The 115,343-nt window shown below is 35.8% G+C and carries 103 protein-coding genes and 1 pseudogene (1 of these 104 running past the window's edge); 38 read left to right on the plus strand and 66 right to left on the minus strand.

The annotated features are described in order from the left end of the window. Nucleotides 1-740 precede the first annotated feature (740 nt). Entirely contained in the window at nucleotides 741-3,785 is a 3,045-nt protein-coding gene (locus MKO96_RS23040) for an efflux RND transporter permease subunit (protein ID WP_240588803.1), read from the plus strand. Nucleotides 3,786-3,829: 44 nt separating this feature from the next. Here MKO96_RS23040 and MKO96_RS23045 read toward each other — a convergent pair whose 3' ends face one another. The 4 genes from MKO96_RS23045 to MKO96_RS23060 form a co-directional block, all read right to left on the minus strand. Next, entirely contained in the window at nucleotides 3,830-4,354 is a 525-nt protein-coding gene (locus MKO96_RS23045) for a P-loop nucleotide/nucleoside kinase family protein (RefSeq protein WP_240588804.1), read from the minus strand. Between the two features lie 135 nt (nucleotides 4,355-4,489). After that, on the minus strand, nucleotides 4,490-5,410 hold the full coding sequence (gene pstA / locus MKO96_RS23050) for a phosphate ABC transporter permease PstA (RefSeq protein ID WP_088095198.1): 921 nt from the start codon (nucleotides 5,408-5,410) through the stop codon (nucleotides 4,490-4,492). A gap of 2 nt (nucleotides 5,411-5,412) precedes the next feature. After that, nucleotides 5,413-6,303, minus strand: coding sequence for a phosphate ABC transporter permease subunit PstC (gene pstC / locus MKO96_RS23055; RefSeq protein WP_000676675.1), 891 nt, complete (start codon nucleotides 6,301-6,303; stop codon nucleotides 5,413-5,415). Nucleotides 6,304-6,374: 71 nt separating this feature from the next. Continuing rightward, complete coding sequence (locus tag MKO96_RS23060; RefSeq protein ID WP_240588805.1) at nucleotides 6,375-7,277, minus strand: phosphate ABC transporter substrate-binding protein PstS family protein; 903 nt, start codon at nucleotides 7,275-7,277, stop codon at nucleotides 6,375-6,377. Nucleotides 7,278-7,786: 509 nt separating this feature from the next. Between MKO96_RS23060 and MKO96_RS23065 the strand changes: the two genes are divergently transcribed. Genes MKO96_RS23065 through MKO96_RS23075 form a run of 3 tightly spaced genes read left to right on the plus strand, consistent with a single transcriptional unit; the run spans nucleotide 7,787 to nucleotide 10,141 of the window. Continuing rightward, nucleotides 7,787-8,044: a FeoA family protein gene (locus MKO96_RS23065; protein WP_000252989.1), complete on the plus strand. Its 258-nt coding sequence runs from the start codon at nucleotides 7,787-7,789 to the stop codon at nucleotides 8,042-8,044. After that, on the plus strand, nucleotides 8,041-8,763 hold the full coding sequence (locus MKO96_RS23070; RefSeq protein ID WP_240588806.1) for a FeoB small GTPase domain-containing protein: 723 nt from the start codon (nucleotides 8,041-8,043) through the stop codon (nucleotides 8,761-8,763). The genes MKO96_RS23065 and MKO96_RS23070 overlap by 4 nt, the downstream gene beginning before the upstream one ends. Beyond that, entirely contained in the window at nucleotides 8,741-10,141 is a 1,401-nt protein-coding gene (locus tag MKO96_RS23075; RefSeq protein WP_087979479.1) for a nucleoside recognition domain-containing protein, read from the plus strand. Before MKO96_RS23070 ends, MKO96_RS23075 begins: the two co-directional genes overlap by 23 nt. Before the next feature lie 63 nt (nucleotides 10,142-10,204). Here the strand turns inward: MKO96_RS23075 and MKO96_RS29420 are convergent, their stop codons facing one another. The 8 genes from MKO96_RS29420 to MKO96_RS23110 form a co-directional block, all read right to left on the minus strand. After that, complete coding sequence (locus tag MKO96_RS29420) at nucleotides 10,205-10,333, minus strand: hypothetical protein (RefSeq protein WP_080467893.1); 129 nt, start codon at nucleotides 10,331-10,333, stop codon at nucleotides 10,205-10,207. A gap of 11 nt (nucleotides 10,334-10,344) precedes the next feature. Next, nucleotides 10,345-11,511 (minus strand): Ger(x)C family spore germination protein, encoded by a 1,167-nt coding sequence (locus tag MKO96_RS23080; protein ID WP_240588807.1) that lies wholly within the window; start codon nucleotides 11,509-11,511, stop codon nucleotides 10,345-10,347. Further along, nucleotides 11,495-12,616, minus strand: coding sequence for an endospore germination permease (locus MKO96_RS23085; protein WP_240588808.1), 1,122 nt, complete (start codon nucleotides 12,614-12,616; stop codon nucleotides 11,495-11,497). The genes MKO96_RS23080 and MKO96_RS23085 overlap by 17 nt, the downstream gene beginning before the upstream one ends. Continuing rightward, nucleotides 12,617-14,086 (minus strand): spore germination protein GerLA, encoded by a 1,470-nt coding sequence (gerLA, locus tag MKO96_RS23090; protein WP_240588809.1) that lies wholly within the window; start codon nucleotides 14,084-14,086, stop codon nucleotides 12,617-12,619. A gap of 110 nt (nucleotides 14,087-14,196) precedes the next feature. Further along, on the minus strand, nucleotides 14,197-15,669 hold the full coding sequence (locus MKO96_RS23095) for a sodium:solute symporter family protein (RefSeq protein ID WP_240588810.1): 1,473 nt from the start codon (nucleotides 15,667-15,669) through the stop codon (nucleotides 14,197-14,199). After that, entirely contained in the window at nucleotides 15,666-15,863 is a 198-nt protein-coding gene (locus tag MKO96_RS23100; protein WP_000719854.1) for a DUF3311 domain-containing protein, read from the minus strand. Before MKO96_RS23100 ends, MKO96_RS23095 begins: the two co-directional genes overlap by 4 nt. A gap of 1 nt (nucleotide 15,864) precedes the next feature. Further along, nucleotides 15,865-17,040, minus strand: coding sequence for an amidohydrolase (locus MKO96_RS23105; RefSeq protein ID WP_240588811.1), 1,176 nt, complete (start codon nucleotides 17,038-17,040; stop codon nucleotides 15,865-15,867). Between the two features lie 132 nt (nucleotides 17,041-17,172). Next, on the minus strand, nucleotides 17,173-17,883 hold the full coding sequence (locus MKO96_RS23110; protein WP_088061929.1) for a C39 family peptidase: 711 nt from the start codon (nucleotides 17,881-17,883) through the stop codon (nucleotides 17,173-17,175). A 380-nt stretch (nucleotides 17,884-18,263) separates the two neighbouring features. Between MKO96_RS23110 and MKO96_RS23115 the strand changes: the two genes are divergently transcribed. From MKO96_RS23115 to MKO96_RS23150, 8 genes are all read left to right on the plus strand, one after another. After that, complete coding sequence (locus MKO96_RS23115) at nucleotides 18,264-19,679, plus strand: amino acid permease (protein WP_046953778.1); 1,416 nt, start codon at nucleotides 18,264-18,266, stop codon at nucleotides 19,677-19,679. A gap of 282 nt (nucleotides 19,680-19,961) precedes the next feature. Next, nucleotides 19,962-20,837, plus strand: coding sequence for a cytochrome aa3 quinol oxidase subunit II (locus tag MKO96_RS23120; protein WP_046957295.1), 876 nt, complete (start codon nucleotides 19,962-19,964; stop codon nucleotides 20,835-20,837). 33 nt (nucleotides 20,838-20,870) lie between these two features. After that, nucleotides 20,871-22,805, plus strand: coding sequence for a cytochrome aa3 quinol oxidase subunit I (gene qoxB / locus MKO96_RS23125; RefSeq protein WP_141475204.1), 1,935 nt, complete (start codon nucleotides 20,871-20,873; stop codon nucleotides 22,803-22,805). Nucleotides 22,806-22,818: 13 nt separating this feature from the next. After that, nucleotides 22,819-23,421, plus strand: coding sequence for a cytochrome aa3 quinol oxidase subunit III (qoxC, locus tag MKO96_RS23130; protein ID WP_000729314.1), 603 nt, complete (start codon nucleotides 22,819-22,821; stop codon nucleotides 23,419-23,421). Next, the gene (gene qoxD, locus MKO96_RS23135; protein ID WP_000372612.1) at nucleotides 23,422-23,733 is read left to right on the plus strand and encodes a cytochrome aa3 quinol oxidase subunit IV; all 312 of its coding nucleotides are present in this window, start codon (nucleotides 23,422-23,424) and stop codon (nucleotides 23,731-23,733) included. 220 nt (nucleotides 23,734-23,953) lie between these two features. Further along, nucleotides 23,954-25,783: a monovalent cation:proton antiporter family protein gene (locus MKO96_RS23140; RefSeq protein ID WP_240588812.1), complete on the plus strand. Its 1,830-nt coding sequence runs from the start codon at nucleotides 23,954-23,956 to the stop codon at nucleotides 25,781-25,783. Between the two features lie 53 nt (nucleotides 25,784-25,836). After that, nucleotides 25,837-26,094, plus strand: a complete 258-nt coding sequence (locus MKO96_RS23145) for a DUF4022 family protein (protein ID WP_240588813.1) — start codon at nucleotides 25,837-25,839, stop codon at nucleotides 26,092-26,094. A gap of 14 nt (nucleotides 26,095-26,108) precedes the next feature. After that, nucleotides 26,109-26,546 (plus strand): GNAT family N-acetyltransferase, encoded by a 438-nt coding sequence (locus MKO96_RS23150; protein ID WP_240588814.1) that lies wholly within the window; start codon nucleotides 26,109-26,111, stop codon nucleotides 26,544-26,546. Nucleotides 26,547-26,585: 39 nt separating this feature from the next. Here the strand turns inward: MKO96_RS23150 and MKO96_RS23155 are convergent, their stop codons facing one another. The 3 genes from MKO96_RS23155 to MKO96_RS23165 form a co-directional block, all read right to left on the minus strand. Continuing rightward, the gene (locus tag MKO96_RS23155; RefSeq protein WP_000706642.1) at nucleotides 26,586-27,014 is read right to left on the minus strand and encodes a hypothetical protein; all 429 of its coding nucleotides are present in this window, start codon (nucleotides 27,012-27,014) and stop codon (nucleotides 26,586-26,588) included. Nucleotides 27,015-27,018: 4 nt separating this feature from the next. Then, nucleotides 27,019-27,219 carry a helix-turn-helix transcriptional regulator gene (locus MKO96_RS23160; protein ID WP_000301180.1) on the minus strand — a complete coding sequence of 67 codons (201 nt, stop codon included), beginning with the start codon at nucleotides 27,217-27,219 and terminating at the stop codon, nucleotides 27,019-27,021. A gap of 137 nt (nucleotides 27,220-27,356) precedes the next feature. Then, on the minus strand, nucleotides 27,357-28,649 hold the full coding sequence (locus MKO96_RS23165) for an NCS2 family permease (protein WP_240588815.1): 1,293 nt from the start codon (nucleotides 28,647-28,649) through the stop codon (nucleotides 27,357-27,359). Nucleotides 28,650-28,929: 280 nt separating this feature from the next. Between MKO96_RS23165 and MKO96_RS23170 the strand changes: the two genes are divergently transcribed. Further along, nucleotides 28,930-30,321, plus strand: coding sequence for an amino acid permease (locus MKO96_RS23170; protein ID WP_087979464.1), 1,392 nt, complete (start codon nucleotides 28,930-28,932; stop codon nucleotides 30,319-30,321). 181 nt (nucleotides 30,322-30,502) lie between these two features. Beyond that, complete coding sequence (locus tag MKO96_RS23175) at nucleotides 30,503-32,050, plus strand: DNA-binding protein (protein WP_087979463.1); 1,548 nt, start codon at nucleotides 30,503-30,505, stop codon at nucleotides 32,048-32,050. Between the two features lie 35 nt (nucleotides 32,051-32,085). On the opposite strand, the gene MKO96_RS23180 is transcribed toward MKO96_RS23175, so the two are convergent. Continuing rightward, the gene (locus MKO96_RS23180) at nucleotides 32,086-33,807 is read right to left on the minus strand and encodes a DUF2339 domain-containing protein (RefSeq protein WP_240588816.1); all 1,722 of its coding nucleotides are present in this window, start codon (nucleotides 33,805-33,807) and stop codon (nucleotides 32,086-32,088) included. A gap of 130 nt (nucleotides 33,808-33,937) precedes the next feature. After that, the gene (gene brnQ1, locus MKO96_RS23185) at nucleotides 33,938-35,239 is read right to left on the minus strand and encodes a branched-chain amino acid transport system II carrier protein BrnQ1 (RefSeq protein ID WP_240588817.1); all 1,302 of its coding nucleotides are present in this window, start codon (nucleotides 35,237-35,239) and stop codon (nucleotides 33,938-33,940) included. A 252-nt stretch (nucleotides 35,240-35,491) separates the two neighbouring features. On the opposite strand from brnQ1, the gene MKO96_RS23190 reads away from it, so the two are divergent. Then, nucleotides 35,492-36,877, plus strand: coding sequence for a peptide MFS transporter (locus MKO96_RS23190; RefSeq protein WP_240588818.1), 1,386 nt, complete (start codon nucleotides 35,492-35,494; stop codon nucleotides 36,875-36,877). Between the two features lie 30 nt (nucleotides 36,878-36,907). Here MKO96_RS23190 and MKO96_RS23195 read toward each other — a convergent pair whose 3' ends face one another. The 4 genes from MKO96_RS23195 to MKO96_RS23210 form a co-directional block, all read right to left on the minus strand. Next, on the minus strand, nucleotides 36,908-37,540 hold the full coding sequence (locus MKO96_RS23195; protein WP_240588819.1) for a class A sortase: 633 nt from the start codon (nucleotides 37,538-37,540) through the stop codon (nucleotides 36,908-36,910). 116 nt (nucleotides 37,541-37,656) lie between these two features. Beyond that, nucleotides 37,657-38,130, minus strand: a complete 474-nt coding sequence (locus MKO96_RS23200) for a DUF2178 domain-containing protein (RefSeq protein WP_240588820.1) — start codon at nucleotides 38,128-38,130, stop codon at nucleotides 37,657-37,659. Beyond that, complete coding sequence (locus MKO96_RS23205) at nucleotides 38,123-38,341, minus strand: helix-turn-helix transcriptional regulator (RefSeq protein ID WP_240588821.1); 219 nt, start codon at nucleotides 38,339-38,341, stop codon at nucleotides 38,123-38,125. Before MKO96_RS23205 ends, MKO96_RS23200 begins: the two co-directional genes overlap by 8 nt. A 112-nt stretch (nucleotides 38,342-38,453) precedes the next feature. After that, complete coding sequence (locus tag MKO96_RS23210; RefSeq protein ID WP_240588822.1) at nucleotides 38,454-39,716, minus strand: 3D domain-containing protein; 1,263 nt, start codon at nucleotides 39,714-39,716, stop codon at nucleotides 38,454-38,456. A gap of 646 nt (nucleotides 39,717-40,362) precedes the next feature. Between MKO96_RS23210 and MKO96_RS29635 the strand changes: the two are divergent. Continuing rightward, nucleotides 40,363-40,881 (plus strand): annotated as a pseudogene (locus tag MKO96_RS29635) (methyl-accepting chemotaxis protein); the annotation flags it as partial. Between the two features lie 132 nt (nucleotides 40,882-41,013). After that, on the plus strand, nucleotides 41,014-41,826 hold the full coding sequence (locus MKO96_RS23220) for an undecaprenyl-diphosphate phosphatase (RefSeq protein ID WP_000434784.1): 813 nt from the start codon (nucleotides 41,014-41,016) through the stop codon (nucleotides 41,824-41,826). 117 nt (nucleotides 41,827-41,943) lie between these two features. Here MKO96_RS23220 and MKO96_RS23225 read toward each other — a convergent pair whose 3' ends face one another. Next, a complete protein-coding gene (locus MKO96_RS23225; protein WP_001268330.1) occupies nucleotides 41,944-42,147 on the minus strand; it encodes a hypothetical protein in 204 nt (67 codons plus the stop codon). A 172-nt stretch (nucleotides 42,148-42,319) separates the two neighbouring features. Here MKO96_RS23225 and MKO96_RS23230 point away from each other — a divergent pair, with 172 nt between their 5' ends. Next, a complete protein-coding gene (locus tag MKO96_RS23230; protein WP_240588823.1) occupies nucleotides 42,320-43,468 on the plus strand; it encodes a VanZ family protein in 1,149 nt (382 codons plus the stop codon). Between the two features lie 7 nt (nucleotides 43,469-43,475). Here the strand turns inward: MKO96_RS23230 and MKO96_RS23235 are convergent, their stop codons facing one another. The 6 genes from MKO96_RS23235 to bdhA form a co-directional block, all read right to left on the minus strand. Then, the gene (locus MKO96_RS23235; RefSeq protein WP_240588824.1) at nucleotides 43,476-44,789 is read right to left on the minus strand and encodes a D-arabinono-1,4-lactone oxidase; all 1,314 of its coding nucleotides are present in this window, start codon (nucleotides 44,787-44,789) and stop codon (nucleotides 43,476-43,478) included. Further along, nucleotides 44,777-45,949 (minus strand): amino acid deaminase/aldolase, encoded by a 1,173-nt coding sequence (locus tag MKO96_RS23240; protein WP_240588825.1) that lies wholly within the window; start codon nucleotides 45,947-45,949, stop codon nucleotides 44,777-44,779. Before MKO96_RS23240 ends, MKO96_RS23235 begins: the two co-directional genes overlap by 13 nt. Before the next feature lie 110 nt (nucleotides 45,950-46,059). Continuing rightward, complete coding sequence (sph, locus tag MKO96_RS23245; RefSeq protein ID WP_098654588.1) at nucleotides 46,060-47,061, minus strand: sphingomyelinase C; 1,002 nt, start codon at nucleotides 47,059-47,061, stop codon at nucleotides 46,060-46,062. Between the two features lie 73 nt (nucleotides 47,062-47,134). Continuing rightward, entirely contained in the window at nucleotides 47,135-47,986 is an 852-nt protein-coding gene (gene cerA, locus MKO96_RS23250) for a phospholipase CerA (protein WP_000731006.1), read from the minus strand. A gap of 260 nt (nucleotides 47,987-48,246) precedes the next feature. After that, on the minus strand, nucleotides 48,247-48,591 hold the full coding sequence (locus MKO96_RS23255) for a potassium channel family protein (RefSeq protein ID WP_000948235.1): 345 nt from the start codon (nucleotides 48,589-48,591) through the stop codon (nucleotides 48,247-48,249). A gap of 118 nt (nucleotides 48,592-48,709) precedes the next feature. Then, the gene (gene bdhA / locus MKO96_RS23260; protein WP_000645834.1) at nucleotides 48,710-49,762 is read right to left on the minus strand and encodes a (R,R)-butanediol dehydrogenase; all 1,053 of its coding nucleotides are present in this window, start codon (nucleotides 49,760-49,762) and stop codon (nucleotides 48,710-48,712) included. Between the two features lie 226 nt (nucleotides 49,763-49,988). Here bdhA and MKO96_RS23265 point away from each other — a divergent pair, with 226 nt between their 5' ends. After that, nucleotides 49,989-51,167, plus strand: a complete 1,179-nt coding sequence (locus tag MKO96_RS23265; protein WP_240588826.1) for an MFS transporter — start codon at nucleotides 49,989-49,991, stop codon at nucleotides 51,165-51,167. Nucleotides 51,168-51,451: 284 nt separating this feature from the next. Here MKO96_RS23265 and inhA2 read toward each other — a convergent pair whose 3' ends face one another. The 10 genes from inhA2 to MKO96_RS23315 all read right to left on the minus strand — a co-directional run bounded on the left by inhA2 (nucleotide 51,452) and on the right by MKO96_RS23315 (nucleotide 62,734). Further along, nucleotides 51,452-53,851, minus strand: coding sequence for a M6 family metalloprotease immune inhibitor InhA2 (inhA2, locus tag MKO96_RS23270; protein WP_240588827.1), 2,400 nt, complete (start codon nucleotides 53,849-53,851; stop codon nucleotides 51,452-51,454). Between the two features lie 316 nt (nucleotides 53,852-54,167). Beyond that, a complete protein-coding gene (gene fsa / locus MKO96_RS23275; protein ID WP_000667662.1) occupies nucleotides 54,168-54,815 on the minus strand; it encodes a fructose-6-phosphate aldolase in 648 nt (215 codons plus the stop codon). 34 nt (nucleotides 54,816-54,849) lie between these two features. Continuing rightward, entirely contained in the window at nucleotides 54,850-55,776 is a 927-nt protein-coding gene (gene rbsB / locus MKO96_RS23280) for a ribose ABC transporter substrate-binding protein RbsB (protein ID WP_087979445.1), read from the minus strand. A 14-nt stretch (nucleotides 55,777-55,790) separates the two neighbouring features. Next, on the minus strand, nucleotides 55,791-56,726 hold the full coding sequence (locus MKO96_RS23285) for an ABC transporter permease subunit (RefSeq protein WP_001074645.1): 936 nt from the start codon (nucleotides 56,724-56,726) through the stop codon (nucleotides 55,791-55,793). A gap of 2 nt (nucleotides 56,727-56,728) precedes the next feature. Then, a complete protein-coding gene (gene rbsA / locus MKO96_RS23290) occupies nucleotides 56,729-58,213 on the minus strand; it encodes a ribose ABC transporter ATP-binding protein RbsA (RefSeq protein ID WP_240588828.1) in 1,485 nt (494 codons plus the stop codon). An 18-nt stretch (nucleotides 58,214-58,231) separates the two neighbouring features. After that, nucleotides 58,232-58,627, minus strand: a complete 396-nt coding sequence (gene rbsD, locus MKO96_RS23295; RefSeq protein WP_000716160.1) for a D-ribose pyranase — start codon at nucleotides 58,625-58,627, stop codon at nucleotides 58,232-58,234. Then, nucleotides 58,624-59,520: a ribokinase gene (rbsK, locus tag MKO96_RS23300; protein ID WP_087979442.1), complete on the minus strand. Its 897-nt coding sequence runs from the start codon at nucleotides 59,518-59,520 to the stop codon at nucleotides 58,624-58,626. The genes rbsD and rbsK overlap by 4 nt, the downstream gene beginning before the upstream one ends. Nucleotides 59,521-59,533: 13 nt before the next feature. Next, nucleotides 59,534-60,505: a ribose operon transcriptional repressor RbsR gene (gene rbsR / locus MKO96_RS23305; protein WP_000104028.1), complete on the minus strand. Its 972-nt coding sequence runs from the start codon at nucleotides 60,503-60,505 to the stop codon at nucleotides 59,534-59,536. A gap of 137 nt (nucleotides 60,506-60,642) precedes the next feature. After that, nucleotides 60,643-62,256, minus strand: coding sequence for an MDR family MFS transporter (locus MKO96_RS23310; protein WP_240588829.1), 1,614 nt, complete (start codon nucleotides 62,254-62,256; stop codon nucleotides 60,643-60,645). A gap of 19 nt (nucleotides 62,257-62,275) precedes the next feature. Continuing rightward, nucleotides 62,276-62,734: a MarR family winged helix-turn-helix transcriptional regulator gene (locus MKO96_RS23315; RefSeq protein ID WP_001132358.1), complete on the minus strand. Its 459-nt coding sequence runs from the start codon at nucleotides 62,732-62,734 to the stop codon at nucleotides 62,276-62,278. 272 nt (nucleotides 62,735-63,006) lie between these two features. Here MKO96_RS23315 and glpT point away from each other — a divergent pair, with 272 nt between their 5' ends. The 6 genes from glpT (at nucleotide 63,007) to opp4A (ending at nucleotide 70,264) form a co-directional block, all read left to right on the plus strand. Next, complete coding sequence (gene glpT / locus MKO96_RS23320; protein ID WP_087979441.1) at nucleotides 63,007-64,356, plus strand: glycerol-3-phosphate transporter; 1,350 nt, start codon at nucleotides 63,007-63,009, stop codon at nucleotides 64,354-64,356. A gap of 284 nt (nucleotides 64,357-64,640) precedes the next feature. Further along, nucleotides 64,641-65,660: an ABC transporter ATP-binding protein gene (locus MKO96_RS23325; RefSeq protein ID WP_240588830.1), complete on the plus strand. Its 1,020-nt coding sequence runs from the start codon at nucleotides 64,641-64,643 to the stop codon at nucleotides 65,658-65,660. Next, nucleotides 65,647-66,573 carry an ABC transporter ATP-binding protein gene (locus MKO96_RS23330; RefSeq protein ID WP_240588831.1) on the plus strand — a complete coding sequence of 309 codons (927 nt, stop codon included), beginning with the start codon at nucleotides 65,647-65,649 and terminating at the stop codon, nucleotides 66,571-66,573. Before MKO96_RS23325 ends, MKO96_RS23330 begins: the two co-directional genes overlap by 14 nt. 14 nt (nucleotides 66,574-66,587) lie before the next feature. After that, entirely contained in the window at nucleotides 66,588-67,553 is a 966-nt protein-coding gene (opp4B, locus tag MKO96_RS23335; RefSeq protein ID WP_087979439.1) for an oligopeptide ABC transporter permease, read from the plus strand. Nucleotides 67,554-67,570: 17 nt separating this feature from the next. After that, nucleotides 67,571-68,476 (plus strand): ABC transporter permease, encoded by a 906-nt coding sequence (locus tag MKO96_RS23340; protein WP_087979438.1) that lies wholly within the window; start codon nucleotides 67,571-67,573, stop codon nucleotides 68,474-68,476. 12 nt (nucleotides 68,477-68,488) lie between these two features. Then, the gene (opp4A, locus tag MKO96_RS23345; protein WP_087979437.1) at nucleotides 68,489-70,264 is read left to right on the plus strand and encodes an oligopeptide ABC transporter substrate-binding protein; all 1,776 of its coding nucleotides are present in this window, start codon (nucleotides 68,489-68,491) and stop codon (nucleotides 70,262-70,264) included. A gap of 100 nt (nucleotides 70,265-70,364) precedes the next feature. On the opposite strand, the gene MKO96_RS23350 is transcribed toward opp4A, so the two are convergent. The 4 genes from MKO96_RS23350 to MKO96_RS23365 form a co-directional block, all read right to left on the minus strand. Further along, nucleotides 70,365-70,490, minus strand: coding sequence for a DUF4027 family protein (locus tag MKO96_RS23350; RefSeq protein WP_087979436.1), 126 nt, complete (start codon nucleotides 70,488-70,490; stop codon nucleotides 70,365-70,367). 211 nt (nucleotides 70,491-70,701) lie between these two features. Next, nucleotides 70,702-71,124, minus strand: a complete 423-nt coding sequence (locus tag MKO96_RS23355) for a universal stress protein (protein ID WP_048567094.1) — start codon at nucleotides 71,122-71,124, stop codon at nucleotides 70,702-70,704. Nucleotides 71,125-71,189: 65 nt separating this feature from the next. Continuing rightward, nucleotides 71,190-72,641, minus strand: a complete 1,452-nt coding sequence (locus tag MKO96_RS23360; RefSeq protein WP_240588832.1) for a SulP family inorganic anion transporter — start codon at nucleotides 72,639-72,641, stop codon at nucleotides 71,190-71,192. 308 nt (nucleotides 72,642-72,949) lie between these two features. Continuing rightward, nucleotides 72,950-74,197 (minus strand): cell wall-binding repeat-containing protein, encoded by a 1,248-nt coding sequence (locus MKO96_RS23365; RefSeq protein WP_240588833.1) that lies wholly within the window; start codon nucleotides 74,195-74,197, stop codon nucleotides 72,950-72,952. Between the two features lie 174 nt (nucleotides 74,198-74,371). Here MKO96_RS23365 and MKO96_RS23370 point away from each other — a divergent pair, with 174 nt between their 5' ends. Both MKO96_RS23370 and MKO96_RS23375 read left to right on the plus strand, forming a co-directional pair. Further along, nucleotides 74,372-75,049 (plus strand): response regulator transcription factor, encoded by a 678-nt coding sequence (locus MKO96_RS23370; protein WP_240588834.1) that lies wholly within the window; start codon nucleotides 74,372-74,374, stop codon nucleotides 75,047-75,049. An 11-nt stretch (nucleotides 75,050-75,060) separates the two neighbouring features. Further along, nucleotides 75,061-76,446, plus strand: coding sequence for a sensor histidine kinase (locus MKO96_RS23375; RefSeq protein WP_240588835.1), 1,386 nt, complete (start codon nucleotides 75,061-75,063; stop codon nucleotides 76,444-76,446). 19 nt (nucleotides 76,447-76,465) lie between these two features. Here MKO96_RS23375 and MKO96_RS23380 read toward each other — a convergent pair whose 3' ends face one another. Next, nucleotides 76,466-76,987 carry a dihydrofolate reductase family protein gene (locus tag MKO96_RS23380; protein WP_240588836.1) on the minus strand — a complete coding sequence of 174 codons (522 nt, stop codon included), beginning with the start codon at nucleotides 76,985-76,987 and terminating at the stop codon, nucleotides 76,466-76,468. Nucleotides 76,988-77,092: 105 nt separating this feature from the next. Here MKO96_RS23380 and MKO96_RS23385 point away from each other — a divergent pair, with 105 nt between their 5' ends. Further along, nucleotides 77,093-78,034, plus strand: a complete 942-nt coding sequence (locus MKO96_RS23385) for a helix-turn-helix transcriptional regulator (RefSeq protein ID WP_276314253.1) — start codon at nucleotides 77,093-77,095, stop codon at nucleotides 78,032-78,034. Between the two features lie 40 nt (nucleotides 78,035-78,074). On the opposite strand, the gene MKO96_RS23390 is transcribed toward MKO96_RS23385, so the two are convergent. The 12 genes from MKO96_RS23390 to MKO96_RS23445 form a co-directional block, all read right to left on the minus strand. Continuing rightward, entirely contained in the window at nucleotides 78,075-79,511 is a 1,437-nt protein-coding gene (locus tag MKO96_RS23390) for a DUF4367 domain-containing protein (protein ID WP_240588837.1), read from the minus strand. Beyond that, nucleotides 79,477-80,034, minus strand: a complete 558-nt coding sequence (locus MKO96_RS23395) for an RNA polymerase sigma factor (RefSeq protein WP_240588838.1) — start codon at nucleotides 80,032-80,034, stop codon at nucleotides 79,477-79,479. The genes MKO96_RS23390 and MKO96_RS23395 overlap by 35 nt, the downstream gene beginning before the upstream one ends. Before the next feature lie 178 nt (nucleotides 80,035-80,212). Next, complete coding sequence (locus MKO96_RS23400; RefSeq protein ID WP_240588839.1) at nucleotides 80,213-80,647, minus strand: HIT family protein; 435 nt, start codon at nucleotides 80,645-80,647, stop codon at nucleotides 80,213-80,215. A gap of 62 nt (nucleotides 80,648-80,709) precedes the next feature. Further along, nucleotides 80,710-81,087, minus strand: a complete 378-nt coding sequence (locus MKO96_RS23405) for an OsmC family protein (RefSeq protein WP_240588840.1) — start codon at nucleotides 81,085-81,087, stop codon at nucleotides 80,710-80,712. Beyond that, complete coding sequence (locus MKO96_RS23410; protein ID WP_076542387.1) at nucleotides 81,062-82,489, minus strand: amino acid permease; 1,428 nt, start codon at nucleotides 82,487-82,489, stop codon at nucleotides 81,062-81,064. Before MKO96_RS23410 ends, MKO96_RS23405 begins: the two co-directional genes overlap by 26 nt. A 204-nt stretch (nucleotides 82,490-82,693) precedes the next feature. Then, complete coding sequence (locus tag MKO96_RS23415; protein WP_087979425.1) at nucleotides 82,694-83,338, minus strand: amino acid ABC transporter permease; 645 nt, start codon at nucleotides 83,336-83,338, stop codon at nucleotides 82,694-82,696. Next, nucleotides 83,339-83,995 carry an amino acid ABC transporter permease gene (locus tag MKO96_RS23420; protein WP_001112679.1) on the minus strand — a complete coding sequence of 219 codons (657 nt, stop codon included), beginning with the start codon at nucleotides 83,993-83,995 and terminating at the stop codon, nucleotides 83,339-83,341. A 97-nt stretch (nucleotides 83,996-84,092) separates the two neighbouring features. Further along, nucleotides 84,093-84,923: a glutamine ABC transporter substrate-binding protein GlnH gene (glnH, locus tag MKO96_RS23425; protein WP_087979424.1), complete on the minus strand. Its 831-nt coding sequence runs from the start codon at nucleotides 84,921-84,923 to the stop codon at nucleotides 84,093-84,095. A 12-nt stretch (nucleotides 84,924-84,935) separates the two neighbouring features. Then, entirely contained in the window at nucleotides 84,936-85,754 is an 819-nt protein-coding gene (locus tag MKO96_RS23430; protein WP_140386670.1) for an amino acid ABC transporter ATP-binding protein, read from the minus strand. A 47-nt stretch (nucleotides 85,755-85,801) separates the two neighbouring features. Further along, nucleotides 85,802-87,262: an alanine/glycine:cation symporter family protein gene (locus MKO96_RS23435; RefSeq protein ID WP_098086016.1), complete on the minus strand. Its 1,461-nt coding sequence runs from the start codon at nucleotides 87,260-87,262 to the stop codon at nucleotides 85,802-85,804. 159 nt (nucleotides 87,263-87,421) lie between these two features. After that, nucleotides 87,422-88,393 (minus strand): phosphotransferase enzyme family protein, encoded by a 972-nt coding sequence (locus MKO96_RS23440; RefSeq protein WP_240588841.1) that lies wholly within the window; start codon nucleotides 88,391-88,393, stop codon nucleotides 87,422-87,424. 23 nt (nucleotides 88,394-88,416) lie between these two features. Continuing rightward, nucleotides 88,417-89,103 (minus strand): CPBP family intramembrane glutamic endopeptidase, encoded by a 687-nt coding sequence (locus tag MKO96_RS23445; protein ID WP_087979420.1) that lies wholly within the window; start codon nucleotides 89,101-89,103, stop codon nucleotides 88,417-88,419. Between the two features lie 151 nt (nucleotides 89,104-89,254). Here MKO96_RS23445 and gerKA point away from each other — a divergent pair, with 151 nt between their 5' ends. Genes gerKA through gerKC form a run of 3 tightly spaced genes read left to right on the plus strand, consistent with a single transcriptional unit; the run spans nucleotide 89,255 to nucleotide 92,949 of the window. Further along, the gene (gene gerKA / locus MKO96_RS23450; protein ID WP_240588842.1) at nucleotides 89,255-90,757 is read left to right on the plus strand and encodes a spore germination protein GerKA; all 1,503 of its coding nucleotides are present in this window, start codon (nucleotides 89,255-89,257) and stop codon (nucleotides 90,755-90,757) included. Then, nucleotides 90,738-91,844: a GerAB/ArcD/ProY family transporter gene (locus MKO96_RS23455; RefSeq protein ID WP_240588843.1), complete on the plus strand. Its 1,107-nt coding sequence runs from the start codon at nucleotides 90,738-90,740 to the stop codon at nucleotides 91,842-91,844. Before gerKA ends, MKO96_RS23455 begins: the two co-directional genes overlap by 20 nt. Then, nucleotides 91,825-92,949 (plus strand): spore germination protein GerKC, encoded by a 1,125-nt coding sequence (gene gerKC / locus MKO96_RS23460; protein WP_240588844.1) that lies wholly within the window; start codon nucleotides 91,825-91,827, stop codon nucleotides 92,947-92,949. Before MKO96_RS23455 ends, gerKC begins: the two co-directional genes overlap by 20 nt. Before the next feature lie 33 nt (nucleotides 92,950-92,982). On the opposite strand, the gene treC is transcribed toward gerKC, so the two are convergent. From treC to treR, 3 genes are all read right to left on the minus strand, one after another. Continuing rightward, on the minus strand, nucleotides 92,983-94,644 hold the full coding sequence (gene treC / locus MKO96_RS23465; protein WP_240588845.1) for an alpha,alpha-phosphotrehalase: 1,662 nt from the start codon (nucleotides 94,642-94,644) through the stop codon (nucleotides 92,983-92,985). 13 nt (nucleotides 94,645-94,657) lie between these two features. Then, complete coding sequence (gene treP, locus MKO96_RS23470) at nucleotides 94,658-96,085, minus strand: PTS system trehalose-specific EIIBC component (protein WP_240588846.1); 1,428 nt, start codon at nucleotides 96,083-96,085, stop codon at nucleotides 94,658-94,660. 244 nt (nucleotides 96,086-96,329) lie between these two features. Beyond that, nucleotides 96,330-97,040, minus strand: coding sequence for a trehalose operon repressor (gene treR / locus MKO96_RS23475; protein WP_240588847.1), 711 nt, complete (start codon nucleotides 97,038-97,040; stop codon nucleotides 96,330-96,332). A gap of 449 nt (nucleotides 97,041-97,489) precedes the next feature. Between treR and MKO96_RS23480 the strand changes: the two genes are divergently transcribed. Further along, a complete protein-coding gene (locus MKO96_RS23480; RefSeq protein ID WP_098275213.1) occupies nucleotides 97,490-98,887 on the plus strand; it encodes an amino acid permease in 1,398 nt (465 codons plus the stop codon). A 31-nt stretch (nucleotides 98,888-98,918) separates the two neighbouring features. On the opposite strand, the gene MKO96_RS23485 is transcribed toward MKO96_RS23480, so the two are convergent. Continuing rightward, complete coding sequence (locus MKO96_RS23485; RefSeq protein ID WP_087979413.1) at nucleotides 98,919-100,622, minus strand: putative bifunctional diguanylate cyclase/phosphodiesterase; 1,704 nt, start codon at nucleotides 100,620-100,622, stop codon at nucleotides 98,919-98,921. A gap of 480 nt (nucleotides 100,623-101,102) precedes the next feature. Then, nucleotides 101,103-101,444: a hypothetical protein gene (locus tag MKO96_RS23490; RefSeq protein WP_064477104.1), complete on the minus strand. Its 342-nt coding sequence runs from the start codon at nucleotides 101,442-101,444 to the stop codon at nucleotides 101,103-101,105. Between the two features lie 388 nt (nucleotides 101,445-101,832). Here MKO96_RS23490 and MKO96_RS23495 point away from each other — a divergent pair, with 388 nt between their 5' ends. From MKO96_RS23495 to MKO96_RS23505, 3 genes are all read left to right on the plus strand, one after another. Next, entirely contained in the window at nucleotides 101,833-103,362 is a 1,530-nt protein-coding gene (locus MKO96_RS23495; protein WP_098275210.1) for a cardiolipin synthase, read from the plus strand. A gap of 127 nt (nucleotides 103,363-103,489) precedes the next feature. After that, a complete protein-coding gene (locus tag MKO96_RS23500; protein ID WP_240588848.1) occupies nucleotides 103,490-104,383 on the plus strand; it encodes an ATP-binding protein in 894 nt (297 codons plus the stop codon). Nucleotides 104,384-104,386: 3 nt separating this feature from the next. Then, nucleotides 104,387-106,270 (plus strand): vWA domain-containing protein, encoded by a 1,884-nt coding sequence (locus tag MKO96_RS23505; protein WP_087979411.1) that lies wholly within the window; start codon nucleotides 104,387-104,389, stop codon nucleotides 106,268-106,270. 36 nt (nucleotides 106,271-106,306) lie between these two features. On the opposite strand, the gene MKO96_RS23510 is transcribed toward MKO96_RS23505, so the two are convergent. Genes MKO96_RS23510 through MKO96_RS23520 form a run of 3 tightly spaced genes read right to left on the minus strand, consistent with a single transcriptional unit; the run spans nucleotide 106,307 to nucleotide 108,989 of the window. Then, on the minus strand, nucleotides 106,307-106,729 hold the full coding sequence (locus MKO96_RS23510; RefSeq protein ID WP_240588849.1) for an NUDIX hydrolase: 423 nt from the start codon (nucleotides 106,727-106,729) through the stop codon (nucleotides 106,307-106,309). 59 nt (nucleotides 106,730-106,788) lie between these two features. Next, entirely contained in the window at nucleotides 106,789-107,754 is a 966-nt protein-coding gene (locus tag MKO96_RS23515; RefSeq protein ID WP_060487016.1) for an L-threonine 3-dehydrogenase, read from the minus strand. Nucleotides 107,755-107,798: 44 nt separating this feature from the next. Further along, nucleotides 107,799-108,989 (minus strand): glycine C-acetyltransferase, encoded by a 1,191-nt coding sequence (locus MKO96_RS23520; RefSeq protein WP_000095914.1) that lies wholly within the window; start codon nucleotides 108,987-108,989, stop codon nucleotides 107,799-107,801. 213 nt (nucleotides 108,990-109,202) lie between these two features. Between MKO96_RS23520 and MKO96_RS23525 the strand changes: the two genes are divergently transcribed. After that, a complete protein-coding gene (locus tag MKO96_RS23525; RefSeq protein WP_240588850.1) occupies nucleotides 109,203-109,934 on the plus strand; it encodes a class I SAM-dependent DNA methyltransferase in 732 nt (243 codons plus the stop codon). Nucleotides 109,935-109,966: 32 nt separating this feature from the next. On the opposite strand, the gene MKO96_RS23530 is transcribed toward MKO96_RS23525, so the two are convergent. The 3 genes from MKO96_RS23530 to MKO96_RS23540 are packed head-to-tail and all read right to left on the minus strand — an operon-like array spanning nucleotide 109,967 to nucleotide 112,860. Further along, nucleotides 109,967-110,788 (minus strand): ABC transporter ATP-binding protein, encoded by an 822-nt coding sequence (locus MKO96_RS23530; RefSeq protein ID WP_048562869.1) that lies wholly within the window; start codon nucleotides 110,786-110,788, stop codon nucleotides 109,967-109,969. A gap of 12 nt (nucleotides 110,789-110,800) precedes the next feature. Next, nucleotides 110,801-111,859 carry a FecCD family ABC transporter permease gene (locus MKO96_RS23535; RefSeq protein ID WP_240588851.1) on the minus strand — a complete coding sequence of 353 codons (1,059 nt, stop codon included), beginning with the start codon at nucleotides 111,857-111,859 and terminating at the stop codon, nucleotides 110,801-110,803. Continuing rightward, nucleotides 111,856-112,860 (minus strand): FecCD family ABC transporter permease, encoded by a 1,005-nt coding sequence (locus MKO96_RS23540; protein WP_240588852.1) that lies wholly within the window; start codon nucleotides 112,858-112,860, stop codon nucleotides 111,856-111,858. Before MKO96_RS23540 ends, MKO96_RS23535 begins: the two co-directional genes overlap by 4 nt. 162 nt (nucleotides 112,861-113,022) lie before the next feature. Here MKO96_RS23540 and MKO96_RS23545 point away from each other — a divergent pair, with 162 nt between their 5' ends. Together MKO96_RS23545 and MKO96_RS23550 are read left to right on the plus strand one after the other, a co-directional pair. Next, nucleotides 113,023-113,988, plus strand: a complete 966-nt coding sequence (locus MKO96_RS23545; RefSeq protein WP_240588853.1) for an ABC transporter substrate-binding protein — start codon at nucleotides 113,023-113,025, stop codon at nucleotides 113,986-113,988. 381 nt (nucleotides 113,989-114,369) lie between these two features. Then, nucleotides 114,370-115,343, plus strand: the 5' portion of a protein-coding gene (locus tag MKO96_RS23550) for a peptide MFS transporter (protein WP_087979402.1). Its footprint extends 412 nt past the window's final position; 974 of the gene's 1,386 nt are visible here — the first part of the coding sequence; its start codon is at nucleotides 114,370-114,372; its stop codon lies off the right edge, out of view.

Raw genomic sequence — 115,343 nt, forward strand, 5'->3', positions numbered from 1 at the left:
TAAAGTTAGTTTGTCTAGCATCTAAAAATAAAAATTGACGTTTCACGTTGTTTGTTTCGTTCAGTTTTCAAAGAACTTGTCTGCCGCTCCAGAAGCGACTTCATCATATTAACATCTTCATTTTTTGATGTCAACTAAGTTTTAAAATTTCTTTTTTGTCGTTTTCTGCGTTTCCGCATCAGCGACGTTTATTAATATACCATCATGATTTTTAAATAACAAGTGTTTTTTCAAAAAAAACACAAAAAAATATCCATCCTACTTTCTTCTATATAGAGACGCCTCATCCCATCTACGGAAAACAGCTATTTAAATTGTATACCAATACACTCTAGTTAACCAAACTGTATTTCATAACCCCTTCCTAGATTTTCATTCTCTTCTATATTAACGCCCTGATCATTTGCTTCTCTATAGACTAACAATATAAAAAACAAATCAATCCAAACTAAAAAATAGATTCACCACTTCCTACATAAAGCAAACATACCGATTTTTAGTTTTGTTCCTCCACACAAACTATTAATTGAACGAATCGGTTGTTTACAGACAGCTCGATTAGGTAATAGTCTTATCGCTCGGCGAATAGCGGAATAAATAACGAAATTTTCACAAAAAAAATTAACTTAAGAATATTGTTAGAATTTTTTTACATTTAATTAATGAAAAATATCCATTTTTTGTTATATAGTAAGAAAGGACGTACTCAACTATAAATAAACCAATGGAGGAATTACTTTATGGATAGGTTAACAAAGTTTTCATTAAAAAACCGCGCCGCTGTTATCATCATGGTTTTTCTCATTTCCGTACTTGGCGTTTATTCCGGATCTAAATTACCTATGGAATTTTTACCAAGCATCGATAATCCAGCAGTCACTGTCACAACCTTATCTCAAGGACTCGACGCTGAAGCGATGACGAAAGAAGTAACTGATCCCCTCGAAAAACAATTTCGCAATTTAGAGCACATCGACAGCATCACCTCTTCTACGCACGAGGGATTATCACGCATCGATATCGCGTATACATCCAAAGCAAACATGAAAGACGCAGCACGCGAAGTCGAAAAGGCCATTAATACAATTAAATTACCTAAAGATACAACTAAACCCATAGTTAGCCAATTAAATACTTCTATGATTCCACTCGCTCAAATTGCTATCCAGAAGCAAAACGGATTTTCAAAAGCAGATGAAAAACAAATCGAAAAAGAAATCGTACCACAACTCGAAAGCATTGATGGTGTTGCCAACGTTATGTTTTTCGGAAAATCAGCCTCTGAATTATCTATCACACTAGACCCAAACCAATTAAAAGATAAAAACGTAGCAACAGAACAAATATTAAAAGTTTTACAAGGAAAAGAAACTTCCACTCCAGCTGGAGCAATTACCGTTAATAAAGAAGAATATAACCTTCGTGTCATTGGGGATATAAAAAATGTAGATGATATTAAAAACATAACCGTTGCACCTCAAGTAAAATTACAAGATGTTGCTCAAATTGAACTTAAACAACACTACGATACAATCTCACATATAAACGGAGAAGAAGGAACCGGATTAATCATCATGAAAGAGCCAAGTAAAAATGCAGTTGCAATCGGAAAGGAAATCGATAAGAAAATCAAAGATATAAGTAAACAATATAAAGATCAGTTTTCTATTAAACTTTTAGCCTCAACTCATGAGCAAGTTGAAAATGCTGTTACTAGTATGGGCAAAGAAGTAATTCTTGGAGCAATTGCTGCAACTCTAATTATCTTAATCTTTTTGCGTAACTTCCGAACGACACTCATCGCTGTTGTCAGTATTCCATTATCTATTTTATTAACACTCTTTTTACTACATCAATCTAACATCACACTTAACACTCTAACTCTTGGTGGTTTAGCGGTTGCAGTTGGACGTCTCGTTGATGATAGTATCGTTGTCATCGAGAACATTTTCCGTCGTTTACAAAAAGAATCTTTCTCTAAAGATATTATTCTCGATGCAACGAAAGAGGTCGCCGTCGCAATTACTTCTTCTACTTTAACAACAGTCGCTGTTTTCTTACCTATCGGCCTCGTATCAGGAGTAATCGGAAAATTAATGTTACCTATGGTATTAGCAGTTGTATATTCTATACTATCATCCTTAATCGTTGCACTAACAGTTGTTCCACTTATGGCTTTTTTACTACTCAAAAAAACAAAGCACAAAAAGCCAAGTTCTTCACCACGATATGTCGCTACATTAAAGTGGGCTCTTTCGCATAAATTCATTATTTTACTTACTGCTTTTTTATTATTCGCAGGATCGATTGCAGCCTATGTATTACTACCGAAAGCGAACATAAAATCTGAAGACGACACAATGTTATCTATTAATATGACTTTCCCAGCTGATTACGCTCCTGAAACACAAAAACAAAAGGCCTTCGATTTCGAAAAGAAATTACTTTCTAATTCGGATGTAACAGATGTTATTTTACGAATGGGATCTAGCGCAGAAGATGCACAATGGGGGCAAACGACAAAAAATAATCTTGCCAGTATATTTGTAGTCTTCAAGAAAGGCTCTGATATTGATCAATATATTAAAGAGTTAAAGAAAGAACATAAAGCTTTTGAGCCTGCTGAACTAGATTATATAAAAACGAGTTATTCAAGCTCTGGTGGTGGCAACAATTTGCAATTTAACGTAACAGCAACTAACGAAACGAATTTAAAAGAGGCTGCTACTATCGTCGAAACAAAACTAAAAGATATGGCTGCTCTCTCTAAAGTAAAAACAAATTTAGAAGACTCTAAGAAAGAATGGCAAATCCATGTTGATCAAACAAAGGCCGAACAACTAGGCTTAACACCAGAATTAGCAGCACAACAAGTAGCATTCCTTATGAAGAAATCACCTATTGGTGAAGTTTCAATCAATAATGAAAAAACAACTATTATAATAGAACACAAAAAAGAGAACATTACTAAACAAGAAGACATTTTAAATACAAACATACTATCACCTATCAATGGACCAATTCCTTTAAAAGACATTGCAACTATTTCAGAAAAGCAACTTCAAACAGAAGTCTTCCATAAAGACGGAAAAGAAACGATTCAAATTACTGCTGAGGCCTCAAATGAAGATTTAAGTAAAGTAAGCGCAGAAGTAAACGAAACGATAGCTAACTTAGACTTACCTAGCGGCGCAAAAGTAACTATTGCAGGTGCAACTGAATCTATGCAAGAGAACTTCACAGATTTATTCAAAATTATGGGGATTGCAATCGGGATTGTATATTTAATTATGGTTATCACCTTCGGACAGGCGCGCGCTCCTTTTGCAATTTTGTTCTCCCTGCCATTAGCTGCTGTTGGCGGTATTTTAGGATTAATCATTTCAGGAACACCCGTTGATGTAAATTCCTTGATCGGCGCATTAATGTTAATTGGTATTGTCGTTACAAACGCTATTGTATTAATAGAAAGAGTGCAACAAAATCGGGAACACGGAATGGAAACAAGAGATGCCTTACTAGAAGCGGGATCCACTAGATTACGTCCAATTATTATGACAGCTATAACGACAATCGTCGCTATGCTTCCTCTCCTATTTGGTCAATCGCAAGCAGGAAGCATGGTATCAAAAAGTCTTGCCGTCGTTGTCATCGGTGGTTTAGCAGTCTCAACCGTTCTTACATTAGTAGTCGTTCCAGTTATGTATGAACTATTAGATAAAATCGGGAGAAAAAGACGCTCTCGTAGAAAAATAAACACTTCTACAGAAACACCTGATATTTAAAGAAAAAGGCGTTATCTTCATTCTTGAAGATAACGCCCTTTTCTCTACTTACCGATATAATCCATCATTTTTTGAGCATATCGCTCTAGAGGTTTACCAGAATCTACAATAAGATATTCACTATTTAAAGGTCTTTTACTACCATCTAACCACTTTTTAAAAGCTACTTCCGAATCCACTTTTCCAATCTGACTGACCATACGTTTACGTGTTCGCAGACTATTGTTAATCTCTTCCATATCATTAAGATAACATTCGATATATTTATATTTTACACCATGTTTATTAGACAGTTTCATTCCTTTTTCAACCAGCCCTTCATATAGACATGGACTATCCAATATAACACTATGCCCTTGTTCTAAATAAGAATCAATCAATGCCCATTCAACATCGTATGATACTCCTCCAACAATTGTCGATTCAACCCCTTTCATTTCTAATGATTGTAACAATGCCGATTTCAAAACATCATGATCTACAATTAAAGCACCTGTTAACTTCGCTATATACTTAGAAACTGTCGATTTTCCCGATCCAGGAAAACCTGACATTTGCAGAAAAAACAAATTAACTCCCCCTCCCATCCGAACCTATTCATCTATATAATCAATTACAAATTCAACAATCATTACATCCATTCCTTCTATATTAAAATACAAAAAGAACTCCCTACTTTTAAATAGAGAGTTCCTGTTTATAATTTATGCTGCTTTTACTTTCTTCGTCGTTTTACTTTTTCTTTTCGTTCCTGTAAAACGTTTGTGTAATACAGATGCTATCAAGCGTGAAATAACATTGAATAGTAATACCATAATAATTAATACAGCTGCAGATTTTGTCGCAATCAATTTTGCATCCGGAATAACTCCTTCAGAATTTAGCTTCCAAATGTGAACCGCTAATGTTTCAGCTGGTCTAAATGGATTTAAAGGATGCGCAGGACTTGAGAAGTCCGCTGCTGAATTTAAAATCGGGGATGTTAAACCCGCTGTGTAAATCAGTGCAGCCGCTTCCCCGAATATACGACCCGCCGCTAAAATAATACCTGTAATAATTTGCGGTAATGATGACGGGATAATAATACGAGCGATCGTTTGCCACTTCGTTGCACCTAATCCAAGACTTGCCTCTTTTACATTATGAGGAACTTCTGAAATTGCATTTTCACAAACACGTGTTAAACCTGGTAAGTTTAAAATAGTTAGAGCAAGAGCACCACCCATTACTGTGTATCCCCACCCTGTCATTGTAACGAACACTAACAAACCGAATAAACCAACAACAATAGAAGGTAAAGATGCCATTGTCTCAATACATAAACGAACAAAATTTAAAAAACGCCCTTGTTTTGCGTACTCTGCTAAATATATTCCAGCACCTAACCCAAGAGGAATAGATATAACAAGCGTTATAACAAGCATGTAGAAAGAATTGAATAACTGCGGACCAATCCCACCACCAGCTCTTGTATTACTTGGTTCTCCAAACAAGAAATTAGGATCCCAAAACCCCCATCCCTTTTGCAAAATTTCAAACACTAAGAATACTAGCAGAGCTACAACTAAAGCTGCAACTGCATAAAAGATACCTGTCCAAATTTTATTTACCGTTCTTGCATTCATTATTATCGCTCACCTCTTTGCCCAATCGCTCGAATTACTAAAATAAACAGGAATGAAATAACAAGTAAAATCATCGCTAAAGTCCATAGCGCATTATTCCAAGCAGTTCCGTTTAATGTATTTGTCATGTCCATTGTCAAAATACCAGTTAACGTCGCTGTCGGGCTATATATTCCTTCTGGTAATTTAATTGTGTTCCCGATTACCATTTGAACCGCTAATGCTTCACCGAAAGCACGCGCTAAACCTAAAACAACACCTGTTAAAATCCCTTTTTTCGCAGCAGGAACAATTACTCGGCTAACCGCTTGCCATTTCGTTGATCCTAGACCATAAGAAGCTTCTAAATAATCAAATGGAACAGAGCGTATTGCATCAGAAGCGATACTAGCAATAGTAGGTAAAATCATAATACTTAATACAACAATACCCGCAATTAGACTAAATCCCACTCCCCCGAAAGAATCACGTAATAGCGGCACTAAAATCGTAACCCCTAATAATCCGTATACAACCGAAGGAATACCAACTAATAATTCTAAAACGGGCTTCAATACTTTATTTCCAAATTTCGGCGAAATTAAATTCATGAATATAGCAAGAGCTATAGCAATTGGCGCACTAATAATAACCGCACCTAACGAAACCACTGTTGAACCTACAATAAAAATCAAAGCCCCGAAGGTTCCTTCGTCAGCATTTGGATTCCATTTTGTCGATGTTAACATCTCAGTAAATGAGATACCGCTTTGTGTAAAAGATTGAATACCTTTACCGCAAATAAACGCAATAATAGCTAATGTAATTAAAACAATAAAAATACCACAAAACGTAACAAGCGATCTTCCTATATATTCACTTTTTACGTAATTAATTTGTTTTTTCCCCTTCATCACAGGTCAGACCCCACTTCATAGATTGAAATGAACAGGACTGGCCTTGCAGCCAGCCCCATAAAAATTTATTACTTATTTAATTTAGACATTGGGATGTAACCCATATCTTCTACTTGCTTTTCAAAGTCTTTTCCTTTTACATAATCAATGTAAGCTTTCGTTGCTTCTTTCGCTTCACCTTTTGTTACCATGTACTCGTAAGACCAGAATGGATATTTACCAGACGAAATGTTTTCAACTTTTGGTTCAGAACCATCAATTTTCACTGTTTGTAGCGCACCCTTTTTATCGCCCACCATGTAAGACATCGCTAAATAACTTACTGAACCTGGAGTAGAATTGATTGCTTGCTCTACTGCACCGTTAGAATCTTGTGTTGTACCAGTTCCATCATTAATTTTCGCGTCTTTCATCACTGTCTTTTCAAATGTAGCACGTGTACCCGATGAAGCTGGACGGTTAATTACGTTGATTTTTTCATCTTTCCCGCCTACCTCTTTCCAGTTTGTTACTTTCCCAGTGAAGATATCTTGTACTTGTTGCACTGTTAAGTTATCAACTTTTACATCTTTATTTACGACAAGTGCGAATGCAATACCCGCAACCTTGTTATCTACTAATTCTTTCGCTTTTTCAGCATCTTTTATTTTATCTCCCGACGGAACATCTGAATTACCAATTTGTACTGCACCCGATGCTACTTGGTTAATCCCAGTTCCACTACCGCCACCTTGCACTTGAATAGAAACTTTTGAATTTTTCTCCATGAATTTCTTTCCAGCTTCCTCCGCAAGAGGTAGAAGAGCTGTAGAACCAGCTGCTGCAATCGTACCTGATAATTCTTGTTTTGTATTATCGCTTCCTTTAGCAGCTTCTTTACTAGCTGTATCATCTGCTTTCCCACATCCAACTAACGCTCCTGCCACCACTAAAGCCGCTAAAGAAAATTTAATACCTTTTTTCATAACCATGTCTTGTACCCCCATTTGGATTATCACTTTTCGAATTCATTTTCTTTCGAACACAAATTCATTGTAGGACAACAATATTATGTGAGTGTTAAGCAATTTTTAATTTTAAGTAAATGACGATAATAATCCTTAAAAGCTAGGAATCCCAACATTTATAGTTAAAGAACCCAACAAAATCCACACGAATTAAGCTGTAATGTAAATTTATTCTTAACAATGTAAATTCAATGTAAATGTTTTTCGCTCTTTTCCCCTTTTAATTAAAAATACATTTACAAATCCATTGTATCTTTTAACTTTTACACTCTTACTTTATTTACATTCAACAGAATTTCAGTAATATTTTTTAGTACAACTAAATAAATTGGAACAATTCTAAAAATAAATGAATATTTTTAAAGTACCAATTGACAGCATCATCCAATGTAGTCTACTATATTATTAACAAAAAGTTTACCTAAGGAAACTTTTTAAACTTAAACAAACAATATAGAGATGAGGTAACTTTTATGGTATCGGCTAATACAAAACCACTTTCCGAATTTAAGACAGGAGAGTTTGTACAAATTGAGAAGATACAATTAGAAGGAACTATGAAACGACGTTTATTAGACTTAGGATTTATCCCCGGGGCAACAATTAAAGTATTACAGCGCAGTCCGCTTGGAGATCCGGTCGCTTATCAAGTAAGCAATACAACTATCGCACTACGTAAGGAAGAAAGTTCCCTTATTTTCGGGGTATTAATAGGAGATGATTTCAGATGAGCAAACATCGTATTGCTTTAGCTGGCAACCCGAACACCGGGAAAAGTACATTATTTAATACTTTAACAGGCTTAAAACAACATACTGGAAACTGGACGGGAAAAACTGTTTTAAAAGCTGAAGGGGAATATGAACATAACGGAAGTAAATATACATTAATAGATTTACCTGGAACTTACTCACTATATTCAAATTCTGCGGATGAAGAAGTAGCAAGAGATTATATTATATTTGAAAAACCAGAAGTAACTGTAGTTGTTATAGATGCAACTGCAATGGAAAGAAATTTAAATTTAGCACTCCAAGTGATGGAAATGACAAGCAATGTAGTCATTTGTATTAATTTAATTGATGAAGCGGAGAAAAAGGGCATCGTTATTGATGAAAAGAAATTAGCAAAATCGCTCGGTGTACCTGTAGTTAAAATTTCTGCTCGTAACCGAGTAGGTATTGGGCATTTGCTAAATGTTATCGCTAAAGTAGCAAACAAAAAATTAATTCCAACACCAATTAAAATTTCTTACAGTGAAAAAATCGAAAATATGATTCAGGAATTAGAACCACAAATTTATAAAGTGTTCGGTGATACGTATCCAGCACGTTGGATTGCGTTACGTATATTAGATGGAGATAAAAACTTCTTAACTACACTTCAAAAACACCATAAAGAACCACTTGTAAGGGAGGTCGTAATGAATGGAATCTCACTCAGCCAGTAAGGCTCTTCCATTAGACTATATTATTCAACATGCACAAGCACTCTCAAAAGAAGATATACGAGATGATATTGTCGGAGATATTTATCGAACATCTGCAAGCATATGTAAAGAGTCTGTTCAATATACAAATACTGATAAATTGTATCGTTCTGAAAAACTAGATAAAATTTTCACATCTCCAATTTGGGGATTTCCAATTATGCTCGGTATTTTATCTATTATTTTTTATCTTACAATTGCAGGCGCTAACGTACCGTCTGATATGATTGCTGAATTCTTCGGATGGACCGAAGGATATTTAACATCTTGGTTCCAAGCAGCGCATGCACCTGAATGGTTACATGGCATTTTAATACTTGGTTTATTCCGTGGTATCGGTGCTGTTATTAGCGTTATGTTACCACCTATGGCAATCTTCTTCCCTATGTTCGCACTATTAGAAAACTACGGATACTTACCACGTGTTGCATTTAATATGGACCGCTTATTCAAACGCTCCGGTGCACACGGCAAACAATCTTTAACAATGGCAATGGGCTTTGGTTGTAATGCAGCCGCTATTATGTCAACACGTATTATTGAATCACCACGTGAACGTATGCTTGCAATCTTAACAAACAACTTCGTTCCTTGTAACGGTCGTTGGCCTATGTTAATTTTAATGGCTTCATTATTTATGGCTGCTGGTTATACAGGTAGTATGCAAACATTAGTTACTGCCGGCGTTGTAGTTGGGATGGTTGTAATTGGTGTTATTATGACATTAACTGTTTCTTGGGTACTATCAAAAACAGCTTTAAAAGGCGTGCCAACTCACTACACTCTTGAGTTACCACCGTACCGTAAGCCAAAAGTTTGGAATACAATTGTACGTGCAACACTCGATAAATCTATTTATGTTTTAAAACGAGCTGTCGTTGTAGCTGCCCCTGCGGCTGCATTAACTTGGTTACTTGCTAACATTTTCATCGGTGACACAAGCTTACTTATGTATTTTGTAAACTTCCTAGATCCATTTGCTAAAATGTTAGGACTTGACGGTTTTATTCTAGCTGCTTTCATTCTTGGACTACCAGCTAATGAAATTGTTATCCCGATTTTATTAATGTCTTATTTATCAACTGGAGCTTTAACTGAAATAGATGATTTTAATCAAATTAAAAATCTATTCTTAGAAAATGGTTGGACTTGGTTAACAGCGTTAAACACAATGTTGTTCTCACTTCTTCATTTCCCATGCGGAACAACACTGGTTAACATATATAAAGAAACAAAAAGTGCAAAATGGACGTTCTTATCGTTTGCAATCCCTACCGTTATCGCCATTGTTGTGACATTCCTCTCTACACAATTGGTACATTGGTTAGGGCTTGTATAAAAGCAAAGCATACATAGAAGGTATCCCCCTTCACATTTGCTTTGCGCAAAAGAAACCTGAAAATCATTCAGGTTTCTTTTTTTCTTTCCACGGCTGCGCTCCATACGTTGAAATTTTTTTATGAAGGAAGTATATAGCTCCCGGAAGAACCGCCATTAATATCGTGCAACTAATCCCTAGACCAGTAAACAACTTACATCACCTTATTTCACTCTTTTCGGTAAGGCTGAACCGGAATGCTCAATTGTCGGATGAACATGAACAGTAACCTCAGCATTACTAAAGTAATTTTCACCTTGATCCCAATTCTTATCTATCTTCTTCCATTCTTTATAATTATGCCGCTTATATACTTCTCCTAACGCTAATACATCTACCTTATATTTTTTTTGAACAAGCTTAATCGATTTTTGGATACGCTTCTCCATTTCCTCCGCAATTGTTTTCTTCAATCGACTTTCATTCATAATTTGTTTATGATCGCTAAAGTGCACCTCAGCTAAAGTGCCTTCAAAAGATAAATGAATATCAAACTTCGGTTTTGTGGCATTTTTCGTAGATACTTTAATCTTCCGATGCATCTTATGAATTTCATATGTAATAAGCTGGTCTTGCTTACGGATCGTAAAGAATCCGCCAATTTTCTTACCTATTACATAATTCATCCCTAATGTTTCTTCTCCATCCAAACTGCCTACACACTTATTATCCTTCCCACGAAACAACGCTGCCCCGTTCATTTGCACCCCTTGTTTTGTTAGTTCAAGAATAGGTAATACGAAACTTCGATTAGCAATCATTTTTTGCTGCACCTCACCAATTCTTGCAGCCTCAATCATTTGAGCATTTTTCGGAGGATGTTCAGCTAGCATATCAATATACTGCGCCGGTAAATTTTCAGGCTTCGCACTCTGCTTCAAAATAGCTTCTGCATCTTTCTTAGAAACGAATAAACGAATATTTCGTCTCATCTCATGATCACGAATATATACATCTAACGTATTTTGTAAAACATATGGATTCGCTAATAAATCTTTAGAAAAAATTATCACTTGTATATGCGGAAAGAATAATGAGCGACTAATTTTTTTGGCGATAATTCGGATTTGCTCAAAGACACTATCTGCTTTCGCACTAACATTAATATAATTTTCACTATCTCCACCACTTTGTCCACCTTGCTGTGCTAGCTTGCTGGGAAGTACCATCTGATACGTCCCTTTCATAATTGGATTCGATTTCTTTTTTTTCACAATATCATACGCTGCACCTACTACAAATCCTCTTTCTTCTATTTCTTCTAGCTCAGAGCATCCACTTATCGATCCGGCTAACACTAGCAGCATTATAATTTTAAGAAGGTGTTTCATTTCTACCATTCCTTCTTTTTATTTTATATACAATAAAAACTAACAAAGGTGCTAACACGACAAAGCCCATATCTATCCAAGCTAAATACGTTCCGTAACTTGATAAAGTATTTAAATTACCAGGAATCATATTCAGCATAAAAATCATAGGAGCACTTACGAAAATAAAGATATGTTTCTTAACTTTCGGAAACATAGCACAAAACAATAAAGACGCAACGTCATAATACATTGCTGTCGTGTTATAAATCGTAATAATCCATGTCGTAAAAAAAATTGCATCGAATCTTTCTAAAAACCCCCCACCAATTTCAATCTCTTTCCCTAATTCAATCGTTGGATATGTTAATCCCCGGGTTGTCATATATGTAAAAACACTAATACAAGTTAAATAAATTAAAATGTAAGACAACACGTTTACCATCACAGCTTTTGCAACTGCCATCGGCGCCTTTTTTGCCGTATCATTTAACATCACTGCATAAAATAAAGCTACCTCAAATCCAATAAACGTAAAAATAGAATTTTTTACTCCAACAGCATATTGACTGACGTCCGTTTGAAAAGCAGGTAGTAAATTATCTACTTCCATTAAGTTCACATTCAATAAAGAGAGCAGCACGATCGCAATTAACACGATAGGTAAGAATAAAACATTTAATCTTAATAATGCAGCCCTAGATCCAGCAATTCCATAAACAACAACTAACAAAAAAAAGAAAGATAACAACTGTATTGGTGTATCACTAAACAAATACGTTTGTGAAATAATTGCAATTTTTCGGGCCTCATATGCCGTCAAAGCAACGAATGTTAACACTAAAATGATACTAATTGTGTATGCAACAGGCTTCGTCAAGTACTCACTCGTATATTGAACAAAGTTTTGTTTTGGGAATAAAATAGCCACTCGTGTCACAAACCAACCTAAACACGCACATATCAATCCACCAAGAAGTAAAATAATCCAACCATCCGAAAATAAAGTTTGCATAGCGATATCTCGCGGCATAGATAGTGCACCTATACCAATAATCGTTGACGATACCGCAAAACCCAGCTCCCGAGATCCAATTTCTTCATCGCCATACTCAAATGGTTTCAATTATTCTCGCTCCTTTGGACGTATTGTAGAATCTTTCGTTTGTAAATACTCTGGTCTATCTTTCAACATTGATTTTGGCATGCGGATAATTTCTTCTTTCCAATCTTTATAAAATGCAGGAGCAATAGGCGTTGTATATGGGACACCAACACTCTTCAAATTCGTAATATGAACTGCAAGTGCAATAAGCGCTAAAATAATTCCATACAAACCAAAAGCAGTCGCTGCTAAAACAAAGACGAAAAGTAAAATACGAAACGTAATCGTAATGCTATATACAGGAAGCGAAAAGGTAGCAATAGCTGTAACCGCAATTATGATAACTAAAAATGGATTTACAATCCCTGCGTTCACCGCTGCTTCTCCAATTACAAGACCACCTACAATCCCAATTGTTTGCCCCATCGGTTTTGGCAACCTAATTCCCGCTTCTCGTATTAACTCCATCGTTAATGCCATCATTAATGTTTCTATATATGCCGGAAATGGTACCCCTTCTCTCGCTCCCGCAATAGAATAAGCTAGTTTAGATGGAATAAGCCCTTGGTGGTATGAAACTAGCGCTACATACGTCGCTGGTAATAAAACCGCCATAATACCAGAAACCATTCGCAAAATCCTCAATAACGTCCCAATCACCCAGCGCTCGTAATGATCTTCCACAGATTGAAAAATATCAACAAATACTAGCGGAGCTATAAGAGCAAACGGTGATCCATCCACTAATATTGCTGCCTTCCCTTTCGCTAATGAGGCCACAATATTATCAGGCCTTTCCGTATTCAAAAACTGCGGAAACGGTGACAAATTATTATCTTGAATTAATTGCTCAATCGTACCCGTCTCAAAAACAACATCTGTCACTATGGATTGAAGACGCCGATCTAGCTCTTTTACAATGTAAGGATTAATAATGTCTTCTATATATACTAAAGTCACTTCTTTTTGGGATCTCTTCCCCATAATATAAGATTGAAATCTCAACTTTGGGTCACGTAAACTACGGCGAATTAACATTTTATTCACGTTAATATCTTCATTTAATCCGATCCTCGGTCCACGTATTAAATCTTCTGTTACCGGCGGTTCTAAACTTCTTTTTTCCCAAGCCCTACTATTAATCACGATAGCGGTTTGAACATTATCAATTAATATAACTGTATCTCCCGCTAAAATCGCATTTATAATATCCGGAAACGTTGTCTTCTTACCAACTTCCGCAATAGAAATAAAACGATCCAATAACGTTTGAACAACAGCTTCTTCTTTTTGTACTTCTTCATATTGAAGTGTACGAACTACATATTTATAAACATTATCCTTATCTGTTAACCCACATAAAAAAATAACAGCACAGCGTGTAAAACTACCAGCAAGGGCAACTTCCCTAATTGTTAAATCATTAGGCGAACCTAACTCATCTCTAACTTCTTTCATAACTTCAAATAAGTTATCTTTTAACTCTAACAATTCCCCACCTAACTTCCTTTTCAACAAGTTTTTAGTTAGATTCCGCTAATAGAAGGAAATATATACAAAAAAGAGCTATCTCTTTTTTGAAGATAGCTCTAATACAAGGATTACTTTTCTACTATTATATTGTCTTTCTTTATCGATACACTTTTCGTGAACCAACTAACGATAAACATCACAATCATATTCATTAACAATGCGACTATTCCTACATTTAAATCTTTTATATATTGGGGGAAACCTGGAAACATCGTAGCTATAGTTGAACCAGATAAAGTAATATATGCGACCACTAACAACCCAATCCCCATTCCCGCAATTGCCCCTTGCTTCGTAATAACTTGACGCGGAAACAAACTACATACAAGTGCAGGGAAAAGTTGTGTCACTATACTGTATCCCATTAAAAGAAGAGCCCCTATCGTTTCTCCTCCTTTAAATGTAAACAATACTGCAACAAGTGTTACTACAGGCACAAATAATTTTGCAACTTTAGCAACTTGTCTATCTGAAGCTGATGGGACCATTGTTCGGTAAATGTTTTTTGCTAACAACGTAGATGCGGCCATAACAAGCATGGAACCTGGAACTAATGCTGTTAATACTCCTGCGCTACCAATAATACCAATAAACCATGGGTCAAAGGTTTGAAGAGCGAGACGGAATAATGAAAGGTCTACATCCCCTCCCTTTAACCCTGGAACTTGCAGTATGGCAGCAAAACCTGCAAAGAATACGAAAAGCAATACTAAAGAATAAAGAGGCATGATTGCCGCGTTTTTCCTAAATACTTTTTCATTTTTTGCAGAGAAAGCAGAAGCAAATGTATGGGGCCACATATAGAAACCGAGAGCTGTTAATACAATAGTAGAAACAAACCAAGAAATACTCATTCCTTCATCGGGTAAAGATAAAAATCCTGGTTTCGCCGCTTCTACCGCTTCGAACATCGGCTGAAATCCTCCGTAATAATGGTACGGTAAATATATACCTAAAAACATAACGATAAACAGGATCATAATATCCTTCAAAGCGGCTGTCCAAGCAGAGCCGTGTATGCCTGAAACCATTACATATATCGTTATGACAATCGCACCAATCCACACTGCAATAACTGGTGATACCCTTCCATAAGATGCTTCCGAAACGATAATACCTAATCCTTTTAACTGTAAAACAAGGTATGGGATAATCGAAATAACCCCAATGACAGAAACGATAATGCCAAGTGCCTGGCTCTTATATTTCTTCACAAAAAAATCTGGCTGCGAAACAAGATTATGCTCTTTCGCATACTTCCAAACTGGCGGCAATAAAAAGTAAGATAAAATATAAGCTAGTGCACCATAACCTAAAATATAGAAAGTAGGTGCTCCTTTACTATACGCCCATCCACTTCCGCCTAAAAATGTGAACGTCGTATAAATTTCACCTGCCATAAGAAGAAAAATAAAAATAGTGCCAAATCCTCTTCCACCAACTGACCATTGCTCTAAATTCATATCTTTTCCATGTTGTGCCCGAATTCCTAAAAATAGTGCGAGAAACAAAAATAAAATAATGATAAGTAAAGCGATCATTTTACATCCCCCTTATTAGCAGGATCAAATACGTACACAAGCCCCATACAAAGAGACGTAATGAGTACCGATAATAATATCCAAAACAATAAAAACGGCATCCCTAATACGTAAGGAGTAACTGAATTAGCAAATACGGGTCCAATAACTAAACAAAAAACTGGAATAAGCGCTAATACGTGTATTTTCTTCATCTCATTCTCCTTTACTTATGAAATTTATAATAGATGATACAAAAACTTCCACGCCAACCGGTAATGCATCTTCATCAATCGTAAAACGAGGGTGATGGTGAGGATATATAATTCCTTTCTCTTTATTTCCCGCTCCGATAAAAAAGAATGTCCCTGGTGCCTTTTGTAAAAACGCTGAAAAATCTTCTCCAGCCATCGTCGGCTGTAAACGAGTAACTTGCTCTCTTCCATACAACTGTAATGCTGTTTGCTCAATAATCTCTGTAACTTCATAATTATTTACTACTGGTCGATATCCATATTCATAAGAAAATGTATATTTCGCCCCGTAAGACTCCGTCACATGCTTCACAATCCGTTCAATCCTTTTCTCGGTTTCTTCTCGTAACTCATGTCTTAAACTCCGCACTGTCCCTTCAATCTCCGCTTGTTCTGGAATCACATTATGGGTTGTCCCAGCATGAAATTGCGTAACAGATACTACAAGAGGATCTAACGGATTCGTGAGGCGGGATACAATGTGCTGAAGTTGCGAAACGACTTGTGTACCGATTGCAATACTATCAACCGTTTCATGAGGGATTCCAGCATGTCCACCTTTTCCTTCTATCGTAATTTTAAAAACATCTGGGGCTGCCATTGCAGGACCATAAGTTACACCTATTTTACCAACCTCTAACGATGCCCAAAGGTGAGCACCAATAATATAATCCACACATTCCATTACACCCGCTGCAACCATTTCCTCTGCCCCGCCAGGAAAGTTTTCTTCTGCATGTTGGAAGAGAAAACGAATCTCTCCTTTAATCTTCTCTCTTTTTTCTACTAACTTATGTACGACCCCAAGTAATATCGCTATATGTCCATCATGGCCACATGCATGCATCACACCTGGATATGTAGAAATAAAATCAAACTCATTTTCTTCATGAATAGGAAGCGCGTCCATGTCAGCACGAACCGCGATGGTTTTACCAGGTTGCTTACCAATTAACCTTGCCATTACACTATATTTAGTAGGTCTTGACACTTCTAAATATGGGATTTTTTGAAGTATATCGAATACAAACTGGGATGTATTTTCTTCTTGAAAAGATAACTCTGGATACTTATGAAAATGCCTTCTCCACTCAATTAATTGATTTTTCGATAAAACCAGTTCCTTTGCAACATCCATTTCTCTTCGCCCCTTCTTCACCAAGTTAAATGTTATTATAACTTGAATTGTTAAATTTTTAAAGAATCTTCTGAATTTTCCGTTATAATAACTTAAAAATAAAAAGCCATCAAAAAGATGACTTTTTCAGTATTATAAAATAGTAATCGCTTGTTTCCCCATTTGCTCCCAAGCTTTCTCAAACTCTGCTCGCGGAACAGCAAAACGCGGATTATTTTTAAGTGGATCATTTACATATACAAAGTTTTGATCATATCCAACTATTACTACACTATGTTCATAATATGTAATTTTCACTTCGCCAGAGCTTGTATTCCATGTTTCAAAACTACTCTCGGCTAGTGGCTTAAACGTTGTATTAATAATGACCCATACTGGCGAACCGGAACTAACTACTTTATACATATCTTGCACGTCTCTACCTGTTAAATTAACTACTTTTTCAGGAGCATATTTTTCTGCTAAATTAAAAATGGGTTGATTATATACACCATATCCTGGCTCTGTCTTCGTATAAATATTTCCAACGAACCCCTCATAAGGATTTCCACGTAAACCATTTTGTTCAAATGGAACACGATGAATTTCGCTAGCAAGTTGCATCTTATCTACTTGTATACCTTTATATTGTAGCAACATAGCCAAACTTGTAACTTCACATCCACGAGGTAATTCTGGTAACTGCTTTATAAACGGAACATTTTCAATCATAGTCGCTTCTTTCATTTCAGATAGAAACTCTAAACGGAACACTTGCGCCTTTTGTATAATTTTATCTTTCCCTATAAAAAACGCAGCAGCAAATATAATTCCAAAAACAAAAAGATATTTTAACTTTTTCATTTTAAACAAAACTCCATTAATTATTATTTTACAGACATACCTCTTATCATTGTACCTTTCTTCTTACTAGTTTGCTAGAAAGATTCTATGAATTATTGTTCACACTTTCATCGTTATAAAATTCTAATTATTTTTAATAAAAAGAAAAAACAATATACTTTTCTGAATATTTTTGCTAAAATCAAAATAATTAACATAGTGAAGATATCACCTTGTTAATAAAAACATTCTTAGAGTATTTAGTCATAGTTCGCATTTTTACATACTCCACTCATTTCATAATAAATAAGCCGAGTATGTGTCACATCCCCCACTAATGATTAAAAACTCGGAATGAAAATCAATTCATACATACAAGAAAATAACGAGGTGAGGGGCGTATGAATCAACAAGTAGAACACACAGATTTAAAACGAACAATGAAAAGTAGACACCTATTTATGATTGCACTTGGTGGTGTTATCGGAACTGGCCTATTTATGGGATCTGGTCAAATCGTCCATAACGCCGGTCCTGGTGGTGCTATTCTTGCATTTTTAGTCGGTGGATTTGTTATGTATTTAACGATGTTATGTCTTGGTGAATTATCAGTTGCTATGCCAGAAGCAGGTTCATTCCAAAGCTATGCAAGCAAATTTATTTCACCTGGTTTTGGATTTGTTGTCGGTTGGATGTATTGGTTAAATTGGGCTGTTACAGTTGGGGTAGAGTTAACAACTGTAAGTATTTTAATGAAACGTTGGTTTCCAGACGTTTCTTCGTGGATTTGGTGTGTTACATTTGCAGCAGCACTCTTTCTTGTAAACGCATTATCAGCAAAGGCATATGCAGAAGCAGAATTTTGGTTCGCAAGTGTAAAAGTCGCAACCATTGTTATTTTCATCGTACTCGGTGGTGCAGTTATGTTCGGTCTACTAGACTTTAATGGAAAACCAGCGCCAATGCTTCACAATTTCACTGAAAATGGCGGATTATTTCCAAACGGTGCATTAGCTGTTCTTCTTACGATGATTACAGTAAATTACTCCTTCCAAGGAACAGAATTAATCGGAATTGCTTCAGGAGAAAGTGAAAACCCTGAAAAAACAATTCCAAAAGCGATTAAAAATACCATTTGGCGAACTCTCTTCTTCTTCGTCCTAGCAATATCAGTTGTTGTAGGTTTACTCCCATGGCAAGAGGCTAATCTAGTCGAAAGTCCATTTGTACTTGTATTTGATGTAGCCGGTGTTCCATATGCAGCTGACATTATGAACTTTGTTATTATTACAGCAGTATTATCCGTAGCCAACTCTGGTCTATACGCAAATTCTCGTATGCTTTGGGCGATGGCAAAACAAGGAATGGCAAGTCCAGCTTTTACGAAGTTAACTAAAAAAGGAGTGCCACTAAACGCATTAATTTTCAGTCTAATTTTTGCAAGTTTGTCTCTATTAACAAGTATATTTGCGGCAGATACTGTCTTTTTAGTTTTAACATCTATTGCAGCTATGGCCGCTGTCGTAGTTTGGATGTCAATCGCAGCTTCACAGTTTTTCTTCCGTAGAAATTTCTTAAAAAACGGCGGGGACATTAATGATTTAAAATATCGCACACCGCTTTATCCAATCGTTCCAATCGTAGCATTCTCACTCAATTTCATTACATTTGTTAGTTTAGCTTTCATTCCAGATCAGAGAATTGCTCTTTATTGTGGTATTCCATTTATGATTTTTTGTTACATTTTATACCAATTAAAATATAAAAAAGTTGTCACATTTGAACAACAAATAAATCTAAAAAAAGAAGTAAACTAAACATACAAAATATTCAGCTATCTTTCTTATCATAAGATAGCTTTTTTCTATTTTTTGGATATCTTGGTATAACTTTATTTATCTTAAAATTTCCACAATCACGTTTTTCACTGGAAAATAGTTTACAATGTTATCAAGTTACAAATGATATTCACCTTAAAAAGTGTGCATTTGTGTCTATTTTTTAACAATATCACAAAAACTATTGCCATCTATAAATTAATAGGTTTATATTGTTTTATTGGCATAGTTTCAATCCAAGGAGAAAGGAGATTTTCAATCGTGCAACTAAAGAAAACGTTTTGGAAGCTGGCTTCGCTTCTTCCGTTATCATTACTTCTGTTCCTCGGCGGCTGTGATAAGAAACTCGCAGTATTAAATCCGCAAGGACCTGTTGCAAAAGCACAGTATGATTTAATTGTTTGGTCATTCTTGCTTATGTCATTAATTATCGCAATTGTATTCATCTTGTTTACAGTCATCTTGATTCGTTATCGTGAAAAACCAGAGAATATGGACTACGAGCCACCTGAACAACACGGTAACACATTATTAGAAATTATTTGGACGCTTGTTCCTGTTATTATCGTTATCGCATTATCGATTCCAACAGTAAAAGCAACTTATGCTTCGGAAGAGGTTCCGGCAGAGTCCAAACATATTAAACCAGTTGAGATTTATGTTACATCTGCAAACTGGAAATGGTTATTCAGTTACCCAGAGGAAAAAATTGAAACCGTTAACTATTTAAACATCCCAGCTGGTGTACCAATTCAATTCAAACTGACTTCTGTCGGTCCAATGAATGCTTTCTGGGTACCAGAACTTGGTGGTATGAAGTACACTATGGATGGCATGATTATGGATCTTTATTTACAAGCTGATAAGCCTGGTTCTTACCTAGGCCGTAGTGCGAACTTCTCTGGTGAAGGATTCACACATATGGAGTTCGAAGTTGAAGCAAAAACTAAAGAGAAATATGACAAGTGGGTTAAAGAAGTACAACAAACTGCTCCTAAACTAACAGAAGATAAGTACAACGAAATTGTTAAACCTGGTGTAGTTGGTCGTATGACATTCTCTAGTCACCACTTAAGTTATGTAGATCCAAAATCACTTGAATATTGTGATTACAACTACTACAAAAACAAAAAATAATAGCTATTATTCCAACAGATTGGAGTGAACACAGTGAAGCTTGATGAATTCTTTGTCACAGGTGACCCGATTATTTACGGTGCAGACGCTTCTATCGTTCTTGTGACATTAGCAATCATTTTCGTACTAACAAAGTATAAAAAATGGAAATGGCTTTGGGACGAATGGTTAACAACTGTTGACCATAAAAAGATTGGGGCCATGTATATTATTTCTGCGGTTATCATGTTATTCCGTGGTGGTATGGACGGTTTAATGATCCGTGCACAGTTAACATTCCCAGAAACAACTTATTTAAATGCTGAACATTATAACGGAATCTTCACAACACACGGTACAGTTATGATTCTTTTCATGGCGATGCCATTCGTTATGGGATTAATGAACCTTGTAGTACCATTACAAATTGGTGCTCGTGACGTTGCATATCCGTTCTTAAATGCTTTAAGTTTCTGGTTATTCTTTGTCGGAGCAATGTTATTCAACATCGCTTTCGTAATCGGTGGTTCTCCAGACGCTGGGTGGACTTCTTACTTCCCAATGGCAGGTACAGAGTTTACTTCTGGTGTAGGAAATAACTACTACGCAATTGCATTACAGATTTCAGGTCTCGGTACGCTAATGACCGGTATTAACTTCCTTGTTACTATCTTAAAAATGCGTACACCTGGTATGACTTTAATGAGAATGCCAATGTTTACTTGGTCAATCTTAATTACAACAGTTATCATTATTTTCGCTTTCCCAGTATTAACAGTTGCTCTTGCATTAATGACATTTGACCGTCTATTCGATGCTCACTTCTTTACGATGGCGAGCGGCGGTATGCCAATGTTATGGGCCAACCTATTCTGGGTATGGGGTCACCCTGAAGTATATATCGTTATTTTACCGGCATTCGGTATTTTCTCTGAAATCATTAGTACATTCTCACGTAAACGTCTATTCGGTTACAGTGCGATGGTATACTCAATGGTTGCAATTTCTTTACTAAGTTTCGTCGTATGGCTTCATCACTTCTTCACGATGGGTGCAGGTCCAGCGGTTAACTCATTCTTCTCGATTTCGACAATGGCGATTTCGATTCCAACCGGGGTTAAGATCTTTAACTGGTTGTTTACACTGTATAAAGGACGTATCCGTTTTACAGTTCCAATGCTTTGGTCATTGGCATTTATTCCAAACTTCGTAGTCGGTGGGGTTACAGGGGTTATGCTTGGTATGGCAGCAGCTGATTATCAGTACCATAACAGCTACTTCCTAATTGCTCACTTCCACTACGTATTAATCGCGGGTACAGTATTCGCTATGCTTGCTGGATTCACATTCTGGTATCCAAAAATGACTGGTCATATGTTAAACGAACGCCTAGGTAAATGGACATTCTGGATCTTTATGAGCGGATTCAATATCTGTTTCTTCCCAATGTACTTCTTAGGTTTAGACGGTATGACTCGTCGTATGTACACTTACTCTGAAAGTCTTGGATGGGGATGGCTAAACCAAATCGCATCTGTTGGTGCGGTAATGATGGGTATTGGCTTCCTAATTCTTTGTTACAACGTAATTTGGAGTGCTCGTCACGGTGAACGTGACACAACTGGAGATCCATGGGATGGCCGTACACTTGAATGGGCAACTCAATCTCCTGTACAACATTACAACTTCGCGAAACTTCCTGAAATCAAAGAAGCTGATGCTTTCTGGTACATGAAAAAACGCGGAGAAACGGTTACACCAGCAGCAGAAGATATCAAACCAATTCACATGCCAAGTAACTCTGGTGTGCCTATTATTGCGTCTTTATTCTTCGGTCTTGCAGGTTTCGCATTAGTATTTAGCTGGTTCTGGCTTGCAGCAATCGGCGGCGTTGGTATTTTAGCTTGCTTAATCTATCGTTCATTCGATTATGATGATGGCTACTACGTAAGCGTTGATGAAATTAAAGAAACAGAACATATAGTATGAGAGGTGAAATGACATGGCGGCTTTAGATAAAAGCTTACCTTTGGAATATCAATCCGAACAAAGCAGATTGAATATCCTAGGATTCTGGATTTTTCTTGGGGCTGAAATTATGCTGTTCGCAACACTTTTCGCCTCTTATCTAGTCCTTGCTGGTCGTACGGCAGATGGCCCAACTCCAGCGCAATTGTTTGAACTTAAAACGCTTTTAATTCAAACATTACTACTTTTAACAAGTAGTTTCACATGTGGTATCGTAATTCACGAAATGCGTAAGCACAACCAAAAAGCAATGCTTGGATGGTTCATCCTTACATTACTTTTAGGTGCAGGTTTCCTATTCTTTGAAATCGAAGAGTTCATTATGTACATCGGTGAAGGCGCAACAATTCAAACAAGTGCTTTCCTATCTGCATTCTTCGTTCTTCTTGGAACGCATGGTGCCCACGTAACAGGTGGTATCATTTGGGCAACTTGTGTTATTATCCAAATTTTAAAACGAGGTTTAACACCAGTTACAGCTCGTAAAGTATTCATTATCAGCTTATACTGGCATTTCCTTGATCTTGTTTGGGTCTTTATTTACACACTAGTTTACTTGAACGGGATGGTGGCGTAAATGGATCAAAATAACAACCAAGCAAACGGGCATGCGCATAGCGGATTCCCTTGGTCACACGTTTTCGGATTTATTTTATCGCTTGCACTAACGTTTCTAGCGTTATACGTGGCACTTTACACAACATTGCCACTTTCAACGGTCTTAACAACTATTATCATAATGGCTGTTGCGCAAGCTTTATTACAATTAATTATGTTCATGCATTTAAAAGAAGGAGAAGGAAGAGTTCAAATTCTTACAATGATATACAGTTTCTTCGTTGCAACTGCAACAGTTGGTTTAACTGTATGGATCTTCTTCTCAATGTAATGTACATGAAAAAGACTGCTGAGATTCCTCAGCAGTCTTTTTTTATTCCCTCCCCTATTACATCCACATTACGGAATTAACAACAGAATCATGCAAAATATACTTATTATGACAAATGTTAAGAAAACTCTTTCTTTATGAAATCGAATCCATATGCGTTGCTTTTCTACCTATTATATGGCTAAATAAGTACTATATTTATTTGAAGGGAGAGAACGCAATGGAACATCATACTTCTGTTCTATCACTTATGGTTGTCGTTGCAATCGCGTTTTTAGTTCCCCTTTTGTTACAACGCTTTAAATTGAAAGCACTTCCTGTCGTTGTTGCAGAAATCATTGCAGGAATCTTTGTAGGTAAAAGTGGGTTTAATATTATTGAGCCAGATATGTGGCTTCAAGTCTTATCGACACTAGGATTTATCTTCTTAATGTTCTTAAGCGGTTTAGAAATTGATTTTTCTATCTTTAAACAAAAAGGGAAAAAGAATACGACAAACGAACCAAACACATTCCAAGCAGCAAGCATTATCTTCTTATTTATTTTTATCTTATCTTATGCCCTATCATTGCTATTCGTATGGCTAGGATTCGTGGATAATGCAATGTTTATGACTTTAATTATTTCAACTATTTCTTTAGGTGTTGTTGTACCAACATTAAAAGAGAATAACTTAGGAAAAACGGCAATCGGACAAATCATTTTATTAGTCGCTGTTATTGCAGATTTAGTTACAATGATTTTACTCGCTGTATTCGTCGGATTAAATTCCGAAAGCGGCCAAAGTATGTGGCTCCTTCTTCTTCTATTCGGCGCTGGTATTGTTATTTACTTCGTTGCAAAACGCTTTAAAAACATTCCATACTTAGATAGCCTAAAGGCTGGTAGTGTACAAATTGATACACGAGCTGTTTTTGCACTCATCTTAATATTAGTTGGGTTATCTGAATCTGTTGGAGCTGAAAATATTTTAGGTGCCTTCTTAGCGGGTGTACTTGTATCGTTATTATCACCAAATGAAGATATGGTTGAAAAACTGGATTCCATCGGCTACGGTTTCTTCATCCCTATTTTCTTCGTAATGGTTGGTGTGAATCTAGAAGTTTGGTCTATTTTTAAAGAACCTTCTAGCATGCTAATGATCCCAATTTTAATTGTGGGACTCTTTATTTCAAAGCTGTTACCATCACTCGTCTTACGAAAATGGTATCCACGTAATATCGTACTAGGAAGTGCCATCTTATTAACATCGACACTTTCTTTAGTTATTGCAGCTGCACAAATTGGTGAAAAACTAGGAATCATCAGTCCAAGTTTATCTGCTTCCCTTATTTTAAGCGCAGTTATTACTTGTATTTTTGCACCTATATTATTTAAAAAAATGTTCCCAAAAGTAGAAGCACCAAAACCAAAAGTTTCTATTATTGGCGCAAGCAGAATTACCCTTCCGTTATCACTTGATTTAAAACGAGAAGATTATGACGTAACACTATATATGATGCGTCAAAATAAAATAAATGATGAGGAAGCGAAATCACATGACTTCCCTATCGTAAAATTAGATGACATCACAATCGCTACATTAACTGAACAAACAGCATTTCATGCAGACCGCGTTGTTGTTGCAACAAGTGATGATGAGCAAAACTTATTATTAGCAGAACATGCAAAAGAGCTAGGTGTTGAACATGTTATTGCAAGTGTAGAAGATCCACTTCTACAAGAAAAAGCAACGCAAGAACATATCGCCGTATTCTCAACAATTAACTCTACACGTATTCTATTACGTGCACTAATTGATAAACCGAGTCTCGTTCGCTTAATTACAACAGCAAACGAAACAGTCCGTGAAGTGGAACTACGGAGTAATACATATAACGGCGTTGCACTTCGTCGCCTTCCATTTTTAGGCGATGTACTCGTCATTCAAATTTATCGTGGGAATAAAGCATTAATCCCACATGGTGATACAAGCCTACAACACGGCGATACATTACTTGTAACTGGCTCAAAAGAACACATCGATACACTAAAAAGCATATTAGAATAGAAAAATGCCCCTCACATAATTGAGGGGCATTTTTTTCCATTTTATATGGTAAAATGTTACTATCATATATTATGAGGATGGATCACATTATGTCTATTGTAACTTTAGCTCTCTTATTATTAGCGGAAGTACTCGTTGCCATTATTCTCATCGGTGTTAGCATTGAAATTTGTAGTTACGGATGGAAAAAATCAAATGGAATAAAATACTCTTGCCTCCTACTTTCACTCCTTCTCGGAACTGCTAGCATACTCGGACTTTTCGCCGCACCTGCCTATTTCTTTATACAACTAACAGAAAACGCCTTATAAGAAAGGATGTTAATATGATTACCGTGAAAAATATTGAGGGATCTGAAACTTACGTATTACGTCAAAAAATTTTACGCCCGAATCAAACATTAGCAGATTGTAAATACTCTTCCGACTATGAAACGGACACCTTTCACTTAGGCGCATTTATAAACGATGAACTAATTAGTATCGCTTCCTTCTCAAAAGAGATATCCCCTGACTTACTAGCAGGTATTCATTATCGTCTACGAGGAATGGCCACATTACCTGAATTTCGAAGCAAACGTGCTGGAAGCTCCTTAATTCAGAAAGCGGAGCAAGTCTTGCAAGAACGCCAAGCAAATATATTATGGTGTAATGGCCGAGTTACTGTAGCTGACTATTACAAGCGCTTAGGCTTTCAAGAACATGGTGAGATATTTGAAATTGAACCGATTGGCCTTCATAAAGTACTGTATAAAAAGATATAAGAAAAGCTTTCCGCAATATGGGAAAGCTTTTCTTATATTTCAATCTTCACTTTTTATTTTTTTCATATATATGTATATAAACAAACTAGGAACTAAAAAACAAGCAAACATAATAAGCCCTGTCATACTAATTTCCTTTATCGAAATATCTGGTGTTACAATAATACAAATAGCTAAAATCCCAATAACAATACCTACTGGAATGAATAATAACTTCATAAAATAACTGCGCGATACTCCCCCTGTATGCTCATACACTTCCACTGAATTTTTCAGATTTAAAAAGTTTATAACTATTATCCCGCCCATAAATACCATTAATAAATCCGAAACACTTTCATATCCTGCACCTTGCAAAACGTAGCGATAAAAAACAATACCTAGTATGATAATATTTTGTAAGATAAAAACTAATCTAATATGTTTTAGCCCCTCAATCATTAAACGTTCATCTTTCACGATTTTCATCCCCTCACTCCTTGTCCTCCCAAAACAAATCATTCAATGTTTTATCTACCGCATAACAAATTTTTAAACATAAATCTAAAGACGGGTTGTATTTCCCCTTCTCAATTAAACTAATCGTTTGCCTTGTAACGCCTACTTTTTCTGCTAATTGTTGCTGTGTTAAATCTAACTGAACACGCGCGACTTTTATTTTACTTACAGCCATTCATGTTCCTCCTCTACTCTTAGTGTAACATATATATTCCATTAAGTAATTTATAATTTACGTAATTGATTTAAGTTTCACTTTATTATACACAAAAAAGGAGCCTCTCATAAGAAGCTCCCTCTTCTATATCTATATTATAAGAATAAATGACATCCAAATAAAATTGTAAATAAGTATAGTAACGGATGTACTTCCATCCCTTTCCCTTTCACAATTTTTAAGACTGGATACACTAAAAATCCAATTGCAATTCCATTCGCAATGCTAGACGTTAACGGAATACCAATAAAAATTAAAAATGCTGGTAATGCATCTTCAAATTCATTCCAATTAATATCACGAAGACTTTGCGCCATTAAACTACCTACAATAATTAATGAAGGAGCTGTAATAGCAGCTACACTTGATAAAGAAGCAATCACAGGGCTGAAGAATGCCGTTATAATCGTTAGGCCGACTACGACAATACCTGTTAATCCTGTTTTACCACCTGCCGCAATACCAGCTGATGATTCAATCGTCGCTGCTGTTGGGCTTGTTCCAAAGATAGAACCTGTAGTCCCACCAATTGCATCTGCAATAAACGCTTTACCAAAACGTTTCTCTGTATTATCTGTAATTAAACCCGCTTGTTTAATTAAACCAAGTAATGCACCTGTTGTATCAAATAACAGTACAAGTAAAAATGAAAATACAACACCATATAATCCGTATTCAATTACATCTGAAAAGGCATTGATTGGGTTTGAAACGATAATACCTTCTGGTAAATGAGGCATCGCAACAATTTTATCCTCAAACTTCAGTTGCCCTGTAAAGAAGGCGATAACTCCTGTCACAATCATACTAATAAATAATGCACCGCTCACACGCAATGCCATTAATACCGCCGCTAATATTAAACCAATTAAAGTTAAAATAACGGCTGAAGAATGAAAATCACCAATCGTAACTAAATTAGATGGATGATCAACGATAATTCCAGAAAGGCGTAATCCAATAAAAGCAATAAATAGTCCAATTCCACCTGCAATTGCATGTTTTAAACTATCAGGAATTGCGACAATTAGCTTTTGCCTAAATGAAGTGAAAGATAATAAAAGAAAAATGATACCTGTTACAAATACTGCTGAAAACGCAATGACATATGTAATCCCCTCTGCCTGTTGAACAACAGAATAAGCAAAATACGCATTCATTCCCATAGCTGGAGCAATAACAATTGGATAGTTAGCTAAAAACGCCATACATAGCGTTCCTACAACCGTGGCAATAATAGTTGCTGTAAAAGCTTGATCAAATGGTACACCTGCATCAGATAATATTTTCGGATTGATGACAAGAATATACGCAAATGTAAAAAAAGTTGTGATGCCAGCTAAAAGCTCTTGCTTCACAGAAGTGTTATATTTTTGTAATTGAAACATGGTTATGTACCCTTCCTACATCTGAATTATTATCACACATTCTTTTCTTACTAGTATGTGAGAAAATATAATACTTAATCTTAACAATCAATAAAAAGAAGAGTCAATATATTCACTAATAGTTCGAATTTTAAGTTTAAGTCTGACAAGTACAGATGTAGTACAGTTAATTATGTTTATTTTTGTAGCATAACAGATAGAAATGTTTTATAATTTGAAATAGTTAAATATTTAGTAAACGCATTCAAATATCGTTCACTCTACAAGGAGGATTCTTCTTATGCAGCACACAAACAAATCTGAAACTTTAAATCGAGGTTTAAAAGAACGACATATTACTTTAATGTCACTCGGTTCAGCTATTGGCGTTGGGCTATTTTTAGGATCTGCTTCTGCTATTAAACTAGCTGGTCCTTCCATCTTACTAGGTTATATGATCGCTGGACTCGTTATTTTTTTCATTATGCGAGCGCTCGGAGAAATGGCAATTGAACAACCGGTTGCCGGTTCTTTTAGTAAATACGCTAATGATTATATCGGCCCACTTGCTGGCTATATTACTGGTTGGAACTACTGGTTCTTATGGGTTGTTACTTGTATGGCTGAAATTACGGCGGCTGGCATTTACATGCAGTACTGGTTCCCAGATATCCCGCGCTGGACTTGGGCACTACTCGCTCTATTATTAATGAGCGCTTTCAACTTCTTATCAGTAAAAGTATTTGGAGAACTTGAGTTTTGGTTTGCTCTCATTAAAATTGTCACAATTATCTGTATGATAGTAGTTGGAGCTGGCATTATTTTATTCGGATTCGGAAATGGTGGTATCGCTACTGGTATTTCAAATCTTTGGTCACATGGTGGCTGGTTCCCAAATGGATTTTCCGGATTACTACTCTCCTTACAAATGGTATTATTCGCTTATTTAGGCGTTGAACTAATTGGTGTTACAGCTGGTGAAGCTCAAAACCCTAAGAAAACACTCGCAAAAGCTATCGATAACGTATTTTGGAGAATCCTAATCTTTTACGTCGGGGCATTATTCGTTATGATGGCAATTTATCCATGGAACGAACTTGGCGAGAAAGGAAGTCCATTCGTATTGACATTCCAACAAATCGGCATTGCAAAAGCAGCAGGTATTATTAACTTTGTCGTATTAACAGCTGCACTTTCTTCTTGTAACGGTGGTTTATTTAGTACAGGGCGTATGCTATTTACATTGGCACAACAAAAGAAAGCTCCTGAAAGATTCGGTCGCTTAAATAAAAACGGTATTCCGAGTCAAGGAATTGTAGCAACAGCTATCGTTTTACTCGTTGGTGTTATATTAAACTATCTTGTGCCTGCAAAGGTGTTTACATGGTTAACTAGTATTTCAACTTTCGGGGCAATTTGGACTTGGGGGATTATATTAGTCGCTCAAATTAAATTCCGTAAAGGATTATCAACTGAGAAAAAAGACAAGCTAACGTATAAAATGCCTTTACATCCATTAAGCTCTTACTTCTCACTTGGCTTCCTTGCACTTGTACTATGTATAATGGCGTATTCAGAAGATACACGAATTGCATTAATCGTTGGCCCAATTTGGCTTATTGGCTTAGCTATCGTGTATTATATGAAAGGATTTCATAAGATTGATGAAGCACCTAATTCAAAGATTAGTTAAACAAGCTATCCCTTCCTTATTAATTGGAAGGGATTTTTTATTGTCTATATAAATATTTCTCAACAAAATTCACGGTATTTTTACAATTTTTTAATATTTTTTACGTTTTCCGTCTTTATTTTTTCAGAAAAATAAATTACATTATTAAAGCACATATATTTATTATTAGGGGGATTCTTCTATGAAGAATAAAAAATGGATTACATTTTCTTTAGCAACAGCAATTACACTTAGTATGGGGAGTTCGTTCATACCGTCTACTTATGCCGAAAGCTCTGTAGACCCAGCTCCTGAAATTGCTGCAAAGGTTGTAAATCAAAACAATGGGAAGAAAGTATTATTTGATAATACGCACGGTCAAACTGCAGGGACAGCTGACTGGGTTATTGATGGCGGTTTTTCTGATTTCGGAAACGGCATTGCCCAAAACGGATATCATGTAAAAGAACTTCGTAAATCAACACCTATTACATACGACGACTTAAAAAATTACAACGTGTTTATCGTTCCAGAGGCAAATATTCCTTACAAAAAATCTGAACAAGATGCAATGTTACAATATGTAAAAAATGGCGGCAGTATCTTCTTCATTGCCGATCATTATAATGCAGATCGTAATAAAAATCGCTGGGACTCTTCTGAAGTATTTAATGGATATAGACGCGGTGCTTGGGAAAATCCCGCAAAAGGAATGTCTAACGAAGAAGCAAACTCACAAGCTATGCAAGGAGTAGAAAGTTCCGATTGGCTATCTAATAATTTCGGTATTCGCTTCCGTTACAATGCACTTGGTGATGTTTCAGCTAAAAACATTGTTTCGCCTGAACAATCATTCGGAATTACAAAAGGTGTTTCATCGGTAGCAATGCATGCTGGTTCTACTCTAGCAATTACAAATCCAAAACTAGCAAAAGGACTTGTTTATCTTCCAGAAAATCCGTCAAAATGGAATAACGCTGTTGATAGTGGTGTTTATAACGGCGGTGGCGTTGCAGAGGGTCCATATGCTGCAATCGCAAAAGTAGGACTTGGAAAAGCTGCCTTTATCGGTGACTCTTCTCCTGTTGAAGATGCTACGCCAAAATACGTTCGTGAAGATTCTGGCCAAACAAAGAAAACTTATGATGGTTATAAAGAAGAAAACGATGCTGTTTTACTAGAAAATATCGTAAATTGGCTATCGAAACAAGAGACATTTACAAGCTTAGATCAAGTAAACGGTTTACAACTTGATTCACCTACTGCTTTACAAACATTTGAACAACCAAGCTTATCAACAGAGCCACAACCAGAACCTTGGAGTGCACCAAACGCGGGTTACCAATGGTTTAATACAAATACATTTAAATCTGGTTCATACGGATATAACGGCGCCGTAACAGCAAATGATTATGTGATTACACGCCCTAGCATTCTACCAAACAATGAAGTGTTCCAAATAAAGATTCAAGTAAACAACTTATTACCTAATACAACTTATAATAACTATTCTTTAGGTATCTTCTCGACTGGTGGAACACAAGTAGCAAAAGTCCAAAATACAAACGGCACTTGGCCATCTACTTTCGGATATAGTAGCGCCTTCTCATTCACAACAAACAGCTTTGGTTCTGCTGAAAAAATTGTGAACGTACAACTTGATTCAAATACAACTGGACAAGCAACACTTCGTCTACGCCAAAATACAACTGCTAAATATAATGAAGCTATAACGATTAATAAAAAGTAAAAGAAAAGGCAATCCACATGCGGATTGCCTTCTTCTCATTTCTCTTCTTTTGAGAAAAACATTCTGGAAATGACGATACCTATACTACCTACGATTAAGAATAACACTGCCCTGATCATCATTGAAACTTCTGGTAAGTCTAGAAGGAATAACTTTCCTATCGTTACTACTAAAACGACTAAGCCAGCATACAATATTTCATTCATATTTTTATTCCGTCCAAGCCAAACGGCAAATAATGCATATACCATCCATAATAACGATACAGATACGCTTATTATACTTCCATCTGTAGACAGCACTTCACCGACTCTAGTAATTGCAATAAATACGATAACCATAAACCAATAGAGCGTTATAGAATAAACATATTTTCCAAAGCTCCTTAACACATCTTTCGCTCGTTTCATGCAGTAATAAAATGTACCTATTAAAATAATATGGGCAACAAACCCAGCTGAAATGAAATGATCAAACGGACTAAAAATAGTCTGTATCATTCCAATCGCGTAAATCGTCGCACTAACATATAATTTCATCTGTTGTTTTACTTTAATAGCAGTCACCATACCGAGGAAACCTTGTAATAATAATACAATCGCTGCATTCACTAAACTATACTCATATAAAATCGCTAAACTAAATGCACCCATTGCGAAACCAAATAAAAGATTTGTAAATGTAGAATGTCGATTCTTCCTATATTCAAACACGAACATAATAGCGTGCACGAGTGCACTAATCATTAATCCCCATGTTGTAAATTCAGGTATTTTTGAAATGGCTAATATAAAGAAAACTGCATTCGCACTAAATATCGCCAAACGTGGCTCTAATATAAAACTTCTCTCCGTAAACATATGCCAAAATAATAGTAAGTGAATCAAACCATAAACAACCGTTAACTGTATTTGCAAATCCTCTACTAACATTGACATAATAGCAAAGAAAACAAAAAGGACAATAGCAGCAACAGCATAAGAGATCATATATAAATACTGATAACGATTTTTCAACGCATACCATAATAAGCTAAGTGTTAGTATCGTCTCATATCCAAAGAAAATATATGGATTAGGAGTCGTACTATTTAATAAGAATGGCACGAAGAAAGCTCCTACGGCTACGAATATAGTAAGATATTCCGATTGATACCTCTTCGCTACATAAATACCTAAAATGACCCATGCAATATTACATACAAACGCAACACTTGCTGGAATAAATCCATATAAATAATGCGCCGCAAATGTCGTTAAAACTATACCCGTAATACTTCCTCCTGCTAATACTAAACCCAACGCTTGCCGCTCTCGTTTAATTTGAATGTCACCTATATAATAAAAACCGATTGATAGGACAATACCAAACACAATTCGTATTGCAGGTGTTAATAATCCAGCATCTACCCCTGCTTTAAATAACCAAATTACTCCAAGTAACATAATGCCAACAAATATGCGTGGTAACCAAGTTTGGCAAAACTTAATAATATTAAATGGTTCTGGTTTAAAAGCAGATATATCCACTTGTTTTACCTCACTTTCTTGCACAGGTTCTTTTATTGTAACTACTTCTTCTTTTTGCTTTTCCTCCATCACCGTTTCAATACATTCTTTCTTTTCCTTACTATCATGTTGCTGAGCATTTTCTACTTCTATTTCTTTTTGTTTTGCTTTCAATTCAAAAAGTGCTTCTTGAATCGTTTCAATTGCCGTTTCGAGCGCTTCTATTTTCTTATTTAAATCTTCCTTCATACACTCCCCCCTCATCACCATTCAAAATCTATATATTACCAATTATCTTTATCATACTCTTAGTCTATTCATTTTCAATACTATTTTTCCAAAAAAAGGTGTCTTCCGAAATAGGAAAACACCTTTTTACTCATTTATTCTTATTTAGAACAATACTAACTATAACGCCAATACAAACACCTATAATAGCTGGAACAATCCATCCAACACCTTCTGTATAAAACGGAATGTATTTCAATATTGATGTCCACTGATTCATCATTACATTTTTATTGAAAATATCGATTGCACTAAATACCGCTACAATCCCAACAGTTACTGCATATACGTATGCATACTTTCCAATATATTTATGGAATAACCCTAGAATAATAAGCGTTAATGCAACTGGATAAATAAACCCAAGAATCGGTACTGATACTTTTAAAATTTGTGTTAATCCTAAATTAGCTAAAATCATACTAACAAAACTTAATATAAATGCCCAAACTTTATACGCTACTTTCGGAAATGCACTTGCGAAAAATTGACTACAAGACGTAACAAGTCCGATTGACACACATAAACACGCGATCGTAAAAATAAGACCTAATAAAACGACTCCGCCTTGTCCAAATAATGTAGTCATCACTTGCGCTAACACGTTCGCCCCATTATCAAATGTACCTAACGAACCGCTAATTGAACCAACATATCCAAGTATGACATAAATAATAGATAATAATAGTCCTGCACCAATTCCAGCAATACTCATATATTTCGCTAAACCTTTATCATCTTCAACACCTTTTGCACGAAGAGCATTTGCAATAACAATCCCAAAAATTAAAGCGGCTAGCGCATCCATTGTTAAATATCCATCTAAAAAGCCTTGGAACATAGGAGCTTGTCCATAGTTTCCAGCAGCCTCTTTCACACTACCTACTGATGTAAACATACTCTTTATAAAGATAAGGGCAATCATCCCTAATAATAACGGTGTTAAAACTTTTCCGAACAGCCCCATTAATTTAGATGGTGATAAACTTAACCAGTATACAATACTAAAGAAAATAACCGTGTAACATAATAAAACTATACTTCCTGATTCTGTGAAGAACTGACCTGGCCCCATTTCAAAAGCTAAACTCCCTGCACGTGGTATACCAAGGCCTGGCCCAATAAATAAATACACGATACACGGAAAAATAATGGCGAATGAAGAATGCACTCTACCCGCTAGCGTTTGAAAACTTCCTGCTTTCGCAATAGCAATAACTCCCAGTATAGGAAGACCTGTTGCTGATATAATAAATCCTACTAATGAAATCCACACATGTTCTCCTGCTTCATACCCAAGGAAAGGTGGGAATATAAGATTCCCCGCTCCAAAGAACATCGAGAATAACATAAGGCTAATCAGTAAAATTTCTTTTTTCTGTAACAATTTCATTTGTTTCTCCTTCTTTAATTTCATCTTTTATGAAATCAATTTCACATATAAAAAAGTGCAATAATCCGCTTCCTAACAAAGAAAACATAGTCCATAGTCTAACATAAAAGAAACACCCATTCTATAGCTATCCCTCTTTTCCAATTTCTTCTGAAAAATCAACCTTTATTGACTTATAATAGTTAATAAGGTAAAATATTAAATGTACAAAATTATTAACTTTGTTTTTGTTTGTGTCAGGAGGAAAATAACATGGAATCAACGATACAACTAGAAAGAGAACAACAAAGAAAAAAGAAACATCCTCCAGGTTTATACTTACTCTTCTTTACAGAAATGTGGGAAAGATTTAGTTACTATGGATTACGAGGATTATTAACATTATATTTAACGACAGCTTTAGTAAGCGGTGGTCTTGGGTTTAGTCCCGCATGGGCACTCTCTATTTACGGATTTTATACTGGAGCCTGTTATTTCACACCAATGATTGGCGGGTACTTAACAGACCGTTTTCTAGGTAGACGAAAAGCCATCACAATTGGTGGTATAACAATGGCACTCGGTAACCTTACACTATTTGCCTTGCAAAACCAATTAGGCCTATACCTCGGATTAGCGCTTATTATTATCGGTAATGGATTCTTCAAACCGAACATCTCTACACTGGTTGGGGAATTATACGAAGAGAACGATCCAAAACGTGATAGTGCATTTACCATTTTCTATATGGGTATTAACGTCGGGTCATTTTTAGCTCCACTCGTTTGTGGATTTTTATCAGAAAATTTATTCAAAACAACAGTTGATGGCGTTGTTCATTTTGGATTCCGTTACGGTTTCTTAGCCGCTTCAATCGGAATGATCATTGGACAGATTTTATTTACAACATTATCAAATCGCTACCTTGGTGATATCGGTAAAAAACCAACTCGCGATTTGCAAACAGCTGATGGACAACCATCAGTAGGAGATACACCGTTAACAAAAAAAGAAAAACAACGTACCGCAGTTATCGTCATTTTAACATGCTTCGTTGTCTTCTTCTGGGCTGGCTTTGAACAAGCTGGTAGTTCATTAACATTATATACAAACAAATTTGTAGACCGCTCTGTGTTCGGATGGGAAGTTCCAACATCTTGGTTCCAATCGGTCAATCCATTATTTATTATTTTACTTGCTCCAGTCATTTCAGCATTATGGGCAAAACTTGCAACTCGCAAGCGTGGGGATTTAAAAATCCCAACTAAAATGGGACTTGGTATGATTTTGCTCGGTATCGGTTATATCATTCTCGTTATCGCTACATTAAAAACAGGTAGTGATGAGCATAACATCACAGAAAAAGCAAACTTACTATTTATCGTCTTTACGTATCTTTTCCATACGTTAGGTGAGCTATTCTTATCACCTGTTGGACTATCAATGGTTAGTTCTCTCGCTCCAGTAAAACTAGCATCTTTACTAATGGGCGTATGGTTAGCAAGCTCAGGAATCGCCAACATTTTAGGTGGACAACTTGCAAGCTTCACAACTTCACTTGGATATGCTGAAGTATTTACAGTAATCGGAGCTGTAGCAATTGTATTAGGTTGTGTTTTATTACTAATTTCCAAAAAATTAGTGAAATGGATGGATTAAAAAAAGATGAGGGATTTCCCTCATCTTTTTTTATTTCTTCGCCTTCGTTCCTACTAAATCACCAGCAACAACGTAACGCTTAGAATTATCTTTCACAGATACACATGTAATAAGCGTTATTTCATCTTTCCCATGATCCTCGACAACTTCCCACTTATCAGGAGTTACTTCAGATACACCAGTAACCGCATATTCATATTCGTTTTCATTATCATACAAATAAATTTTATCGCCTTTTTTTAGAGACGCTATATCACTAAATAAAACACCTTTTTTAGACATGTTATGTCCTGCTAATGCATAGTTCCCTTTTCCCATTACTTGGTTTTCTTTTACTGTTGCTGCACCTGATAATAGGTTTTTCTCAGTAGAAGACTTTAAAACAGGAAGTTCTAATGAAACACTTGGAATCGAAATACGACCAATTACTTGTTTCTTATCTAAAGATGCTTTCGCAACTTCTGCCAAGTCTGGTTGATTAATTTTCGAAGCATCTACAAATGCCGTCTCATGTTTTTCATAATCCATTTTTTGAACAGCCTGTACATTTTCAGTCTGTTTCTTTTCAGCTTGATATCCATCATAAAATGGCTTGCCGATTAACACACCACCTACAACAAATAGAAGGATCGCTACTATACTATACATTCTTTGCTTATTCATATACAATTCCTTTCCCTTACAAAATCTTACTCTATATAAAATGATAAGATAATATTGCTATATGTACAAGTGTAAGCTAGAAAGAAACCTTCTTGCCGATGCAAGAAGGTTTCTTTTTAAGCAATTTTATTTCGATATAAGGATGCGTGAAAAATCGTCATTTGAATAAAGAAGATACTAAATGCAATATATATTGGATATGCAGGAACATATAGATTAACAATTGGAGAAAGAGTTAAAAAACCAACCGCACAAGGTAACACGTACCATAGTGACATAAATGTAGTACGACAAGCCTTTTCTGTAATTGCCTTTTCTCGTTCATCTTCTTGAGGAAATAATAGTGGAAACATCCAATACGAGAGCTCTTTATATTTTTTCTTTTGAATTTTATAAAGAACAGTCGATACAATACCAAATATTAAAAGTAATACTAGCGGCATTAAACTCAATGAAACTTCGAATGGTACTCTCTCCGTTTGAATAAAATTAGCGACTTCAATAGTAAAGTAATACAACTCAATAAATGCCCAGCCTGCTAATACCATAAAAAGTACATTTAACATATAGGAAAATACAAGTCTATTCATCCTCTTCCCCCTCCTTATTTAAAACAAACACATCTTCCATCTTCAACTGAAATACATCGCAAATCGTAAGTGCTAATAATAATGAAGGAACATAATCACCTTTTTCAATTGCAGCGATTGTTTGTCTCGTTACTCCAACCTTTTCTGCTAATACACTTTGGGAAAAATTAAAGCGAGCTCTTAACTCCTTCACTCTACTTAAAATGGTCAATTTTACCACCTCTCAATTTCATTGTATGCTTTCCTTAACAAAATGTAAACTCAACTTAACATTATTTTTATAAAAAAATCCAACTTTACGTATTGTAAAGTTGGATTACATGTTAGTTTAAAATTGTAAGCTTAACATTTTTTCTGCCCCAATTACTAGATGAAGCTTTATCTGGCATTAAAACATCAATTTTGTGACCTTTAATCGCGCCACCAGTATCTGCTGCAATTGCTTGTCCATAGCCTTCAACATATACAGTAGAACCTAATGGAATAACAGATGGATCTACCGCAATTAATTTCATTCCTGGGTTTGCAGTTAAATTATAGCCTCCCCATGCAGAATATACTTGTTGACCTGGTCCATAACCATTTTCAGCTGGGTCTGCTGTATACGCTGTTGCATGTACATAGATTTCTCTTCCACCAGCAGTTGGTTTAGAAGGTTGTGCAGGTTCTACCTTCGAATTATTATTAGCAACAGGTTCAGCTGGTTTATTAGCTTTCTCTTGCTTTTGTTTTTCAGCAATTTCTGCCTGTGCTTTCACTAATGCTTCTTGCTCTGCCTTTGCAGCTGCTTCTGCTTTTGCACGCTCTTCTGCTGCAATTCTTGCTGCTTCTTGCTCACGAGCAATTGTTTCTTGAACTGCTTTCATATTTGATTCGATTTTAGCTTTTTCTTCTGCTGCTAAATTAAGTTGGCTTGCAACCGCATTATATTTAGCTTGAACTGTTTGTAAGTTAGCTTGACGCTTTTTCAAGTTATCTTGCAACTCAGCTTGTGCTTTTGCTAATTTTTGTTTGTCTACTACTAAAGATGCTTCTTTTTCATCAATTGTTTTCTTATCTTCTTCAATTTGACGAAGATCTTGTTCTTGTAGACGTAAAATTTCTTTATCTGCTTCTAGAATAGTAGAAACTGCGTTCATACGTTGTAAGAAATCTGCAAAGTTTTTTGACTCTACTACAACTTCTACTACTAAACTTGTATTTGAACTGTTTTGAACAGAAACCATACGTTTTCTCATAATATCCTTACGAGCAAGGACTTTATCCTCTAAAACGACAATTTCATTCTTTTTTTGCTCAATCTGCTTATGTGTTTCATCGATTTTACGTTGAATAGCAGCTTGATCCTCTTTATTTTTTGCAATTGTATTATTTAAATTATGTAGTTCGTTTTCGATACCTTGAATTTCTTTACTAACAGCTTGCTTCTCTTGCTCTTTCTTTTGCATATCTGCATCGTTTTGCTGCAATTGCTGTTGCATGTTGTTAAGTTTCTCGTCGTTTGACTCTGCTTTTACAGCGACTGTACTAGAAAGACCGATAATGCCTGCTAATACTAGACTACTGATTCGCTTAAAATAGTTCATAATCCGACTCCCTTCTTATACAGTTATACATGATTTATTTTACAGTTTGTTTACAATACCATTAAATACAGTTTATTTTTCATGACGAAAAAAAGGGAATTATGCATAAAATGTAATAGATTCTTAAATATTTAACAATTCCTATATTTAAAAATTATAAAAGATGCTAAAATCCAAATATAGAGAAAATATAACTTCTAAAGGCGGTTGAAATAAATATATGTTTACTCAAAAGAAATCACTCCAACATAAAATTGATCAATTAGAAAATCGTATACAGGAATTAGAAGCAGAATTAAAACAAAAAGATATTGAAAAACAAGAAATCATTTCTTCTATTCACGACCGTGTGCAAAGCGTCGTTCAAGAGCATCAACTTGTAAATAATCAACACCATACACTTCAAAATTTAGTTCAACAATTAAATTCATGTTTCGAAAATGTTTCAACGCGTACTACACATTCCAATGAATTGAATAACGAAATGTTACAAAAAGAACAAAGCTTAATTCAATCTATTGAAGAAATTATTGACTGTTCTAATGAAGGAAAAGAATCTGTTCACCGTTTACTTATTGTAATTAACAAATTAGGTGAACAATCGCAGCGTACGTCTAACAGTATGAATCATTTAAGCGAACGCTCAAAAGAAATCGAGCAAATTGTAGAAGTCATTCAAAATATTGCAGCACAAACAAATTTACTTGCTTTAAATGCGAGTATTGAAGCAGCACGTGCTGGAGAACACGGTAAAGGATTCGCTGTCGTTGCCAATGAAGTAAGAAAGTTAGCGGAAAGTACAGCCGAAAGTACAAAAAACATCGGTAACTTAACGAAAAAAATTCAAGAAGAAATTGAAAAAGCATACGATAACACAAAAGATAATTTGCATTTAGTTGATGAAGGTGTAGAAATGAGTGCCGATACAAACGCTAGAATTGAAAATATTTTAATTATGATTCAAACGTTACAAAGCGGTGCTACAAATGTTATTAAAGCTATCGAAAACCAAAAATCTTGTAATGATGATATATTACGTGAATTCGCTAATACACAACAAATGTTCCAAAAATTAAATACTACTATTATGAACCATATTCATGATGCCGAAAAAGTGGATGTTCAATTAACTAAAGGTCTTCAAGAAACAGCGGCTTCTCATTAATAATAAAAACCCCTTATAGCGCTATAAGGGGTTTTTATTATATTTCGAATATTTATTTCTTCTCAATATTCATCCGCATCTTTGTTATAATGGACAAGTTGTTTCTTTCGACTAATTAACTAGGAGGTTTTTATGGAACAATTTTATTACATTTTAAAATATTTAATTCTTGGTCTGTTCCAGGGACTAACAGAGCCAATTCCGATTTCTTCAAGCGGTCACCTCGTTTTAGCACAGCATTTGCTAGGACTAAAAATAGAAGGGTTTAGCTTCGAACTACTTGTTAATTCAGCTTCATTATTAGCTGTACTACTTATTTATAGAAATGATTTAATTCGTCTAACGAAGAATGGTCTATCTTATATATTTACAAGAGCAGAAGACGCAAAATCAGATTTCTTCTTTATTATTTACCTTGTTATTGCGACCATTCCAGCAGGTGTTATTGGTGTTTTATTTAAAGATTACATCGATCAGTACTTAAAAGGTGTGAAGATGGTTGGGATTTCCCTTCTTATTACTGCTGTCGGCCTTTGGATTATTAGAAACTTGCGTGGACGTAAAAATGATGGCGATCTTTCTATGAAAGATGCAATCATCGTCGGTTTAGCACAAGCTTGTGCACTAATTCCTGGAATTAGCCGATCAGGTGCAACAATCGTCGCAGCGATGTTACTTGGTATGAAGCAAGAAACAGCTCTTCGTTTCTCATTCTTACTATATATCCCTGTTAGCTTAGGTGGTTTATTACTAAGTATTACCGACATTGCAAAAGATCCAAATCTAGACACATTATTCGTACCATATGTCGTTGCATTTATCGCAACATTTATCATGACGTATATTTCGTTAAAATGGTTTATGAACATTATGGCAAAAGGAAATTTAAAATATTTCTCTTTCTATTGTATTATCGTAGGTGTACTTACTCTTATTTTCTTATAAAGTTCAACTTACAAATCGAAAAGCGAGTCATTCTATTAAACTAGGATGACTCGCTTTTTTATATCTTTATAATGATAAAACCCCTCTTACCTTTCTGTACAATAAGAGGGGCCCCTTTTATGCGTATACTTTCTTTTCTTGACAATACAAACGAATAACATGTTTATTTTGTTGAAATACATCATGCGTTAGGCGGATAATAATAAAATTTCGTTTTATTTGATCATCATGAACAAAAATCTGTTCTCCCTCCTGAAAACGCCATGCACTTTCAAAAGTTGTAATATGATCCCCACTTACAGAAAAAAGCTCATATCGCATATCTTGTACCCTCTCTCAACTTATAATAATCACAATATCCTTATATTAAATTTAGTATAACTTAATCCCGTTTAAATTTGAAATTTTTTCTATTTCGAAATATTTTAATTTTGTTTTAAGGTTCTTTTAACGTTATAATGATAAACGAATTTTCATTGAAAGGAGCTTCATTTTGACTGCATATTTATTTCCTGTAAAAACAGCATTTATTTTATTTCCTTTTTTAGCAATGTTTCTCTTAATACCTTTTTTAATATTTAATTATCGAAAGTATGGCTATTTAAATAAATGGCGTTCATTTATTTTATACTCATTATTACTATACTTATTAAATGCCTATTTTCTTGTGATTTTGCCATTACCACAAACATATGATACTTGTAGCCTACAACCAGCTAATACGCAGCATATGCAACTATCACCATTTTATTTCATACAAGAAATTAGTAATCATACCTCGGCAATTTTGACGAAACCAGCTACCTACTTCTATTTATTAAAGGAATCTGCGTTTTTACAAGTTGCTTTTAACGTTCTACTAACCGTTCCGTTCGGTATGTACTTACGTTATTACTTCCGACGTAGCTTCTTACAAACAGTGTGTATTTCTTTTTGCCTTTCACTGTTCTTTGAGTTAACACAAGTAACTGGATTATATGGTATTTATAATTGTGCCTATCGCTTATTTGATATTGACGATTTGTTTTTAAACACGCTAGGCGGCGTAATTGGTTTTATCATTGCACCAATATTTACGTACTTCCTTCCGAAAACAAGCGAATTAGATATTCATATTGATTTAGAAACGAAACCAGTTGGATTTATTCGTCGTCTCATCGCTATGCAAATTGATTGGATTTTCTTATCTATCGTTGTACCTTTCATTAAAAATAAAGGAAATTCACTATTTATTGCTAACATCCAATCTTATACAAATGTATACGAACTCCTTTTCATTACATGTTCAATCTTATACTTTATTATCATTCCATACTTTACGAATGGAAGAACAATAGGAAAAGCGTTGCTTCGGATTTATATTAAAGGACAAGCAGAGCGTATTACACTAAAAGAATTATTCATTCGTTACGGGATATTCTATTTCATCTTAGGCGGAATCAATTATATTCTTTCGAGTAGCTCTATCTTAAATCATACAGAGCCTTTAGTATTACTAGTTATACTATTATTCCAATTTGTAATTAACGGTCTATTTATTATTCATGTTTTATTACATGTATTTAGTCGTGATAAGTTACTATTTTACGAGCGCATTAGTCAAACAAGAAATGCGATTATACTAAAAAAAGCTGACAAGTAATACTTTGTCAGCTTTTTTTCATAATCGTAAATAATTTTTCTGTGTAAGGGTTTGAAAACATTTCTGTTTCATCTAATAACTTCCTTACCTCTAGAAACGAATGCAATTCTGGATATATATTTTGTAATTTTTCGTACGTTAACGTATGCATTTTCCCCCAATGTGGGCGTCCTTCATACTTTAGAAAAATTTTCTCCACCTCACCAAAATAAGCAGCATACTTCATACCTTTATACATATGAACGGCAATATACGCTGAATCCCTTCCGTACGCTGGACTGAGCCATATATCATCGCTTTTCACATAACGACATTCAATTGGGAAATGTACTTTATACTTTTTCTTTTCAATAAGGTTTGAAATTTCTTCTACAACGGCCCGCATATACTTTGAAGGAACACTATACTCCATTTCATAAAATGGAACCGCACGCGATGTAGCAAATACTTCATAACTTGGACCAATTATTTTTGTATTCGGTACAGCTTTAGCCGATAATCGACTTACACCTTTACTTATGGAAGGAAACCATTTACATCCTTTAGATAACAAAGAAAACATCTTATTTTCAAGCAACTCTACCTTTAGTTTATGCCATTTCAAGTCACTTTTTTTACCCGTTGTTTCGTTTGTAAATTTCACTTGTACTTCATCTGAATAAGGAAAAACGAAAAATTCAAAATGGCGATTCTTCTTGTATTCTTCTAGCTTGTTCATTACAGTAGATAATGACTGTTTTTCACTTTCATACACAAGTGAATACGCCCTAATTACTTTCAATTTTACCTTTACAATGATTCCCAACATCCCAAGCGACAACTGAAAGGCTCTCCAATATTCCACATTCTCAGTTTCCGAACAAACTATACTCTCACCTGTAGATAAAACTGCGGTAATCTCTATAACTTGTGTTGATAAACTCCCAAAGGTAATACCCGTCCCATGAGTCCCTGTGCTAATCGCTCCTGCAATAGATTGTGAATCAATATCCCCTAAATTTTCTTGTGCATAACCTTTTTCTTCAAGTAACTTCCCTAAATCATGTAACTTTGTTCCTGCCCATACTTCGGCAACCATCTTCTCTGCATCAATATCCATAATACCTTTCAATTCATCTAAAGAAACTAAAATTTCTTCCGTTTGCACAAGAGGTGTAAACGAGTGCCCTGAACCGACAACACGAATTTTCTTCTCTTTTTTTCGAGCAAGCTCTACAACTCCTACTACATCTTGTATACTTTCTGGATACATCGTATAATGCGGTGTTCCTTCTACATTCCCTGTCCAATTTCTCCATTTTTGTCCCTTTATAGAAAGCATTGGCCATCCCCCCGATATGTTGAATACTCCCCAACAATCTCTCCTTCTTTCACACGATATAAAAATGGAAACCGCTCACATAACTCTCCAGCTTTACTATGGCGAAACAAGATAGCATCTCCTATCTCTACCCGGTCCTCACCGTTATAAAAAACCGGTGTTTGTACCTCGCCAGCGCCTTCTAAAGCTAATAATTTCGCACCATTTGGCCTCCAAATCTCAGGTTCTTTATCTTTACCAATTGCGCCTGAGGCAATATATCCACCACCTAAACAAGTGTAAATAAACGGGGCTGGTTTACGCACAACTGGTAAAGCAAATCCGACAGCTGGATGAAATTGCACCTCTTTATAATAATCGAACAGCTTCGGGGCATAAAAAGCAGAACCTATTGTAATCTCTGAAACTGAATTATCTTGCTCAGTTGTTTTTATACTTCCTGTGCCTCCCCCATTTACAAACCTTAGTTCAATACCTAGGTTTTGTATTTCTTTTACGATATGTCCTCTTCTTTCTTTAACTTCTAACACTGACTTCTTCTTTAAATACGAAATCACTTTACTTTTCACTCTTTGATTCGGTATGTGATCTCCTACCCCAGCAATTTGAGCTTCATATCCCATTACACCATCTAGTATTAAAAATGATGATTCTTTCACCCTTTTTACTATTTTCAAAGCACCTTGCACATCTTTTACCGGTGATCTGTTTACCCCAAAATGAAATTGAAAAAAACGACTACTCATATCAATATCCAAACAAACACGAAAACACCCTTTAGACTCCTCAGCAATTTTTTCTAGATAAACAATATGGTCTTCACAATCCACCATACAAGTTATAATGAGGCCTTGCTTTGTTAGCAAACTTATTTCATGTAAAGCCCTTTTATCATAAGCAGGATATCCGAGCAATAAATCATTGCATCCTTGTTCAATTAAAAACAAAGCCTCTCTAGGTGAAAAACACATAATACCTTGAAATCGATCATTTGTAGCTAAAATCTTTTGCATAACTGGAACAGAACGTAACGATTTACTCGCTATACGAATCTTCTTATTCCCACTTAATTCTATAATCGATTGAATATTTCTATCTAAAGCCACTTCATCCAAAAATGCACACGGTAATGGAACCTCTTTAAAAATTCCTCGATCCACATTTTTCTCTCCTCTTCTCTATATGTCTTATACATATTGGAAAGAAAGTTTAAATTTCCTCTACAAAATAAAAAAGTTTCTTCCTATTTTAAGAAGAAACTTTTTTAGGACTATTTCATAGAAATAGTTGCCTCTACTGGATAATGATCAGAATAATCATCATACGTATATTTTTTGAGCCATGATGTAACAGACCACTTTGGAGATTTAGGTTGTAATACTTTATTCTCTATAAATGATGGATTCGCATGATCTTTACTTGCAATAATATAATCTAAATGTTCAGCAGATGCATCTGGATAATTGTATTTCGCAATACTGTTTGTCGTCGCATCCCAAGTTGCTGTATGTCCTGTATAAGATGGAATAGAAGCGTGCAATGTTTTAAACATAGATGCGTACTCTGAGTCACTATTGTTCTCTGCATTTATTTTATTCACGTTCATATCGCCACCAAATAGGACGTACTCGTCATTTGGTATATTCTTATTTTTTATAAAATCTTGAATTTCTTTTAGCTGGTTTGTACGTACAGATGCAGGTGAAGTTTTTCCGCACATACTATCTTCAGCCTGCAAATGCGTCCCAATTACATGAACGAAACGATCATTTTTCTTAATTTTCGTGTATACAAATCCTTTATTCGATAAATTATCTGGCCCGCATCCTTTTGCAAATACATATTGAATCTTTTCAACGATCGGCCATTTACTCACGATTGCAACGCCCCCATCTTCAGGAGTTGAAGATGAATAGCTACCTAACGTTTTATCCCATTCATTTCCGTTACTACGACCTAATACCGCTGTTTGATTTGGATATTCTTTCTTCAAATTCCCTAACAAACGATCTGATGCGCTATTATCAAACACTTCATTTAATATAACAACGTCTTGATTCTTTATATAATCTGCCGCCCCAATTAAATCAGCACGATCACTTTGTCCCCAGTTCGGATATAAATTTGTTGATAGCATATACACGTTATGCGTCATCACTTTCAAAGTATTATTTTGATTTGTAGATGTTTCTGCTTGAGCTGAAGATCCTCCGTATAAAACTCCTAAACCAATCCCAAAGCTAAGTACACCTTTTAGCAATTTTCCTTTCACGCTTCATACCTCCATGTATTAGTTATAAAAAGGCCAAATACTCTATTGTGAGATTTGACCTTTTTTTTAATACTTAACGATCTCCGTACGTATCAAACCAAAGCTGAATGTATCCGGCAGTAACACGTTGTGCATCCATTAATCGCTTACCTGTCATTGGTGTAACTTCAGCGCGCCATTTATCTGCATATTCTTGTGATACAGCTGCTTTTACGAACCAATCTTTCGTATTATCATTTACAATGCCAGCGTAATCTTGTTTCGCTGCTACTGCCGCTCCGTGAATCCAATCTTCTGGATTTGTACCTTTCCAGTTCCAATATCCATTTCCATCCGTTACTTTATAATTATCTTTTATCGTATCTACAAAGTTTTCATATTTAGAATGGAATCCTTGTGGGTACGAAAGATTTGTAAAGTTTGCCGCATGCATCGGTTGGTTTACATCTCCTAAATAATGAAGAGATAATCCTAAATAGAAGAATGCTTGTTTCATATCTTTATTTTTATATGATTCACCAGCTAATTTAAAATATTTAGCGCCAGTTTCTTTTGCCTGCTTTGCAAATGGAATATATGTTTTTCCATTGTCTGGATCATAGAAATGTGAAGCAAATGTGCTATTATCATAATAAGGATTTTCATAGTCAGCAGCATAAATACCATTTTCTAATTCCGTACGCCATTCATTTAATTGTGCAACTCGATCTTGTTTTACAAGTGTTGTATTGCGAGACATAATATCAATGGCACGGTTTACAATCCATAAATGAGAGTTTACGCCTTCTTTATGTTTATCTTCAGCAGACCAGCGATGAACTATTTTTATTTTACTTCCCCCATCGTTTTCATGAGCAAATGCAACACTTTGTAACGGCGCTACTAATGTAATAGCTGCTGCTAAAGCAAGTACTTTCTTTTTCATCTGAAATCCTCCATTTTATAATTGAATTATTGTAAACTTTTTGTTAGGATCCTATGATATCGTCCGGTTAACCTATGACTAGAATATCCCACCTTTCATGAAATTTCTATCAATAAATTAAAATATGCAAATGTTCATATCATTATAACTTTATACATAGTGAATATAATGAATGCACTTATATTGTAATAAAGTATTGTTAATCTACTGCAAATGATTGTCTAAACTAATGTAAAAAAAGAGTAAAGCATCCACATGCTTTACTCTTTTTTTCTATTCGATAATATACTTGGCAGTTGTACATTAACTGCCAACTTATGAATAAATCCAAACACTAATCCAATCCCAATAAATATGTATAAGATTGTAAATATCTTTCCGAAATCAGTTTGCGGACTAAAATCCCCATCACCGACAGTCGTCAACGTGACCACACTAAAATATAAAGCGTCAAGAGGACGTAATCCTTCAACTGTACTATAAAAAATTGTACCAGATGTTAATGTTAGAAATGTTAATACGAATAATACTTGAAATTCTTTATCTTTCCACGCTCGTAAACAAGCTTTTAGCATCCGTTTCAATGTCAACATAAATGAAAGCATTAGACTTCCCCTTCCAAACAAAATACCTGTAGTTAAAGGAAAGTCTATCACCTTTCTGTATAGAAAAAAAGTAGCCCTCTTCTATTTCTAGAAAAGGGCTATTTTTTACTATTCTCTATTATTTAGGTGAAACAAGAATTTTCACTTGTGTTTTATCTTTTACAAGTGCTTCAAATCCTTCTTCAACAACTTGATCCACTGTGATTTTTTTCGTAATTAATTTCTCTGCTTGAATTTGGCCAGAGCTAATTAATTTAATAACAGCTGGGAAGATATGACGGTATCCTAGAATACCGATAACTTCTTTTTCTTTTAGTACAAGGTTGTTTGGCGTAATTGTCGCATCTTTTTCCCACACACTAACAATTACAGTTTGTCCTTCAAAGCTTGTACTTTCAATCGCTTGACGAAGTACTACTTCGACACCTGTTACTTCAAAGCTCACATTTACACCTAAACCATTTGTTAAGTTACGAATTTCTGCTAGTACATCTTGAGTAGCTGGATTTAATACATAATCCGCACCTGCTAATTTTGCTAACTCTTGACGTTCTTTAGAAAGTTCTACTGCAATAACAGGAGTTGCTCCTGCTGCTTTAGCTGCTTGAATGACAAGAAGCCCAATTGGACCACAACCAAATACTGCTACAGCTTCCCCTTCTTTTAATTTACTTTGACGTACTGCATGAACTGCTACCGCTGCTGGTTCTACAAGTGCACCTTGTTCATACGTCATTTCATCAGGAATATGGTGGACCATATCTTCTGGTACTACTGTATATTCAGAGAAACCGCCGCCTTCTCCGCCAAGACCGTGGAAAACAAGTTGTTCACAAACATTGTAATGTCCATGTTTACAAGCTTCACATTTACCACAAGAATAAATTGGTTCTACAACGACGCGATCTCCCACTTTATGAGAAGTAACGCCTTCACCGATTTCAACTACCTCACCACTAAACTCATGACCTAAAATAACCGGTGCTTTTACGTGTGTTAATGGGTGCTCTTCTGTTGGAATAAAAATAGGTCCTGCTAAATATTCATGCAAGTCTGTTCCGCAGATACCACACCATTTCACTTTAATCTTAACTGCTCCTGGTCTTACAGTTGGTTCTGGTACTTCTTCTACTCGTACATCGCGTTGATTATGCCAAAGTAATGCTTTCATTTTATACATCCCTCTCTACGTATATACTTAACCTGGTGAAGTTTACCAATCTATTATAATACTTCTATCCATATATTTCAAAAAAACAATCTCATCCCCACTAAATTTTAACAAATAACGTTCAATATTTTGTCACTTTGTACTTTTTTCCACATCTGTTAATGCTAATTTCATTGCGGTTGAAATTAGCATTATGCCATAATAGCATAGGAGAGGTGAATATCGCTTGAAATATTTTATTTACTTTATTGTTATCGTAGCGTTTCTAGATACATTTTCACAATTACCTATTATGAGTACGTTCGCTCAAAGTCTTGGAGGATCTCCTCTTATTATTGGGCTAGTTGTCGGTATGTACTCATTCGCTAATATGATCGGTAATATTATTGCTGGCGCTGCTGTCGATAAATTTGGTGCAAAAAAAATACTTTATATAAGCATGGGACTTACGAGTTTCATAGTCTTGTTATACACCGTTGTTCAAAGTGGTGAACAACTATTAGTTGTGCGCTTTATGCACGGCTTTAGTGACGGATTTTTAATTCCTGCTGCCTTTACATTTTTATCAAAACAAACAAATTCAGCAAGACAAGGTAAGGCAATGGCTCTATCTGGTGCTGCTGTTGGAACAGCGGCAATTGTAGGACCGGCTTTCAGTGGAATTATGAAAGCAACTGCTGGTATAGAGTGGGTGTTCATCACCATTTCTATTTTAATGGTCCTTGGTACAATCGTATCTCTATTCTTCTTACCAAATAACGTATCAAGAAAAGATACCTCAAGAACACAAATGATGAACAAAGAAGATATGATTGAACTATTGAAATCAGAACCGTTATTGCAAGCATATATTGGTGCTTTCACACTAATGTTCTCACAAGGAATTGTCACTTATATGCTACCAGTGAAAGTTGAGGCATTAGCACTTAAAGCATCTACAACAGGCATGATGCTAAGTGTATTCGGAATTACCGCTATCCTCTTCTTCTTGCTACCAACAAACCGTATTTACGATCGATTTAATCGTTCAAAACTCATGCTAATTGGGATTGCAGTAATGGCATTCGCGTTATCTTTACTTGGATTATTCGCAACAAAAGGTATGCTCTTTATCGTTATGATGATTTATGGCATTGGATTCGCTATCCTTTTCCCATCGATAAATGCATTACTTGTTGAAAATACGACAGATGATAAGCGCGGAAAAGCATTCGGATTGTTTTATGCTTTCTTCTCATTAGGAGTTGTTGCTGGATCCTTTACAGTTGGTGCAATCGGGGCATCCCCTAGCGTCAGCTTCGTTATCGGAACTGCATTCTTATTAACATTCGCTGGAATGATTTATGTAAGAAGCAAAATAAAAAGTAAAGCAAAAAGCAAAGTAAAAAAGACAATGATGGGATAACCCCATCATTGTCTTTTTTTCGCCTAATATATATTACTTTTGCATATAACCAAGTAATACTGTAAATAAGCTTATGTATAAAGACAATACTACATTTCTCCTTTTACCAAAAAAGTTTATAAATACTGACGATACTTCGACAATTTCCTCGGAAATATTTCCTTTCCCCACATAATTTGATACACTACATATGAACAGACACTTGTATTACATAAGCTAAAATAATAACTTACTGTACAAATTGAAAAGCACACTCTTCATATGAAGAATGTGCTTTTATGTTATTAACGTTTAATCCAAACAGCGCCTGCCGATTTATCCTCTGCTTGTCCAACAACTTGGAATTTAAGTCCAAGGTTTGGAACTTTTCTTCCTGCGTCTGCAATTTGTTTGTTACTATATACTTTTGAATCATCAAAAGTTGTAACACCTTGTAATCCAGAATAGTTAAACTGTCCACGTGTTAATGAATTTACACTCCATGCTGGTGTTTGATCAAATGAAAATGCAGCGTCTGCAATTTGCATACCTGTATTACCGTACGCTGGTTTCCCGTTTAAATTACCAACAAGTGCTTCTGGATGAGAGTCTACAACGCCAAGGAAGCCCTCACCTGGATGTACCCCAACCCAGTTATCTTTAAAGCTATCATCTGCATACCAAACGACAAGACCTGTATTATACACCGGACCTTTTCCTGCTTTTAATCCATTATCTGATCCCGCATAGTTTCTCCACTCTAAGTAGTAATAATGAGCTTTCTTCTCTGTTCCATCAGAAACAACAAAACCATTTAAATTCATTTTAGCCTGTCCTTCTGTATCATCAGAAAATACAACTTGTCCATCAACAGTTACATTTACATTATCCATTGCGAAACCTTTATATGTTACAGCCGGATCTGTAATATAATCGAATTGCAGTTTCACTTTTTTTCCTTTAAATTGACTTAAATCATATGATTTATCAATCCATTTTCCATCTGTTGTATCTTTATCTTCTTGGACTACTTTTTCTCCAAGTCTATCAATTAATGTTTTCGTTCCATCTTCTGTTACTGCATGCACTTCGACAAAATCGCACTCTGCTTCTAACTCATAATTTGCTTTATAATCGAATTTTGCATTTGTTCCTTTTGTTAAATCAAAGAATGGTGTCTCTAGTGTTGTATGCATATCGTCTCCTCTTGTACTATAATATGCATGCTTTCCAAACTCCGGTTTAATCGTTTCAACACTTTTACCTGGTAAGTTAACACGTACAACGCCTGGACGATTGGATTTCGTAACACTTTGATCAATATATGTAGGAACTCCTACTCCACGCTTAATTTTATCGTAATCTACTTCTAAAATTTTTGCCCAGTTGCCGCCCATATTCTTTTGTAAGAAGTCTTTATTTTGTGGTGAGAAACTAGTTGGCTCTGTTCCTGCAATTTTCCCTGTCCAACTACCTCCACTCATTAATGACCATGCTTCGACAGGTGAACCAGTTCCAGTATATTTCGTGTCATATTCATCTGGTAAGCCAAGATCATGTCCAAATTCATGCGCAAATACACCTACTGCTCCATCTTCTGGTTCAATTGTATAATCATGCGCCGCTACTTTTCCACCAAAGTAATCTACCTTTGATTTTGTACCTTCAACCGCTACTGGATCTATTGCTAGTTTTGAACGATGTGACCAAATTGCATCATCACCTAATTTACCGCCACCAGCTTCTTGACCAACGCCAGCATGGATTACCATTAAATGATCAATTACACCATCAGGTTCATTTTGATTTCCATCACCATTTGTATCATATCTATCGAATTGATCAAATTGAGATAAATCTAACCCTTTCTCAGCAGCTGCATGTAAAGCTTCTTTCACTAAATCACGTGCGCCTTTTGGTCCTTTATTATCGTGACCACTACTACCATCAGCACCGTAGTCAGACGCTTTTCCTGGAACAGTTAGCCATTCCGTTACATATCCATCCGTCGTATAACTACCGCCAGACTGCTCTTCATAATATTGTTTAAACGTTTTTACTTTTGAACCATCAAATAATGTGTACGGTTCATTACCAAATAACATTTTTTGATAATGCTCTCTACTAAAGTCATTCGAATACATATACCCTGGTGTTTGATCAATATTATTATGTTTATAATCACTAAATTCAACGAGTAATACTAATACTTTATCATTTCGAACTGACCCTTTATATGGCGCTTGCTTTGCTTTAGAAGTTGGGACTTGTCCATTCAATTGTTTTTTATTTGGTTCTGGTTTTTGCTCAGGACTAACATTTTTTTCAGGTTTCTTTACTTTCTCCTTTTCTTCCATTTTCTTCTCTTTTACTTTTTTCACGAAATCAGATGCCTCTTTAGCAGTATCCGCTGGAAGAATTTCTTTATTTGCCTGATCGCCTTGTTTCTTTTCAATATACTTTTCTACAGCTTTTTTCGTTTCTTCTTTAGAAGATGCTGGATTAATTGTTCCTCTTTCTTTCAACGCTTCCGCTAAACGATCCTCTTGAATTAAATTGTAATCAATTGTTGTTGTAGATACATTTTCTTTCTCTTTTGCTGGCGTTTCTGCGTATGCTAGCGGAGTACTCATTACAGATGTGCATCCGATAATTGCCGCAATTGCTAATGATGACAACACTTTAAATGGCGCTTTTCTTCTCATTCTATTTCTCTCCTTTTATAAAACTTAAAATTCAGATAAATGAGTGCATTTAAATCGAAATCCCTATTTTCTGCCCTCCCTATATAAAAAGGCATAATTCTATAAACGTTAAGCTTTCTGTTATAGAATCATGCCCCTCCAGTTTTCTGGTCAGAACCTCTACCTTTTTATGTCGAAATATGAAAAATAAAAAGTGATTTGATATATATTAAATAGCTTATATAACAAATTTAAAAGACAATATGCAAAATTGCATGAAAATTCTTTTAAATAAAAAAGAACCCTAGTCAATTAAACTAGGATTCTCGATTTTCTATTATTTCTCTTGTGTTTTTTCCCAATCAGCTAAGAACTTCTCAATTCCTTGATCTGTTAATGGGTGCTTCACTAATGAAGCAATTACGTTTGCTGGGATTGTTGCAATATGTGAACCGTTTAATGCTGCTTCTGTTACGTGAACACTGTGACGTACAGATGCTGCAATGATTTCTGTTTCAATGCCGTGAATTGCAAAGATTTCTGCGATTTGGCGGATTAGGTCCATACCGTTATGACCGATATCGTCTAAGCGACCTAAGAATGGTGAAACGTATGTTGCACCAGCACGAGCTGCAAGTAATGCTTGAACTGCTGAGAATACTAATGTAACGTTTGTACGAATTCCTAAGTCAGAGAATGCTTTTACTGCTTTTAAACCTTCTGTTGTCATTGGAACTTTTACAACAACGTTTGGAGCAATTTTCGCTAACTCTTTTCCTTCTTCGATCATTTTATCAGCTTCTAAGCTAATTACTTCTGCACTTACAGGTCCTTCTACAACGTTGCAAATTTCACGAATACGCTCGTGGAAATCTACGCCTTCTTTTGCTACAAGTGATGGATTTGTCGTTACTCCAGCTAATACTCCTAATGCATTTGCCTCTTTAATTTCGTTAATGTTTGCTGTATCGATAAAGAATTTCATTTGTTATTCTTCCTTCCTAATTTTCATTTTATATTTATTTATTTTTCTTAATAAGCTCTAATTCAATCGGAATAGATTTGTCTACTTTTTTACCTTGCGTGATCTCTTTTGCTGTTTGCATCGCCTTCTCCCCGATTAATTCCGGTTTTTGAGCAACTGTTGCAGCCATACGCCCATCGTTAACCGCTTTTACAGCATCTTCTGTTGCATCAAAACCAACAACGACTACATCTGTTTTTCCAGAAGACTTCAATGCTTCAAGTGCCCCTAATGCCATTTCATCGTTATGCGCAAACACGGCTTTAATATCACTATTTGCTTGCAAAATGTTTTCCATAACAGATAATCCTTTTGCTCTATCAAAATCAGCTGCTTGTTTTGCAACTACTTTTAAAGACTTATCCGCTACGTTATGGAATCCTTTCCCGCGCTCACGAGCAGCAGAAGAGCCAGGGATTCCTTCTAATTCAGCAACATTTGCTCCCTCGCCAACTAATTCACGAATGTAATCACTAGCCATTTGACCACCTTCAATATTATTAGAGGCAATGTGAGAAACAACTTTACCTGAATTTGCAACGCGGTCTACAGTGATAACAGGGACATTTGCTGCATTTGCCGCACTTACTGCTGAAGCAACAGCATCTGAATCGGTTGGATTAATAACAACTACATCGACACCTTTTTGAATTAAATCTTCAACATCATTTGTTTGCTTTGCTGCATCATTTTGTGCATCAACAGCAATCAATTCAATGCCGCTTTCTTTCGCTTTCTTTTCTGCCCCTTTTTTCAAAGTCACAAAAAATGGATTGTTTAAAGTTGAAACAGAGAATCCAACTTTAATAGTTTTATTTCGACCTTTATCGCTAGAATCCTTTGCCCATTCTGGTGGTTCCATTGAACAACCAGCAGTAATGACCATAATACATGCAACGAGTATAAGTAACCATTTCTTCATGAACTATCCCTCCATTACGCTTCTTTTCGGCGATCAATCAATACAGCTAGTAAGATTACAAGTCCTTTTACAACTTGTTGGAAGAAAGAAGATACACCTAATAAATTTAAACCGTTATTTAGTACACCGATAATAAGTACACCGATGAATGTACCAACAATCCATCCTCTTCCCCCAGAAAGACTTGTTCCACCTAATACAACTGCTGCAATTGCATCTAATTCGTAAGAAGTACCTGCAGTCGGCTGTGCAGAATCTAGTCGTGATGTTAAGACAATACCTGCAAGCGCTGCCAAAATTCCGGAAAGACCATAAATCATTACTTTAATTCTCGTAACATTAATACCTGATAATGCTGCTGCTTCTTCATTTCCACCAATTGCAAATGTACGGCGACCAAATGTCGTTTTCTTCAAAATGAAGTACAGTACTGCGAAAGCGACCATCATTGTAACAGCCGGTACCGGAATACCGAGAAAATAACCGCGGCCAAACATTTGGAACATTAAATGATCACCAAGGCCAGTGATCGGACGTCCGTCCATATAAACAAGCGTCAACCCGCGAAAAATAGTCATTGTTGCTAAAGTTGCAATAAATGGAGCTACTTTTCCCTTCGCTATGATGATACCGTTTACAATTCCCATTACAAGACCAGCTAATAATCCAACTGCCATCGCAAGGAACGGGTCCATGCCACTTGCCATCATTCCAGCAACAAGTGCACTTGATAATGCTAAAATAGAACCTACCGATAAGTCAATACCCCCTGTTAAAATTACAAAGGTCATTCCGAATGCAATAAGCGCATTAATCGATACTTGACGCAGTATATTAAATAAATTTGGAATCTCAATAAATGCCGGATTTAAAGCTGTAATTACGACGATAATTAATACTAAACCGATTAAAGAACCGAGTTGTTGTAATACATTCCCCTTCTTAGCCATCCTTACTCTCCCCCTGTAGCTAGTGCCATAATAGACTCTTGTGATGCCTCATCTTTCTCTAAAATGCCGCCGACTTTTCCTTCATGAATAACAAGAACGCGATCACTCATTCCTAAAACTTCTGGAAGCTCAGATGATACCATAATAACGGCATCGCCTTGCTCAGTAAGCTTATTCATAATAGAGTAAATTTCTTTTTTCGCTCCAACATCTACACCCCTTGTTGGCTCATCTAAAATGAGTAACTGCGGGTGGATACCTAGCCATTTTGCAATAACGACCTTTTGCTGATTTCCACCAGAAAGAGATTTCACCGCTTGCTCTCCACTAGCTGCTTTCACATTAAGAAGTTTCATCATATCCGCTGTAAACTGTTGTTCTAGTTCGTTACTTAAGACACTTCCCTTTGAAAGAATTTCTAAATTCGGTAAGGCTAAATTTTCTCGAATTGAGAAATCTAAAACTAACCCTTCAGATTTTCTATCCTCTGTAATAAAAGCTATTCTTTGTCTAATCGCATCTATCGGACTATCAATCTTTACTTCTTGTCCATTTATAAAAATTTGGCCAGAATCTAAAGGTTCGTATCCAAATATCGCTTTCATAATATCTGTACGGCCAGCTCCCATCAAGCCAGCAACACCAAGGATTTCACCTTTTCTCACTTGAAACGAAATATTTTCAAACTTCCCTTTTTTCGTTCCGTTACGCATCTCAAAAATGACATCGCCAATTTGACTATTTCGCTCTGGGTAACGTTCACCAATGCTGCGCCCCACCATCATACTCACTACTTCATCAAATGATGTTTCCGGAATAAGTCTCTTTCCTACGTATTCCCCATCACGTAAAATCGTAATGGCATCACATATTGAAAAAATTTCTTCCATTCGGTGTGAGATATAAACGAACGAAACGCCTTCTTTACGTAATTTATTAATGACAGTAAACAACGTTTCAATTTCACGATCTGTTAATGCAGCTGTAGGTTCATCCATAATAATAACGCTCGCGTTTGTCATTAACGCTTTCGCAATTTCGATAATTTGCTGTTGTCCAACCGATAACTCTCCTGCCAACATAGCGCCTTTTACATGTAACCCTAACTCCGCTAGTTGCTGCTGCGCAATCGCGTTCATTTGACGCGTACGTAAAATACCTGTCTTCCCATACATTAACTCTTTACCGAGAAACATATTTTCAGCTACTGTTAAGTTCGATAATATGTTCAATTCTTGATGTATAAATGCAATACCGTACTCTTCTGCTTCTTTCGCATTTTTAAAAGTTCGTTCTTGTCCATCAATCGTGATTGTTCCACCATCTTTTTTGTATACACCTGTTAAAATCTTCATGAGCGTTGATTTACCCGCTCCATTTTCCCCCATCAATGCATGGACTTCCCCTGTTTCAATCATAAACTGTGCATTCTTCAAAACAGGATTGCCATTGAACGCCTTAGAAATATTTTTCATTTCAATACGCATTCCCATCACTTCCTTTTATTAAAAAATCACGCCTGCATGTAAAATTACATTGGCATAAGGAGTAGCCTCTCCTGTACGAATAATTGCTTTCGCTTTCTTCGTGTGCTCTTTAAATTGTTCATGCGATACATATTCAAATGCTGGCTCTATTAATTTCAGCTCGATTTCTTTATTTACTTCCGCATTATTGTTAATGACTTCTTCTGCTAACGTTACTTTTTCAATTGCCATATCATCAGCTACCACTTGCAATACGTCTAAAAAGCTAGGTTTTCCAATCTCAACAGCTAAATCAATTCGTTTTACTCCGTCAGGAATTGGTAACCCGCAGTCTGCGATTACAATCGTATCTGTATGTCCAAGTGAAGCAAGGACTGATGCAATCTCACTGTTTAATACACCGTGCTTTTTCATCCGACAATCACCTGTACTTCACGTACTCTATCTCTCGTTGGCATACCGCCCTGTGCTCCAAGTTTCGTTACAGAAAGGCCACCAGCAATATTCGCAAAACGAATTGCTTTTTGAAGTGTTTCTCCTTCAGAAAGCGCAACTGCTAATGCACCATTGAATGTATCACCAGCTCCGGTCGTATCTACTACATCAACAGCGATGCTAGGAACATGTACAATCTCCGTACCATTATGGAAACGAACACCTTTAGAACCTTCTGTCATCAATAATTTATTTGGATATTTAGCCAGCAAATCTTCAATTGGTGATGTGAAATCATCTAATACGATGCGGCACTCATGTTCATTTGGTGTAATATAAGTTGCCTTTTCTAAAATATCTTCTGATAACACTTGTGCTGGTGCTGGATTTAACATAACTGGAATATTATGCTCCTCACAAATAGCCAATACATATTTTACTGTTTCAAGTGGAATCTCTAGTTGAAGAACAACCATATCTGCTTTTATAAGAAGATCTTTCGAACGATCTACAACCGACTCATTTACAAGAGCATTCGCTCCTTGCACGACAACAATACTGTTATCCTCTTCTGCTAAAACGATATGAGCAATTCCTGTCGCTGCATCTGTAACCGGTACCACATAGTCGATAAAAACGCGTTCGTTCTCTAAATTGCTCCTAACTACAGTTCCATAATTATCGTTTCCTACCGCTCCAACCATCGCTACATTTGCGCCTAATCTAGCTGCAGCAACCGCTTGGTTGGCTCCTTTCCCTCCCGGGATTGTATGAAATGCTTCACCAATTACTGTTTCTCCTGCTTTCGGACGCTTTTTTGAAACAGCCACTAAGTCCATTGAAATACTACCTACTACTGCAATATTTGGCATCTGTTTCATCTCCTTACTTCGTTGTATTTCGTTCTATAATTTCAATCGGTAAACGATAGTGTTTCTCTTCTAATACGTTTCCTTCCATCTGCTCTAACAACAGCTCTGTTGCAATTTTCCCCATTTCATAAATTGGCTGTGCAACAGTTGTAATAGATGGATACATCATTTCTGTTAAAGAAATTCCATCGAATCCGATAATTTGTAAATTATCCGGAATAGAAATCCCCTTTTGAAGTGCAGCCTTTACAATACCTATTGCAATTAAATCATTCCCAGCAACAATTCCATCAATATGTGGGTATTCTTCTAATAGTTCCACCGCTACACGCTCACTATTAGCTGGATCAAATGTACTCTCTGCAATCATATAAGAAAGATTATTTTGCGTAATAACGTCTACAAAACCTTCAAAACGCTCATTAGCCGTGCTTACGTCACGCGGTCCGCGAATATGCGCAATATGTTTACACCCTTTATCTATTAATAACTTTGTCGCTGCCTGACTCCCTGCATAGTTATCTGCATATACAGTAGGAATACGCTCATTAAACATACGGTCAATTGCAACAACTGGAACAGACAACTTCATGTAATTAACACTATTTTGTGGATTTGTTGCTACAATAAATCCATCCACATTATTTTGCCTAAGTACATCAATATATTGCTTTTCTTTCTCTAAACTCTCATCAGAGTTACAAAGGACAACTGTGTATCCTTGCTTATGCGCTACATCTTCTACGGCACGTGCAACTTCTGGAAAGAATGGATTCACGATATTTGGAACAACTAAGCCAATTAAACGAGATTTTTTATTATACAGTGAACGCGCTACTGTACTAGGTTTATAATCTAGCATCTCAATCGCTCGCTCTACTTTCTTTAATGTATCTTCATGAACATATCCATTTTTATTTAACACTCTGGAAACGGTCGCAACAGATACTCCCGCTAATTTTGCAACGTCTTTAATCGTACTCATTCTCTTTCCTCTCCATTTCATGTAACCGTTTACAGAAAATAATATAACGTATTTCTAGAAATACGTCAATCATTTCTCACAAAAAAGCTTTTAAGGTTATACTCAAAAAAGCACCGCCATAAGGCGATGCTTTTTCATTACGAATATGATACAGTTTGTTCTTTTTCTTCTACAGAAGGCTCTTCAGCGTCTTTTTTACGATCTGATAGTTTAATCTTCTGTAAGAAAATCGTAAAGATAGCACCCACTACAATGAATACTAATCCTGTTAAGAATACAGTATGAAGTGAGTCTACTAAAGAGTTTTTCAAAATTGGTACAATGCTGTTAGCGAATGCTTCTGGCATTTGTTTTAATGCCTCTGGACTAAATAGCATCGAATATAAACCTTGTGGGTCTGTATGAATCATATCTTTAAACTTCGTTACCATTTGTCCCGCTTCTTTCGGGAACGTATCTAATACAGGTACTAATTTATTTGTTAATGTTGTACCTGAAGTGTTATTCATGATTGACCCTAAAATTGTAATACCAAATGTTCCACCGATTTGACGGAAGAACTGACTTGATGATGTTACGACACCAAGATCTTTTTTCGGAAAGCTTTCTTGTAACGCTAATGTTAATGTTGGCATTACAAGACCCATGCCTAAACCGATAACCATCATATAAGAAGTAGCAGTAAGTTTAGTCGTGTGCATATCCATCGTTGTTAATAACCAGAAACCACCAGCCATAATAAGCATCCCTGTAATAATTTGTGGTTTCACACCAACTTTTAATACAAGTTGACCACCGATAATACTCATCACAATCATTGTAATCATCATCGGTGTCATGATTGTTCCTGATTCAGCAGCACTTACTCCTACAATTCCTTGCATGAAGAATGGTACGAACATAATCGCACCAAACATTCCGATACTCATAAAGAAACCAATCGCATTCAGTATCGTAAACGTGCGATTTTTAAAGAAATGCATTGGTAAAATCGGTTCTTCTGCTTTCGTTTCAACGATAATAAAGCTAACAATACCAATTAGAGCTAATGCAAATAATCCGATAATTTGCCAAGAATCCCATGGGTAATCTTTTCCACCAAACGTTAATGCAAGTAATAAACTTACAACACCGAGAATCATCGTAAAGATTCCAGCGATATCAATTTTGATCGGTCCTGTTTGTTTATGTGACTTTAATCCCATTGCAATAAAGATTGTTGCTAAAATACCAACTGGCAAGTTAATGTAGAATACCCATCTCCAGTTCACTGCGTCTACAATCCAGCCACCCACTTGTGGTCCAATTACAGAAGCAAGACCGTATAACGCACCAAAAATACCTTGCCATTTCGCACGTTCTTTTCCCGTAAACATATCTCCGATAATAATCATAGCCATTGGCATCATAATACCGCCACCAAGCCCTTGAATACCACGGAAAATAATTAATTCTGTCATACCATTTGCCATACCACATAACGCCGAACCAACCATAAAGATAACTAGTCCCGTAATATATACGTTACGACGGCCAAGTAAATCCGCTAATTTACCTGCAATTGGTACAACTGTCGTTGATGTTAACATATAAGCTGTTGTTAACCACGTCATTAAGCTTAATCCGCCTAGTTCACCGACGATACGCGGCATTGCTGTACCAACAATTGTTCCATCTAATGCAGCAAATAGCATCGCGATTATTAAACCAATTAACAACAACTTTCTATTTATGTTTTCTTGTTGCTCCATGTAATCTCCTCAATTCCTCTTAGTTATTCTCTTTTTTCTCTTGTGTCCCGCAAATAATTGTTTCTAACTTCTCGAAAAGACGTAATAAATCTTCTCTTTCTTGTAACTCTAAATGTGAAAAATATTTTGCAATATGCTCATTACGAGCGGTCATTGCCTCTTCTACTCTAGCTTTCCCTTTCTTTGTTAACTCAATGATGACAACACGACGGTCATCTTTGTCGTGATAGCGTTCTACTAGCTCTTGGTCAATTAGGCGATCAATCATCACTGTAATTGCACTAGGCTTTACATACATCTTTTTTGCTAATTTTGTCGCTCTTGAAGCACCGTAATGATCTAAAATCTTTAAAATATAAAACTGCGGTGGTGTAAGTCCTGTTGCTTGCATTTGTTCTAATAACTCCGTCTGCATTTTCTTTCCAATCGAAAAGGCAAGAGCTTGAATTTTATCGATATGCGTCATATCATTTGGCATGTTATCCACCTCTTATTTAAGCAATAAAATATTTAACGTATTTAAATATTAATCCCACGAACAAAATCCGTCAACACTTTTTATTTATAAAAACGTTTACATTTTTGTCACAAAGTTGTATAATTTTCGACGAAGTTAATATTGACAGTCACGGAGAATCGGAGTATACGGCTATGAATCATAAAAAAGGAAACTTTTTTATATTTCATGGCCTTTTTATATTCTCTCTGACTTACAACATTTCAAATTCATTAGGGGAGGATTTTCATTTTATGTTTTTCACACAATTATTTAAACCTGCACCCCACGCGGAACGCTTACCAGCTGATCGCGTTGATAGCGAATACCGTAAATTACGTTTACAAGTATTCTTGGGTATCTTCATCGGCTATGCAGGTTACTACTTTGTTCGAAAAAACTTTTCACTAGCAATGCCATACTTAATCGAACAAGGCTTTAGTAAAGGGGAACTCGGGGTTATCCTTTCAGCAGTTTCTATCGCTTACGGATTAAGCAAATTTCTTATGGGTATCGTATCCGACCGTTGTAATCCTCGCTACTTTTTAGCAGCTGGGCTATTTTTATCAGGTATCATTAATATTATTTTCGGCTCATTTTCTTTTATTACAACGAGCATTATACTTATGTTTGTCCTTCAGTTTTTAAATGGATGGGTACAAGGTATGGGCTGGCCTCCTTGTGGTCGTACGATGGTTCACTGGTTCTCTATTAGTGAACGTGGTACAAAAATGTCTATTTGGAACGTCGCTCATAATGTCGGTGGCGCACTTATGCCTTCTCTTGTAACATTAGGGTTATATTTCTTTGCAAATGACTGGCATAGTATTTTTTACTTCCCAGGTATTCTTTCAATTTTAGTTGGTATTTATGTATTAATTACGATGAGAGATACACCTCAATCTTGTGGATTACCTTCTATTGAAGAACATACTGGAGAATATCCAGCAGATGAAAAAGTAAAAGATCGAGAACGCGAACTTTCAGTAAAAGAAATTTTATTTACATACGTACTAAACAATAAATTTTTATGGTACATTGCTATCGCGAACGTTTTCGTTTATTTCGTACGTTACGGCGTTGTAGACTGGGCTCCTACTTATTTAGTAGAGGAAAAGAGTTTTACTCATAGTAGCTCTCGCACAGCTTATGCTCTATACGAATGGGCTGGTATTCCAGGTACACTTCTTTGCGGATGGATGAGTGATAAACTGTTTAAAGGACGCCGCGCACCTGCTGGTATTTTATTTATGGTTGGTGTATTTATCGCCGTTCTTGTTTACTGGCTAAATCCTCCTGGTAATCCAATGGTTGATAGTATCGCACTTGTCGCAATTGGATTTTTAATTTATGGACCTGTTATGTTAATCGGCCTACACGCACTAGACTTGGCACCAAAAAAAGCTGCTGGAACTGCAGCTGGTTTAACTGGGTTCTTCGGTTACCTAGGTGGAGCTACTTTTGCTAGCGCAGCTATGGGCTTTATCGTCGATGCATTCGGATGGGATGGCGGATTCATCTTATTACTTGTATCTTGTGTACTTGCAATGTTCTTCCTTGCTCTTACTTTAAAGACAGGGTCTGCAAAAACAAAACAAGCTTAAGTACTAATATTATTCTTATCAAAAAAAGAGAGACTGTTCTTTCCAGAACACCTCTCTTTTTTCTACATATAATACTTTTTTCTTACAAAAGATTTATTTCCCTCTCACATATATGTTAGCGTTTCCAAAACACTTCAACTACTAATACAACTGCATTCAATTTTTGTATAAAAAGATTTTTGAATATTTTCTCAACTTATGCTTGTCAAACATTGTCAATTTATATTAAAATAACAACAACATACAAAATATTTAGTCTTTTCAGAAAAGATGGAGGGATAGCCATGAAGAATCCACTTCTTCGCATTGAAAACTTACAGACTTCCTTTCGCATACAAGATCACTATCATGCCGCAGTTGATGATGTTTCGTTAACTGTCCATGAAAATGAAATTGTCGCGATAGTTGGTGAATCAGGTTGCGGAAAAAGTGCACTTGCCCTTTCTATTATGCGACTGCATAATGAAGCAAATACAAAATTACAAGGGCAGCTTAACTATAGAGATAAGGATCTACTAACTATGTCAGCCGCAGAGATGAATAAAGTACGCGGATCAAACATCGGTATGATTTTCCAAGAACCTCTTACAGCACTCGATCCTCTGATGACAGTTGGAAAACAAATCGAAGAAAACTTAGACTACCACACAAGCCTTTCAAAAGTTGAAAAAAAAGAGCGCACCTTAGAACTACTTCATCAAGTTGGTATTCCAAAACCAGAACTTACATATAAACAATACCCACACGAATTATCTGGCGGAATGAGACAAAGAATTGTTATCGCAATTGCAATTGCTTGTAACCCAGCACTCATTATTGCGGATGAGCCAACAACGGCTCTTGACGTAACCATCCAAGCACAAATTTTAGACTTACTAAAATCTATTCAAGAACAAACGAAAATGGGCATCATTTTAATTACTCATGATTTAAGTGTTGTCGCAGAAACAGCCGATCGTATCGTCGTTATGTACGCTGGACAAGTTGTAGAGACAGGAAAAGTTGAAGAGATTTTTAACAACCCTCTTCACCCATATACTCGTTCTCTATTAAACTCCATTCCATCTGCGTATGGTGAAAAAGAAAAATTGCATGTAATTCAAGGGGTCGTTCCTTCTTTAGCGAAGCTTCCTCGCACAGGTTGCCGTTTCCAAGCTCGAATTCCATGGATTAGACCTGATCAACACGAGGAAAATCCAATTTTACATGAAGTAAAACCAGACCATTGGGTACGTTGTACTTGCCACAAGCATTTCAACTTCCAAGATAAGAAAGGAGATGACGTAGCTCATGGCACTGCTTAAAGTAGAAGATTTAAAAGTGCATTTTCCAATTAAAGGTGGTTTCTTCGGCCGCACATTAGATTACGTGCGTGCTGTCGATGGTGTAAGTTTTGAATTACAATCGGGTGAAACATACGGGATTGTTGGTGAATCAGGAAGTGGCAAATCAACAACGGGTAAAGCAATTATGCATTTAACGAAAGCAACAGAGGGTAGCATTCATTTTAATAATAGAGATTTAACAAAATTAAGTCGCTCTGAGCTACGTGAACAACGAAAAGATATTCAAATGATTTTCCAAGATCCGTATTCATCGTTAAATCCGAAGAAACGTGTTCTCGACATTATTGCTGAGCCTCTTCGAAATTTTGAGAAGTTCTCACCTGATGAAGAACGTAGAGCGGTTCAAGAATATCTTGATAAAGTTGGTCTAAATCCAGAGTCAATTTATAAATATCCACATGAATTTTCCGGTGGGCAAAGGCAGCGGATTGGTATTGCACGCGCTCTGACGTTAAAACCGAAGCTTATTATCGCTGATGAACCTGTATCAGCACTAGATGTTTCTGTACAAGCTCAGGTTTTAAATTTTTTACAAGATTTACAATCTGAACTTGGACTAACGTACTTATTTATCAGTCATGATTTAGGTGTAATTCGCCATATGTGTGACCGTATCGGTGTTATGTATCGCGGGCGCATTGTGGAAGAAGCAACTAGTGCTGAAATTTATAACAATCCACAGCATATTTATACGAAGCGCCTAATATCAGCAATTCCTGATATTCGTCCTGAAAACAGAGAGAGACAACGTAAGCTCCGTCAACAAGTAAGCTCTGAATACGAGAAATCATACGAAAATTATTTCAATGAAAACGGTCGTGCTTATGACTTAAAAGCAATCTCGCCAACGCACCGGGTGGCATTACCATAAGGGAGTGATAAAACATGTGGAAGTTTATATTACGGAGATTTTTAGTGATGATCCCGCAATTATTCGTGTTAAGTGTACTTGTCTTTTTACTAGCTAAAGCAATGCCAGGTGATGCCTTAACTGGCAGAGCAATGAATCCAAAAGCGGATCCAAAAGTGATTGAAGAACAACGTGAAAAGCTTGGATTAAATGACCCAGTTCCAACACAATATGTTCGCTGGATTAAAAATGCCGTCCAAGGTGACTTCGGTATTTCCTATGCACATAAAATGAAAGTAACCGATCTAATTGGAGAACGACTTGGAAATACAGTATCTTTAGCACTTGTCATTCTTATTCTTACTTATTTAATTGCCATACCACTAGGCGTTATAAGTGGGCGGTGGAATGATACATGGGCTGATCGACTTATTACCATTTACAACTATCTAGGATTTGCTACACCACTATTTATATTTGCATTAATTATGCTCTTCCTATTCGGATTTAAGTTTGCAATATTCCCAACCGGTGGTAGCGTAGATCCTCAAGTTGCAACAGGTACATTTGCTTACTATTTAAGCAAATTGAACCACCTTCTATTACCAGCTCTATCCGGCGCATTAATTGCAACAGTTGGTACAGTTCAATATTTACGAAGCGAAATTATCGATACGAAACATAAAGATTTTGTTCGTACAGTAAGAGCAAAAGGGGTTCCAGAATCAAAAATCTATTCTAGACATATTTTACGAAATTCATTCTTACCAATTGCAGCCTTCTTAGGCTATGAAATTACAGGATTAGTTGGCGGTGCCATCTTTTTAGAAAGTATTTTTAGCTATCCAGGAATTGGACAACTATTTATACAATCCATCTCTCAACGCGATTTTAGTGTAATAACTGCACTCGTTATGTTTACTGGATTTGCAACGTTACTTGGAACTCTCCTTTCAGATATTATTCTAAGCATCGTCGATCCACGTATTCGTATTGATTAAAGAAAGGAGCAGACGTTATGTTAGCAAACCCTGAAAAACAAACTGAAGTTGTTCATTACGAAAAAAGCCCTTCTGGTTTCTCTATTATGTGGCGAGAACTTCGTAAAGATAAATTAGCAATGTTTTCACTTGTTTTCCTAGCAATCTTATTACTAGCAGTCTACGCAACATCTTTTATTATGAAACAAGAAGATATTGTACGAGTTGATTTATTCGCTATTTATGCTCCTCCCTCTGCTGAACATTGGTTAGGAACAGATTACGGAGGACGCGATATTTTCGGCCAACTTATTATTGGTACACGTAACTCATTTACAATTGGATTAGCAATTACTATTCTTTCTTGTTTAATTGGCCTTTCGATTGGATTAATTGCCGGTTATTTTGGAGGAGCTATTGATAATATCATTATGCGCATTATCGACTTTGTTATGGTTTTACCATTTTTAATGCTTGTAATTGTATTTATTACACTTGTTCCTACATTCAATATCTTTACTTTCATTTTAATTATGAGCGTGTTCTTATGGACAGGAAAGGCAAGATTAATTCGCTCAAAAGTATTAACTGAAAAAGAACTAGATTATGTCTCTGCATCTAAAACTTTAGGAACACCAAACTGGAAAATCATCCTTTTCCAAGTACTACCTAACTTAAGTTCCATTATCATTGTTAGTATTACATTAAACCTTGCTGGAAACATCGGTATTGAATCTGGTCTAACTTTCTTAGGATTTGGTCTACCAGAAAGTACACCAAGCCTTGGTACACTTGTTAGTTATGCTAGAAATCCAGATGTATTACAAGAGAAATGGTGGATTTGGTTACCCGCATCAGTCATGATTTTAACATTGATGCTGTGTATAAATTTTATTGGTCAAGCGCTACGCCGTTCGGCTGACGCAAGACAAAGAAAAGGATAAGGGGTGGAAGAAATGACAAATAAGCCAAAGTTTTTCAAAGTATTAAGTACACTTGCGGTTTCAACATTACTACTTTCAGCATGTGGGGGCAGTGGTGGTAGTGAAAAAACGAGCAGCACAAAAAAAGTAGATACAAATAAATTTAGTGCATCTGTTAAAAATGATAAAAAGGAAATTAAAGATGGTTCATTAACATATGGTCTTGTTTCTAACACACCATTTGAAGGACTTTTGAACTTCGCTGTATATGAAGGAGATCCTGATAACCAAGTCATTACCATTTTCGATGAATCTTTATTATCAAATGACGAAAACTGGGAATACACGAATGATGGTGCTGCTACATATGAAATTTCTAAAGATAAAAAGACAATTACACTGAAAATTAAAGATAATGTAAAATGGCATGATGGAAATCCTGTTACTGCAGAGGATTTAGAATATTCTTATCTTGTAATTGGTAGCAAACAATATGCCGGTTCTCGCTATGACACTCAAATGCAAATGATTGAAGGTATGGAAGATTACCACAATGGAAAAGCTGACAAAATTTCAGGTATAAAAGTAACGGATCCAAAAACAATTTCGATTACATATAAAGAGCCGAATCCTTCAGTGAAAACTGGGCTTTGGGCATACCCTCTTCATAAGAAATATTTAGGAGATGTACCAATCGATAAATTAGCAGAATCTGATAAAATCCGTAAAAACCCAATTGGTTTCGGACCTTTTAAAGTGAAAAAAATTACTCCTGGAGAATCCGTTGAATTCGAACGTTTTGATGACTATTATGGCGGAAAACCAAAGCTGAAAAGCATGGTTTTAAAAGTTGTTAACCCTTCCGTTGTTAACGCGTCCTTAAAAAATGGCGATATTGACATTGCTGAAGTAAGTGCCGATCAGTATCCAAATGTAAGTAAATTAAAAAATGCACAATTAGTCGGTAAAACCGATTTATACTATAGTTATATCGGCTTTAAATTAGGCCATATGGATAAAGAAAAAGAAGAAGTAGTGATGGATAAAGAGAAATTTAAAGATGTTCGTGTACGTCAGGCGATGGCGTATGCTATTGATCGAAAAGAAATTGGTGAAAAATTATATCACGGCCTACGTTATCCGGCTAACTCACCAATCCCACCATCTCTACCAAAATATCATAACAATAAAATTGGTGCCTATGATAAAGATGTAGAGAAAGCTAAAAAGTTATTAGATGAAGCTGGCTATAAAGATACGAACGGGGATGGATTCCGCGAAGATCCGAATGGTAAAGAATTTAAAGCTAATTTCTTATCAATGAGTGGTAGCGATGTAAGTGAACCACTTGCAAAATTCTTTATTCAATCTTGGAAAGACATCGGTCTAAAAGTTGAGCTTCTTGATGGTCGCTTGCATGAATTCAACTCATTCTACGATATGATTAAAAAAGATGATCCAAAAGTTGATCTTTTCGCGGCAGCTTGGGGAACTGCATCTGATCCAGACCCTTCTGGTATTTGGGCTAAAGACGCATCGTTCAATTACACACGTTGGGCTACTGACAAAAACACAGAATTATTAAAACAAGGTATTTCTCCAAAAGCTGCTGATGAAAAGTACCGTAAAGATGTATACGATAAATGGCAAAAATTAGTTCATGATGAAGTGCCATTAATTCCACTTCATTATAAATTTGACTTAAAAGGTGTAAATAATCGCGTAAAAGATTATAAATATACACCAGTGGATCAATATAAATGGGGTAACGTTAGCGTAACAAGTGATAAAGCCGAAACAGAGAAATAAGAAAATAGCTCCTGGCGCTGAGATACATGCCAGGAGCTATTTTTTATTTATAGTCCTTCTCTTGCTATTAATAACAACCAATTCCTTCCCTACTCTAAAATTAAAAGATTTGATGAACCATCTTTATTAAAATAGCTAACGTAACAGATGCAGCAAATCCTCCTAAACAAATTAAGCTTACCCCTTGACTATATGATAAATGTTGCAATGATTTCATTACTTCCATCCTCCCTATCTCCCCTTTGATACTCTTATTTTACCAATGGGAAAAATTTCATAACATCGATTTTTCTGACAAAAAACTTACAAATTTGTAAGTTAACGATTTCCCTTTAAACTTATATATCTAGTATGTCCGCACTCTCCCTCTTTATACGCAAAAAAAGACCTCGAATTATATCAAGGTCTTGCTTACACTACAAAATATCTCATTCAATTTACTTTATAATCATCACCGGGCATTTTACACGCTTTGCTATTTTATGGCTTACACTACCAAGCACCATTTCTTGTAATGTATTTAACCCTCTACTGCCAGCGATAACAAGATCTATATCCCCTGTATTCACATATTGAACGAGCGTATCTCCTGGATCGCCATGTAATATCGTAATTTTGTAGGAAATGTTCTCTTTCTTTAATAAACTTTCAATCTCTTTTAATTTATCTTTTCGACTAGCCGATATTGTTTCTAAATCTGTTTGACCTTGTATAATATCTGATTTTGCCGTTCTATTATCTACTACGTACACAACTTCAACATTTGTTTCTTCGCTACATTTCGCAATATATGTTGCATGTTCCGCTGCTCGAAGTGCATGTTCAGAACCGTCACATGCTAATATAATTTGTTTGTACATATGCTGAATCCCCTTTTCGTTATCCTACCCGTATTATATAATAAAGCCCCCTAAAAAGGAGGCTTCTAACTAGCAATTCTTTTACTATAAGTAGCTAAATTTGAAATAATCTTCGAGCTTCGTTCATTTAATCCCGTTATACTTACTTTCACGCCACTTTGTTCATACTTCATGATAACTTTATCAATTGCGGCTACTGCGGAATCATCCCATATATGCGCATAAGTAAAGTTCAACTCAATTTCTTTTACATCTTCATTGAATAAAAAATTATTTATAAAGTCTGCTGTAGATGCAAAGAAAAGTTGACCATGAATTTCGTATATTTTCTTATTTTCAATATATAAATGTTTCACGTGAATCTTTGCCATATTGAATGCAAATAAAACCGCACTAATTACTGTTCCGATAATTACACCTAATGCTAAATTATGTGTAATTAGGACAATCACAACTGTTACGTTCATAACAAATGCATTTCCTTTTGGTACTTTATGAATCGTTGTTACAGAGTTCCAATCAAATGTTCCAATTGAAACCATAATCATAACTGCAACTAAAGCTGCCATCGGAATATGAACAACATAATCACCTAAAACGAATAGTAATACGATTAAAAACCCGCCTGCTACAAATGTCGATAAACGACCGCGTCCACCTGATTTAATATTAATAACAGATTGTCCAATCATTGCACACCCTGCCATTCCTCCGAAGAAACCAGCGACAATGTTTGCAATACCTTGTCCACGTGCTTCTTTATGTTTATTACTTTCCGTATGCGTCATATCATCTAAAACTGAAGCTGTTAATAATGACTCTAGTAAACCTATAATTGCAAGCATAACTGCGTACGGTAAAATGATCCCTAATGTCTCAAGTGTAAAAGGCACGTCAGGAATGTTAAAGAACGGTAATTCTTTCGGCAGGCTTCCCATATCTCCGACTGTTTTTAACTGTAATCCGCTCATAAGTGCAATACTTGTCACAATAATAATGGAAATAAGTGTAGACGGTACAGCAGTCGTAATTCGTGGAAATACATATATAATTGCAAGTCCTAATGCGACCAGTGCATACATTTGCCAAGTTGCATTTTTAAAATGTGGCAATTGCGCTGTAAAAACTAAAATTCCAAGTGAATTTAAAAAACCACTCATAACAGATTTAGGAATAAACTTCATAAATGAACTCAGTTTGAACACGCCAAAAATAATCTGGACAATACCGGTTAATATTGTTGTAGCAAATAAGTATTGCAAACCATGATCCTTAACGAGCGTCACCATCAATAATGCCATTGCACCTGTTGCAGCTGAAATCATCCCAGTTCTTCCGCCAACAAATGAAATGGTAACTGCAATACAAAAGGCTGCGTATAGTCCAACGGTCGGATCCACGCCTGCAATAACAGAGAAAGCGATCGCTTCAGGAATTAACGCTAAAGCGACAACAATTCCTGATAGCACGTCCCCTCTCACGTTGGAGAACCAATCATTTTTTATCGTTTGAAACAAAATACCACTCCTCTACTCTTTTATCCCGCATTAACGGGCAGTAAGACCCCCACCTCAAAATTCAGCGGAAGCAAAGAAGTTAGGTGGGGATCAACTGCCCATAAAAGCCCGATTGGTTCAACTAATAATCAGTGGGGGATGAACAAAACCCCCACTGATTAAAGTTTCACTTTATCATTTGATTTTCTCCGTAAGAAAATCTAAGCCGACTGCACGAAGGCTATTATATAACGAGTAGAGAGATTTTTGCTATGTAAAAGTTTCCTACAGAAAAAGACGCTACCTTAGCAGCGCCTTTGCTCATTTTATTAATGTCCACCGTGACCTTGACCGCTTTCTTGCACAATCTCTAACCTCTCATCCAGTATACCTTGTGTTTCAAATGAAATATCACTCGTACTTCCTAATAAGAAGCCGTGGTTATACGGCCCAAGCGTTGGGTCATCTTTAAACTTTGGCTGAATGCTTGCAAGAAAGTCGTACACTGGTTGTGAAGCTTTTCCTTCCTCTAACAAGATAACAGGGGCATGTTTACCCATATGTGAAAATGGCGCTCCCGCAACTGCTAAATCTGGTGTTTTATTTGAAACAAATGCCACGCCATGACCTGGCTTTGTGAATCCCCAGCCAAATTTTGTTTTTTCATCTTTAAATTGCGCAAATGCAATAGAATTCTCTACCGGGGTCTCCCCGCTAATACGCGTTACTTTCCCATATTTACTTAACTCTTTTTCTACTGCTTTTGAAATAATTTTTTCTGGTCCTAATACATATATATTCGCTTTATCTTTTCTCATCTTTAATGCCTCTATCGTCGCTTCTGGCACCTTTTCTTTTTCTGTATATAAAAGCGGTTCTGGCATATGAGAAATCCAATTTACAGCTGGTGTTGTATATAAACGTCCTTCTTCTTCAGACGAACCGATAATAACACTATTTGGGTAGCTTCCTGTTATATCGGCATATTCTTTATCCACATCTTTAGCAAATATAGCTGGATCCGTTTCTTTTATTTGCTTTACTTTATATGCTTTTAATTGCTCAAGGATAGATGCACCTACATCCCCCATCACCATAATTTGTGTTCCATCTTTCGTTCCGAGCGGATTTAATCTTTGTATTTCTTTTAACGTCATTTCAGGTACCTTTTCTTTTTCTATAAATAAAATCGGCCCATTATTCGGATGGTGAATAAGATCCGCACTCGCAATACCTAATTGCCACTCATTTACTGGTACTAAAATAATAGCGCCTGGCTGATTCTCTTTATGCGTTGCTGGCCATATCGTTTGCGCAGTTAGTACTGCCATTTGCAGAGGATCGTTTGTGTTTAATCTCGTTACATTTTTTAAACTTGTCGTTAATATATCATTCGATGCACCTTCGCTCATTTCTTTCGGCGCAGTTACCTCCTGATTCATTTTCATTTCCTTTTTCTCTGCTTTTTTCACTTCTTTAGATTCATGATTTTTATGATCAGTGTTCGTTTGTCCACATGCAGCAAGACCCACTGCTGTAATTATTGTTATCCCAAAAATTCGGGTCATTTTTTTCACTATACCGCCTCCGTATGAATCATTTTTGAGCCAATATGATTACCTGAAATGGAATTTCAACTTTACAATAACAAGCAATTCTGAAGAAATTATGCAGATGCATGATAATCTGCACCATTTCTTCATGATTTTGACTTACAATTTAAGTAATAACTACAAATGCGGAGGTACTCTATGGTCGATATACTACTCGTAGATGATGAGCCGAGAATGCTTGAATTATTAACGCTTTATCTTACTCCAATCGGATACAACTGCGTATGTGCAGTATCCGGGGAAGAAGCTATTTCACATATAGAAAATCGAAACTTCAAATTTGTTTTACTCGATATTATGATGCCAAAGATAGATGGGTGGGAAACGTGCAAAAGAATTCGATCCTTTAGTAACGTTCCCATCATTATGGTAACGGCTCGTGATCAAACGGTAGATGTTATCCAAGGGTTAAAACTTGGAGCGGATGATTATGTAACGAAACCTTTCCATGAAGAAGAGCTTTTCGCAAGAATTGAAGCTGTTTTAAGGCGAACGAATCAACACGCGCAAATCCAATATCACGGCATTTTATGGGATGAGGCAAAGCATTTCGTTTCTGTCTATAATGAAGAACTTCTTCTCACTCCAATCGAATTCTCTTTACTCGGATTATTTTTACATCATGTGAATTACGTGTTAAGCCGCGATCAGCTCATTGAACGAATTTGGGGATTAAATACAAATACAGAAGATAGGACAGTCGATTCACATATTCGTAATTTGCGTGATAAATTACGAAAAGTAAATTTCCCTATTGATCACCATTTAAAAACTGTTTACGGAGTCGGCTATCGATGGGTTGATACTCTAGAGTAAGGAGCAAAACGATGAAGCGAATATCTATTCAACTCGGATTTTATTTTTTAATTGTTACACTTTTAATCGAAAGTGTTCTATTTGTCTTGCTTTATTATAGCCTTGTCAACAATAGAGTACATGAAGAAATGACAGCTTTATTAAAGCGCGGGAATAGTCACCGGGATGTCCTTGAAAAGTATTTTGATAAGCAAACAATCTCCCATGTTGCACTAATGGAATCCGAAGCCGAAACCACTGTCGTTATTACAAATGCAAATAAGGACGTGCTAGCTAAATCTAATGAAATAAATACTACTATAAAAAAGCATATTGAAAAGATGCAAACACGGACAGATCATGACGGAGCAATTATAGAAAATCATTGGAAAACATCTAATTATATATGTACAGTTAGCCCCATTATAGTAGCAGGAAAAACAGAAGGCTACGTATATATGTTTCTCGGAACAGAATCGATCGAGGAAATGGTTAACGGGCTAACAAGACAATTCATTATTGCCGGAGTCATTACGTTTCTATTAACAGCCATCACCATCTTTCTATTATCACGGTTGTTAACAAAACCATTGTTACACATGAAACATGCCACTGAAAAAATGAGTAAAGGCGATTTATCTGTTTCGTTAACGACTAGTCGAAATGATGAGATTGGTGAACTAGCATCATCTATTCAAACGCTCGCTAATGATTTACATTATATGAAAACAGAGCGAAGTGAATTTTTGGCAAGTGTTGCTCATGAATTACGAACACCGTTAACATACGTAAGAGGTTATGCTGACATCGCTTTAAAAGAAACCACATCTCCTGAGCAACGTTTGCGATATTTATCTATTATAAAAGATGAGTCTGATTATATTACGAACTTAGTTCAAGATTTATTTTCACTTGCACAAATGGAACAACATAACTTTTCTATTCAAGTAAAGGAAGTACATCTACACACCTTCCTTACTCGCATAGCCGAAAAAGTTAACGCTATGTATAAAGAAAGATACATTAAACTTTCTTTCTCTTGTCCTCCTACACTGGTAGTAAACTTAGATGAACAGCGATTTGAACAAGTTATAATAAACATTTTAAATAACGCTTATAGACATTCAAAAGAACATTCTCATATAAATATTTCTGTTACAGAAGAACATAAAAGTATCTCCATTACAATTGAAGATGAAGGCGAAGGTATTCCGCTTGAAGACCTCCCTCACATTTTCGAACGTTTTTATCGAGTTGATAAAGCAAGATCACGAGCTACAGGCGGAACTGGTTTAGGACTATCTATCGTGAAAGAAATTGTAGAACTACACGGCGGGAATATTACTGTAACGAGCGAAGTCAATCATGGGTCTCGCTTTATTATTTCATTACCATCTATACAAAAACACGACTATTGATGGTAGTCGTGTTTCTTTATCATTTTACTTTATAATATAAATTTACAAATTGCCCAAAACGTTTCGTATCCGTTAAAGTTAAATTAATTTCTGGATTCTTGTCTTGAAATAACGGAACTCCAGAACCTAATATATGCGGTGTAATCGTAACGATATATTCATCAATTAGATTATTCTTAAAGAACTCTTTCAGTAAACTCCCTCCACCGACCATCCATATTTTAGATCCTTCTTGTGCTTTTAACCTTTTAGTAAACTCCACTACATCTTCATTTACAAACTCCACGTTTCCGTCTGAACCTTTTTTTGAACGAGAAAAAACATAACATGCTTTATCTAAGTACGGGAATGTGTCTGTATGCTCTACTACATAGTCGTACGTTTTCTTTCCCATAATTATTGTATCAATCGTTTCATACATTTCTGTATAACCGTTATCTCCCTCTCCTTCGGTTTCCATTAACCACTGTAAATCATCATTTTCTTTCGCAATATATCCATCTAAGCTCGCTGCAATAAATAAAACTATTTCACGTGACATATCTTTTCCTCCCTGCATCTCATCTTGATAACATATGATGTAAACAATATACTAACAATAAAACATGACACTTTATGTCATGTTAAAAAGAAAAAGGTGATACATTTGTCAAAAGCTAAACGCTTATTAGATATTCTTATATTTGCTTCTGCCAAAAAGACATTTACAGCTCAAGAAATAGCTGATGAATTTAATATCTCCGTTCGTACTGTCCATAGATACATTTTAGATTTAAGTGATATGGGATTACCCATTTACGCAGAACAAGGTCGTAACGGAGGATATAAAGTATTAACGAATAGAGTCATTCCGCCTATTTTATTTACGGAAGAAGAAGCAGTCTCCATCTTTTTTGCTTTTCAGTCTTTAAGCTACTACAGAGACTTACCATTTAACACAGAAATCAATTCCGTTACGCATAAACTGTATAGCTCTCTACAACATGATGCGAAAGTGAAAGTTGATAAAATACGTTCTTATATCGCTTTTTGGAATCCGAAGAGAACAATTGATACCCCTCTTTTAAACGAAGTGTTAACTGCGGCTATTGAAAATAAAAATTTACACTTTCAATACGAATCTAAATCGGGGATAAAAACAAAACATGTTCATCCTATCGGTGTATACGCTCATGATGGGCTATGGTACTTACCATCCTATGACTTCAGCAGAACAAAAGTATTACTGTATCGCGTTGATCGTATTCTTTCTATATTATCAACAGAAGAAAATGAAAATACGTTCATGAATTTAGAAGAATGGTTCGACTCGAGCTCTAACGTAGTGCACATTCCTACCCAGTTACATGTCTTATTAACGACAGAAGGCGTACGCCAATGTAAAAGCGTTCCTTACCTTGAAGAATTTGTGGTAGTAAACGAAGACGGGACAGGATATATACATTCAACAATTGATAAAGGTGAAATTAACTTTATTACTCCTTTATTTTATAGACTTGGAAAAGATGCGAAAGTTTTAGAACCGAAAGAATTGATAGATGGTTTACGTATGCGTGCGAAAGAAGTTTTACATATGTATGGAGACTGAAAAAGCTGCTAGATATAAGCAGCTTTTTGTTTATTTGTTCCTATTGTTTTGACTGTTGACGAATATCAATCCACCAACGATATGACGCATTCATATTTTCAGTACTTCCATTCCCTCTGTAATGGAAAGCATCCAAAAAGATTGAATCTAGTTTATCTTCATCTACAAAATAACCTAAGTTAACTTTTACCGTTTCTCCTGGTCGGATACTGCCAATATTGTAGAAGCTTTTCCCATCTCCGTGAGGCTCTAAATAATCAACTTCTCCCGTCATAATACGCGTTGCTTCCATTCCCTCTTCTTTAGCGTATTTCCATGCATTCCCTTCAAATTTAAGCTGCTTTATGGATGGATGCATATAGATTTCTTCTGTCGCCTGTTTACCAATATTTCTCACTGTTGTTGTCAAGTAGACAAATTTAACATTAACTAATTGCGAATCTACTAATGTATCAATTGAATCTTTACCATTCCCTAATTTATATACATCACGTCTGTACGATAGCAGTTTTCCCGTCTGATCTAAAGCCTTCTTCTTGCTTAATATCCCTAGGCCAAGTTCATTAAAGTTCTCTTGTTTAAAATCTTTAATCGAATTAAAAACTTCAACTTTTTCTATCACATATTCAATTTGGCTGTTATCCATAGATATCGTTACTGGAACCTTTTGCCCTATATGAAATAGTCGTTTGCTATCTTTTTTCAAAGGAATCACTTTAGGTTTTTTAGGTTCATCTGCTTGGCTAAAATACTTTTTATCATAATTTGATATATGTGATGCCTTTTCTTTTGACGTGGACTCAAGTGAAATATTCCCTAAGACATCTATCATTTGTTCTTCATTTATATCTGATCCAATAAAACTTTCTAACATAATCCCTTCTTTCTCAAAAAAGAGAAAGACCTTCCTATCAAACATTACATTGTTGTTTCCAGTTTCTTTATGAACAATTACTGCTTTCTTGCCACCTATCTCTTTTTCTTCGTAGCTTTTTGAATATAAAGTTTGAAAGTCCGCATTTTCCCCTACTCTCCAAAGACTAAATGAAAAGCCTCCATTTGCGTCGTTATCTTTAAATGAATATTTCATAGCAGTGTCATCAATTGCTTCCATATTTTCTGGCAATTTACCAACCTTCAACTTATACCACTGATCACTCTTTTTCGAATCCTTATTTGTTAAGGAAACATTTACTTCGTAATTTTGTTTTTGAACAATCATATTATAGACTTTCACTGCACCAAAAACAGTTGTCGGCATACCAATTAATAAACAGGCAGCAGCAATTAACATACGATGTCTTTTACGCTTTTTCTGTGGTCGCTCGCCCTTCAGCTTCATTTCTTCCATAAACAATTTCTTTTTGCGCGTATATGTATGTGAAAATTCATGTTGTTCTTCGAGTTTATCAAAATCATCTAAAGCAATTTTTTCAGCAAGGTCATACATTTCTTTGGAGTTCTTTGAATTCGTCATGTTGTATACCTCCTATAATATTTTGAACTCGTTTTCGAGCACGCTCAAACTGCTTACGGACATTAGCCTCCGTTATCCCCATGACACTTGAAATTTCTTGATACGTTAAGTTATAGAAGACTTTGTACTTAAATACCTGTCTATTAGATTCATTTAACTCTTTTAGCAATGTATCAATTTGAACCTCAGACATTTTACGTTTTTCCCACTCTTCAATATTTTCATCTACTGCTTCTGTTGATTCTCTTTCATATTCTTCTAAAAATGTTTCATGTCGTTTATTTTTCCGGTAACTATCAATCGCCTTGTTTTTCGCGACCCTCAAAATGTAGCGTTTAAGCTCTTCAGTGCTCAAGCTATGGAGCTTTTCCAAGTTCTTATAAAGAGTAATAAACGTCTCTTGAACCGCATCTTCAGCCTGCTGAATATTATTTAAAATAGAATACGCTACATAATAAATTTTTTGTTCATACAACTCATATAGCTCTTCCATCTTTTCATAATCGTTGTTTGTAACTTTCATATAATTCCTCCTCTCACTCTATATAACGAATGAGCGCTATACTTTGTGACACTATAAAATCTTTTTATAGATAAAATTTAATAATAGAATATAAAAAGCCCAATTCCTCTATTCTAACTGAGAAATTGGGCTTTTTTATATTAGAATTTTCCTGACTGTTCCATTAAGAACATCCCTCTTATGCCTTTTTAGTAAGTAATATTTTCTCTATTGATTCTCGTAACAAATGCTTTGTCTCTTCAAGGTTATGATTCTGTTTTTCTCCCGGTTGTACCGTATAAAAATCAGCAAATGAGCGCTCTTTATATCTCGGGACAACATGCATATGATAGTGCGTGAGTTCGTTAAAGATTCCACCATTCTGACAAATTGTAATTCCGTCCGGTTTATATAATGCCTTAATCGCTTTTACAATAAGCTTAGAAGCATCCATAATCGATTTCGCTACAACGTCATCTAATTCGTCTACTTCTACAACATGCTGCTTTGGCACAATTAAAGTATGTCCTGGGTAGAAAGGCGCATGATCTAAAAAGCAAGTTACATAATCATCTTCATATACTTTATATATTTTTTCTTCTTCGTTTGCTAATTTACAACCTAAACAATCCATTACACTTTCCCCTCTCTCTAAAACATAAAAACGTGAGAACCGTATTCTCACGTTTTTATATTTCACTTTATTAGTTCAATTGTTTCCGTAACTTTTATACTATCTTTTACAGATTGAACAATCGTGCAATTTTTCACTGCAAGTTGTAGTGCCTTGTCCAATTGCTCTTCTGTAATGTTTTGTGCTTTAATTTTATAGTGCAGATGAACACTTTCAACTGGTTGTGATAAAGCTTCACTTCTACCAATTTCCGTTTCAATTGTAAACGTATCGTATGTAATACGTTTCTTTTCTAAAATTGTTCGAAAAACAATTGCACTACATCCTGCGATAGAAGAAACGAGTAATTGTAACGGTGAATACCCATTTTCTTTTCCAATCGCTAATTGACCATACGATAAATCTGCCTGTATATCATCGTGTTTGATTGTTAGTTTCATTTGGTGTCTCCATCTCCACTTTCATCGGTTTCTGCCGTTTCTTATTTATATAATAATATATGTAGCAGAAAATGATAAATGGAATACCACAATATAACGCCATTCTTTGTTCGGGAATAAACGCTAAACTAATAACAACGATACTATTCGTAATTAAAGCTAAAATTGGAACAATTGGGTATAGTGGTGTTCTATACTTTAAGTCCTCTAACTTTCCTCCGCCTTTTATATACTGACTTCTAAAGCGAAGTTGCGATAAAGCAATAATGATCCAACTTGAAACAGCCGATAAACCAGCTATAGATAATAAGTACATGTATACTGTATCTTCTGCAAGGAAGCTTGTGAATAAAGATAACCCTGCTACCGCAATCGTTACGACTAGCGCTGTAATTGGAATACCTCGTTTATTTACTTTCTTGAAAGATGTTGGTGCCATTCCTTCATTTGCAAGTGACCATAATATACGAGTTGCCGCATATAATCCTGAATTCGCTACAGATAGTAACGCTGTAATAATAACGAAGTTCATAATATCAGCTGCGTATGGAATACCGATTTTATCAAATACGACTACGAATGGACTTTCAATTATGCCAGCTTCTTTCCAAGAAATTAATCCTACCAAAATCGTCATTGTTAAAATGAAGAATAGCATAATGCGCCATACTGTATTACGAATTGCACGCGGGATTGTTTTTTCAGGGTCTTTACTTTCTCCTGCTGCAATCCCGATTAACTCTGTTCCTTGGAACGAGAAGTTAACTGTAATCATTGTGAGTAATACGGCAGCTAGTCCATTCGGGAATAATCCACCATCGCTTACAAAGTTAGAGAAAAGAGGTGCCGCTTCTTTTCCGTCATATGATATAAACCCTAATAATGCACTACCACCAAGAACAACAAATGCAAGAATTGTAACTACTTTAATACTAGAGAACCAAAACTCTAATTCAGCATAACTCTTCGCTGAGATAGCATTTGAAGCATATAAAATAACGCCGAATACGAGACACCATACCCAAACATCAACATTCGGAAACCATCTTTTCATCATTAAACCGATTGACGTTAATTCTAGTCCTACTGTCACTGCCCAGCCAAGCCAATATAGCCAGCCAATCATAAAGCCCGTTCCTGGCCCAATAAACTTCGTCGCATACTTTTGGAAAGAACCTGAAACCGGCATTGCTACCGTTAACTCTCCGAGACAAAGCATTGTTAAATACATAATAAATCCGCCCACTAAATAGGAAAGGATGGCTCCCCCTGGTCCAGCCTGATTAATGGTGTAACCTGAACCTAAGAAAAAACCAGTCCCGATTACACCACCTAGTGCGATCATAAATAAATGCCTACTCTTCATCGTACGATGTAATTTCTCATTCGTTGGTTGCTGCATCTAAATCCTCCCCCTACCGATACCCCTATATCTTGTTAAAATTTTCTGATAATAAAAATATACACGAAAGCGATTACAATTTCTATATAAAATTAAAACTTTTCTGATAAAACAATATAAAAAACCGAATTATTGTGAGATTTAGATTCTAATTAGAGGAAAATAAGGGGAAACAAGGAAAAACCTTTACATATATTGTAAAGGTTAACGAAGTTCTAATCTTCTCGATAAAATTGATAAACTATAATTTACGATAAAGTACATACAAGCTACTACTATAAACGTTGGAATCATATAATTTACATTCTGCCCGCTAATAATTTGAGCATTATGCATAAGCTCTGGCAGTGATATACCAACTGCTAATGATGTATCTTTCAGCAATGAAATAAACTGACTCACAAGCGGCGGGACCATTCTTCTTAATGCTTGTGGTAAGGTGATATGCCACAGTGCTTGAACATACGTTAATCCTGAAGATCTTGCGGCCTCAATCTGTCCTTTTTCAATCGATAATAGACCACTTCGAACAATTTCAGATATCATTGCTGCTTCAAATACTGTTAAAGCAACAATTACAGCTGTTATAATCTCTAATTTCAAGCCTACTTCTGGAAGCGCAAAATATGTGAAAAATATAATTAAAAGTAGTGGTAAGTTTCGAATCACTTCAACGATAATTCCTAATACTTGTGAGACGACAGGGATTTTCATGTAGCGCAATATCCCTATTATACTACCAATAATAAAGCTGAGTACAATTGCTACGAGCGCTACCTCTAACGTTATAAGTAATCCTTTTAATAAAAACAGAATATGATCTCCTGTAATTGCTCCCTTAAAATCCATTTACACCGCCTCCTTTGCTAAGCGTTTTTCTAAATAACGCACTAGCATACTGAGCGGAATTGTTAATATTAAATAAAACATCCCGACAAATATATAAACGTCGAACGTAACAAATGTCTTCGTTGAAATTAAATCTCCTTGATACATCAAATCGGTACCAGCGATAATTCCGAGTATGGAAGAGTTTTTTACTAAATTGAGAAATTGATTTCCTAGAGGAGGGATTACGATTTTCATCGCCTGGGGTAAAACAACATAATACATCGCCTGTACATACGTTAATCCTGAGGAACGCGCTGCTTCCATTTGACCTTTTGCAACTGATAAAATACCAGCGCGAATGACTTCCGCAATAAACGCTGCAGTATATACGGTAAGCGTAACTGTTCCTGCTACAAAACCATTTAAAGTAATTCCTATTACAGGTAAAGCGAAATAAAATATAAATGCAATTAATACGAGTGGAATATTTCTTACAAACTCTACAAAAGCCGTTCCCAACCAATTTAAAATACGAATAGGTGCAATGCGCATTACAGCCAAAATTACTCCTAAAATAAAGCTGCCTATTAACGCAATTACACTAGACATAACTGTATACTTAAAGCCCTCTAAATACATATCAATGTTATTCGTCAATATAGAAAAATCAGGCACATATTCTCCCCTCTTTCTTTACAAGAAGAGGATGAGCATCCCTCATCCTCTTACTATTTATCAATGAGAATAAAGCTCCATTAATGAAACTATCACGTTACTTCTCTTGTTTTTGCCCAATCCATTTCTCATACAATTTGTCGTACTCCCCGTTCGCCTTCATATCTTTTAGCAAGCTATTAATCTCTTTCGTTAAATCATCTGCACCTTTTTGCACTGCAATTCCGTACGGCTCATCCGTGAAAATTTTCCCTACAACTTCATAATTCGAATCTTGTTTTGCCATGCCGTAAAGAATTGCATTATCTGTCGTTAATACATCGCCTTTCCCTGCTTTTAACGCTGTAAATGCCTCACTGTAATTTTCAAATTCTAATACAGTCGATTCTGGTGATTTTTGACGAATATTATTTGTAGACGTTGAACCTTTTACAGCTAACACTTTCACACCCTTTTTCACATCATCAATACTTTTAATATCGCTTCCTTTTTTCACAAGTAACGATTGCCCTGCTTTAAAATATACATCTGAAAAATCTACTTCTTTTTTACGTTCTTCCGTAATTGTCATTGTCGCGATGATTGCATCAATATCACCATTTTTCAGTAGTGGAATACGCGTTTTAGACGTTACTTCTTTTAATTCTAATTTCTTTTCATCTCCAAGGATTTTTTTCGCAAGCGCCTTTGCGATATCAACATCAAACCCTTCTACCTGTCCTGTCGAAGGATTTTTCAAGCCAAATAAGTTCGTATCATTCTTCACCCCAACTACTAGTTTCCCACGCTTTTTAATTTGCTCAACAGCCCCGCCTTGTTTCGTATTCGTTTCTTTCGCCTCATCTTTTTTACTTCCGCATCCAGCAACGACAAGTACGAATAAACATGAAAATACGATTAACGTAAACAACTTTTTCATTTTAAGCATGAAACTCCCCCTTTAATGATTTAACACTCTTCTTAAAAATAGACGAGCTCTTTCTTGTTCAGGACTTGCAAAAAATTGCGCCGGTGTTGTATCTTCAATAATTTGACCATCATCCATAAACAAAATCCGATCTGCTACTTCTCGCGCAAATCCCATTTCATGCGTGACAACGACCATTGTCATCCCTTCTTTAGCTAGCGTTTTCATAACATCAAGTACTTCCCCGATCATCTCCGGATCAAGAGCAGACGTAGGCTCATCGAATAGCATAATTTCCGGCTGCATTGCGAGCCCCCTAGCAATTGCTACCCTTTGCTGCTGTCCTCCAGATAATTGATGCGGGTATACATTAGCCTTCTCCGGGATGCCTACTTTCTCTAAATAAAACATCGCTGTTTGCTCAGCTTCCTCTTTTGAAACTTTATTTACTTTAATCGGTGCTAGTGTAATATTTTGAAGAACCGTTTTATGTGGATATAAATAAAAATGTTGAAAGACCATTCCAATATTTCGGCGTAATTCATTCATATCTGTTTTTGCATTGTGTACTTCCGTATCTTGTACAATTAACGCTCCATCTGTAATTGTCTCTAACTGATTTATACACCGTAGCAACGTACTTTTTCCTGATCCAGACGGCCCAACAACTACTACCACTTCACCTTTTTTCACTTGTACATTAATATCTTTTAAAACTTGAAAGGTACCATAATATTTATTTACATTACGAAACTCTATCAACATACTCCCCCCTTCCCTTAACAAAGCATGTACATTCTTTTTATATTCAAAAATAGGCAAAAAAATAACTGCCTGCCTCATTTTGCCCATAAAAAAAAGCAAAGGGATTTTCCCTTTGCTTTTTCATTTCTATTCCATTAAGATACTTCTTCTTTCTTATCTTTGCCGTATTCATGCTCCCAGAAATCAGCATTTTTAATTCCTAATGGCCCTGGATCAAATACTGGATCTTTTCCTTCTTTTTTCTGCTTTTCATAATCCTTTAATGCAACTAATGCAGGTTTTTGTAATAATAAAATCGCAATGATATTTACCCATGCCATAATTCCTACACCGATGTCACCTAAAGCCCAAGCTGTTGCTGCTGTTTTTATACAGCCATAGAATACAGCTCCTAAAAATACAAACTTTAGTATCATAGACAGCCAAGGACGGTCTTTATCACGATTTAAGTACGCGATATTCGTTTCTGCAATGTAGTAATACGCCATAATTGTTGTAAATGCAAAGAATAGTAACGAGATTGCAACGAAACCGTTTCCAAATCCAGGGAAAACAGATTCTACCGCTGCCTGTGTATATCCTGGTCCTGGCTGAGCACCATTTAATTTATTTACAATAAAGTTTTTTCCGCTTGCATCAAATACGTTATACATGCCTGTAATAATCATCATAAATGCTGTTGCTGAACAAACAAATAATGTATCAATGTAAACGGAAAATGCTTGCACTAAACCTTGTTTAGCTGGATGTGATACTTCAGCTGCTGCTGCTGCATGTGGTCCAGTTCCTTGCCCTGCTTCATTGGAATAAATACCACGTTTTACTCCCCAAGAAATTGCTAAACCGATAATACCACCGAAAGCCGCTTCTAATGCAAAAGCACTTCTTATAATTAGCATAAATGCTTCTGGTAATTTTTCAATATTCATAGCAACAATAACGCAAGCTACTAAAATATAACCAACTGCCATAAACGGTACGACAACTTGTGCAACGTTCACGATTCGCTTTACGCCACCGAAGATGATAATAGCTAATACAACAACTAATAAAGCCCCTGATACGGTAGTGTTAATTCCAAAAGCTGTTTCTAAACTTACGGCAATACTATTTGCTTGCACACCTGGCAATAAAAGCCCCGTTGCAATAATTGTCGCTGCAACGAATACTAATGCATACCATTTCACACCTAAACCTTTTTCAATGTAATAAGCAGGTCCACCACGAAACTGTCCTTGATGTTTCGTTTTATATATTTGCGCGAGTGTTGATTCCACATAAGCTGATCCTGCTCCTAAAAAGGCTACTGCCCACATCCAAAATACAGCTCCTGGTCCACCGAATGCAACCGCTGTTGCTACCCCAGCTATATTCCCTGTCCCAACGCGTCCTGATAACGAAAGTGCTAACGCTTGGAATGAAGAAACACCAGCCTCTGATTTTTCTCCTTGAAATGTCAGCTTCACCATTTCGCCTACATGCCTTACTTGTAAAAACCTCGTTCGAATGGAAAAATATAAACCTACTCCTAAACATAAATAAACAAGTGCTGGACTCCAAACAATATTATTTAACCAATTTACGAAAGCTTCCAACATTCCCCCTCCTTCTTTATAAAGAATATTCAGAATATATATAAAATTATAAGTGTATACCGAATCTATAACAATATTATTTTAATAAAACAAACATATTTTTGTATAAAAAAACAAAGCATACATTTATTTTGTATACTTTGTTTTCACAAAAATGTATTATATATTCACAATTGCTTCTCTTTTTATAATTCTTTCATATAGCTCTTCTGATAATTCTCGGAAGTTATCTGGCATATCTTTCCCCTTAAACTTCTTTTGAAGTGTACCGTATAAACCAACATCACGTAGACGTAAAAACAACGGTAACGATTCGTACCAACTATCCGCTAGTCTGTGCTCATACTCATAGCCTTTTCGTAACACTTGTAGCTGTTTACGAGCAAAGTCTGTCTTCTCTTCTGCTATCCACGGTGTAAATAGAACAGAGTAATAGAGAACCATCGCTAAATCATGTATAAAGTAATTATAAGCCGCATCATCAAAATCAAAGATTGTTAGCTCTTTACCATCATAATGAAAATTACCGGGATGGATATCACCGTGCATAAGGCCGAACGTTTCTCTTTCAATGGGAAGAGCCTTTATTTCATCCATTAATACCGCTGCAATCTTTTTCACTTGATCATCTTCTAATTCATTAACAATCCCACTTTCGTCTTCTTCCCACGTATCACGATAATCTGTTTTAGGGTAGTTCATTGTTAAGCGGTGCAGTTGACCAATCGCTTTTCCCCATGCTTCAAAATAAGCATCTCCCCAATAAGGCGATTCTTCTCCTTTTACTTGTTCACCTTTTGCATATGTAAATAAAGAAGCGAAAAAGAAAGTTTCATCCTCTGCTCTGATCTCTTCTACAAGATTTTGAGACTTTGAATACAGAGGGCCTGCTACCTTTGCCCCATGCTCCGCAACATATCGTAAAAAATCTAGTTCAGCTTCAACTTCTTTTTTAGAACGATGAGAAGAGTGCGTTAAACGTAATACGTAATCTTCACCACTATCACCCTTTGCCTTAAAAATATAATTTTCAAAATCTCCAAGTGGCTTTTCTTCCACTATTACATGAAATGCCTTTGCTGCTCTTGCTAAAATTTCTTTCGTAAAAACTCGTTCTACTGCTATTTCCATCTGTATCCCTCCTATATATCTTCTTAATTCGACACAAAAGTGAGAAGTACTGCTATGAAATTGAATAGTGCGTGGGCAATCATAGCTGATAAAATAGAATTTGTTTTCTCATATAACCACGCAAATACTACTCCACTTAAAAAATTCACTGGTAATGTGTTATATGTTGGAATATGAACAACAGTAAATATTATGGAACTTATGAGCACCCCGCCCCATATGCCATATCTATCACGAAAAAACGTATAAAAAACACCTCGATATAAAACTTCTTCATAGATTGGTGATATAACTGCTGCTCCAATTACCGCGATACAGAACGCGTATATTGATTTATCATTTTGAACCGTTTCCGTTTTACTATTTTCAAAAGAAATACCCATTTTCTCCATTATCATTAATACAGCAATACTAACTATAATTAAGAAAATTAGCGCTACAACTGTCCATAGGAAATCTCTCCATGAAAGCTTCCGAATTCCAATGTCTTTCCACGACAATTTATATCTTTTTATACAAAAAAGATAAACTACAGTAGTAAATATCACTGCCATTATAAATCCCATTAATACTCCCGCATACAATGCGTTCCCTATTACTTTTAAAGCATAGTCATAAAAAAGAGATTCAACTGTTACTGGAACAATAATGAATACAAACATAAATAAATATAAGATTTCTTTCCATCCCCACATACTTTTCAAAATCATATACACCATCCCCCTACTCTCTGTTTCTTTAAGTATAAAAGATGACGTAACGTAACTTTCAAGCTTATTTTCCCCAAATAATCCAAGCATAATTTTCTCACAAAAAGCAAAAATTAACAGAAATAATTCCAATATAAAGGAGATGGAAAGTATGACCGAACAGAAGAGTTCACAACAAGATAATAACAAAAAGCATATGTTTCCATCACTTCCGGAGAACATTAATTACATTGAAAATAAACTTTTCCATTCTGATGATATAAAAAAATTAGATCTCCCTTTTCAAAACGGAAAAGGAACGATCTTATATATCGAATCTTTATCAGATCCAAATTTAATTCATCAATTAGCTCTTGAGCCATTATTAACGCGGTCTGATTTGTCTTTAGATAAAGCTTTTTCTACGTTAAATATGAAAAAAGAAACGAATTTAAATTATGGGGTACAACTTTTATTACAAGGTAAATCGTTATATTTTCATGAACATGTCGACAGTTTTTGTATATTCGAAACGGCTTTATCTTTAAAGAGAGATATAACAGAACCTGATAATGAAGGCATTGTACGTGGACCGCATACTGGTTTTGTAGAAGATTTAGCAACCAATTTAGCTTCTATTCGTAAGCTCATAAAAAGTCCAAATGTCGTCGTTAAATATTTCACACTTGGTGAAGAAATGCACACGAAAGTGGCAATTGCTTATATGCAAAATATAGCGAATGAAGATCTCGTTGCAGAAGTGAAAAGAAGATTAGAAACAATTAAAACGGACGCACTTATGCCTCCAGGATACATACAAGAATTTATAGAGGATACGTCTTTCTCACCCTTCCCGCAGCAATTAAATACAGAGCGTCCAGATAGAGTCGCAGCAAATTTAATGGAAGGACGAGTTGCTATTTTATCTGACGGAGATCCAACAGCGCTCATCGTACCTGTTACGTTATTCGCTTTCTATCAATCACCAGATGATTATAATAACCGCTGGATTGTCGGTTCTTTCGTCCGAATGATTCGTTTAGTAAGTTTTTTAATTGCCTTTCTCTTACCAGCTTTCTATATTGCAACTGTCGCTTTTCACCCTGATGTGTTGCCGCTCGAACTTGTGTATACAATTAAAGCTTCATTAGAGAAAGTACCGCTCCCCCCTATTTTTGAAGCTCTCTTAATGGAATTAATTTTCGAATTATTACGGGAAGCTGGTATTCGTCTGCCGAGCCGAGTTGGACAAACAATCGGTATTGTAGGCGGTTTAGTAATTGGTGATGCAATTGTAAAAGCCGGACTCGTTTCTTACACAATGATCATCGTTGTAGCTTTAACTGCAATCTCATCTTTTCTCGTTCCATCAAATGATATGAGTTCAGCAGTTCGAATTCTTCGTTTTCCATTAATGATTCTTGCTGCCCTATTCGGATATGTAGGAATTTCATTTGGCTTGATTATAACTTTCGTTCACTTATGTCAGCTTCATTCTTTTCATACACCATATCTTTCTCCTCTTGCACCAATGCGGATAAAAGATATGAAAGATTCTTTCGTAAGACTCCCAATTTGGTCGTTTTGGGAACGGCCTCATGATCCAAAGCCGAAAACAATGCAACGACAACATGTAACGAGAGAGGATGAGGACGGTGACAAACACGCAAAGTAACATCTCGCTAGTTCAATTTACCTTTTTCGTTATTCAATGCCAAATCGGAGTGGGCATACTTTCTCTACCGAACCGCCTTCACCCAATAGCGAAAGGTGGTGGGTGGATTTCTGCTCTCATCGCTGGACTTGTAATTCAGCTTATTATTTTACTTATGTGGCTTTTCTTAAAACGATTTCCGGATGCAGATATGTATGAAAGTGTTTGTATGCTATTTGGTAACAAGTTTGGAAAACTATTAGGTTTTGCTTATGTTTTTTATTTCACCCTTATTGGTATGACGGTTATGTTAAGCGCTTGTAATGTCATTAAAGTTTGGATATTACAAGCCACTCCTTGGTCTGCCATTCTCATGCTATTTACAATAGCTTGTTGTTATGTAGCTTATAATACGTTTAAAGTCATCGTACGATTTTATGTCATGGCCTCTATTCTCATTTTACCTATGGCGCTTTTAATTGGACTTGGGCTCTCACGGGCTGATTTTTCTTATATTTTTCCCATTACAGAGGCTGGATGGTGGAATATTATTCAAGCATCGAAAGAAACAATTACAGCTATGTATGGTTTTGAAATTATTCTTATCGCTTTCCCAAAAGTAAATGGGACTGCTGTGGCAAAACTAAAGGCAATTTCTATCGCTAACGGATTTGTGACTCTCTTTTATGCTTTTACTGTTTGGATTTGCTTTATCGTATTTAGTCCAAAGCAAATTGAACTTATTCCAGAGCCAGTTGCTTACTTATTGCGTTCTCTACATATCGGGATTATAGACCGGACTGATTTACTATTCATACCAATATGGATGATAACAGTTGTGGCTTCTATTGCTAGTTATTATTGTGCTGCTTCAATCGGAATTGGACATATATTCAATCTTGCTAATCATAAAAAAGCTGTTCCAATCGTTGGTATTATTGCTTTTAGTGTAGCCTTATTTATAGATACACCTGAAGAATTAAAAGTAATTTCAACTTTCACTGATAAGTTCACCTATATTTTTATCGTTGTCCTCCCTCTTTTATTTCTACTTTATGCAGTAATAAGAAAGAAGAAAGGAGAACAGTATGTTCAAAAAAAGAGTTAAATTACTTTTTATATTATGTACTAGTTCCCTCCTTTCTGGCTGTTGGGATCAAGAACCATTAAGAGAAGCGAGATTAGCTTATAGTATTGGATATGATATTACCGAAGAGAATAAACTTCAGCAAACGATCGAACTCGTAAAGAGTTCTAGCGGCGAGCAGTCTTCATTTGAGAATGAGATACATTCTGCAACCGGGCATAACATAAGGGATACAAGCGATGCCCTAAAAAAAAATGTGACTGGGAACATTCGCTATTTCAAATATGGTGTTCAATTACTAGGAACCAAAATTCTAAAAAAAGGTATACTACCCTATTTAGATGTCAGCTTTCGGGATCCAACAAACCCAACTGCTTTAGTAAAACTTATTGCAGTAGATGGTGAAACGTCCGAGATACTAGAAAAAAAGAAAGTAGGAAATTTACTAATTGGAGATTTTCTAAAGAAAAAAGTGAAAAGCTTAGAAGATATGAGTGTATTTCCAAAAGAAACTTTAGAAACAGCTGCTACAAAAATGTTAGATCCTGGTAAAGACTTCACCCTCCCTTCTATAAAAATAAAAGGAAAAGAAGTAGTTACAAACGGGTTAGCTTTATTTAACAAAGATAAATTAACTGGGCATTTATCTTTGAAACACTCTGTTTTATTCGTATTATTAACCGGAAAAATGGGAACAAGTGCCCGTATAACCCAGAAACTTACTAGCGATGAATCAGAGAAGACATCTGATTATTTAACAATGGAAATTAGCAATCGAAAGTTAGAAAGAGACTTAAAAATAACAACAGATAAAAAAGGAAATGTTTATGCTCACATTAAGCTTCAATTAAAAGTTATCGCTCTTGAAGCTCCGAGAGATAATCTTTACAAAATGGATGAAAGAAAAAAACTAAATAAGGAATTATCTAAACAGCTGACGAAAGAAGCTAAAAAGATAACGAAAAAGTTACAAAAAGCAAATTGTGATGCTTTCGGTATTGGAAGACATCTTATCGCTTATCATCCTGATTTGTGGAAGAAAAAAAATTGGAATAAAGATTATGCAAAAGTAAAATTCAAACCTGAGGTAGAAGTAAGCATTTTGTATAGCGGTGTCTTAAAATAAAAAGGCTGTATGCCGCGTGGGCATACAACCTTTTTATTTCGTATAGCGATAGACAATTGATTCATATGGTCTTAAGTTAAGTTTTGTAATATCCTTGCTGGAATCTTTATAATTCGACAGTAGTATTTCTTGTTTCATTCCATCTAATTGAACATGAGCTGGTACAGAGTACGTTATTTCTTCTCCATAGAAGTTATTGATAACAAGTAATACCTCGTCATTTATAGTACGTGTATATGCCCAAACCTTAAGATGATTTTCATCTAAAATAGCATATTCTCCTTCTGTAATTACATCATACGTTTTTCTAAGTTCTATTAACTTTTTATAATGATAAAATACAGACTCTTTATCTTCTAATGCCTTCTCTACGTTTATTTCTGTAAAGTTTTCAGCCACTGAAATCCAAGGTGTACTTGTTGTAAAACCACTGTTCATCTCTTCATTCCACTGCATCGGAGTACGAGAGTTGTCACGAGATTTTTGTTTTAAAATCCCGATAATCTCTTCTTTTGATAATCCTTCTTCTAGCTTTATATCGTGTATATTTAACGATTCCACATCGCGATATTGCTCGATGGACTCGAATTTAGGATTCGTCATACCGATTTCTTCGCCTTGATAAATGTAAGGTGTTCCTTGCAACATATGCATAGCTGTCGCTAACATTTTCGCAGATTCATTTCGGTACTTTCTATCATCACCGAAGCGTGACACTATGCGAGGTTGGTCATGATTACACCAGAATAACGCATTCCATCCTCCGCCCTTTTGCATTTCAATTTGCCAATTAGACATAATCTCTTTTAATTTAATGAAATCAAAATTAGCCTTCGTCCACTTATCTCCATTCGGATAATCTACTTTTAAATGATGGAAACTAAACGTCATACTTAATTCATTACGCTCAGGGTTTGAATATTTAATACAATTATCAATTGTCGTAGATGACATTTCTCCAACTGTAATTACATCTTTCCCTTCAAAAACATTTCGGTTCATCTCTTGTAAATATTCATGAACGCGCGGGCCATCTGTATAATATTTACGCCCATCGCTTGTCGCCGTACTTCCATCATCATTTAAGAACTGTTGATCTTTTGAAATTAAATTAATAACATCTAATCGGAATCCAGTTACCCCTTTATCAAGCCAAAAACGCATCATATCATATACTTCTTCACGAAGTTTTTCATTTTCCCAATTTAAATCCGCTTGCGTCTCATCAAATAGATGTAAAAAATATTGCTCTGTCTTCTCATCATATTTCCAAGCAGACCCGCCAAACTTAGATTGCCAATTATTTTTTTCATCACGCCAAATATAGTAATTACGATATGGACTATTTTTATCTTCCTTCGCTTCTTTAAACCACTTATGCTCCGTCGAACTATGATTTACAACGATATCAAGCATAATTTCAATATTACGTGCCTTTGCTTCTTCTAAAAGCTCTTCAAACTCTTCCATCGTTCCGTAAGATGGATCAATACTGTAGTAATCACTTACATCGTATCCATTATCATTTTGTGGTGATTGGTATATCGGTGTTAACCAAATATAATCTACCCCGAGTTCTTTTAAATAATCTAGTTTCTCTGTAACCCCTTTTATATCACCTGTTTCTTTATTGTAATAGCTATTAAAGCTCTTCGGATAAATTTGATAAACTACACTTTTATGCCAATCCTTCATGTTTAACTTCCTCCTACTTCTGTTTTGCTCGTTTTGCAAATAAACATGTTAACGTAAATGGGATTACAACTGCGATAATCATTCCTACAATAAATATTGGAATCGATTTCGGAATGATAGAAATAAATGCTGGTAATCCGCCAATTCCGATAGCAGGTGCTAATACACCATTTAACGTAATAAATATAGCTGCAATAGCCGATCCTATAATTGCTGCATAGAACGGGAATTTATTTCGTAAGTTTACACCAAACATAGCTGGCTCTGTAATACCGAAATATGCTGAAATTGCTGATGTAGATGCCATGCTTTTATCATTTTGATTTTTAGAAATCCAGAACATTGCAAGTGCCGCACTACCTTGCGCAATGTTAGAAAGAGCAATCATTGGCCAAATGAATGTACCACCGTGCTGTGCAATTAATTGTAAGTCGATAGCAATAAACATATGATGCATACCTGTAATTACAAGCGGTGCATATAATGCTCCAAACAATACTGCTCCAACTACTGGTACTGTTTCATATACACCTACTAATCCAGCTGTTAATAAATCTCCAATATGACGTGTAACTGGACCAATAATTCCTAATGCTAACACACCTGTTACGACAATCGTTGTAATGGGTACAACTAATAATTGAATTGCATTTGGTACATGTTTCTTCAAGAAAATTTCCACTTTACTTAATACAAATGCTGCTACTAAAACCGGTAGAATTTGACCTTGATATCCTACCTTTTCAATTTGAAATAATCCTAAAATATCGAAGTACTCAATCTTTTGTCCATCTAAACCAGTTGCTGCTTTACCATAATCCCACGCGTTTAATAAGGCTGGATGCACAAGCATTAATCCCATAACGATCCCTAATATCGGACTACCACCAAAACGCTTCGTTGCTGACCAACCGACAAGTGCTGGTAAGAATACGAATGCTGTATTCGCCATCATATTAATTAAATCCCAAAGCCCACTTAAGTTTGGATATACATCTAATAAATTTTTACCTTCAAAAAATAAGTCCTTCGCTCCTAATAGATTGTTAATTCCCATTAGTAAACCAGCTGTTACGATCGCTGGTAATATCGGCATAAATACATCTGAAAATACTTTTACAAACTTTTGAACTGGGTTTAACTTTTGGTTTCCAGAGTCTTTCACGTCAGCTACTGTCGCTTCCTTCATACCTGCGAGCGTTATCAATTCCGCATATACTCGATCAACATCTCCTGGACCAATTACAATTTGAAATACTCCAGCGTTATGAAACGCTCCCTTCACTAATGAAACAGACTGCAATTTATCGTTATCTATTTTACTTTCATCTTTTAAAGCGATACGGAGCCTCGTTACACAGTGCGCAGCTTGTTCAATATTGTCTCTCCCACCAATATACTGCAACACTTCCTCTGCTGTTTGACGATAGTCTTTCCCCATATTCCCGTCCCTCTTTTCTTTTTTTGATACCGTTTACAATTACATATTAACTCGTATATATAAGTTAGTCAACACTCGTATATACGAGTTTGTATTTTTTTATAAATTGAAATTGTAATCAGTGGGGGTTTTGTTCATCCCGCACTGATTATCAGCCCTCACCAATCGGGCGTTTACGGACAGCACGCCTCCACAAATAGCAGGGATAAAAAAAAGAGATGAAACGTTTTTTCGTTCCATCTCCTTATTTTCTCCGCGCCACATCCGAAAAATGAAAAATATCTAAACGATGGCGTGACTCTGTATATTCGAACTGACTTCCATCATAAAAATGCGTAAAGTTTTTCACAACGACAACATAGTCTGTTCCATTTAAATCTAAATACTTTCTATCGTCCTCTGTACATGGCTGTACTTCAATTACCCTCTGTGAGTAACTAATATGAAGACCTAATTTCTTCTCAATGTATTTATAAATGGACTCCGCTGCAATTTCGCTCGTTAATCCAGGAATATATTCCGATACAAAATGATTGATATCCAAAATTACTTTTTCTCCATCAATATTTCGTACACGTTTAATATGATCTATTTCTGTATTCTCTTTCACATTTAATAGCTTTGCAACCTCTTTTGTCGCTTTTACTTTCTCTATTTCCACGACTTCTGTAATACAATGGCGTCCTAAACGTTCATTTTCTTCCTGGAAGCTTACAATACCACCAAAGTTGAATTCAATGTTTTTTCGCTTTAAAACAAAGACACCTTTTCCATGTATTTTTTGAACATATCCACGCTCTTGTAATAAATCTACAGCTTTTCTTACCGTACCTCGGCTCGCTTCATATTGCTTCATTAATTCAGTTTCTGATGGGATTTTGCATCCCTCTTTTAATTGTTTATTATCAATAGACTTGCTGATTGCTGTATAAATTTGTTCATACTTACTCATCATCTACAATAGCCCCTTGTCACCTTCTAATTCTATATGTATTATACCATGCTACACTCTTCTGCCAATCTCTCACTTATTTTCCAGTATAGGAAAAATACAGGTAAATATTTAATCTCTAAAACGTATTTTTATAAAAATTTTTATATTTTTCTTTTCATTCAAAAAAACATGTAGTATACTAACTTCAAAATCAGAGGAGAAAGGGAGCAAAGAACTATGCTTACTTATACAACAATTGTAGTTACATTTGCACAAAAACATCATCATCATACGTAACCCTTGAAACCTAGCGGAAAAATTACGCGTAGGTACAAGGGTTATTCCCGTTGTACCTACGTTAGGTGAAGAGCCATGTAGGTATTTTTTATCTACATGGCTCTTTTTTTATTGTCAAAAAGCTAGTAAAAAATGATGTTTAAGCAAAACTTACTACAAAGGAGTTAACAAAAATGGAAACGAAAAAATGGGGATTATGGATTTTAACGGCTTTTGTAATCGGAAATATGGTTGGCGGTGGCGTATTTATGCTCCCAGCAAATTTAGCACACGTATCAGGTCCAATGGGTTCTACACTCGCATGGAGTATTACAGGCCTTGGCGTATTTATGATTGCACTCGTATTTGGAAATTTAGCAATTCGCAAGCCAGAATTAAAGGCTGGACCACAAAGTTACGCCCAAGCAATGTTCCCTTCAAAAAAAGCGGGTAAAGTTGCAGGATATAGTATGGCATGGGGATATTGGGCTGCGAACTGGGCTGCAACCGCATCTGTTATTATTTCCTTTGCTGGATATTTATCAACATTCTTTCCAGTGTTACAAAGTAAGCAAATTCTCTTTTCTACGAACGGATTTTCACTAGAACTCGGAAAAGGACTAACTTTCCTCGTATGTAGCCTTATGCTATGGGGAATTCAATATATTCTTTCTCAAAATATTGACCAGGCTGGAAATATGAATCTGCTTGCTACCATTGCAAAAATTATCGGATTTACAATGTTTATTGTAATCACATTATTCATTTTCAATGCCTCTAATTTTGGAGACGGTCAAACATTTATGAATGAAGCAGGACAATCAATTTCGTTAGGTGGACAAATCAATTCAGCTGCTATTGCAACACTTTGGGCGTTTATCGGTATTGAATCTGCTGTAATGCTTTCTAACCGTGCTAAATCTCAGCGCGATGTAAAAAAAGCTACCATTTTCGGATTAATTATCGCTCTTCTTATTTACATGTCAATTACTTTACTTACAATGGGAGCTCTCTCGCAAGATGCTTTAAAAGAGTCTCAAAAACCATTAGTAGACGCATTAAATTTAGCAATTGGCAATAAAGGTGCCTATATCATGGCTTTACTTGCACTTGTATCTTTATTTGGCTCTACAGTTGGCTGGATTGTTGTTAGTTCAGAAGTACCTTACCAGGCAGCCAAGAATGGACTTTTCCCTAAGTTTTTCGCGAAAACAAATAAAAAAGGTAGTCCTTCAAAATCATTATTTATTACAAATGTGATGACGCAAATTTTCTTATTCTCGACGATTTCTGGTACCGTATCAGAAGCTTATAATTTCGCTATCGTTGTAGCAACATTAGCTTATTTAATTCCATACCTTGTTTCTACGCTGTACCAATTTAAATTGGTTATTACAGGAGAAACGTATGATATAATGCCTGGCTCTCGAATAAAAGATGGGATCATTACTACATTAGCATTTGTCTACTCTATTTGGGTTATTAAAACAGGAACTGCTGATTTAAAAACGTTCTTCTTAGGAATTGGATTGTTCGTATTAGGTCTTATTCTTTATCCAGTACTAATGAAAAACTCACAAAAAACGAATTAAAAAAAGAGAAGCTACCGGCTTCTCTTTTTTATTAAAAATCTGTAATTAACTTTTCTTTTAACTCTCCTACAGATAAAGGTTTCGCATAATAAAATCCTTGGACGTAATCACAGCCCATAGATTGTAATAAACTTTCTTGCTCTACTGTTTCTACTCCTTCAGCAACTACTGCTAAATTTAAGCTATGGGCAATTTCAATAACAGATTTTACAATCGTTCGCTCTGGCTGTGCGTGATCATAATGAAATTCACGAATAAAGTTACGATCAATTTTCACTATATCCAGTGGCAGTTGCTTTAAATAATATAAGGAAGAATAACCCGTTCCAAAGTCATCTAAAGCAATTAAAATACCCATATTTCTTAATTCTTGTAATGTAGCAATAATATAATCAAAATGGCGAACAGCGATACTTTCCGTTACTTCCAAAATTAAGCGATTCGGTGGAAATCCAGTTCTCCTTAAAATGCTACGTACAGATAAAATAAAACGCTTTTGCATTAATTGTTGTATGGATAAATTAACAGATAACCTTAGTCCTTCTTCGTAATCTGGCAATGTTTTAAACAAGCGACATGACTTTTCTAATACCCAGTCTCCTAATTTTATAATAAGTCCAGATTCTTCAGCTACTGGAATAAATTCGCCTGGCGAAATAGGCCCTTCTTCTGTCGAACAACGTGCTAAAGCCTCAATACCAGTATATTTCTTCGTTTTCAAATCAATAATAGGCTGCAGTACCACATCTAATTCTTCATCACGAATTGCCTTTTGCAAAGCGAATTCAATTTTCATTCTACGATTTATTTTCGCACGTAACTCATCTGTAAAGAAACACGCGGCATTTCTGCCTTGTTCTTTCGCACTATACATAGCTAAATCCGAATTTTTCAATAGTGTTTCTACATCTTGTCCGTCTTGCGGATATGAGCACAGTCCTAGACTAGCTGAAATGTATACTTCATGACCTTCAAGCATAAATGGTGCCTGAAAACACGACAACACAGATGTCGCTAACTGCCTCATTTCATCTTGTTTATGATTTTTTGTTAACAGCACAAATTCGTCGCCACCCAGCCTAGCCAGAACGTCTTTCTCTCCTAGCACATAATGCAACCGTGAAGCAACTTCGCTTAAAAGTAAATCCCCTATCATATGACCTAGCGTATCGTTTACTAATTTAAAACGATCCAAATCAAAGTAAATCATACCAAATTCTTTTTTTCCTGCAATCATCTCGTTTACAGTCGTTATTAGCTGCAATCGGTTCGGTAAACTCGTTAAAGCATCATGATACGCAAGCTCCCTATAACGACTTTCACTTAACCGCAACCTCTGTTCTGCTTCTTTCCTACTACTAATATCATTTCGGATCGCGATAAATTGATACGGCTCTCCTTTTTCATTTAAAAACGGAACAATTGTTGTTTTAACCCAATAATACGTCCCATCTTTTGCTTGATTTCGAATCTCACCTCTCCATACTTTTCCGTTCAAAATGCGCTTCCATAGAATTTGAAAAAATGTTTTCGGGTGATATCCTGAATTTAAAATACGATGATCTTTCCCTATTAACTCTTCTCGTGTATATTTGGAGATTTCACAAAACTTATCATTTACATATGTAATAAGACCATTTCGGTCTGTAATCGCAACAATTGAAGACTCATCTAATGCTAACTTTAAATCTCGCAATGAAGAGTCATATAATGCATGACCTCTTTGTTCTAGCATGCGCATCTCTCCTTGCTTCCTATCTGACTAAAACACAACTTGTTTCTCTTCATAGAAATAGAGATATTTCATTTCTTAATAATGGCTATTTGCATTCATCATATTTTGAAATATGCCGATTAAAATAACATAATATTATTTGTAATAAAAAGCAATATAATACCGTTTCAATTATAAATAGTAGTTTCTTATCGCTATAATTAGCTTACTTTATTATACTCTTACATTCCTTTATAACTAGCTCCATACAACGCCTATTCCCTATTAATCCCGCTCATATCTAACCTCTTTACTTTACTAGCGAAATAGAATTTCGAGCACACTATACAACTATTCACGGATAATAATATAAAAGTTAAAATTAGTCTATATGTTTTTGAATTACAATAATAAAATATTAACATATTTTCACCTTTGTTTTGGAAATATTTTATAAATACTTTATTAAACTAAAAAAAGAGGAAAGCCTCTTTTTTTAGTTTAATACGGATATGGTATTTGCTGATACCCCGGATATGGAGTTGGATATGGTGCTGGGTATGGCGCTGGATAAGTTACTGGGTACGGTGCTGGATAGTAACCTCCACTTGCTGCACCCGTTAATGCGCCAGCTGTAAGTCCACCTAACACGCCTCCAGCAAAACTTCCTGGGAAAAATCCACCGCCCCATGAGCCGCCACCCCAGCCCCATCCACCTCCGTGATGGTGGTGATGATCATGGTGATTGTGCCCTCCGTGGTGGTGATGTCCGCCGTTATGGTTGTGCCCTCCATGAGGATGATGATTACGATAATACAATCCGTTATTTTCTATATAATTCATGTTTCCCCTCTCCTTTTCCATTTTCTTATCTTAATAGGTATTGTATGAATAGTACGGACCTTGTTAGTAACCTATATAATAAGAAGAATCCGTATAATACGAATAACCATATCCTCGGCTTCATCATGCACCTGTTACAAATTCATGATATGGTTATCCCCGTTCCTATATAAAGGACAAATGTTTTGTCCCCCCTACACTGATTATTAACCAGCAAATAGCAGGATAATAACGTAACAATATACTGTATGTAGGACAAATGCGGAAAGCATGGGGAAAATGTCTATATTTTGTAAAAAAAACAAAACACTTTATAATAAGAATGTCGGATTATACCTTTTTATATAAGAAGTCTATATTTAAGAAAGATTAGAGGAATTTTATAGAAATGAAGAAGCCTATCGTTCAATTATTATTGGTATTTACAATTATATCTATCGTACTCTTACTTTTAGATACGTCTATCCTCTCACTATATACCTTTGTCGGTGCATTATGGTCTCTTACAATCATAGGGATATCTTTCGTTATTTTTATTGAAAATAGATCCCCACAAAGCACTTTAGCATGGTTTTTAGTATTAGCACTTCTCCCTGTTGTTGGTGTGCTTTTATATGCGCTTTTCGGACGTAGCCGTTGGAGAAGAAAAAAACATCTACATCGTTCAGAAGAGCAAAGAAAATTATTCCGTGAAATATTAGAAGGAAGACGAGTAGAATTGTCACTCACAGTCCCCTTACATGAACGTTCTACGCATTTAACAAAAGTCGTACAAAAATTTGGAGGCGGACCTGCCGCAGATAAAACAACTACAAAACTTTTAACAAATGGCGATCAAACCTTTTCAGAAATTTTGCAAGCTATCGAGCAAGCAAAACATCACATACATATTCAATACTATATTTATAAATCTGATGAAATTGGTACAAAAGTTCGGGATGCGTTAATAAACAAAGCAAAATCTGGTGTTATTGTACGCTTCCTTTATGATGGACTCGGAAGTAATACGTTAAGAAGACGCTTTTTAAAACCTATGAAAGAAGCTGGAATTGAAATTGTTGAATTTGACCCTATTTTTTCAGCTTGGTTACTTGAAACTGTCAATTATCGTAACCATCGAAAAATCGTTATTGTAGATGGAGAAATCGGTTTTACTGGTGGACTCAACGTCGGTGATGAATATCTTGGCCGTTCAAAAAAATTTCCCATTTGGCGTGATAGTCATTTAAAAATAGAAGGAAAAGCGTTATATAAATTACAAGCAATTTTTCTAGAAGATTGGCTCTATGCCTCTAGTGGATTGAATACTTATTCTTGGGATCAATTTATGAATAGACAATACTTCCCAGGTAAAGAAATTTCAAGTGCAGAAGGTGCTGTGCAAATTGTAGCCAGCGGGCCTAGCTCAGATGATAAAAGCATTCGCAATACATTATTAGCTGTTATGGGATCTGCAAAAAAATCGATTTGGATCGCTACACCTTACTTTATTCCAGATCAAGAAACTTTAACATTATTACGTTTAAGTGCAATATCTGGCATAGATGTACGCATTTTATATCCTGGTAAAAGTGATAGTATTATTAGTGATCAGGCATCTCAGTCCTACTTCACTCCGCTTTTAAAAGCTGGTGCTTCCATTTATAGTTATAAAGATGGTTTTATGCATGCAAAAATTGTACTCGTTGATGATAAAATCGCGACAATTGGAACGGCAAATATGGACGTACGCAGCTTTGAATTAAATTATGAACTTATTAGCGTACTATATGAATCAGAAACCGTTCATGATATTAAACATGATTTTGAAGACGACTTTAAGCATTCCACTGAAATTAAATGGAACGCATTCCAAAAAAGAAGTATCAAAAAACGAATACTAGAGTCTTTCATGCGACTCATTTCTCCTTTACTGTAAGCAATCAATGTAATATTGATTGCTTTTTCTTTTCCATTTCCCCTCTCTCCTTTTCTTTGCATACCATATTAAAACAAGTTATCATAAGATGTATTACTTTATGAAAATAATGTTAGGTGGGAAATACATGTTAGAACAATTTCATATACATGCTGATTTAAAACAACAGCTCTCAACCATTCACGAAAAAAATAAACGAGAAGCTGGTGAAAATGCACATTTAATTGGAAAGAAAATATATAAAGCATCTGATAACAGCATTATTGAAGATGCTATTACAGCGCTTCTTCTTGGCAAAAACATTCTATTAAAAGGGCCGACTGGTAGTGGTAAAACAGTACTAGCTGAAACTCTTTCTTCTTTATTCCAAAAACCAATGCATAGCATTAACTGTTCTGTTGACCTAGATGTAGAAGGTATTTTAGGATACAACACACTACAAACGAAAGATGGCGCATCTGAAGTTACATTCGTTAACGGCCCTCTTATGAAAGCAATGAAGAACGGTCATTTCCTATATATTGATGAAATCAATATGGCAAAACCTGAAACGTTACCACTTCTTCACGGTGCATTAGATTACCGTAAAATGATTACAAATCCATTTACACAAGAGGTTGTATATGGCGATGACGAGTATCGTGTAATTGCAGCAATTAATGAAGGTTACGTTGGAACAAGTGAACTAAACGAAGCATTAAAAAACCGTTTCGTTATTATTGAAGTTCCATACATTCAAGGTGACACATTAAAAGAACTATTACTATCTGAATCAAAATTAAATGATGTTGCAACAATTGAAAAGTTCGTTGCATTTGCAAGCGACCTTATGCCTTTAGCTCGTGATGGACGTGTAAGTGAAGAAGCAGCAAGTATTCGCGGCATTATCGACGCATGTGATTTAGGTGTATATATTCCTGTTATGCGTGCAATTGAACGTAGTATTATCGCAAAATTAAACGATGAAACAGAACAAATGACTGTCCGTGAATTAGCAGAAAGTTATTTCTTTGAGGGATAATTCATGAGACAAATTTTTAGTGACAAAAAAATTGATGCGTCGCTGTTTCTACAAATGGAAAACTTAATGTATGCTCTTCTAAAAGAAGACGATGCCTACCTTGAGTATGGCTATAAAGCATACTACGACGAAATTGAAAAAAAGGTTGTCATTAGTCACTTTTGGGATGATCGAAAAGAAGAGGATACAGTAATCGGATTAAAAAGCGAAGTGTTTTTAAAAGCACTTGGTAATAAACATTACTCGGACATGACTTTAATTCGTTCTTATGCGATTGAATTACAAGAATCACCCTTAAAAAAGTTTTTAACACAATTATTTGTTCTATTAGAAGATTTACGTGTTGAGGAAATCGTAAAAAACTTACGCCCTGGCACAAAGCATGTTTTTAAAAGAAGAAAAGAAATGTATCGCAATTACTTTAGTTCACAAAATGAAATCAATCGTGTTCGTAACTATCACGGTGATCGTCTATTTTGTCTCTGCTATCTTTCATTAACGAGCGATAAATATGAAATGTTTAATAATGAATATTTCGAGCAAATTGAATCAATTTTGCATGAAACGTTCCAAGCTCGTAATACAGAAGACATTATGTATATCGTTGAAAAAATTCGCTATCGTTTAGAAGGACTGCTTGAAAGTGACATGCTTAATAATTATTTCGGACATGCACCGCTTTATTTATCTGTTATTACAGATGAGAAAGACAGTCGCGCTGAAAAATTAGCAAATGATGATACGCAGCTCATAGATGACGATGATAACAAAAACAAAATGGATGAAAGCTTCTCGACATGGCACCGTGAAAATAAAAACAATGAAAACGAGAACTTTTTACGCTTTGATTTAGAAAGCGGAACAAAAACAAATATGATGGGTGATACTGCTCGTGAATCAGAAGATGGTGACCAAGCACTTGGTTCTGTACAAGGTACTTCCCAAAAAAGTACACAATCTAACTTTGATGGTGCTGATACAGAGGAAGCAAGAGCGTCTCATGCTTCTAGCCAAAACGACGGTGCATACGGCAAGTATAATGTGGGAGCTTCTCATACATTTAAAGAAGCTCGCAAATCAAATCCTGATGAGAAAAAAGATTACCAAGCTATCAAATCAGTCGTTAATAAAGATGTAAAAGAATTAAAGAAAATTATCGAAAAAACAATTGAAAATAAAACGAATGCAAACAGTGATAAATATTACGGAAGGCTTCGTAAGAAATTCCTTCGTATTTATACTGAAAAGCAGCCGCGCATGTTTTATAAAAAAGGACAAGAATCACAAGAGCTCGACGTTGCATTCCAACTACTAGTGGACTGCTCTGGTTCTATGTATAACAAAATGGAAGAAACGAAAAAGAGTGTTGTACTATTCCATGAGGCATTGAAATCTTTAAAAATCCCGCACGCTATTAGCGGATTTTGGGAAGATGCTTCTAGTGCTAAGCCTGAAGATAAGCCAAACGTTATCCATGAAGTTGTAACGTATAAAAACTCAACGTTACCAAACGTCGGTCCAGAAATTATGCAGCTTCGCGAAGAAGAAGATAACCGCGACGGATATATTATTCGTATCGTTTCTGAAAAGCTTGCAAAAAGGCCAGAAAAACATAAATTCTTACTTGTCTTTACAGACGGTGAGCCTTCTGCGCTAGACTATCAACAAGACGGTATTTTAGATACGCATGAAGCTGTCAAACTTGCTCGTAAAAGTGGTATGGAAGTAATCGGAATCTTCATCGAAGAAGGCGAAGCGAAAGAAGCAACTTATCAATTAATGAAGAATATTTATAACCATCACTTCTTAGTTGCAAATCACGCTGAAGATTTACGTCTGAAGATTAAACCACTATTGAAAAAGTTATTACTGAAGACGATTGAATAGAAAAAAAGGAGCCTTGTGCTCCTTTTTTTCTTTCAATCACTTTGTTTCTGGTTGAAACTTGTATGGAATGGCTACTTCTAATAATGCCTCGAATCCGCCATCGTAGAATGGGAATCGTTCATTTGCGATCGTTCGATCCACCCACTCTATTGCGGAAATTTCATCTTCATCTTCTGCAATAAGTTCACCTGTCACTACATTTGCTCGGAATGTAAAAAATAGCGCATGATTCCCTGATTCTTCAAAGAATTTTTCATTGATCGCAACAAGTCCACCTGCCACAGCAGTTAAACCTGTCTCTTCTTTTACTTCTCTTATTAGTGCTTCCTCTAATATTTCACCTTTTTCCACAGCCCCGCCTGGCAATGACCAAACATTTTGTTCTACATTATGTACCATTAATACTTTATCCGTTTCTTCATTATGTATTAGTGCATATACGACATCAACTCTTTGCATAAGACTTCTCTCCCTCAAAAAATAAGGAAGAGCCAATTCCTAAGAATCAGCTCTTCCTATTAATTCATCACTAACTCAGCTGTGAACTTTTTTTTTAACTTAGCCAACATGTCCGTTGTCATTTTGTCTAAATCGTATTCTGCTTTAAAGCCCCACTCTTTCATTGCTGCTGTTGCATCAATAGAGTTTGGCCAGCTATCAGCGATTGTTTGACGAGCAGGATCTACAGCGTAATCCATTGTAAACGTCGGGATGTGTTTACGAATTGATGCTGCGATTTGCTCTGGCTCAAAGCTCATTGCTGTAATATTAAATGCGTTTCTATGCACAAGTTTACTTGGATCAGCTTCCATTAATGAAATGATCGCTTGTAAAGCATCTGGCATATACATCATATCCATGTATGTTCCTTCTGCAATGTATGAGGTGTATGTGCCTTTTTTAATCGCCTCATAATAAATTTCAACTGCATAGTCAGTTGTTCCGCCTCCTGGAGGAGCTACGTAAGAAATTAAACCTGGGAAACGTACACCGCGCGTATCAACGCCAAACTTTTGATGATAATAATCACATAGTAACTCTCCTGCTACTTTGTTTACCCCATACATCGTAGTAGGACGCTGAATTGTATCTTGTGGCGTATTATCTTTTGGCGTTGATGGACCGAATGCACCGATAGAACTTGGCGTGAAAAACTTACAGTTTAATTCACGAGCTGCTTCTAATGCATTTACAAGTCCACCCATATTTAAATTCCAAGCAAATAACGGATTTTTTTCTGCTGTTGCTGAAAGTAACGCTGCTAAATGAATAATTGTATCTACTTCATTACGCTTTGCGATATCATGTAGTTTTTGTCCATCTGTTACATCTAACGTTTCAAATGGACCAGACGTTACTACTTCACTATCTGTTTCACGAATATCTGTTGCAATAACATTTGATGCACCGTATACATCACGAAGTTTCATTACTAGTTCAGAACCAATTTGCCCTAAAGAACCGGTTACTAGAATTTTTTTCATTTTCCCCACTCCTCATTTGCAAGCTATTCAAAAGATGTCGTTACTTAAATGATGCCCATTTCTTTCCCTACTTTTTCATACTTACGAATTGCTTCATCTAACATTTCTTTCGTATGAGCTGCTGTAGGCATATTACGAACGCGTCCTGTTCCTTTTGCTACAGTTGGGAACACGATAGATTTTGCATATACGCCTTCTTCATTTAGACGTTTACTAAATTCTTGTGTTAATACTTCGTCACCAATAATACAAGGTGTAATTGGCGTTTCACTTTCTCCAATGTTAAAGCCAAGTTCTTTTAACCCTTGTTTTAAATAGCGGCCATTTTCCCATAAACGATCATGTAACTCTGTGCTTTCCATTAAAATTTCAATTGATCGCATACATGCAGCTGCATCAGCTGGTGTTAATGCTGTAGAGAATAAGAATGGACGTGAACGAACTTTTAACCAGTCAATTAAGTTTTGTTTCCCTGCTACATATCCACCAATTACCCCAATTGCTTTTGATAATGTACCAATTTGGAAATCAACTTTATCAGATAGACCGAAGTGCTTTACAGTTCCTGCACCTTTTCCAAGTACACCTGAACCGTGTGCATCGTCTACATATGTCATTAAATCTAATTCTTCTGCAATCTCAACAATTTCTGGTAATTTTGCAACATCTCCATCCATTGAGAAGACACCATCTGTAATTACCATTAATTTATTGTAAAGACCTGATTCTTTCGCTGCGATTGCTTTTTGGCGTAAATCTTCCATATCAGAATGTTTATAAACAATAATTTTCGCTCTTGATAGACGACTACCATCAATGATAGAAGCATGGTTTAATTCGTCTGAAAGAATCGCATCATTTTTATCCATAACGGCTGAAATCGCTGCCATATTACAGTTAAATCCTGATTGGTAAGCAATTGCTGCTTCTGTATGTTTAAACTTTGCAATTGTCTCTTCTAATTTAATATGCAAATCTAAAGTACCGTTAATTGTACGAACAGCTCCTGCTCCAACGCCGTACTTATGAATTGCACCAATTGCTGCTTCTTGCAAACGGCTATCTGTTGCTAATCCAAGATAGTTGTTTGAAGATAAGTTAATATATTCTTTTCCGCCAATTGTAATGATCGGTCCATTTGAACTCTCAAGCGGATCAATTACGTTATAAAGCCCCTTTGATTTTAAATCCTCTAAATTTTCTTCTAAAAATTTCGCAAGTGTTTTACTAGACATTGTGAAGCCTCCCATCGTTCATGTAAGCGGATTATTGTCTTAATAGTTCTAATAATCCCTCTACTAGCTTAACACGTTTTCAGAATTTATTATAGAAAAATAGTTTAAAGTAACCGCTTACAATTCTAGATTATATATGATTCATTACAAGAAATCTATCATTTACTTTTCATATTTGGTAGAATAAAAAAAATATTTAAGGGGGCTTCAATAATGGCATTTACTGAATCGGATGTATATAATAACGAAGCATTTTTGGAACAATATATGAAACGAAGATACCGAGAAAATAGCCCAAATGAATCACTTGAAAAACCAGCTTTCTTTCAACTCATTGGTGATGTAAAAGGAAAACAAATTCTCGATTTAGGCTGCGGTGACGCCAAGTTTGGCGAAGAATTATTAGACAATGGCTGCCACTCTTATACTGGTATCGAAGGCTCCCAGCTTATGTACGAAAAAGCTACAAAACAACTAGAAAATAAAAATGGAACCGTCCATTGTTTAAACCTCAAAGACTACACATACCCTCCTTCTACTTTTGATTTAGTAACGTCTAGACTCGCCTTACATTATATTGAACATCTTCCTATCATTTTTCAAAATGTGTACGAAGCTTTAAAAACAAATGGATTCTTTACTTTTAGTGTTCAACACCCTGTTATTACTTCTTCCTTTGAAAGCTTGCAAACGAGCGGAAAAAGAACGAGCTGGCTCGTCGATGATTATTTTAAAATGGGAAAACGCGTTGAACCGTGGATTGATCAAGAGGTTATTAAATATCATCGTACAACGGAAGAATATTTCACATTATTACAACAAGCTGGATTTACAATTACAAACATAAAAGAAGCTACACCCAATCCAACCTATTTTCAGAGTGACGAAGAATATGAACGTCGGTTACGTATTCCCCTCTTCCTCTTATTTTCTTGTAGAAAATAAAAAAGACGATGAATCTTCATCGTCTTTTTTCATTATCTCATTGCCTGAACAACCTCTTTACGTACACGTCTTCCTTTTCCATGCGGGATACAAAGTGGCGTCCCAAACAATGGATCTGTACTGATTTGACACTCCATCCGGAATACATCACGTACTAGCTTCTCATCTACTACTTCTTCCGGCTTACCTTGTGCATATATTTGTTTATCTTGAATGGCTACAATATTGTCTGCATAACGGCATGCTAAATTTAAATCGTGTAATACCATAACAATTGTTCTTTGTTCTGTTTCATTTAATTCGAATAATAAATCTAGCACTTCAATTTGGTGAGTCATATCTAAATATGTAGTAGGCTCATCCAGTAAAATAATATCTGTATCTTGTGCAAGCGTCATTGCAATCCAAGCACGTTGACGTTGTCCACCTGAAAGAGCATGCACATCACGCTCAGCAAATTCTGTCATACCTGTTGCTGCAAGTGCTTTTTGTACCATTTCCTCATCTTTTTCTGACCATTGCTTCAGCCACGTTTGATATGGATAACGTCCTTGCTTTACAAGTTGCAATACTGTAAGCCCTTCTGGCGCTTGCGGTCCTTGCGGTAAAATTGCCATTTGACGCGCAATTTGCTTCGTTTGCATACTTTGAATGGCTTGATTATCTAACAAAATATCACCAGTTGTTGGCTTTAATAATCTAGCTAGTGAACGTAATAACGTTGATTTTCCACAACCGTTAGAACCGATAAAGATTGTAATTTCGCCTTTTGGAATTTCTAAATTCAACTCATCAATAATAATTGCTTCACCATAAGACAGAGTCAAACGTTTCGTCTCCAATGCTTTTTGCATATTCATCTCCCTTTATGAATTCCGACTTTTATAAAGTAAATAAATAAAATAAGGTGCACCAATTGCTGATGTAAATACCCCTGCTGGAATTTCAAGTGGTGTGAAAACTGTACGCCCGATTAAATCTGCAGCAAGTACTAAAATTGCACCAACAATAGCCGCAACTGGGAGTAATGCACCGTATAAAGAACCAACTAGTCTTCGTGAAATATGAGGTGCCATTAAACCGACAAACCCAATTCCTCCGGCGAAGGCAACTGCGCCACCAATTAAAGCTGTACTCAGTAATAACATGAATACGCGTGACTTCGTTAAAGGAACACCAAGTCCTACTGCAATATCATCCCCTAGCTCTTGCGCATTTAAATGTCTAGCAGCTATAAATGATATTACCGTTAAAATGAGAACCCACGGCGCAAACACCATAACGTTTTGCCATGAAGAACCGTAAACAGTACCTGTAATCCATACATTCGCTTGACTCGCTTGATAAATTGGCGCTAACAACATAAACAAAGTCGTTGCCGCTTTCGTTAATGCCCAAAAACCAACACCAATTAAAACAAGACTAATCGGTGATAATCCGTCATTTCTCCATGCAAATAAATATACAAAAAGCGCTACAATCGTTGCCCCAGCGAAGGCTGCTAACGGCATATAATGAATGCTTACGGTTAGCGCATTATTTTTATCACTAAATATAGCTAGAAATAATACAACTGCAACACTTGCACCACCTGTAATCCCGATGATATCAGGAGAAGCCAGTGGATTTCGAACGAGACCTTGTAAAATACATCCTGCTACAGCAAGTGCGATTCCTACAAGGATGGCAATTAAAATACGTGGCATACGAAATTTATTTACAACCATATTTGACATCGCATCGCCATTTCCAGTAATCGCTTGCCATACATCATAAGGAGCAATTTTCATATCCCCCATGCCTGCACTCGCAAAAAATAATCCTATTAAAACAACTAGTAAACTGAATAAGACGAGACAAGCTCGTTTATACATTAAAAACGAGAGCCCGCCTTTTCCTATACGAAACGGAATATACTTCTTCATTTGCTAAGCCCTCTCTTACGTGCGATATAAATAAAGAACGGTGCACCAATAAATGCTGTCATAACTCCTACTGGTACTTCTTGTGGCATAATGACATATCTTGCTACTATATCAGCCAAGATTAGTAGTATTGCACCTAATAAGCCGCTATATGGTACTCTCCATCTGTGATCGACCCCAACAAGGAATCTGGCAAAATGCGGGATAATAATTCCAACAAATCCAATTGGACCAGCAACCGCAACTGAACCACCAGACAACAGGACAATAATAAGTAACACGAATGATTTCATTAAAATTGTTCGTTGTCCAAGCCCTTTCGCGACGTCTTCCCCCATCATCAATGTATTTACTTTCCCTGCCATCATAATAGATGCAATCCAGCCTATTAATAAATATGGGAATACAGATTGTAAAATCTCTAACTTTCTTCCTTGCACAGATCCGGCAAGCCAAAATAATACTTCTTCAAGCGCCTTTTCATTTAAAACAAGTAATCCTTGTGTTAATGATGAAAATAACGCACTAATTGCGACCCCTGCTAATGTTAACTTCAGAGGCGTTGTCCCTTCTTTTCCTAAAGAACTAGAAGCAAATACAAGCACCGCTGCAATTGCTGCCCCTAAAAAGGCAATCCACGTGAAAGCTGATAATGATGTCACGGAAAAAATCACAATTGCTACAACTATGAAGAAAGCAGCACCTGAATTTAATCCAATAAAATCTGGAGAAGCAAGTGGATTCTTCGTTAAAGTTTGCATAAGACAACCTGCAATGGCTAAACTAGCACCAACACTAGCTGCAATTAATGCCCTTGGTAGACGCACATTTTGAATAATAATATGTTCATTGGAACCATTAAAATGAAAAAAAGCATCTAACGCTAATTTCCAGCTCGTATTTGTATATCCGAAAATAATACTTCCCCAAATACAAATAATGACTGCAATGATTCCAACAAATAATCCAATCCATTTTGCTTGATTTGTTTTTAATAACATGCAGCGTTTCCCCTTCAATGTATAATGATACGTTGTAAGTGTATTTCAACTTAATTCTCATTGTCAACGATAATGAGAATTATTTTCATTGACAATTGGACCATGAAGTATTATTATCATGCTTGCTATTGAAAAAACTTCTCAGTATGTAGGGGGTACATAATGAATTTAACACGCAAGAAATCGTTTACAGTATTTGTATTTTTACTAGCCTTTTCATTACTTTTAAGTGCTTGTGGAAAATCAAATACGAAAGAGGAAACAAAAGAAGATACGAAAAAAGAAATGATTACGGTGGAACAAGCAATGGGAAAAACAGAAGTTCCTGCTAATCCAAAACGTGTAGTCATTTTAACAAATGAAGGAACTGAAGCTTTACTTGAACTAGGTGTGAAACCAGTTGGGGCTGTAAAATCTTGGACTGGGGATCCATGGTATCCACATATTAAAGATAAAATGAAAGATGTAAAAGTTGTTGGTGATGAAGGACAAGTGAACGTGGAAACAATCGCTTCTTTAAAACCAGACTTAATTATCGGTAACAAAATGCGTCACGAAAAAGTGTACGAGCAACTAACAGCAATTGCACCTACTGTGTTCTCTGAGACGCTACGTGGTGAATGGAAAGATAACTTCAAATTTTATGCAAAAGCATTAAATAAAGAAAAAGAAGGTCAAAAAGTTTTAACTGATTACGAAAAACGTACAAAAGAATTACAAGGAAAACTAGGCGATAAAGTAAATCAAGAAATCTCTATGGTTCGCTTCATGCCTGGTGATGTTCGTATTTATCATGGCGATACATTCTCTGGTGTTATTTTAAAAGAACTTGGATTTAAACGTCCTGGTGATCAAAATAAAGATGACTTTGCAGAACGTAACGTTTCTAAAGAACGTATTTCAGCAATGGATGGCGATGTATTATTCTACTTCACATTCGACAAAGGAAACGAGAAAAAAGGCTCTGAATTAGAAAAAGAATATATCAATGATCCTCTATTTAGAAATTTAAATGCAGTAAAAAATGGTAAAGCATACAAAGTTGACGACGTTATTTGGAATACAGCTGGTGGTGTAATGGCCGCTAACCTACTATTAGATGATATCGAAAAACGCTTTGTTAAATAATATGTTTCTAACCAGCTCCCCTTCTATGGAGCTGGTTATTTTCTATTTCACGTAAATGTCATATTATTTCGTTTTGTATTTTTATTCCCAATATGTTATATTAAAAAAGTAAATAAAATATATTTTCTCTATATCAGAATAAATATTTTAATCTAAATTTTCTGATTAATCATTATTTTATTTTCTTTTAGAATTCAATTATTACATTTGAAAACGCTTATTATATGGTTTTCAGGGAAAAATACAGTAACGGTTGAAGAAAAATAGAACTTTTTTAGAAATTTTCTTTCTATTTCCATATAATTCTATTGACTTCTAAATATTTTGTGAATTAAAATAATTACATAAATATCCGTTATACAGGATTAGGGGGAAACAAAAATGGATGCAGCTTTAAAATTAGAAAAAGCTGGGGAACAACAATCACCAAAAAAACATCCACCAGGATTATATTTGTTGTTCTTAACAGAAATGTGGGAAAGATTTAGTTATTATGGAATGCGTGGCCTTTTAGTTCTTTATTTAACAACAGCTGCCGTTAGTGGCGGATTAGGATTTGATAAGGCATTCGCAGTGCAATTATATGGTACTTTTACAGCGGCAGTATATTTCATGCCAATTATAGGCGGATGGCTAACTGATCATTATATTACGAGACGTCATGCCATTACTCTCGGCGGAATTATTATGGCGATTGGTAACTTTGTACTATTCTCCATGAATACAAAAACAGGACTATTCCTTGGATTAGTACTATTAGTTATTGGTAATGGATTCTTCAAACCAAATATTTCTACACTGTTAGGTGAATTGTATAAAGAAAATGATTCACGTCGTGACAGTGCATTTACTATCTTCTATATGGGTATTAACGTAGGTGCTTTCTTCGCTCCACTTATTTGTGGATTTTTAGCAGAAGATTTCTTTAAAACAAGCGTTGATGGCGTTATGGTTATGGGATATAAATACGGATTCTTAGCAGCTTGTATCGGTATGATTATTGGACAAATTGTTTTCAACTTATTAGCTCCTCGCTATCTTGGTACAGCAGGAACAACAGTTGTTGGTAAAAAAACAAAAAATCAACCTGCAATCGAAAAGAAACCTTTAACAAAACAAGAAAAAAATCGCACTTGGGCAATTGTAATTTTAACTTGTTTCGTAGTATTCTTCTGGGCAGGCTTTGAACAAGCTGGTAGTTCTTTAACACTTTATACAGATAAATTTGTTGATCGTACAATTTTCGGATGGGAAGTTCCAACATCTTGGTTCCAATCCGTTAATCCAGCGTTCATCGTACTACTTGCACCATTCGTATCTATGTTATGGTTAAAACTTTCTAAATCAAAGCGTGG

The organism is Bacillus sp. ES1-5 (assembly GCF_022487605.1).
In the GTDB taxonomy this organism is placed as follows: Bacteria; Bacillota; Bacilli; order Bacillales; family Bacillaceae_G; genus Bacillus_A; species Bacillus_A wiedmannii.

Bases quoted from the DNA above. Each gene is read 5' to 3' on its own strand.
- MKO96_RS23040 (WP_240588803.1), top strand. From the start codon at position 741: ATGGATAGGTTAACAAAGTTTTCATTAAAAAACCGCGCCGCTGTTATC.
- pstA (WP_088095198.1), bottom strand. From the start codon at position 5,410: ATGAATGCAAGAACGGTAAATAAAATTTGGACAGGTATCTTTTATGCA.
- pstC (WP_000676675.1), bottom strand. From the start codon at position 6,303: ATGAAGGGGAAAAAACAAATTAATTACGTAAAAAGTGAATATATAGGA.
- MKO96_RS23060 (WP_240588805.1), bottom strand. From the start codon at position 7,277: ATGGTTATGAAAAAAGGTATTAAATTTTCTTTAGCGGCTTTAGTGGTG.
- MKO96_RS23065 (WP_000252989.1), top strand. From the start codon at position 7,787: ATGGTATCGGCTAATACAAAACCACTTTCCGAATTTAAGACAGGAGAG.
- MKO96_RS23070 (WP_240588806.1), top strand. From the start codon at position 8,041: ATGAGCAAACATCGTATTGCTTTAGCTGGCAACCCGAACACCGGGAAA.
- MKO96_RS23075 (WP_087979479.1), top strand. From the start codon at position 8,741: ATGGAATCTCACTCAGCCAGTAAGGCTCTTCCATTAGACTATATTATT.
- MKO96_RS23080 (WP_240588807.1), bottom strand. From the start codon at position 11,511: ATGAAACACCTTCTTAAAATTATAATGCTGCTAGTGTTAGCCGGATCG.
- MKO96_RS23095 (WP_240588810.1), bottom strand. From the start codon at position 15,669: ATGATCGCTTTACTTATCATTATTTTATTTTTGTTTCTCGCACTATTT.
- MKO96_RS23100 (WP_000719854.1), bottom strand. From the start codon at position 15,863: ATGAAGAAAATACACGTATTAGCGCTTATTCCAGTTTTTTGTTTAGTT.
- MKO96_RS23105 (WP_240588811.1), bottom strand. From the start codon at position 17,040: ATGGATGTTGCAAAGGAACTGGTTTTATCGAAAAATCAATTAATTGAG.
- MKO96_RS23110 (WP_088061929.1), bottom strand. From the start codon at position 17,883: ATGAAAAAGTTAAAATATCTTTTTGTTTTTGGAATTATATTTGCTGCT.
- MKO96_RS23115 (WP_046953778.1), top strand. From the start codon at position 18,264: ATGAATCAACAAGTAGAACACACAGATTTAAAACGAACAATGAAAAGT.
- qoxC (WP_000729314.1), top strand. From the start codon at position 22,819: ATGGCGGCTTTAGATAAAAGCTTACCTTTGGAATATCAATCCGAACAA.
- qoxD (WP_000372612.1), top strand. From the start codon at position 23,422: ATGGATCAAAATAACAACCAAGCAAACGGGCATGCGCATAGCGGATTC.
- MKO96_RS23140 (WP_240588812.1), top strand. From the start codon at position 23,954: ATGGAACATCATACTTCTGTTCTATCACTTATGGTTGTCGTTGCAATC.
- MKO96_RS23145 (WP_240588813.1), top strand. From the start codon at position 25,837: ATGTTACTATCATATATTATGAGGATGGATCACATTATGTCTATTGTA.
- MKO96_RS23150 (WP_240588814.1), top strand. From the start codon at position 26,109: ATGATTACCGTGAAAAATATTGAGGGATCTGAAACTTACGTATTACGT.
- MKO96_RS23155 (WP_000706642.1), bottom strand. From the start codon at position 27,014: ATGAAAATCGTGAAAGATGAACGTTTAATGATTGAGGGGCTAAAACAT.
- MKO96_RS23160 (WP_000301180.1), bottom strand. From the start codon at position 27,219: ATGGCTGTAAGTAAAATAAAAGTCGCGCGTGTTCAGTTAGATTTAACA.
- MKO96_RS23165 (WP_240588815.1), bottom strand. From the start codon at position 28,649: ATGTTTCAATTACAAAAATATAACACTTCTGTGAAGCAAGAGCTTTTA.
- MKO96_RS23170 (WP_087979464.1), top strand. From the start codon at position 28,930: ATGCAGCACACAAACAAATCTGAAACTTTAAATCGAGGTTTAAAAGAA.
- MKO96_RS23175 (WP_087979463.1), top strand. From the start codon at position 30,503: ATGAAGAATAAAAAATGGATTACATTTTCTTTAGCAACAGCAATTACA.
- MKO96_RS23180 (WP_240588816.1), bottom strand. From the start codon at position 33,807: ATGAAGGAAGATTTAAATAAGAAAATAGAAGCGCTCGAAACGGCAATT.
- brnQ1 (WP_240588817.1), bottom strand. From the start codon at position 35,239: ATGAAATTGTTACAGAAAAAAGAAATTTTACTGATTAGCCTTATGTTA.
- MKO96_RS23190 (WP_240588818.1), top strand. From the start codon at position 35,492: ATGGAATCAACGATACAACTAGAAAGAGAACAACAAAGAAAAAAGAAA.
- MKO96_RS23195 (WP_240588819.1), bottom strand. From the start codon at position 37,540: ATGAATAAGCAAAGAATGTATAGTATAGTAGCGATCCTTCTATTTGTT.
- MKO96_RS23200 (WP_240588820.1), bottom strand. From the start codon at position 38,130: ATGAATAGACTTGTATTTTCCTATATGTTAAATGTACTTTTTATGGTA.
- MKO96_RS23210 (WP_240588822.1), bottom strand. From the start codon at position 39,716: ATGAACTATTTTAAGCGAATCAGTAGTCTAGTATTAGCAGGCATTATC.
- MKO96_RS23220 (WP_000434784.1), top strand. From the start codon at position 41,014: ATGGAACAATTTTATTACATTTTAAAATATTTAATTCTTGGTCTGTTC.
- MKO96_RS23225 (WP_001268330.1), bottom strand. From the start codon at position 42,147: ATGCGATATGAGCTTTTTTCTGTAAGTGGGGATCATATTACAACTTTT.
- MKO96_RS23235 (WP_240588824.1), bottom strand. From the start codon at position 44,789: ATGCTTTCTATAAAGGGACAAAAATGGAGAAATTGGACAGGGAATGTA.
- cerA (WP_000731006.1), bottom strand. From the start codon at position 47,986: ATGAAAAAGAAAGTACTTGCTTTAGCAGCAGCTATTACATTAGTAGCG.
- MKO96_RS23255 (WP_000948235.1), bottom strand. From the start codon at position 48,591: ATGCTTTCATTTATGTTGACATTGAAACGGATGCTAAAAGCTTGTTTA.
- bdhA (WP_000645834.1), bottom strand. From the start codon at position 49,762: ATGAAAGCATTACTTTGGCATAATCAACGCGATGTACGAGTAGAAGAA.
- inhA2 (WP_240588827.1), bottom strand. From the start codon at position 53,851: ATGAGAAGAAAAGCGCCATTTAAAGTGTTGTCATCATTAGCAATTGCG.
- fsa (WP_000667662.1), bottom strand. From the start codon at position 54,815: ATGAAATTCTTTATCGATACAGCAAACATTAACGAAATTAAAGAGGCA.
- rbsB (WP_087979445.1), bottom strand. From the start codon at position 55,776: ATGAAGAAATGGTTACTTATACTCGTTGCATGTATTATGGTCATTACT.
- MKO96_RS23285 (WP_001074645.1), bottom strand. From the start codon at position 56,726: ATGGCTAAGAAGGGGAATGTATTACAACAACTCGGTTCTTTAATCGGT.
- rbsA (WP_240588828.1), bottom strand. From the start codon at position 58,213: ATGCGTATTGAAATGAAAAATATTTCTAAGGCGTTCAATGGCAATCCT.
- rbsD (WP_000716160.1), bottom strand. From the start codon at position 58,627: ATGAAAAAGCACGGTGTATTAAACAGTGAGATTGCATCAGTCCTTGCT.
- rbsK (WP_087979442.1), bottom strand. From the start codon at position 59,520: ATGCCAAATATTGCAGTAGTAGGTAGTATTTCAATGGACTTAGTGGCT.
- rbsR (WP_000104028.1), bottom strand. From the start codon at position 60,505: ATGAGTACGATTAAAGACGTTGCAAAATTAGCGGGAGTATCTGTTGCG.
- MKO96_RS23310 (WP_240588829.1), bottom strand. From the start codon at position 62,256: ATGGAGCAACAAGAAAACATAAATAGAAAGTTGTTGTTAATTGGTTTA.
- MKO96_RS23315 (WP_001132358.1), bottom strand. From the start codon at position 62,734: ATGCCAAATGATATGACGCATATCGATAAAATTCAAGCTCTTGCCTTT.
- glpT (WP_087979441.1), top strand. From the start codon at position 63,007: ATGTTTTTCACACAATTATTTAAACCTGCACCCCACGCGGAACGCTTA.
- MKO96_RS23325 (WP_240588830.1), top strand. From the start codon at position 64,641: ATGAAGAATCCACTTCTTCGCATTGAAAACTTACAGACTTCCTTTCGC.
- MKO96_RS23330 (WP_240588831.1), top strand. From the start codon at position 65,647: ATGGCACTGCTTAAAGTAGAAGATTTAAAAGTGCATTTTCCAATTAAA.
- opp4B (WP_087979439.1), top strand. From the start codon at position 66,588: ATGTGGAAGTTTATATTACGGAGATTTTTAGTGATGATCCCGCAATTA.
- MKO96_RS23340 (WP_087979438.1), top strand. From the start codon at position 67,571: ATGTTAGCAAACCCTGAAAAACAAACTGAAGTTGTTCATTACGAAAAA.
- opp4A (WP_087979437.1), top strand. From the start codon at position 68,489: ATGACAAATAAGCCAAAGTTTTTCAAAGTATTAAGTACACTTGCGGTT.
- MKO96_RS23350 (WP_087979436.1), bottom strand. From the start codon at position 70,490: ATGGAAGTAATGAAATCATTGCAACATTTATCATATAGTCAAGGGGTA.
- MKO96_RS23355 (WP_048567094.1), bottom strand. From the start codon at position 71,124: ATGTACAAACAAATTATATTAGCATGTGACGGTTCTGAACATGCACTT.
- MKO96_RS23370 (WP_240588834.1), top strand. From the start codon at position 74,372: ATGGTCGATATACTACTCGTAGATGATGAGCCGAGAATGCTTGAATTA.
- MKO96_RS23375 (WP_240588835.1), top strand. From the start codon at position 75,061: ATGAAGCGAATATCTATTCAACTCGGATTTTATTTTTTAATTGTTACA.
- MKO96_RS23380 (WP_240588836.1), bottom strand. From the start codon at position 76,987: ATGTCACGTGAAATAGTTTTATTTATTGCAGCGAGCTTAGATGGATAT.
- MKO96_RS23390 (WP_240588837.1), bottom strand. From the start codon at position 79,511: ATGACGAATTCAAAGAACTCCAAAGAAATGTATGACCTTGCTGAAAAA.
- MKO96_RS23395 (WP_240588838.1), bottom strand. From the start codon at position 80,034: ATGAAAGTTACAAACAACGATTATGAAAAGATGGAAGAGCTATATGAG.
- MKO96_RS23400 (WP_240588839.1), bottom strand. From the start codon at position 80,647: ATGGATTGTTTAGGTTGTAAATTAGCAAACGAAGAAGAAAAAATATAT.
- MKO96_RS23405 (WP_240588840.1), bottom strand. From the start codon at position 81,087: ATGAAACTAACAATCAAACACGATGATATACAGGCAGATTTATCGTAT.
- MKO96_RS23410 (WP_076542387.1), bottom strand. From the start codon at position 82,489: ATGCAGCAACCAACGAATGAGAAATTACATCGTACGATGAAGAGTAGG.
- MKO96_RS23415 (WP_087979425.1), bottom strand. From the start codon at position 83,338: ATGGATTTTAAGGGAGCAATTACAGGAGATCATATTCTGTTTTTATTA.
- glnH (WP_087979424.1), bottom strand. From the start codon at position 84,923: ATGCTTAAAATGAAAAAGTTGTTTACGTTAATCGTATTTTCATGTTTA.
- MKO96_RS23430 (WP_140386670.1), bottom strand. From the start codon at position 85,754: ATGGGCAAAATGAGGCAGGCAGTTATTTTTTTGCCTATTTTTGAATAT.
- MKO96_RS23440 (WP_240588841.1), bottom strand. From the start codon at position 88,393: ATGGAAATAGCAGTAGAACGAGTTTTTACGAAAGAAATTTTAGCAAGA.
- MKO96_RS23445 (WP_087979420.1), bottom strand. From the start codon at position 89,103: ATGATTTTGAAAAGTATGTGGGGATGGAAAGAAATCTTATATTTATTT.
- gerKA (WP_240588842.1), top strand. From the start codon at position 89,255: ATGACCGAACAGAAGAGTTCACAACAAGATAATAACAAAAAGCATATG.
- gerKC (WP_240588844.1), top strand. From the start codon at position 91,825: ATGTTCAAAAAAAGAGTTAAATTACTTTTTATATTATGTACTAGTTCC.
- treC (WP_240588845.1), bottom strand. From the start codon at position 94,644: ATGAAGGATTGGCATAAAAGTGTAGTTTATCAAATTTATCCGAAGAGC.
- treP (WP_240588846.1), bottom strand. From the start codon at position 96,085: ATGGGGAAAGACTATCGTCAAACAGCAGAGGAAGTGTTGCAGTATATT.
- treR (WP_240588847.1), bottom strand. From the start codon at position 97,040: ATGATGAGTAAGTATGAACAAATTTATACAGCAATCAGCAAGTCTATT.
- MKO96_RS23480 (WP_098275213.1), top strand. From the start codon at position 97,490: ATGGAAACGAAAAAATGGGGATTATGGATTTTAACGGCTTTTGTAATC.
- MKO96_RS23485 (WP_087979413.1), bottom strand. From the start codon at position 100,622: ATGCTAGAACAAAGAGGTCATGCATTATATGACTCTTCATTGCGAGAT.
- MKO96_RS23490 (WP_064477104.1), bottom strand. From the start codon at position 101,444: ATGAATTATATAGAAAATAACGGATTGTATTATCGTAATCATCATCCT.
- MKO96_RS23495 (WP_098275210.1), top strand. From the start codon at position 101,833: ATGAAGAAGCCTATCGTTCAATTATTATTGGTATTTACAATTATATCT.
- MKO96_RS23500 (WP_240588848.1), top strand. From the start codon at position 103,490: ATGTTAGAACAATTTCATATACATGCTGATTTAAAACAACAGCTCTCA.
- MKO96_RS23505 (WP_087979411.1), top strand. From the start codon at position 104,387: ATGAGACAAATTTTTAGTGACAAAAAAATTGATGCGTCGCTGTTTCTA.
- MKO96_RS23510 (WP_240588849.1), bottom strand. From the start codon at position 106,729: ATGCAAAGAGTTGATGTCGTATATGCACTAATACATAATGAAGAAACG.
- MKO96_RS23515 (WP_060487016.1), bottom strand. From the start codon at position 107,754: ATGAAAAAAATTCTAGTAACCGGTTCTTTAGGGCAAATTGGTTCTGAA.
- MKO96_RS23520 (WP_000095914.1), bottom strand. From the start codon at position 108,989: ATGTCTAGTAAAACACTTGCGAAATTTTTAGAAGAAAATTTAGAGGAT.
- MKO96_RS23525 (WP_240588850.1), top strand. From the start codon at position 109,203: ATGGCATTTACTGAATCGGATGTATATAATAACGAAGCATTTTTGGAA.
- MKO96_RS23530 (WP_048562869.1), bottom strand. From the start codon at position 110,788: ATGCAAAAAGCATTGGAGACGAAACGTTTGACTCTGTCTTATGGTGAA.
- MKO96_RS23535 (WP_240588851.1), bottom strand. From the start codon at position 111,859: ATGAAGAAGTATATTCCGTTTCGTATAGGAAAAGGCGGGCTCTCGTTT.
- MKO96_RS23540 (WP_240588852.1), bottom strand. From the start codon at position 112,860: ATGTTATTAAAAACAAATCAAGCAAAATGGATTGGATTATTTGTTGGA.
- MKO96_RS23545 (WP_240588853.1), top strand. From the start codon at position 113,023: ATGAATTTAACACGCAAGAAATCGTTTACAGTATTTGTATTTTTACTA.